The sequence below is a fragment of the Pseudanabaena mucicola FACHB-723 genome, assembly GCF_014696385.1.
Classification (GTDB): domain Bacteria; phylum Cyanobacteriota; class Cyanobacteriia; order Pseudanabaenales; family Pseudanabaenaceae; genus Pseudanabaena.
Genome location: NZ_JACJQB010000002.1, coordinates 1 through 113306, shown reverse-complemented (window position 1 = coordinate 113306; position 113306 = coordinate 1). Strand labels below are relative to the sequence as shown.

Sequence of the window (113306 nt, the reverse complement as noted above, 5' to 3'; positions counted from 1 at the left end):
CATCCCAAACTTGACCAGATCATCGGGCTGCAAGTTTTTCAAGATTTCCGCAGTCCGCTTTTCACGGGGAACTGATTCACCCTGTTGCACAAAGCCCATCGACTTTTTGCCAATCCGTTGTTCGATCAGCTTTTCCATGCCCCCAAAAGCACCACCACAAATAAACAAAATATTCTTAGTGTCAATCTGGATGCAGTCTTGGTAAGGATGCTTCCGACCACCTTGGGGCGGCACATTGGCGATCGTGCCTTCGAGCATCTTTAATAATGCTTGCTGCACCCCTTCTCCAGATACATCACGGGTAATCGATGTGTTTTCACTCTTACGTGCAATTTTGTCAATTTCATCAATGTAAATAATGCCACGCTGAGCCTCTTCGACATCAAGATCCGCGACCTGTAATAGCCGCAGTAAAATGTTCTCTACATCTTCACCGACATAGCCCGCTTCGGTCAGGGTAGTGGCATCGGCAACTGCAAAAGGCACATCCAGCATTTCAGCTAGGGTTTGCGCCAAGAGGGTCTTACCACAACCTGTGGGGCCAATCAGCAAAATGTTCGATTTCTGAAGTTCGATCCCATCCTCATTCTGCCCCTTCGCTGTCGAGTCCAGAAAACTAAGCCGCTTATAGTGGTTATAAACTGCTACGGACAGCACCTTCTTGGCTTCGTCTTGACCAACTACATTCTCGTCAAGATAGCGCTTGATATCGCGGGGTTTCGGAATTTGATTGAGGTTAAGATTTGCCGCAGTTTTGGTTTTCCGCTTTTCCGTGGCAGGTTCTTTCCGCTGGGTGGACTGAGGGGGAGCGCTGTTAAACAGCTCCTCATCGAGGATTTCATTACATAAATCCACACACTCATCACAAATGTATACCCCTGGTCCCGCAATTAGTTTGCGTACCTGCTCCTGCGACTTACCACAGAAAGAACATTTAAGATGAGAGTCATATTTACTGGGCATAAGCTATCTCGCTGTGGCTAGACTAGAGAGAGGTCAGGGGATTGAAGGCTGCGGGAATTGGTTAAAACGCGATCGATTAAACCATATTGTTGAGCTTCTGCGGGGGACATAAAGAAATCGCGCTCGGTATCTTGCTCGATTTGTTCGAGGGGTTTACCTGTGTTGGCGGCTAACATCTCATTAAGCGATCGCTTAATGTAGAGGATTTCCCTTGCTTGAATCTCGATATCCACCGCCTGTCCCTGAGCGCCACCGAGGGGTTGGTGAATCATGATTCTGGCATTGGGTAAAGACATGCGCTTACCCTTTGCACCTGCGGCTAATAGGAACGCGCCCATACTCGCGGCTAACCCCATGCAGATTGTACAAACATCGGGGCGAACATGGTTCATGGTGTCGAGGATTGCCATGCCAGAATATACCGATCCACCAGGGGAATTGATGTAGAGGTAAATATCTTTTTCAGGATCTTCAGCCTCTAAAAATAGGAGCTGCGACATGATCAGGTTGGCGCTGGTGTCATCTACTTGCGAACCCAAGAAGACAATTCGCTCGCGCAGCAAACGCGAAAAAATATCAAATGCTCTTTCGCCTTTACCTGATTGCTCGACTACCATCGGCACAACCTGATTTTGGGTCGATGCGATCGCAAATTGACTGGATGCTAATTGACTGGATAAAGGGAACATTCGTTTTGAATTCACCATAATGTTAACGCTGTCCCAAGCAAAGCTTGAGTTATACCATACCGACTTAAGAGCTATTATGCCTCAAAAATTGTGATTGGTAGTCAGCTTTGCACCGCTAAACAAATCCAGATGGGAAATTGCTCAGCAATTTCCCATCTGGATTTTTAGAACTTAGACTTCTTCTGATGCTGCATCAATGGTTGCATTAGCCGCGTCCACCTCTGGGGTGTCTGGCTTGAGCGAGCCTTGTTCAACTAGCTCAATTTCCGAATTTTCGATCAACCAAGCAACTGCTTGCTCCGTCAAAATTTCTTCGCGGATGACACTGGCTAGGCGAGCAGGATCAATATTTTGACCCTTGAGCGCTTCTAGTGTGTTAGCAACTCTTTCTTTGAGTACGGCTTCATCGACAGTTAGTTTTTCTTGCTTGGTGATTTCATCAAGGGCAACCTTGCGGCGGAGACGAGTTACTGCCTCTGGCTGATTGAGACGACGCATCTCTTCGACCAATTCCTTGGTGAACAGTTGTTTTGCCATCGCAGGGTCAATCCGATCTTGTAGGTAGCTAGCCTGTTGCCTGACCAAGAAATCTAGCTCTTGTTGCAAGAGGGTGGCGGGTAGCTCAACTTCTAGCTCAGCCGTGAGGGCATCAAGGACGGCACGCTCTTTGTTGGCTTGGGTTTTGGACTCAGCCTCTTCAATTACGCGCTTTTCCAACATTTCACGCAATTCGGCGATCGTTTGTTTGTCGCTGATCGATGCGGCAAATTCGTCATCGAGGGCAGGTAACTCACGGCCTTTGATCGATTTGATTGTGACTACATACTTGATTTCCTTGCCGACATATTCTTCAGGGTAATATTCTTCAGGGAAAATCGAGTCAACTTCAACAACATCATCGATCGCAGCGCCGATGATTGCTTGAATGACTTCAGGCACAAAGGCTTTTTCATCGACATCCAATTGTAAATCTTCTTCGCCTGCTTGGTCTAACTCTTCGCCAGTAGCACGATCAAGAACCTTGAGATCAACGGTGACGACATCATTTAACTCAACAGGGCGATCTTCGACAGGTACGACGGTTGATTTGCGGACTTGAAAGTCTCTTAAAGTGCGATCAACTTCGCTGAGGTCTGGCTTAATCTCTTCGGCTTTGACGCTAAACCCTTGATATTTGTTGAGGGTAACTTCTGGCTCAACGTCGATCGCCGCCTTAAAGGATAAATCTTGTCCAGGAGTGAAGGTTTGGACGAGAGTTTCAATATCAGTAATTAATTGAAAGCCACCCAGAGCTTTATCTTTAACTTCTTTATTTTCAGCAAGGGCTTCGTTTAGGGTTTTTTCTAGCAGCTCTTCGAGGACATTGGCTTTGATTCTCTGACTGCCAACTTGCTTTAATACAAGTTGAGTGGGAGCTTTGCCTTTGCGAAAACCAGGGACTTGCATCGTGCGCGTTAATTCTTTGACAACGCGATCGTATATTGCTTGAGACTTTGCTCCTTCTACTTGAATGTCAAAACCAATTTGACTGGCGGGAAGCTTCTCTAGAGTGACCTTCATTATTAAATATGCCTAGATTTTAAGTATGCCTAGATTGAATATATCTAGAATTCACAAAACATTTTTTGGCAACACTATCAGCGAGTGTTAATTTATGCCAAGTCTATAATATTACGATATTGACGCAGCAATTCTCATTATAAAAATAGGTTATTTGTAAGCCTGCCGTAGACAGGCTTACAAATAACCTATTTGGGCGATCGCCTAAGCTTGATCTAAAAGAATTTGTAGCTTAGCCCCATTGACTGCTAACTGAATCACTGCACCATTTACGAGAACCTCAGTGTTAATTGGTTGCTGATCGATGTATGTACCATTGTCACTAATATTGACAAGTTGCCATTGTTTGGGCTGATGATGGATCTCAACGTGGTAGCGGGAAACAGTAGGACTAGAGATAACCACGTCGTTATCAGCAGCTCGACCAATCCGAATAATTGACTTGGTGGTAAATTTCCAAGTCTGGATGGGATTGGCTTGGGCAGAATGCAATAGATTTAGTGTAATCACGAAATTAATTTATGAAAACCGTTACGATTATCGGCTGTGGCGTTATCGGCGCAATGATTGCCTATGAACTAAGTAAATCAGATTTAGATGTGACAGTCCTAGAGGCAAACGCTAAACCTGCCTTGGGTTCAACAGGCGCGGCGCTGGGGGTGTTGATGGCAGCTTCTAGCGCAAAGGCAAAGGGGGATTTGGTGAAGTTGCGCCTAGCCAGTTTGCAGGCTTATGACCCTTTAATTGATGAGTTAATTAAGCAAACTAACCTTGATATTCTTTACAACCGTCAAGGAATTTTCAATTTGTATCGGGCAGCCGATATCACTAAATTGCGATCGCTGATTGCCATTCGCCAAGAGCAAGGATTCACGTTGCAATGTCTGGGTCAGCAAGAAATATCTCACGCTTTACCACAATTTCAAACTAGTGGAGCTTTATTTAGTCCTTGCGATCGGGCTGTGCATCCAACCCAGCTAGTCAAGGCGCTGATCACTGCGGCAACCCAAAATGGGGTGAAATTTATTTGGCAGTCCCCAGTTCAGAATTTAAACAAGTTATCTTGCGATCGCATTGTGATTACATCGGGTATCGGTTCTAATGCTCTGCTTGCCCAGTTTTTACCAAATCAAGCTCAAGAACTATTGCAACCCGTGGGCGGTCAAGCGCTAAAAGTTAAAGTGCCTCAACTCAATTTGCAGAACGTGGTTCATGCGGAAAATGAAGATGGCTCAGATTTTAACATTGTGCCACTAGGCGATGATCAATATTGGCTCGGCGCAACCGTCGAGTTTGAGTATGAGCAGTTACCGCGTGAGGCAAATGTGAGGCTGTTGCTAGAAAATGCGATCGCATGGTGTCCCGCCTTTGCTGATGCCGAAGTTTTAGAAACATGGGCAGGCGATCGTCCTAGACCAAGGTCAAACCGAGCGCCAATTTTAGGGTTTGTGCCAGACCATGAGCATTTGCTGATCGCCACAGGGCATTACCGCAATGGCATCATGATGGCTCCTGCCACGGCAAAAATTACGCGAGACTTGCTCTTGACTGGTGCTAGCGATCTACCTTGGCAGCCTTTTGCGCTTAAGTAAGTGAGCCTCACTTACTCAGTTATTTGCCTAACTACAGTCATTGCCGAATAACTAACTCCCGCCGTCCCTTCTCCAGGGTGGGTTGAGTCACCGACTAGCCAAATATTTTTGAGGGGAGTGCGAGTCGCAAACCCAAAGGGGCCAAAGGTGGAAACCCGCATTCCTACGCCGCCAACGATGCCGCGATCGCGTCCTGTATATCTGGCAAAAGTCTGCGGTGTTGCTGCCTCGACATAGATCAATGTTTGATCATTGAGATTGAAATATTGACTTAACTGAGCAATCGCTCGTTTTGTAAATTTTTCCTTGAGTGCTTGATAATCATCATCGCCATACCAAACATCGGCATCGGTAAACTCCGAAGCAATAATCGTGGCTTTACCTGCGGGAGCGCGACCATCACCCTCTTTGCTGACGGACACAAAGAGCGAGTGCGGCTTATGAGCTGTAGAGTTTTCTTGATAAGCTTCGAGAAACTGCAAGTGGGGTGGACAACCTTGGGGAATTGCATCTCTAGTTACACCTAGATAAACCACAAATGCTACGGATGCAGGTTTCAGATTTTTGACCCTTTGGGCATAACCCTTGGGCGCAGCATCCCCCAAGAGCTGCACAAAATTATTGACGGTCACATTTGCCACCACATGACCTGCCTCATCCCACGATAATTCCCCTGTTTTAAGATTTTTTACTTCTACCTTTTTACGTTTACCTTGATCAATGATCGCTGTGACCTGATGTTGCATCAAAACCTTTCCCTCATCACGCTCAATACTCTCAATCAGACGATCGCTTAATACCTGCATACTACCTTGGAGATGAAATAACCCTAGAGGTGTCTGGGATACTGCCAATGCAGTGGCAGCATAGAGCAGAGCCGTCTCTTCGGCATTGACCTGTGAATATAGTTTGAGCTGTAAATCTAAGAAAGTGCGTAAGCGGCGATCGCCTGCTAGCCCAAATCCTCTGAGGGCATCACCAACCGTCGAAAAGGTGTAAGGAACTGTTGCGAGGGTATCGACGCGCAAAGCTTTTAGTAACTGCCCCATATCCCAAAGATTGCGTGGTGGCAGAATTGGATCACGTCCTTGAAAGCGCCAACTGCGCCAAAATAAATCCTCTAAAAATTGCCAGAACGCTTCACTATGGGGAAACTGTCGTTGCCTCTCAGCTTGCCATTTTTTGCGATCGCGCCAAACGTTAATTGGTTCAGTTTCGTTGGGCAGAAATACGGCACAGGCAGGATCGCAATGAGTGGCTTCAGGAAGCTCTATTTCTAGTTCCTTAAAAATGCGATCGTGAATACCGCCAGACTCTAACCCTGCAACTTGGGTTGCGCCGACATCGAAGGTAAATCCACGACGCTTAAATGTGGATGCACAGCCTCCAGCTACGATTGCTAAGTCATAAACGATTACTTCATAGCCACGTTTCGCCAACAAAGCCGCCGCCGTTAAGCCACCAATTCCCGCCCCGACGACAATTATCTTCTGTTGAGTTTTTTGCTTAGATTTACGCAACACTGGCTATAACTGATTAACAATTCTTAATCCAGTCTAAGCGATCGCTCTGACATGAACCAGATTGCGATCTATGCAGCTTGTAAAGCTGGAATTGCCTGAAATTTTTGTCGCTTGGGCAATGGTTCGCCCTTTTCTATGGCAGTTTCTACTAGCAACTCAATCACTTCTTGAGCATTTTGGACTGCCTCTAAGTAATTATCACCATGAGTGCAAGGCTGCATAACATTTGTAAATTCTGGTAAAAAGACAACAAAGCAGTTATCTTCATCAGACCATTGAATGAGAATTGTGTATTGCATAATTTTTATTCCTCTGCATTGAGTTTTCTGAGTTCTTCTAGGGCTTCATTAATCTGCTTTTCTAAGTATTTTTTGGCATCGCTTCCATCTTTGCCTGAAATAACTATTTTTCGTAATAATCTAGGATGCGACCATTTGGAATGACTTCCTTTTGCCGATTCACTGGTAAATCCTACTTTCAGCAACATACTTTTTAATTCTCGAATCTTTTTGGGCATAGATGCTTGTTTTCAGTCTAAGGATATTTTAGGCGATCGCCCTAATATGAGCTATTTTGCTCTATGCTGCTCGCAAAAGTTGCGAAGAATTTTTTGGCTGCGGCAGAGATTTTCCATCTTCCCGATAAATCTCAAGATAACTATCAATTACTTCCTGTCCATGTTTGGCAGCTTCTTCGTAAGTATTGCTATGGGTATGAAATTTCTGAAATGGGAAGTCGGGAAGATGGACAAGATAGCAGTCATCTTCTTCTGACCAGATAATTACCATGCTGTCGTGTGGCATTATTTTCTGACATGGCTTGTAACCACTTTTTCAATCAGTATATTTCTAGGTAAAATATAGATTTTTATTATGTTTCCTGTTTTTGCTGTGTTTTTATGATTTGCAACTCTAGTTTTTACTTTCTTGCAATTGCGTTAACAACCATGACGTAGCCTGACCATGATCACTTTCTCTTGACAAGCGTAATGCTTCTTCTAAAAGTGCAATTTCTAAACCTGTAATTATTTGCGATCGCGAAATTCTATAACTCCCTTTAGCACCATCAAAATCTGTAATTGTAAAAGCTAAAATTTCTACATTCCTAACATCAATTACCCAATATTCCTTAACGCCCAAATCTTCATACATTAAGCGCTTTTTGCCAATATCATCCGCCCAATAGCTATTGGCAATCTCAATCGCTAAATCAGGTGCAGGATAAATATCCAAATCGACAACACCCGCCCCCCAAGGAATTAACTGAGCGCGATCGCCAACATAATAGGAAATATCAGGCTGTACTTCTTTATTACTAACTTTTCGATAAGAGCAATTATCCTTACCTCTTATGACTAGTCCATTAACAGCAATAAATAAACCCATTGCCATTACGATTAGTGCATGATCGTCGGAATGGTCTGAGCCAGTGGACATAGGTTCGACTCTTGCTTCTCCATTGAAGTAGTAAAATTTATATTTTTGATATTTTGGAGCGTCCGCAACTTCAACGAATTCTTCCCAAGAGGATTTGACCCAAGTATTTAGGTTCTGCTCAATTATGTTTTCAGCAGCTTTGTCGATACTTAATACTGCAACCATGCTTACACCTCATTGGTTAAACACTAAGAAGATCGGCGCAAGCCGTTACTCCCCAGAATATTAATACAAATTAATACAAGCGATCTAACACGTAGTTAGTTAAACCAATCAGAGATTGCTTAGGTTCAGAGGAAGGTAGCCACTCAAGGGCAGTCATTGCCGACATCACATGACTCTTCGCTAATTCTCTCGCTCTGTTAATACCTTGGCTGTTGTAGACCATTTCCAAAGCCTTTTCGATATCACCGACCTCACTAAATTCTCGCTCAATCAAGCCTAATAACTGGGGATATTCCTCTAGAGCAAATAAAACTGGTGCAGTCAAATTGCCTTGCTTGAGGTCAGATCCAGCAGGTTTACCCAAGGTCTCTGTCGAGCTGGTGAAATCGAGAATGTCATCGACAACTTGGAAAGCAATGCCGAAATGTTTGCCAAAATTAAATAATTGTTCAGCCTGTACTTGACCAACACCGCTTAATACTCCCGCAGCTTTGGCACTGCCTGCCATTAGCGAAGCAGTCTTGTAAAAACTTTTTTCTAAATAGTCTTCCAAAGTCAAGCTGCTATCAAAGGCGGTCAAACTTTGACGAATTTCCCCCTCCGCAAAATCTGTGATTACCTTGGACAAAAGCTTAACGACTTCGAGGTGATCTAAATTGGCTAAGTACCAAGATGCTTGAGCAAACAAGAAATCCCCTGCTAGTACCGCAATGCGATTGCCAAAACTATTGTTGACGGTAGGTAATCCGCGTCGGAGGTCAGCGGAGTCAATCACATCGTCATGAACCAAACTGGCGGTATGGATCATTTCGGTGATTTCGGCGAGGCGGCGATGGCGTTGGGTAATATCGCGATCGGTCATGGTGGCGCGGGAGACTAGTAAAACTAGGGCAGGGCGCATACTCTTGCCCTTGGCTTCAAACAGGTGTTCCGCCGCCGCATACAAAATTGGATGTCTTGCCCCGACCAACTGCTTCAGGTTATCCGTGAGAGTACGCAAGTCATCTTTGACTGGTGCAAAAAGTTCGGTGACAGAAGTAGTTGGAAGGCTCATGCGAATAAACCAGTTTTATATCAATTTTTACATATCTTCATATATTGTATGAGAATGTTGTAAGAGTTGAAGATAGACTTCACCTGTTTTTGTGGTCAACATCGCTCAGACAGACGTAAATAGCTGACAGCAAGTACCTACTATTCCTTTAGCCAGAAATTTTTTGCGATCGCAACAAGCTAAACGAAACCAAACCCATATTTATCGGTATCGCAAATTACTGACCCTGATATCAATGTATCGGCATGATATATATTATTTAACAAATCGTAATCCAATCGTATAGATGGAAATTTGACTAATGATGCCTAGGCTGCTCCTGATCGATGATGATCCGATAATCTCTGAAATGGTCACGCTAAACCTCGAACATGCTGGATATCAAGTCAGTCAAGCGAGTGATGGTATTAAAGGACAAGCGCTTGCCATTCAGTTGATGCCCGACATGATCATTCTTGACTTGATGCTGCCAAGGGTTGACGGGTTCACAGTTTGCCAAAGGCTGCGCCGTGATGAACGCACTAGAGAAATTCCTGTAATGATGCTCACCGCAATGGGGCAAACTCAAGACAAGGTGGAGGGTTTTAATGCGGGGGCTGATGATTACTTGACGAAGCCCTTTGAGCTTGAGGAAATGTTGGCGCGAGTCCGTGCCTTACTGCGACGCACTAACCGCATCATTGACACCGCAAAACATGGAGAAATACTTATCTTTGGTTCGCTGACGCTTGTACCAGAACGCTTTGAAGCAATTTGGTTTAATAAGACCGTCAAACTCACGCACCTAGAATTTGAGTTGTTGCATTGTCTGCTTCAGCGCCACGGACAAACTGTTTCGCCTAGTGAAATCCTCAAGGAGGTATGGGGCTATGAACCCGATGACGATATCGAAACGATTCGGGTGCATATTCGCCATTTACGTACCAAACTAGAGCCAGATCCTCGCCATCCCAAATATATCAAGACGGTATATGGTGCTGGTTATTGCCTAGAGCTGCCCCACGATAACGATAATCAGCAAAACGAATCCGCGGTCGCTGAATAACAAAAAAAGAACTTGCATAGCAAGTTCTTTTTTTGTTAATTCTATACACCCAAGTGTTAGGCAACACATGGGTTTTAAGCCTCTGTCTCTCAAAATAGGAACGTGTGGATTTTCCTAGGAGAAATAGATCGTCAGGGCTATGCGTAAACTATCAGTATCCGAAATCTTTAAACCCTGTTGCTTATCCTTAGTATGTATAAATTTAGGAATTGCTCCAGCAGCTCTTAGTCAAACTAATCCATTTCCATTAGATGCCCAACTTCGCTATAACGGTGGTGGAGCAGGCATTGATGGTAATACTAGCGTTGGTTTACGAATTCCGCTCAATCAGACTCCTGACAATTTTTTGTATGTCACACCGCAAATCAGAGTTTTTAACAATGGCAAAATTGGCTCTAATTTGATCGTTGGATATCGATCCCTTGATGAAGCTGCTAAGCATATTCTGGGGGGATATGTGGCTTACGATAACCGTGATACGGGGGCACTTTTTTTTCAACAAATTTCCGCAGGGTTAGAATTTTTTGCAGAGACGTTTGACTTACGTCTCAATGCCTATATGCCCGTTGGTCAGAGTACCGTCCAATTAGGCGAGACCTTGCTCGGTACGGGCAAATTTATTGGTAATCAGTTTGGTATCGATCGCGATCGCCGTATCGATGCAGCATTGGGTGGGGTCGATGTTGAAGCTGGCACAACCTTGAATATCACAGGACTTGATGGCTACCTGCGTCCCTATGCAGGCACATATTTTTATACGGCGGCAAATAGCACGGGCGCATTAGGAATTCGAGGTGGTCTGGGATACTATGGCAGTCTGATTAATGCAGGTATTTCGGTTCAGAATGACCGTGTTTTCGGCACTAGTATTCTCTTTAATATCGGCGTGAATATTGGCAATCGTCCATCCTCAAAACCACCAACTTTGTTGGAACGGATGAATGAGTCGGTGGTGCGAAATGGCTCAGTGATGATTGAAAATCAAACAGTGCGTGATCAACTTATTGTAATTAATCCCTTAACTGGTCAGCCTTATAGTTTCTTTATCGTTGCCGACAACACGACAGGTTTACTGGGTAATCCTAATGTAGTGAGTTATGCAAATTTTACTGATGCTGTAGCCAATGCAGAGGCATTAGGCTCAGATGGAATTGTGTTTGCCTATGCGCCAGCAGGATTTCCTGCCCCAACTGCTGGCGGTTTTACCATTCCTGACCAAGTGCAGGTAATTTCTAGCGCTGCATCGATGATTAATCTACCTAGTCTTGTGGGTGGCAATTTTTTGACAAGTTTACCCTTGCCTTCGGATACTGGCGTTTTCCCAATTATTACCGATACAGTCACTTTAGCAACAGGCGGCACAAACCAAGCTTTGATTGGGTTTGCCATCAATAAAGATGTGGCAACTGGTGCGAATGCGGGCATCATTGGCAACAACAATGTCAATGCGACGATCGCCAATAACATTGTCACCATTACAGCTCCTTCTAGTACGGGTGTCGGCACTTCAGGACGAGGAATTGTGTTGGTTGGTGCAAGTGGCAATACGAATATCCTGAATAACCAAGTTAGCAATGCGATCGCAGAAGGGATTCGTCTTGATAATGTCAGTGGTACTGCTGTAATTTCTGGAAATACGGTTGTTAATACGATCCAGCCTGACACTCAAACTAATGTGGAAGCTGGTATTTTGGTACGCAACAACACAGGCAATGCTGATCTAACGATTGCCAACAATATTGTTAGAGATAACACTGCCACCGCAGGTGTTGTCGAAATTGACGGAATTGAGTTTAGTCTCTGTCGTGTCTATGCTGATTTGCCTGCTTGCACTGCGGCTGCTAATGCCATTGTAAATATTACGGGTAATACTATTCAAAATATTACAGGGGCTAATGATGGCGCAGATGGTATTGATATCAATCTGGGTAACTTTGCCAATGCCACAATCAATATCACTAATAATACACTCGACAATATCGTGAATAAGGGTATTAGCTTTGGTGCAGTTGATGGTTCTGTTGGGACAACGACGATCGCTAATAATCAGATCAGTAATGTCGGCGGGGCAGCAATTCAGGTACGCGTCGGAGAAACGGCAAATGGAGGGCAATCGTCTGTTCGAGCAGCAGTGCAGAATAATACTCTCACAAATACAGAAACAGGCAGTGCTGACGATGCAGCAATCATTTTGCGATCGCAAAATACTGCTACTCTCTGTGTCAGATTTGAGGGCAATACCTTAGACAATCCCACATCTAGTCTTGATTATCTATTCCGTAGACAGAGTTCAGCACCATCAGGATTGCAACTAGAAGGGCTAAGCATGGAGATTGCTGTGGGTACGTCTAATACAGTGCTGTTAGATGAGCTTGCAGCTAGAGGCAACATAGGCGGAGCAGTTGGTAAGTATAGAGTTCAAAATAATTCTGTACAAGTTCCCACCGCAGACTGTACTTTTCCTTAAAAGCTGATAAATCAAGCCCCAAAGAAACCCCACACCGTGGGGTTTCTTTGTAAATTCGCAAGTACCTCTTGTAAAAATTGCGGCAATTGCGATCGCACTATGCCTGAAAATAGTTAGAGCCTGAAATAAGAGTAATGGTCAACGAATGAAAATTTTATTTGCAGCGGCTGAAGTTGCTCCCCTCGCCAAAGTTGGCGGTATGGCAGATGTGGTGGGCGCACTCCCCCCGATTCTCAAGAAAATGGGACATGATGTGCGGATCATCATGCCTTACTACGGCGTAATCCCAGACAAGCTTAAAGAAAACCCTGAATGGAAATGGAAAGGCTATGCCATGTTTCAGGAGTTTGATATTTTTGAAACAGTCTTGCCAGGGACAGACGTACCTTTGTATTTGATGGGGCATGGTTCGTTTATCCCCGCTCGCGTCTATGGTGGCGAAGACGAAGATTGGCGCTTCACTATGTTTGCCAATGCTGTTGCCGAATTTGCTTGGAACTATTGGAAGCCCAATCTCATTCATTGCCATGACTGGCATACGGGTATGATTCCTGTCTGGATGCACCAAGTCTCCGACATTGGCACTGTATTCACAATTCACAACCTTGCCTATCAAGGCCCTTGGCGCTGGTTTTTGGATAAAACTACTTGGACTCCTTGGTACATGGATGCCCATAACACTATGGCGGCAGGCATTAAATATGCCGATCGCGTCAACACCGTATCGCCAACCTATGCTCAACAGATTTGTACCCCTGGTTATGGTGAAGGTTTAGAAGGTATTCTCTCCTTCCTCAAGCCTTGGGGAATTTTAAACGGTATCGATACCGAGCTTGAAAATCCTGCCACCGATCCTGCCCTAGCCCAAAATTACTCTGTCGATACCCTTGATGATCGCATGGTAAATAAAATTGCTTTGCAAAAAGAATTGGGCTTGGCAGTTAGCCCTGCGACTTTCTTGATTGGCATGGTCGGTCGCCTCGTAGAGCAGAAAGGGATTGATTTACTCCTGCAAACCCTCGAACGTTATTTAGCCTATACCGATGCTCAGTTTGTGGTGCTAGGGACAGGCGATCGCTATTATGAATCGCAACTTTGGCAGATTGCAGCCCGCTATCCTGGCCGCATGTCCGCGCAAATTTTATTTAACTCCGCCCTATCCCATCGGGTTTATGCTGGCTCTGATGCCTTTTTGATGCCAAGCCGCTTTGAACCCTGTGGTCTGAGTCAACTCATCGCCCTGCGCTATGGTTGTGTTCCAATCGTGCGGCGTACAGGTGGACTGGTTGATACTGTGTCATTCCATGACCCCATTGCCCAGACTGGCACGGGCTTTAGTTTTGATCGCTATGAGCCTTTGGATATGTACACCTGCATGGTACGCGCATGGGAAAGCTATCGCTACACCGATGCTTGGCGATTGTTGCAACAGCGTGGCATGAGTAATAACTTTAGTTGGCAAGCCTCTGCTGAGAAATATGTCCAGCTATATCGCTCAATTCCGGGGTTGGATAACGTCTAAATTTCCATAAAATTAAGGAGGTGTTTTGCACCTCCTTAGTTTTTGTAAAAATTACAACAATGCGTCAATTTCCCGCGATCCTCATTCCCCCAGAAGTGCAGCGCATTGCTCAGTCAAAACCTGTTGCGCTCAAATTTAATACTTCACTCCCCCGTGTTCCGCCGCCGCCCCCTGCACCGATTCAGATCAAAGAAGCGATATTTCTAAGTATTGGTTTAATTGTGGTGGTTGCCATTGTTACGGCTGCTGTTAAAGAATTAGGGATTATTCTGTTGATTTTGGGAACAGTCGGAATTGTGCTGCGGATTCGGTTTGAGTTTTTGACTTATAAAAAACGATATCAAAACCATCAGCATCTTCTTCAAAATTATTTTGCCAAGCTGGAAGATTATTCCCGCGAAGAAGTTAAATATCAGCAAGCATTTGCGATCGCAAATTCCCCAGACCGTATCCTTGCGTTTCGCCATCAGCAATTTCAGAAGTTGTTTGCCAAGATGTCACCACGCAATCAGTCCGATACATTGCCCTCAATCGGTGATCCTGTCGATCAAGCACAATTAGCAATCTCCAAGTTTGGGCTTACCCTTCAGCAATATTTAGCAGGAATGGTTTATCAAGGCTTAACGATTCATATTCCTAGCATTGATTATGATTGGAGTCCTGCCCTAACCTATGTTGACCCTGAGCTAAATGCTCATATTGCGATCGAGGTTGTCTCTGCTTCGGATCAGGCGGCAACGGTCAGGCAAAATGATCTGGCAGAGCATTTCTTATTAAATTCAGGCTGGATTATGATCAAGTTTGCTCAAGACCAAATTGATCAAAACCCTGAGGCTTGCTGTAAAGAATTAGCCAAGTTACTGGATCGCCTCAGTTTAGATCCTTCCGTATTGCCCCAATTTGCTAATATTTCTGATTTGCGAGTTGTGAAAATATAGCACTGGCTACAGTGATCGCAATTTGACTCGCTGTATTGTGAGCAGATGCTAAAATCAGCTACCAAAGACTGATAAAACTTGTTTTTTAGGTTTTATGTGAGGTTATCCCCTGTGAATGCTGCCGAACAAGCCAGAAATGTGGAAATAGCGACAAAAATTGCCACGATTGTTAATTTGTTTAAAGCAATTTACCCTGCGGCTCGCTCTGACCTGAAGCCTTGGCTTAATAATTCGGATACGCGCAAATTACTTGATCCAGACTCAATTGATGTGGGTTTTCATTTTCCGGGGGTAAGTTGGCGGCTCAAGGTTCGCAGCATTCTATTTCAGATTCGACTATACGAAGATCCTGTCGATGGTAATTTACGGGCAATTGGCATCGAGGCTAGTGGTCATGACTATAAAGGTGAATGTTGGCGATTTTCGACAGTGGATAATTGGCAATTTTTTGGGGATAAAGTGCCGATGGAAGATGGAATTGAGAACTTACGAGAGTTTAGTCGCCAAACCATCAAGATTTTCAATCAGTAAACTAGGGCAGCACAAGCACATTGGATAGTGACAAATTACAAACCTACTATCGCTGGATGGATTTTGCGATCGCATTAGTCAAAGATGCACATGCATTAGGAGAAATCCCCGTAGGTGCAGTTATCGTCGATCGCCATGGAACTGCGATCGCAACGGGAGTCAATCGTAAAGAGCAAGAGCAAGACCCCACTGCCCATGCCGAAATAGTCGCAATTAGAGCCGCATCAAAGATATTAAAAGATTGGCATCTGAATGGCTGTACTCTCTATGTCACCCTAGAACCCTGTCCTATGTGTGCGGGCGCAATTTTGCAATCAAGAATTAGCACTCTTGTCTATGGCGCTGATGACCCCAAGGCAGGAGCAATTCGCACAGTCGCCAATTTACCCGACAGTCCTGTCTCATTTCATAAACTGCAAGTGATCGCAGGTATTCGCGAACAGCAATGTCAAGTAATGCTCCAAGACTGGTTTAGAAATATCAGGAATAAGTCTTAGGTCTACTTACTGCATAGCGCATTAACTGTGTCCACCACGCTACTTTCCCTACTCACCGCCGCATCTAAATCTTCCTTCGCCTTCTTCTGCGCGTTAGCATCCTTTGCCTCTGTGGCTTTAACTTGAGCCTGCATAGCAACAGATACATCACCATACATGCCGATCATGTCAGCCTGTAATTCCTTAAGCTTAGGATCTTGGACTGCGATCGCTTGGACTTCAACCCGAATTTTCTCAATCTCTTCGGCGGATGTCACCAACCCCGCCATTTCCTTAGGCACAGCTAGCTCTTTAGCTTTGTTGGCTACAGACACAATCTTGTTACATTGAGAAATCTTACTCTCCCCACAGCCATACAGTAAAAAGCTAGCAGTGAAGCAAAGAACAACGTAGCGACTAAAACGATTGATTAATTGCATTTGGTAATTGTCGATAGTCCAAATTGATAGTTCGGGGGTCTAAAAATTCTAAAATGTTTTAGTAAAGCTAACTCAAGAGATTTGAACTATGTCTGATAATCGCCGCAGTCGTGCAATTACCGAAGGTGTGCAGCGATCGCCTAACCGAGCCATGCTCAGAGCAGTTGGCTTCCAAGATTCAGATTTTACAAAGCCAATTGTCGGTGTCGCCAGTGCCCACAGTACAATTACCCCTTGCAATATGGGCATTGCTCCCCTTGCCATCCGCGCCGAGGCCGGTATTCGTGCTGCCAATGGGATGCCGCAAGTTTTCGGGACAATCACCATTAGCGACGGCATCTCCATGGGAACTGAGGGCATGAAATATTCCCTAGTCTCCCGTGATGTCATTGCTGACTCAATCGAAACGGCTTGTACTGGTCAAAGTATGGATGGCGTTTTAGCGATCGGTGGTTGCGACAAAAATATGCCAGGGGCAATGATCGCCATGGCAAGAATGAATATTCCCGCCGTATTTATCTATGGCGGTACGATTGAACCAGGACATCTTGATGGCGAAGATCTAACTGTAGTTAGTGCCTTTGAAGCTGTCGGTCAATATAGCGCAGGTCGTATTGATGAAGTAAGACTCAACTCCGTTGAGCGCAATGCTTGCCCGGGGGCTGGCTCCTGCGGGGGAATGTATACGGCAAATACAATGTCGTCAGCCTTTGAAGCAATGGGCATGAGTCCCATATATTCCTCTACCATGTCCGCCGTTTCCCCTGAAAAAGCAGCTAACACAGAATTGGCAGGTACAATTCTGGTGAATGCAATTCGCAATAACCTCTGTCCTCGCGACATCATTACTCGTAAATCCATCGAAAATGCTGTTTCCGTAGTCATGGCAGTGGGAGGATCGACAAACGCGGTACTACACTTTTTAGCGATTGCACATTCCGCAGGTGTTGAGTGGAATCTTGATGACTTCGAGCGTATCCGTGAGCGTGTTCCTGTTATTTGTGACCTCAAACCATCGGGTAGATATGTAGCCACCGACCTCCACAAAGCAGGTGGTATTCCCCAAGTCATGAAAATGTTGTTGGCTCATGGCTTATTGCATGGCGACTGCATCACGATCACAGGTCAAACCGTAGAAGAAGTCCTCAAGGATATTCCTGCCGAACCTCGTGCCGATCAAGATGTGATTCGTCCTTGGGAGCGCCCGATGTACAAGCAAGGACACCTTGCCGTTCTCAAAGGCAACCTCGCTGAAGAAGGTGCAGTTGCCAAGATCTCTGGTGTCAAAAATCCGATTATCACTGGTCCAGCCCGCGTGTTTGAATCAGAAGAAGCTTGTCTAGATGCGATTTTGGCAAACAAGATCAATGCTGGAGATATCCTCGTGATTCGCTACGAAGGTCCCAAGGGTGGCCCTGGTATGCGGGAAATGCTTGCCCCCACCAGTGCAATTATTGGTGCTGGACTAGGCGATTCTGTTGGCTTGATTACCGATGGACGATTTTCTGGCGGAACCTATGGCATGGTCGTCGGTCACGTTGCCCCAGAAGCCTATGTTGGCGGGACAATTGCCTTGGTCAACGAAGGCGACTCAATCACCATTGATGCTCATCAGCGATTGATTCAGCTCAATGTTAGTGATGATGAACTCGCTAGCCGCCGCGCTAACTGGAAGCCCCCCGCTCCTCGTTATACCAAGGGTGTATTGGCAAAATATGCCACCCTTGTTTCCACCAGCAGTAAAGGTGCTGTAACTGACTTAGACTTGTTCTAATTAAAGAGATGGCGCACGCTGCGCGTGCGCCATCTCTTTAAGAGGTTTATATTTAATCGCAATTTTTAGAAAAAATATTAAATTTACTGCCATTTTTTTGCAAAATGGTAACAGTCCTGAACTGAGTCCCCCATGTCCCCCGAACAAAACGCCCTAGAACCAATTGCACTAACCACACCACTCTTTTACGTCAACGATCGTCCGCATATTGGTAGTGCTTACCCGACAATTGCTGCTGATGCTTTTGCGCGTTTCCATCGGCTTAAGGGGCATCCTGTCATGTTTGTAACTGGCACCGATGAACATGGACAAAAAATTCAGCGTACTGCCGAAAAAAATAATCTGTCTCCCCAAGAACATTGCGATCGCACTGTTGCTGAATTCTATACACTCTGGGAAAAGTTTAATATTCGCTTCGATCGCTTTACTCGTACCACCGCTCCCAAACATCAAGCAATCGTCAATGAATTTTTTCAACGGGTCTATGACGCAGGCGATATTTACCTAAATCAACAAAAGGGATGGTACTGCGTCGCCTGTGAAGAATTTAAAGAAGAACGTGAATTACCCGCCAGTCACCACTGCCCCACTCACACCAACGTCGTCTGTGAATGGCGCGACGAACCCAACTATTTCTTCCGTCTCTCCAAATACCAAGATGCCCTTGATCAATTCCACGAAGCCAATCCCCACTTTATCCAGCCCGAAAGCCGCCGCAATGAAGTTCTAGGTTTCATGAAACAAGGCTTGCAGGACTTTTCCATCTCCCGCGTTAACCTTGATTGGGGATTCCCCATTCCCACCGATCCTAGTCACACGATCTATGTTTGGTTCGATGCCCTCCTTGGCTACGTCACCGCTCTACTCGATCCCGACGATGAGCCAACCCTCACCAACGCCCTTAAAAAGTGGTATCCCTTCAACCTGCACATCATTGGCAAAGATATTCTCAGATTCCATGCAATTTACTGGCCAGCGATGCTCATGTCCGCAGGGCTAGAGCTACCAAAGCGTGTTTTTGGTCATGGTTTACTGACAAAAGATGGTTTAAAAATGGGCAAAACTTTGGGTAATACCATCGATCCCTACGACCTAGTTGATCGCTTTGGCTCCGATCCAATTCGCTACTACTTCCTCAAAGAAATTGAATTTGGCAAAGACGGAGACTTTGCCGAAGATCGATTTATTGCGATCGTCAATGCCGACCTTGCCAATAGCCTTGGTAACTTACTAAATCGTAGCCTTGGTATGGCAAACAAATATTGCCAACAAACCATTCCTGCACATGATCCCAGCCATATTCATGAATTTTCAGACCTAATTAACGCAGTAATCGCACAAGCGCAAAGTTTAGGCAGCCGCGTAAATCTTGACTACCAAAATCTTAACTTTCGGGCTGCCTGTGAAAAAATTCTAGAATTAATTTGGAATTGCAACAAACTAATTGATGAGACGACACCTTGGAAGCAGTTTAAAGCTGGCAAGCAACAAGAAGTGAATGAAGTTTTGTACACTTTATTAGAAGCAGTGAGAATAGCGGTGTACTTACTATCGCCAATTACACCGCAACTTAGCATTTCCGCATACCAGCAACTGGGGCTAAGCTTCGACGAAACAGATCCTCCTGATTGGAGTCATACAAATTGGGGAATACTAAGATCAGGTACATCCCTTACCCCTCCTATCCCAATCTTTCAGCGAATTGAGATCAACTAAATACTCAGCTAGTTTTTGTTTTTAGTCCTAATTTTAGTTTTAAGTTTTGTAATTTATTAACTATTAAAGTCCTGAAAATCTATACCTCTAAGTATATTTACTTATAGTGTATAGTTGAGGATAGGTTATAAAAATATAATTATTCCCTTTGTGTTCTTATTATAAAAAACTCGTTTTACAGTTCTCTGTTTACTTGAGATTTATCTGTGATTTACTCGGAACTGATTTACTATATCTCTTCTTAAATAACTCTCAAATAGTCTTGGGGTAAAGCAAATTTATTTATTAAAAAGGTTACTTTTAACGTCCGAATACTAAATCTAAAAAATTTAGTGACTGGGTTTATTAAAAAATTTTAAGAGGTTCTTCTGAATTAGGTAAACACAACTTAGGACGGTTTTAAGTATCAATGCTAATACCAAAGCTTCATCCCGCAGCACTAGATAACAAGCGTTCTATAGGCAAAAATATGTTACCTTTTGAGCAAGATTCTGGCTTTAAGCCAGACCAAATTTTAGAAAATCGAGGGCGGGTTGCCATCTTCATTGATGGCTCAAATCTTTTTTACGCGGCCCTGCAACTGGGAATCGAAATTGACTACACCAAGTTGCTTCTCTGTCTGACTGATGGCTCGCGTCTATTACGCGCATTTTTTTATACAGGTGTTGATCGCACCAATGAGAAACAACAGGGATTCTTGTTATGGATGCGTCGTAACGGCTATCGAGTCATATCTAAAGAACTAGTTCAGCTTCCTGATGGCTCCAAAAAAGCTAACCTTGATGTCGAGATTGCCGTAGACATGATGGCGCTCATTGGTTCCTATGACACAGCCGTACTTGTCAGTGGCGATGGGGATCTCGCCTACGCCGTAGATGCTGCTAGCTATCGAGGTGTTCGCGTCGAAGTAGTGAGTTTGAGATCAATGACCAGTGATCACTTGATTAACGTTGCTGATCGCTATATTGACCTCGAAGCAATCAAGGACGACATTATGAAAATATCTCGTCCCCAATCCCCCAATGCAGCACCATCAATTGCTAGCTATACCTATCGCCCCATCTCTGGACTCACATCCATAGATAGCGATCGCGATAGCTAGTTTTTACCCAAGACATTGCAACTTTACCCTAGTAAATTGCACCTAATCCTAAAAAATATTGACAGAAGTTGCCATTGTCAATATATTATAGAGTTCGCTGTAAAATATTACGTCTTCGTAATTTGCTTCTGCCGATTGTAGCTAACCCACTGCATAGAACGCACGCTCTCGCGAAGATAGTGTTGTACAGCCATCCGTTCTGCACCCCCCTTTAACTTGCGGTGTGTCGGGACAAACATAACACTGAAAACTGACAACAAATTGGGAGACTTATAGTGGCTCGCATTGCAGGAGTTGACCTTCCTCGTGACAAGCGCATCGAAATAGGACTAACGTATATATACGGAATCGGTCTAACTAGCGCCAAAAAAATCTTAGCAGCTACCAAAATAAACCCTGATACGCGGGTTAAAGAACTTACTGATCCTGAAGTAACAACTTTACGCCAAGAGGTAGAATCCAACTTTCAAGTAGAAGGCGATCTGCGTCGTCTCGAAGGTTTAAGCATCAAACGTCTAGTAGACATTGGTTGCTACCGAGGTCGTCGCCATCGTATGGGTCTTCCTGTGCGTGGTCAACGTACTCGCACCAACGCTCGTACCCGTCGTGGCGGTCGTCGCACAGTCGCAGGTAAGAAGAAGGCTCCAGGTAAGAAGTAAGTAAGGATTAATACGAAACAATGGCTCGTCAAACAACTCGTAGAACTGGCGCACGCAAAAACAAGCGCAACGTCCCTAATGGAGTCGCTTACATCCAGTCTACTTTTAACAACACTATCGTCACGATTGCAGACACCGTTGGCGATGTAATTTCTTGGTCTTCCGCTGGGGCTAGTGGCTTTAAGGGAGCAAAGAAAGGCACTCCCTTTGCTGCGCAAACTGCTGCTGAATCGGCAGCAAGAAGAGCGATGGAACAAGGGATGCGTCAAGTGGAAGTAATGGTTACAGGTCCCGGCTCAGGACGTGAAACCGCAGTTAGAGCTTTACAAGCTGCTGGTTTAGAGATCACCCTCATCCGTGATATTACTCCTATCCCTCATAATGGCTGCCGCCCTCCAAAGCGCAGACGTGTGTAAAAATTCAGACCTTGGCAAATATCACTAGCGATCGCGCTGTGATTTTTACTTGTTTACTGAATTATTTAGCTTACTTTCTAACTTCCTTTGATTTTCGTTTACTCTTGCAGACTAAGTCGGTACAAATATGGCACAGTTTCAGGTTGAGTGCGTTGCATCCCACACAGAAAAAGACAATAGCCAGTACAGTCAATTTGTACTGGAGCCATTAGATCGGGGGCAAGGCATTACCATTGGAAATGCGCTCAGAAGAGTATTGCTCTCCAATCTTGAGGGTGCGGCCGTCACTGCCGTTCGCATTGCTGGTGTTAACCATGAATTTGCGACAATTCCAGGTGTGCGGGAAGATGTTTTAGATTTGATGCTCAACCTGAAGGAACTAGTGTTGAAGTCTTACAGCTCAGCACCACAGATCATTCGTTTGGTAGAGCGCGGTCCAAAGCTTGTCACGGCTACCAGTTTTCATTCTTTGCCATCAGACATCGAGATTGTTAATCCTAACCAGTACATCGCCACTCTTAGTGAAGGCGCAACTTTGGAAATGGAGCTAACAATTGAGCGTGGTAAAGGTTATCGCTCGGTAGACCGATCTAAAGAAGATCACAGTTCTCCCATTGATACACTCAAGATTGATGCTGTGTTTATGCCTGTGCGTAAGGTCAAGTATGAGATTAAGGACGCTCGGATTGGTGATGCGATCAACAAAGAGAGCTTACTCATCGATATTTGGACAAACGGCAGCATTACGCCTCAAGAAGCGCTCAGCCAAGCTGCTAGCGTTTTAGTGAATTTGTTCTCGCCCCTTCAAGAAATCACCCTTGCGCCTTCGTTGCCTCAAGAACGTGATGAGCAAGACGAGACTAAGCAAATTCACATTGAAGAATTGCAACTATCCGTCAGGGCTTACAACTGCCTCAAACGAGCACAGATCAATACTGTTGCTGATTTGTTGGAATACACCCAAGACGATCTACTGGAAATTAAAAACTTTGGTCAAAAGTCAGCAGAGGAAGTTATGGATGCCCTCAAACAGCATCTTGGCTTGACCTTAACTGAGTCCAAAGCTTCTAAAGTTCTCTAAAAATCTCTTGATTACAGAGTTTCGTTTCACATCCATCTAGTACACACCTATGCGTCACCGTTGTAAAACCCCTCAGCTTAATCGAGCTGCTGACCAGCGCAAAGCACTGCTCCGTGCTTTGACCACTGAGTTAATCCTCAGAGGCGAAATTAAGACCACCAGAGCGAAAGCCGATGCTGTCCGCACCAACGTTGATCACATGATCACCCTTGCCAAGGATGGCTCATTACATGCTCGCCGCCAAGCAATCTCTTATCTATATGACATTGCTGTCAAGGATGGCGAACCCGTTAGCGATCGCCCAATGACTAAAACCAAGCAAGAGCAGCTTCCTGAAGAAGAGCGCGTTACTAGCTTAGTTGACTTGTTGTTTAGCCAAGCTAAAGAACGCTACGCCGATCGCAATGGTGGCTATACTCGCATTGTTCGCACCATCAGTCGTCGTGGTGACAATGCAGAAATGGCAATTTTGCAACTTGTATAAACCCGAAGATGTTCTCTGCTGATTCTGAGTCATCCCATCGTGTTGCTTTAGTTATTCAATATCTAGGTACACATTTTTATGGGTGGCAAAGGCAGCCAAATCATCCCAGTGTGCAGCAAACGATTGAAGAAGCGATCGCAAAGATTTGTGGAAAAGTAACCGTTTTGCATAGTGCTGGTAGGACAGATACAGGCGTTCATGCTGCGGCTCAAGTAGCGCATTTTGATACGTCAAGTTTGATTCCTCCCCATCGTTGGGCAAAGGTACTGAATAGTTATTTGCCTGAAGGGATCTTAATCTGTGGATCAACAGAAGTTCCTAATGACTGGCACGCAAGATTTTCGGCAACATGGCGACGTTATCGTTACACGATTTACACCGCAGCAATTCCGAATTTGTTTGTCAAGCAGTTTAGCTGGCACTACTACCACGATTATCTTGATGAGAAGCTGATGCACCAAGCCTTGCAACCCATGTTGGGGGAACAAGACATGGCAGCATTTCAGAGAGCAGGATCAACCCGTCCCCATAGTCGTCTTGAACTCCAAGAGGCTCTATGCTGGCGAGATGGAGATTTTGTACATGTGGAAGTCCAAGCAAGTGGATTTTTGTATGGCATGATCCGTTTGTTGGTAGGGCAATTAGTTGATGTGGGGCGTTCTAGTCTCAGTGTCGCCGCTTTTACTGACAGATGGCAGCAAAAACGTCGTATAGAAGTTAAGTATGCCGCTCCTCCTCAAGGACTATGCCTTTTGGCGATCGGTTATGCTGATGATCCATTTGAAGAGTTCGGATCGCGCAAGCAAACGTTGAGTTTAAAAAATAAGCAAATCATTACATTGGTTTGAGATTACAAAAGCTCTTCTAAATCAAAAAGTTTCATAGATAAATTCCCTTTGTAGAGAAACTAATGACTACAACTACACTCACTCCTAATAAAAGCTACTTACCAAAAGACCCAGAACGTAAGTGGTACATTATTGATGCCGAAGGTCAGCGCCTCGGACGGCTTGCTAGCGCGATCGCAGTTATCTTGCGCGGCAAAAATAAGCCAACCTATACCCCACATTTAGATACTGGCGATTTTGTCGTGGTTATCAATGCTGAAAAGATTGCTGTAACTGGCAAAAAATCCACCCAAAAGCTATACAGAAGACATTCTGGTCGCCCAGGTGGTATGAAAACTGAAACCTTTGATAAGGTAATCGCTCGTGTTCCTGAGCGCATTCTTGAACATGCAGTTAAGGGTATGTTGCCTAAGAATACTCTTGGTCGTCAGCTTTTTACAAAGCTCAAGGTTTATAAGGGTGGTAGTCATCCCCATGATGCACAACAGCCTGAAACCTTGGTAATCAACACCATTCCATCGCAGAAGTAGGAGAAATAAACGATGTCAGATACCGAACGTTCTAATCGTGCTGTTTACTGGGGTACTGGTCGCCGTAAGACTGCGATCGCCCGTGTGCGTCTAGTCCCAGGGGAAGGAAAAATTGTGATCAACGGTAAACCCGGCGATCTGTATTTGCAGTTCAACCCTACTTATATCTCAGGTGTTAAGGCTCCTTTGGAAACCTTGGGCTTGGAAAATGAGTATGATGTTATGGTTAATGCCCATGGTGGCGGTGTAACTGGTCAAGCTGATGCAATTCGCTTGGGTGTTGCTCGTGCATTGTGTGAACTTGCTCCTGAAAATCGTAAGCCTCTAAAGGTTGAAGGCTATATGACCCGCGATCCTCGTTGTAAGGAACGTAAGAAGTATGGTCTTAAGAAAGCGCGTAAGGCTCCTCAATACTCGAAACGTTAATTACTTACCCGAAAAAAGCCTCGCTTTGCGAGGCTTTTTTTAATGAAAAAGATGAGATGCGGCGCTTTGCGCCGCATCTCATCTTTTTATAGCTTTTCAATTCCACGATCTAGAACTTCATAGTAAAGCGGCAAATATCCTGACTTGATACCGCCATCTTCTTTTGCCTTATCGAGATTACCGCGCAAAGTATGGCTATTGTGAACGCTGTAGATTTCGTAGCGATCGCCAATAAATACATAATCTGCCACATCGGTAAACTCTTCACCTTTGACTAATTGCCAGTGATCATCAGCATAAATAAAATGATAATCTGCAAGATCTGGGCTTGAGGATGGGCGCTCAACTGCCGCAGAGATTTCGGCGGTGTAATGAGGATTCTTATCATTAGGCGGGATCACTTTGCTGGTAACGTTGCGATAGAAACAGCTTTCGTTATAGCAAAATCTTAGTTTTGCCATTTTATTTTTGATGTTTTCAAAACGATCAATGATCTGATTTGATGAAGGTTCGGTTGCTGCTAAGGCTTTGGTGACAAAGGAGTTTGTGAAGGTTATACCAAGACAAATTAGGCAAATTAAAAAAATATTGGCAAGCGATCGCCATTGTTTGCTGGTCATAAAATTCAGATTTATATAGATTATTCAATAGGTAAGGAGTAGTTGGCAAAAATCCCCAACTACTCCTTACCATATTATTTAGACCTACCAATTTTTGCTAATCTTGATATAAATACTTGTCAAAACTTGTCAGAATTAATTTATGACTCTCTATCGTTTAATCTATGTCAGTCAGGCGATCGCAGGGCTAGAGTATCCTGATTTGGTTGATATTGCGGAGAAGTCTGAGCATAACAACAAAAATGTAGGCATCACAGGAATGCTTACATTTGGAGACTCTATGTTTTTACAGGTGCTAGAGGGCAGTCGGCGATTAATTAGCCAAACCTATAATCGAATTTTGATGGATAAACGCCATAACAACGCAGAACTGATTGATTTTTCCGAAATTGAACATCGTGACTTTGGGCTATGGTCAATGAAGGTCGTTCAGCTTGGCACTCAAGCAGAAATTTGTGATATTATTCTAAAATATTCTAGTTCTGAGACATTTTCACCAATTTCGATGACTGGCAAGCAGAGCTTAAGCTTTCTGCGTGAGTTGACGGCACTTTATCAACGGGGTGGCAATTTTAATTAATTTACAGATTTCAAAGCTACTCAGCAATCTCTTAAGTCTGGTTTAGGTCTAAGATTTTGGTATGGTCTTACCGAACTGAGATTGCTGCGGTGCTGTATCCTAGTATTGGTAAGTATTGTAAATTAATCTCATATCTTACTGTCCAAGATTTTTAAAGTAATTCTTCGGCTAAGAGTAAATGACAAGGTAGTTTCTGCGGTAGCGCTAAATAGGTAAGGATAGGCGGAGCGAAGCGCCGCCCATCCTTACAAAAATCAATCCTTTCCTTTTTAGCACTACCGTTTCTGCTAGTTTTGTTGAACTGCTTTGCAGAATAATTTAATACTCTTACTAATCCTTTTTATTAATAATTTAATCGTTCACTCTATTTAATATTCTTGATTATGTTCAAACGTGTCATCTCTACATTGCTTGTGGTATTTTCCTTACTCCTAACTAGCTGTGCCAGCACGCCTACAAGCGGTTTAGTGCCATTTGCGGATAGTAAAGATGGATATCGTTTTTTGTATCCGAATGGTTGGACAGAAACAAAGGGTAATTCTGCGATCGATATTCTGTTTCATGACATTATTGAACCTTCGGAAAATGTGTCGGTGGCAATTACAAAACTGCTAACTGTCAAAACCCTAGAAGAAATTGGTGATGCCGATGCCATTGGTTTGCGTGTACAGCAGCGTGTAGTTGCTCCTGAAGGCTCTGGTCGCCAAGCCCAGTTACTGAGTGCTACTCAAAAAGAATCAGGCGATCGCAATTATTACATTTTTGAATATGCTGTGCAGAGAGCGCAGGGTGAACCTCGTCATGACCTTGTAACTGTGTCTACTAATCGTGGCAATCTTTACACCTTAAGTATTTCTAGCTCTGAAAAACGCTGGGAAAAAGTGAAAGATCTATTCTCTAGAGTTGCTAAGTCTTTCACCATTGACGAATAAAAAATATTAGTGCTGTAAGCTCATAACTTGACAATATGCCGCATATCCTGATCATTGATGATGATCCCACCATCAGAATGACCCTTCAGAGATTTCTCAAGAGTCAGGGATATGACGTGATTGTCGCTAAGGACGGGCAGGAAGGTTTAGCAAAGGTTAAAGAACTCCACCCCACGTTAATTATTTGCGACTGGATGATGCCTGTCGTTGATGGATTAGAAGTATGTCGGCAGATTAAAACAAATCCTGAACTAGCCAATATTTACTTTATTTTGTTGACTGCTAAGGACCAAGAAGGGGATCTGGTGAAGGGCTTTGATATGGGTGCAGATGACTTTTTAAACAAGCCACCACGCATTAATGAGTTAAAGTCAAGGGTTCGAGCTGGAATCCGCTTATGTCAAGCGACAGAACAAATCCAAAAGCAAAAGCATTTGATTGAGCAAGAGCTATCCCAAGCCTCGCAATATGTAAGATCGCTTTTGCCTGCACCAATGTCTGGAGATATCTCAATTCAGTCGAGTTTTTTGCCGTCAACTCAGCTTGGTGGCGACAGTTTTGACTATTTCTGGCTAGATAATGATCATCTGGCACTGTATTTGCTCGATGTGTCAGGACATGGTGTTGGCTCGGCATTACTATCAGTATCTGTTTTAAATTTGATGCGGACACGCAGTCTCAGGCGAAGTCGAGTCTCTCAAGATACGACCAATTTTTACAGCCCTAGCGAAGTTCTGCGTGATTTGAATAGTAACTTTCAGATGTCAGCCCACAATGAAATGTATTTCACAATCTGGTATGGGGTATATGATCGGCAGACGCATAAGTTGGTCTATTCAAGCGGTGGACATCCCCCAGCCGTTTTAATATCTAATCAGGAAATCCCGAAAATAAAGTTGCTCAAGACATCTGGGTTACCAATTGGGATGATGCCTGACATGAACTACCAAGAGCAGGTTTGTGAGATTGATACTAGCAGTAGGCTGTATCTATTTAGTGATGGAGTCTATGAGGTTACTCAGGAGGATCAAACTATTTGGGGCTTTAATTCTTTGATTGATACCTTTATCCATACGCCCTGTGATCAGCGATCGCGAATTGAGCATATACTAGACTGCGTTAAAGCTGCATCCAATAATCGTCCCTTTGAGGATGATTTGTCTTTACTAGAGGTTTCATTTGAAATTTAAACCTTAAAAGAAAAGCTGGTGCTGCTAGCTTAGAGAGCAGCACCAGCTTTTCTTTTAACTAGCTAAGGTTGCCTGAAATTCATCAACCGTTGTATAAATTTTAAAAATCTTGGTCATGCTTGTCAGTTCAAAGAGCATTTGCACTTGGTCATTTGCCCCACAAATCACCATATCCCCACTGCTGTTACGAATGGATTTTAGAGCGGACACTAGCGCACCTAAGCCAGAGCTATCCATGAAGTTAATATCTTGGAGATTAACTAGCAAATATTTAGGAGGGTTCGCTGATGAGGCAATGTCATTGACTTGGCGACGAAAATCAGCCGCCGTTGTGACATCCAACCTTCCCGAAGGTTGCATAATTTGTACTTGGTTACTCATAAAATTTTTTCTTGACTGGTTAGAGGTAGTTAGAAAATTGGAGGAGTTTTGCTGAGGGAGCAAATCTTGATGCTTGATTCTCAATAAGCATAAATCTTTATCGATGATTTTGGTTCTTATTTGGGCTTTAATGAGATCTTGGCACTATTACTTAATTAATGATCTTTTTAATCTTAAAAATCTATGGCTGATTTACCCGATGTGCAAGCGATCCAAAACTTATTAAAGCCCATTGTTGATCCTGATCGCCAAAAAAGTATTATTGAGCTGAATATGGTGAGAGATATCACCGTTAAGTCTAATGGGGTAGTCAGTTTCACTTTATTACTGAATGATCCGAATAGCCCAAAGCGTGATCTTTTAATTCAAGAATGTAAAGATGCGATTAATGCGATCGCAAATGTATCGGATGTCTGGGTGAAGGTAATTGCTAATAGCCCTGCGATCGCCACACCAACCACACCCACTAGTGCTTTACAGGGCATTGAAGGTGTGAAGTATATCCTCGCAATTTCTAGTGGTAAAGGTGGCGTAGGTAAGACATCGGTAGCGGTTAATGTTGCTGTTGCTCTTGCCGACATGGGTGCAAAGGTCGGTATTCTCGATGCTGATATTTATGGCCCTAATGTGCCTGTAATGCTAGGCATGGAAGCTGCTCAAGTAAAGGTTGTTAAGGCGGAAAATGGCGCAGATGTAGTTGAGCCAGCCTTTAACTATGGGGTAAAAATGATCTCCATGGCATTCTTAATTGCTAAGGATCAACCTGTAGTTTGGCGGGGCCCAATGCTCAATGGCGTAATCCGTCAGTTTTTGTACCAAGCTAATTGGGGCGAACTAGATTATTTAATTGTAGACATGCCTCCGGGTACTGGGGATGCACAGTTGACACTCACGCAGTCTGTGCCATTAGCAGGAGCCGTCATCGTCACCACACCGCAAACTGTGTCGCTGTTAGATTCCCGTAAAGGCTTGAAGATGTTCCAAAATATGGGTATTCCTGTGCTGGGTATTGTCGAAAATATGAGCTATTTCATCCCTCCCGATATGCCTGACAAGCAGTACGATATTTTTGGCTCTGGTGGTGGTAAAAAAGCATCTGAAGAACTGGGTGTAGAGTTGCTTGGTTGTGTACCTTTAGAAATTAGTCTGCGTGAAGGTGGTGATCGTGGTGTGCCAATTGTTTTAGGTCATCCTGAGTCTGCTTCAGCTCAAGCTTTACGAGAGATTGCTAAGGCGATCGCAGCTAAAGTTCAGGCTTAACAGTTTTAAGGGTATGCCCGCAGGGTATGCCCGCAGGGTATGCTCTTAAATAAATCATTTAATATTGCGATCGTAACCATCAAACATGACGCATTTTGGCATAATTTCCCCTGGCTCCACAGGACCTCTAAACACAATGCTTCCATTGGGGCAAGAGTTACAAAGGCGTGGGCATCGTGTCACTCTGTTTGGGATACTAGATACTCAAACCAAGGCAGTGACAGCAGGAATTGAATTTCAGGCGATCGGCGAAACAGAATTTCCTTTGGGAATTACTAAAAAAATCTTTGCTGAATTAGGAAAGCTAAAAGGACTAGCAGCCTTAAAATACACGATTAACTTCTTGACTTTAGAAGCAGTCACTTTACTGAAAGAAGCACCCTCCCAAATGAAATCATTAGGTGTAGATGCTTTATTGGTTAACCAAGGTGCATCACAGGGAGGAACGGTTGCTGACTTCTTAGGAATCCCCTTTGTCACAATATGCAGTGCTGTAGTGTTGAATCGGGAGGCATCTGTTCCTCCTTTTAATACAAGCTGGGCTTACGATCCTAGCTGGATTGGAATTTTACGTAACAGATTAGGCTACAAAATTCTCAGTCGAGCTGCACAACCAATTACTGATGCTCTGAATGAATTTCGTCAGAAGCATAATCTACCTCTGTACAACAATCCCAATCAACGCTACTCAAAACTTGCCCAAATTAGCCAAGCCCCTGCTGCCTTTGAGTTTCCTCGTCAAGAATTACCTCCACATTTTCATTTTACAGGTCCCTATCACTCCTCCAGTAGTCGTCAATCAGTGAATTTTCCTTACGAAAAGTTAACAGGAAAACCGTTAATTTATGCCTCAATGGGAACGTTGCAAAATCGCTTACTTGGTGTATTTGAGGATATTTCTGCGGCTTGCGAAGAATTTGACGTTCAGTTGGTAATTTCTTTGGGTGGAGCAACGAAACCAGAATCCCTGCCAAACTTAAAGGGACATCCTCTAGTTGTAGAGTATGCTCCGCAATTGGAGATTCTCAAAAGAGCCTCGTTAATGATTACTCATGCGGGTATGAATACATCCATGGAATGTTTGATGAACGGTGTGCCAATGGTTGCGATACCCGTTACTAATGATCAGCCTGGTGTGGCAGCAAGAATTGCTTGGTCGGGTTGTGGTGAGACAATCCCGCTTAAAAAATTAAATGTTTCTCGCTTAAGAACAGCAATTCAAAAGGTATTGACCGAAAGTTCCTACAAGGAAAACGCGGTGAGGATGCAAACTGCGATCGCAGCATCAGGAGGAGTAAGTCGAGCTGCTGACATTATAGAGAAAGTTGTCTCGACAGGTGAGCCACTGAACGCCTAATCATTGACAGAGCATTGAATTAGAAAAGAAAAGTGGCTAATTCCATGAACAATGCATAGTCAAATAAGTACATCATACGCTATCCTAGATAGGCTGTGAAAAATACACACATCAACACACGCTTGAGGTTTCGGGTGTTTAGAGTTACTCGTAACTACTAGATTCCATCTCAGGCGCAAGGACAAACCCGAACACAGGAGAAAACTTAAATGGGAGTCGTAACCCTAGCCCAATTGCTAGAGTCGGGAGTTCACTTCGGGCATCAAACCCGTCGTTGGAACCCCAAGATGGAGCCTTACATCTTCACCGAGCGTAATGGCGTCCATATTATTGACCTTGTGCAGACAGCACAATACCTCGAAGAAGCCTATGCTTATTTGCGTCAAGCTTCCGAGCAAGGCAAGAAAGTATTGTTTGTGGGTACAAAGCGTCAAGCTGCTGGTTTGATTGCTCAAGAAGCAGCCCGTTGCGGTAGCTACTATATCAACCAACGCTGGTTGGGTGGAATGCTCACCAACTGGACAACGATCAAAACCCGTGTCGATCGCCTCAAGGATCTCGAACGTCGCGATGAAAGTGGTGCATTAGATCGCTTACCTAAGAAGGAAGCATCGACCTTGCGCCGCGAAATGGAAAAGCTCCGCAAATATCTTGGTGGTATCAAGTTGATGCGTAAGCCACCCGATATCGTTGTAATCGTTGATCATAAGCGCGAATACAATGCGGTTCAAGAGTGCCAAAAGCTACGTATTCCCATTGTGTCGTTACTTGATACCAACTGCGACCCTGATAGCGTTGATATTGGTATTCCTGCTAACGATGACGCAATTCGCTCGATCAAGTTGATCGTTGGTAAGTTGGCTGACGCGATCTACGAAGGTCGTCATGGCGATATTGAAGATATCGAGTATGAAATCTCGGCTGAAGAAGTAGAAGCTTTGGCTGATGATGAAATCATCACTGGTGATGAAGAAGGTGCAGAAGCTTAAGGCTTCTCACCCATAAAAAAGCGGCGCTTAGCGCCGCTTTTTTATGGGAAAATTTTGCCTAATAATACAGGGTACTTTGCGCCTGTAACGCTCGGCAAATTGCCAAAACGTTCTTTAACTCTTAAATATCCCAGCACCGCAAAGGCGATCGCTTCTTTACTATCGCCACTCAAGCCCATCGCATCTGTATGCATGACGATTGCTGGTGCTAGTACATCCTGTAATCGCTCCATTAAATAGCCATTGCGCCCACCGCCTCCACCGATTAGGACTTCTTCAGGGAAAACGGGCAGGAAATCACGATAGCTTTTTGCGATCGCAAGGGCAGTAAATTCAGTGAGCGTGGCAAGAATATCGTAATTACTTAAATGTTGACATTCGCTCAAGCATTTTTCTAAGTATGCAGGGCTAAATAACTCACGCCCCGTCGATTTGGGAGGAGGTGTATCAAAAAAATCTTGTTTGAGCCATGTTTCGATGAGAGCAATATCTGGTTTGCCTTGCCGAGCAATTGCGCCATCATTGTCAAACGATACACCAAATAGTTTTTGAACTGCCATATCCATCAACACATTGCCCGTGCCATTATCAAAACCAAATACTTGATCTTGATTTTCGATGGCGTTGGGAGGGAGATAGGTCAAATTGCTAATGCCACCAATATTTTGACAAACACGGTGCTTAGTGGGGTGAGATAGCAACAAGAGATCTAACATTGGTACGAGGGGGGCAGCATGTCCCCCTGCTTCGATATCGGCAACCCGAAAATCACTGACAGTCTTAATTCCTGTTAGTTCAGCAATGACTGCACCTCTGCCCAACTGCACTGAATATCCAAGCCCTGTTTTGCCATCCTTAGGCATTACTGGCGGACGATGAAATACTGTTTGACCGTGGGAGCCAATTAAGTCTGGTATTTGATCACTTTTTTCTTTAATTGCGATCGCAGCTTTAGCAAAACTTTCGGCAATGCGATCATCTAATTCACATATTTGCTGGAGCGATCGCGGCGCACCTGCACAGACTGCCAAAATTTCAGTACGCAGGTCATCCTCATAGGCATAGGTATGTCCTGCAATTAGGTTAGTGCTAAGAATGCCATTGCGATCGTAAATTTCCACTAGAGCCGCATCGATGCCGTCCACTGATGTTCCACTAATTAAGCCGATTGCTAATATTTTGTCCGTTGGCACATTAATCATGAATTGTCGCTAAAGCCAAAAATCAATATTTAAAATCGAGTCGATGTCGTTTTCAAACTGCCATGTATCAGGAAAATTAAAGCCGTGCGATTGGTATTCCTTACGAGCATATTTTAAAGCGATGCGCCATGCAGAACTCAAATGTTCATCCCAATAGCTTTTCAGACTGGGATAGTTGTTGAGTAACACCTCAATTTGCGATCGCTGCTCACGAATTGTATTTTCCCAGCCATTGAAACAATCGGGCATATTGACGTAAATCCGCTTAAGGAGATGTTCTAGCAAAGTCTTGAGACGGCTTTCTAACTCCTTCCTTTGCGATCGCCCCAAGTCCTCAATCTCCTCAATTAAGTTATCAATATCTAAACACTCAAAATTTTTAGATTTTAAATTCGCTATGGTTTCTTGTATCCAAAGTAAGTAGTCAGATTCGTACAATGACTGTTTTGCAATTGTCTGAGTCATTAATTTGTAACTCTCTTGACATATCTAAGGTATTACCATTATTACCCATATCATCTCGATTACGGTTAGTCTGCCTCCAAGAAGAAAGGCAGTACAAATACCGCATTTCTTCTTGGGATACTCAAAACGTTAACACCATTTTGAATAATGAAATTACTTCATCCACTCAGTGTGGAAAAATTCACCTCTGGGCTTGTCGGTGCGCTCGTAGGTGTGAGCACCGAAGTAATCGCGCTGAGCCTGTGTCAAGTTTTGAGGTAGGCGATCGCGTCTGTAACTATCGAAATAATCGAGGGATGCACTAAAGGCAGGAATCGGGATACCCAACTGCGCCGCTGCTACAACCACCTTTCGCCATGCCGCTTCTTTGGTCAGAATCGTTTGTTTGAAATCAGGATCGACTAACAAGTTAGGCAATTGAGGATTGCGCTGAAAAGCCAGTTTGATCTTGTCAAGGAAAGCCGCACGAATAATGCAACCACCTTTCCAAATACGGGCAATTTCACCCAAATTTAAGTCATAGCCAAAATCACGGGAAGCTGCACTAAGTAGTGCCATGCCCTGAGCGTAGGAACAAATCTTGGAACAGTACAGTGCGTCACGCACTGCATCAATAAATTCTTGGCGATCGCCTTCGTATTTACCAGAGGTCGAACTTTTTAGCACCTTAGAAGCTGCTACGCGCTCTTCTTTGTAAGAAGACATCACCCTTGCGGTCACCGCCGCAATCATTGTGGGGATCGCTACACCGAGATCAAAAGCACTTTGGACAGTCCATTTACCCGTACCCTTTTGACCTGCGGCATCAAGAATCTTGTTAACCAGTGCATCCCCAGTCAGTTCATCGGCTTTAGTGAAAATATCTGCCGTAATATCGATTAGATAAGAATCAAGCTCAGAAGTACGCCATGCTGTAAAAGTTTCATGCAACTCACTTGCCGTCAAGCCCAACCCAGTGCTGAGTAAATCGTAAGCCTCAGCAATCAACTGCATATCGCCATACTCAATACCGTTATGCACCATCTTCACGTAATGCCCTGCACTGCCCTTGCCGATGTAAGTCACACAAGCACCGTCATCGACTTGAGCCGCGATCTTGGTCACAATTGGCTCGATTTCAGCATAGGCAGACTTCTGACCACCAGGCATCATACTTGGTCCATTGAGTGCGCCTTCTTCGCCGCCACTTACCCCCATACCAATAAACTTGAGATTGATTCTCTCTAGCTCCACGGTGCGGCGATCAGTATCGTTATAGAGCGAGTTACCACCATCAATGATGATGTCGCCTTCATCTAGGAATGGTTTCAGTTCCTCAATGACGGCATCCACAGGCGCTCCTGCCTTGACCATGATCATAATTTTGCGAGGACGCTCTAATGAGGCAACAAAATCTGCGATCGTAAATGTGCCTTTAAAATTCTTGCCAGCAGCACGGGTCGCCAAAAACTTATCGGTTTTGTCACGGCTACGGTTGTACACACTCATCGAAAAACCATTACGCTCAATGTTTAGAGCAAGGTTTTCACCCATTACCGCCAAACCGATTAATCCAAAATTTTGCTTGTCAGATGTCATAAAATCCTCTTTATCCGTTGAAACATCGGCAGATATCATGCAGATATCATTAGGTACAGGTTGTTTTTCCTGAACTTGCGGACAAAAGTATGTTAATCACTGATTTAGCGGGGATCGCAAATCCTTTGTAAATCCTTAATACCATCGAATTAAAAAGCTGGGAACAAAAAGCCTTATTTTACTTTCTTAGACAACCAAAAAAAACTCAAACCTAAGGGTAGTATCAATTACTACATTGCAGGGGTCGATTTTAATTTGTTGTTAATACGGTGTATGCTGAACTAGAGACCTAAAAACTCACAATCTAGATCGTCCTGAGCCTTAATAATTTTACTTACTTGGTTGAAGTTTTAAGTTCGGTGATGGGATAAACTAAACTGCCTAAATATTTTATCTGTTGCGGAATTTGATTTGGGTGGTTTTTAAGTATGTAAATATCTCATATTTTTAAGGAGATATCGATCGACTGCAATTCATGCTTTATTTATTCTAAATAGAGTTTGTTTAGCGTTGATTTACATATTTTTTAGCAATTGTTCAGTAAGTTCTAGCCCGCACTAGACACTTTAGTTTTCTGGAGGTTCAGATGAGTAAAACCAATCAGTCCAGTCAATCCAATGACTCCAACAGTAAAGTATCCAAATCTGTCACACCGAAACCTCCGAATAAAGACTTGCCAAAATTAGAAGTTCTCAAAGTTATTGCTCCTAAGTCTTCTGAACCCACTGAATCTGAAGACGCAAAATCAGCATTGCCTCATCTAGAAAATACAGATGCATCTGCTTCTGTTTCATCCGTCTCTGCAAAATCTGTTGCTGCTGCTGCCAAGGTAAAACAGTCTGCGCCCAAACGCTCGGTAGACATTGCCTCTATACAGAAGCAGGTTGAAGAGAGTAATGAGCCGAAGATTTGCCTACAGCCAATTCCCGAAGCGACAGAACCATTTCAATACAGAGCTATCGGCGTAGTGCACGGTCAATATATTCCCAATGAAGATAACTTTGCAAAGGGGCATATCTTAACCTCTGATGGTTCGCAAGTTGATGCAGTATTACTGGGCAAAATCATCTCGATTGTCAAGAAAAGATTGCAAAGCGATCAGGAATATCTATGGGTTGTCTATCCACGCACTAATGATAAGGCGGGAAGATTGCATGTGCAGATTGCTGGGGTTTGGGCTCCTGTAGAGCTTGGCAAATCAGATTTGCCTATCGATCCCAATGTCCAAGATGGATATTTTTCAGTTCGTGGTGAAATATCTAGTCAATCAGCCGAAGATAACTCGGTAATTGTGAAGGTAAGACGTACTGAACAAAAGTTTGACAAGCAAAAAGATAAAGTCACTAGGGAATATAGCAAATTTAAAGTCCGACTGACAGGACTATTGCCAACTGATGCGATTGGACAATTTTGGAGTGTCAATGTCCAACGTCAAGGGGATGTTCTAACGATCATCGATGGCGAATTTATCGGCATTGTTCCCTATAAAGGCAAGCGACACCAGCAACCTAAGGGGCGCTTTGGGACGAATAAATTTGCACCAAGGAAATTTAGCGATCGTCCATTTAAGCCGTCTTATACAGGTGAATTTGATGGTGGCAGTCCCGCTAATATTTATCCGCCTAGACCACGATCTACGGAAGAGCGTCCCCCTGTGCCCAAACCAATCATTAAGCGTAAAGATCCCAACGTATAGCTGATTAAGTTTTGCTTAGGACATAAAATCCAAGAAGCGAGTGGCGGCGCTTTGCGCCGCTACTCGCTTCTTGGATTTGGCTTTCTACTAGCTAACTCTTTTTTGCTATATGAGTAAAGCACCCAAAAAGAAGCCTTCCATATGGAAGGCTTCTTTTTGGTGAAATGTTAGGGTTGTAATACCATACTCCATTCTTTGTTTTGACTATCCCAGAATGGGGCATCGGTTTCACCAACAATATTAGGCCCCCAGTAGGTGCGGGAACCGTCAGTAGCAAAGGCAAAAATTACATCACCCTTACCGATCGCAATTTTGTAATTGGGCAGTGATAGTAATAGACCTTCTTTGCCACCCTCATTAGGTTCAAAGTCCCAGTTTAGAGGTTCAATCGTTTGCCATTCATTCTGAGAGGTGATTCTTGAAAGCAGAACAATTCGGACTGAGCGATCAGTGCGGTTACCAACGCGCAAGCTGCCAATATTTTCCCCATCATTGAGGGAAGGGCGCGTAAAAGTAGACGGTAAAGGTGGGACAATTAACTTAGATGCTTCAATATTTTCAGAAATGTCTCTATTTTGGGGAGGAGATAAGCGTTGCCACAGAGAAACTCCCGTCAGTGTGATGATCATTCCTAAACACATCGAGTAAGCATGTTTGACATCAATAGTTGGTATCACAGCTTAAATTTTGATGTTTATATTTTTTATTGTATGCTTACCAACTTATAAATTTAAAACTACACTCCAATTTTTTAGAATTGCTAATTCTTCACTGGGAAAGTAGCTACTTGGATTTGCTATGAGGTACGAGAAATAGCGACACCATGAGAAGTACCGATGCGTGTTGCACCTGCATTAATCAGGGCGATTGCTTGTTCTCTAGTACGAATTCCACCTGAAGCTTTGATGCCAACCTTGCCCCGTGAAAGTTCTTTGAGAAATTTCACCATTTCTACGGTGGCACCACCTGCCCAGCCTGTACCTGTTTTCAGAAATGCAACTCCTGCGTCTAGGCAAATCTCAGCAGCGAGTTCCTGCTCATCGGGAGTAAGTAAGCTCATCTCTAAAATCGCCTTGACAGGCTTACCTGACTCTTCACAAATTTGGGCAATATCTTGGTGCAACAAATTTGTTTGTCCAGTTTTTAGCCATCCCAAATTAATAACAACATCTAACTCCGTAGCACCATTTTCTATTGCTTCCATAGCTTCATAAAGCTTCACATTTGATGTAGTTGCACCACTGGGAAAGCCGATCACTGTACAAATTTCGACTCTGGTTTTTAGTAATCTTTCGGTAGCACGCTTAACGTTGCAAGGGTAAACACAGACGCTAGCGAAACCAAAGCGATCGGCTTCTTCGCAGACACGATCAACTTGCTCATCACTAGCAGCAGGATCTAATAGGGCGTAATCGATGTATGGGGCAGGATTGATATCAGTTTGAGGCATAAAACTATACACACTTAGGCAAGCAAGAGGTTACATTGGAGATTAGTGACGATAACTTCTTATAATTACTTATTCGAGGTCATTTCTCACGACTTCTACTCTTGTTATACAAATTAATCAAATATAAATAAATATTAAGTGAATATGCATATTTCTGAATTAGATGAACTAGAAGCGTCGGTTAGCGATTTGCTGACGATGGCAAAGGTGGAGTTAGAACAAAATCGACTACAACAACAACGAGATCGTCAAATCCAAGAGGCAGTAGCCCAAATTGAAGCAAGATTGAAACCATTGCTGGCAAAAGTTGAGCAGATGTTGCAGGAATATGATCGCGAGGGGGGTAATCCAAACAGTGAAACTAGACAAAGGCTAGACAAGAAGGCCTCGGACATTCGTCAAGAAATATCGGAAGCACCTATTCTCGCGGCACAGCTAGCTGATCGCCAGTTGATTTTGAGTGAAGAAAGACTACTAGATGAAAGAATAACCGAACAAACTGCTCAATGGCGACAGGAGTTAAAAGCTGATTTATTGGAGATGATCGAAGAACAGCAGGATTTCTTTAGTGCCACAGATGCTTCAATTGCCGTGCGTGGATATGCCAATGACTTAAAAGCAATTGGGGCGCTTGAGGAAGTGGTCGAGGCATTGATCAATCAAATAAATTCCCACAGTGAAGAGGGCCCTGTTGCCCGTTTACGTGGTAGCCATGAGCAAACGCTAACTTTTATTTATAACAAGGCTCTTGAAAACCGCTCTCGTGTTGATCGCGCTCCTGATGTGCAACCGTCGGCAAGACATCGCAAGTCTGAAAAAAGACCTGCTTTGTATACGGATCTCAGTGGCAAGGTATTGGTATTTGGTGGTCATGATCGTTTACAGACGGCTGTCAAAAATCGCTTGCGCGATTCGGCAATTAATTTAATGTGGTATACCGAGCAGGATGGTTTGCAATTGGCGGCGCAGGGTGAGAGCCAAATTTCGGGTGGTGATCTGATTATTATTGTGACGGGTTATGCAAGTCACTCGCTGACGGAAAGAGCGATTGAGGCTTGTCGGCGAGCCAATAAAACTTACGAAATCGTGAATACTACAGGTATGACCAGATTGTTGGAAGTAATTGAATCGGGATTAAAGGCAAAGCAACTAGCGCGTCATTGGAAGCAAGGATAAATAGAATACTTAAAAATACCTGAAAAGGCATTGCTCAACAAGACTGGATATAAACATGAATACCGATCCTTTAAAATCACTCACTGCGGCTGATATTGATCGCATTATTGAAATGGCTTGGGAAGATCGCACCACCTTTGATACGATTTACGACCAATTTGGGGTTTCTGAGGCGGAGGTGATTAAAATCATGCGTAAGTCGATGAAGCGATCATCTTTTCTGATGTGGCGGGAGCGTGTCAGTGGCAGAACAACTAAACATGCAAAAACCTCTGCGGCGCAAAGGTTTCGTTGTAAACAACAGGATAAGCCCAAGACTCGCTAGTGTGGCGAGTATGGCAGTGTGGCTAACTATCATCGGCGTGCCAATGCCGAGTCTAATCCAGTTAGAACTAAGTGCGATCGCACAATCAGTGGATGACCTGCGAATACAGCAAATTACTGAGGCAATTTATCTCAAACAGTCGGGATATGACCGTTTGCAGAAGGCAGATCCACAAGGTGCGATCGCAGATTTGCGAAAGGCTTTAGAGCTATTTCAGAAATGGAAAGCCAAGGGTGGCGAACGCGACACCCTGAATTTCTTGGGAGAGGTGTATCTCAATACGGGGCAGTATGAGCAAGCGATGCTGCACTTTCAGCAAGCTCTACCAATAGCTATGCAAATTGCCAAATCACCTGAAGGCGATCCTACGGATGTTGCTTATACCTTGCAATACATTGCTGATGTCCATGACAAACAGAGGCAATATGAGCAAGCATTGCCGATCTATCAACAGGCTCTCGATATTTTCCGCGATCGCCTCAAATCTAAAAAAGGCGATCGCAATGCTTTACTAACCAGTGAAGGCTTGACTCTTTCGCGGATGGCTTCGATTTACTTCAAGTCTTCTAAATATGACCTTGCTCTTGCTAGTTATCACCAGATGCTCCCAATTGCCACAGAACGAGATGATCGCATTGGCAAAGTCCAAATCTTGAATAATATGGGAGTAATTTATGCCAATCAAACAGCATATTCACAAGCTTTAGGTTCCTATGAGCAAGCTTTGAGCTTAGTGCGATCGCTATGTTGTTATCGTGGTGACGAGGCAGCAATCCTCAATAATTTGAGTGCCTTATATTTTAGTCTTGGGCAAAATCGCCGCGCCTTAGAGTTGGCAGATCAAGCTAATAAAGTCTATTTGCAGTTGACTAGTAAGGACTTTGCAGGTTTAGAAAAGACTGAAATTGAGTTGCTGCATGATGTTTTAGGTGAAGATAACAGCAACCCCACCCTGAATAGTCGCGGCTTGTCGGTACGCGCAACCGTAGGAGATACTGCGAATCAAAATGTTACTGTTAAGGCAGGACAAGCAAATAATCTCAATAATCTCGCACAGCTCTATAGCAACAGTGGTAAATATGCTGAGGCAATTACACTTTTTCAAAAAGCCAAAGTAATTTATCAAGAAATTGGCAACGAACTCGGCATCGGTATCACCCTTGATCATATCGGTAGCACCTATGCACGACTGGGGCAAAGGGAACAGGCGATTGCCTTGTATCAGCAATCTCTGTCTCAGTATGAGAAAGTTGGCGATCGCACAGGAACGGGTGTAGCACTAAGTAATTTAGGTCGAGCCTATGCCAATTTGGGTAAGTATTCCGAGGCGATCACCACTTATCAAAAAGCTTTGAATATTGTGCAGGAAGTGCGTGATGTCAGTACTGAAGCCGTATTACTAGCAAATATTGGCGACTTGTTTGAGCAACAAAAACAACTAGAAATTGCGATCGCATTTCTTAAGCAGTCAGTAAATGTGCGCGAATCAATTCGGCAATCGCTCCGCATGTTGCCCCGTGAAGATCGGGCTGCCTATAAACAAAGTGTTGCCTATACCTATCGCCATCTTGCCAAACTGCTATTACAACAAGGTCGAATCTATGAGGCGTTACAAATCCTTGATCTGTTAAAAGTGCAAGAGCTACAGGACTATTTACGCGATGTTAAAGGCACTCAAAGCACGGCTATGGGGATCACGCTATTTACGAATGAACAAACCCTAATTAAGGCTGACCTCAAATCTTTGGTAAATGGCTCATCATTAACTAAGCAAATTCAACAAACCTCAGCAATACAGGGCGTAAATTTATCTTCATCGCGATCGCTATTAGCAAATGTACAGAAATTTGGAGATCGGGCTGCCTTATTTTCACCATTACTATTTGAAGATCAACTATTTCTTGTGCTTTTGCCAGCCAAATCTGCACCAATCTTACGATCCCTGTCAGTTAGCAGCAGTGAATTTAGTCAATTGCTTCAAGATTTTCGTGTAGATTTACAAGATCCTAGCTCTCTCGATGTCCAAGATTCTGCAAAACGGCTATACCAGTATCTAATTAAACCAATTGAAGCAGATCTCACCGCCGCCAATATTGAACTGTTGCTCTATGCACCTGATGGCCAGATGCGCTATATCCCTCTGGCATCACTCTATGACGGTAAGCAATGGTTAGTCGAGCGTTATAGTGTTAATTATTTGACTGCTTCGGGCTTTTTAGAATTGGCAACAGCGCCAAAAGCTCCCCTAAAAGTAATTGCGGCTGCCTTTACCCAAGGTGTAGTTAAATTTGCGATCGGCAATGAAAATTTCACCTTTACAGGTTTACCCTTTGCAGGTAAAGAAATTGAGGATATTTCTACAACAGTTCCCAACACGACTAAATTGGTCGATACATCGTTTAGCCGCAATGTCATTGCTGATCAATTTAGCAATTTCAACCTGATCCATTTAGCCACCCATGCCGCATTTGTGCGTGGCACACCAGAAGACTCTTTCGTTTTAATGGGCAATGGCGAGCGCCTCAATCTACGAGAGTTGCGCGAATGGAAATTACCCAATACACAATTAATCGTTTTGAGTGCTTGTCAAACAGCGATCGGTGGCATCGTTGGCAGTGGAGAAGAAATTCTGGGTTTTGGCTACCAAGTTCAACGGACTGGTGCAAGGGCTGCGATCGCCTCTCTATGGACAGTTAGTGACCAAGGTACTCAAGCGCTCATGAGTAATTTTTATCGACAATTACAGGATGGTCGCAACATTATTAATTCCCTACGACAATCCCAGTTGACACTCCTGCAAGCTACTCAGTTCGATAAATTTCAGCATCCTTATTTTTGGTCAGCATTTATTCTCATTGGCGATGGGAACTAACGCTGCAAATGGTTAAGCAACGCGGCGCTAGCGCTTGCTATATTTCTCGACAGTGGTTAGTAATTCTTTCTCGCCAAATGGTTTTGTCAAATATTCGGTAGCCCCTACCATTCTGGCTTTAACACGATCGATAAATCCATCTTGCCCTGTTAACATAATGATCGGAATCTTGGCAAAAGCATTAGATTTCCGCAGCATTCCGCATAGTTCGTAGCCACTTAGCTCTGGCATCGTGATGTCACACAAAATCAGATCGGGTTTGTTTTGGAACACAAGACCTAGGGCTTTAGTGGGGCTAGAGATTGCGAGTACCTGAAAACCATGTTTGTGCAGAATATATTCAACGGTGCGGCAAATGGTAACGCTGTCATCAATGCAGAGGACTCTTTGAACTTGTGCTTTTGGCGTTACATGGGTATCGGTGATGATCGGGGTGAGGGAGATCTGTCCATTTGCGATCGCATTAAAAATTGCTTGCCCCACTTGACAAATATTGAGTTCCGAATATCTCGCTAACTGCCGAATTGTGGTTTTGCCATCGATCCATCTGCTTAAATTGGGGACAGCCTCTGGCGATATCAATACAGGACATTGATTAATCGATTGAATCGCTGGATAAAACTGCTTCCATTGTTTGATTTGCTGTGCGTATTCAGCGCTGACTTGTGAAAATTTAAATCTCACCAACTTAGGCATGAGCGACGCACTTATTTCAAAAATAAATGTCCCTTGATGCAGATTGAGGATGTCAAATAACACCTCTTTGATCGTATTTGCCAGAATTAACTTTGCTTGCTGAGTGGTTAGGATTTGAGTTTCTAGTAATGCCCAAATTTGCTCATACTCCAACACGCTAGCCCCTAGTTTGGAGTTGCCCAATTGGTTGAGTGCCGATTCTAGTCCTAATCCATATAGATAGTCCTGTAGCCTCGTCAAATTGCGATCGGCATTAGTGGCATAGATTAATTCCCCATGATCAAAAAATAAAAACCAAAATTCTCCCGCATTGGACTCTATTAATAACTCACCAGTACGTTGTCCTAGCTCAATGAGGTTAATAATGGTAGTTATGTCAATTTCTCTGAGCGTGCCTTGCATGAGATGTTAGGGATTGGAGTTTTGTAAAGATGGTAATATAGAACACCTATGATGGGATGTCATTAATTCCCCATCATCTTAAAGCTTTTTAGTCGAAAACATAAAAATAAAAGCCCTGTTAAACAGGGCTTTTATTTTGGCAAGAATGGGCGGCGCTTCACGCCGTCCATCCTTGCCTATTTTTTATGGGTTGATAAGCTTTTGGCTTGACCTTACAAGTCAGGGGGCATTAGCACTGTATCAATGACATGAATGACACCATTACGGGCTTTTACATCAGCGGCAACAACTTTAGAGCTGTCAATTACCACGCCCTTATCACTTTTGGTTACTTTGAGAGAGCCACCTTCAACGCTTGGTACTAATGCTGAACCAGCAGCGATATCTGTGGATAGCACCTTGCCTGAGACAACATGGTAGGTCAAGATTTTAACAAGAACATCTTTGTTCTCTGGCTTGAGGAGTTCTTCGACAGTGCCTGCGGGTAACTTGGCAAAAGCTGCATCAGATGGTGCAAATACAGTAAACGGGCCTTTACCTGAAAGAGTATCTACCAATCCAGCAGCTTTGACTGCAGCGACTAGGGTGTTAAAAGAGCCATTAGCAACGGCAACTTGAACAATGTTTTTGTTGGTAGTAGTTGCAGCAACAGGCTTAGTCTTGGCAGGTTTTGTGGTGGTAGGAGTCTTAGAATGATTGTTGGCTAAGGATGGTAGTCCAACGAGAAGGCTGGCTGTTGCGATCGCAACACTAACGGTTTTAATCAAGAAGCGATTCGTTTTGTGTGTTTTCATGGAGCAAACCTTGAAGATTAGATAAGTTTTGTAAACCTTTCTTAATAATACACAAATAATTTTAGGATTACTAGTTAGTTCACAACCAAAATAAATGAGGATGGTGCTTCGCACCATCCTCATTTATTTTGGTTGTGAATGTTTACAGTGGTGGAATACGGGCAATCACGCCACTTTTTAAAGGCTCAGGACGCTCTTTCCATGCCAACATGCCATCGTGGCGATCGCAATAGGTGGCAGCACATTCAAGAATTGCGGCGGCAGTGTTAGGGAGATGATCAGCGTCGCTAGGTAAATCACCAAATAGGTATGAGTATTTACCCTCTGAGGCAAAGGTGACTACGCAAGCATGGCTACAGGCACTCATGCAGGACACGGCGCGAATCTCAAACTGCGATCGCAAATCCCAGTCCTGATGTAATTGCGATAATTCTTGAAGTAATATTTCGCCTCTACTGACACCAACTTTTTTGCCATTTTGCCAAGTGCTGGCGCAGGTCGTACAAACTAAGAGCCGATGAGTCATTTATCGTGATTAGGAGAAGAATTATATAGTGCGTCAAGCCTTGAGCGGGCATCATCAACATTAATGGATTTGATTACCATTAATGGCTCGTCAATATATTTACCGTCTTTATCCCATAGTTCAGGGTGAGCATATTGTGTCGCTACTCGACGATTACGATTTTGATAGTTGCGCGATTCGTTTTGAGAGAGCGAAATCATGCTGCGAATAAGATTACTAATCGCGAAGATGGAGAGGATCGTAAAAGCGAGGATGTAAAGAATCTGTACCATGTCTACTTTCCTAAAAAGATATGTAAATTAAGTGAATTAGTAAGGGAAATTTAAAATCAAATTCAAACTGGGAGCAGAGTACGCTATGGGAGAATCTGTTTCAAGTTTTAGATATTTATTCGATGTTGACTCGATACTTAAGAGGATTGATTACGATAGTAACGCATCCCCACGGCTTGACACTCCATGAGAAGCTCATGCCAAGGTTTCATTGTTGCCATATCAACACCAACTTGATGACCTGTGGCACTAAATAGGGCAACCGCCACACTCACTTCCTTGATTGCCTGTTCGACTCTTGCTAGTAAATTACGCTGTTCAGTCTCAGTCAAAAAGCTCAGTTTTTCCCTAGAGAGTAATTTCTGAGCGCGATCGAACCAGTAGTTAAAATCTTCTAGCAATGGCTCTAGAATTTGTCTGAGCATCTCAGCATCGGGATTGGCGGTATCACTCATGGTGCAGGTCTCAAGCAGCAAGGTTATCGCTGGGTATGGTTTTATTAAAGTCAGAATTTCTTATACAAAGCATTATAGCATTTTGTTACTTTTCTTAACATTAAACAAATCTTATGAGTTTTCAGTCTTCGGCTAACCTGATCGCCTTACAACACCTCATCGATGTGGTGGCAAAATTGCGATCGCCTGATGGTGGATGTCCTTGGGATTTGGAGCAAACCCCCGAAAGTTTGATTCCCTATGTGATTGAAGAAGCCTATGAGGTGGTTGATGCCATTCAAAGCGGTGATAGTAAAGCGATCGCAGAGGAGTTGGGGGATTTGTTGTTGCAGGTAGTCTTGCAGTCCCAGATTGCCAGTGAAACCAATCAGTTTGCGATCGCAGAAGTAGCTGAAGGTATCGCTCAAAAGTTAATTCGTCGTCATCCCCATGTATTTGGCGATCTCGAAGCCGGCAGCATGGAGCAGATTCATCAAAACTGGGAAAAAATTAAAGCGGAGGAAAAGGGACAGGATTTAGCCGAAACCCAAAAGCTAAGTTATAAACTCAATCGCTATGCGCGATCGCTACCGCCATTGATGGCGGGCATGAAAATTTCGCAAAAAGCCGCCGCAAATGGCTTTGAGTGGGACAATGCGGATGGTGTATGGGCAAAGTTTCACGAAGAGTTAGATGAACTGCGCCATGCCCTCGAACATGAGTCCGTGGAAAATCAACAGGCAGAACTGGGGGATTTACTATTTACCTTAATCAACGTGGCGCGTTGGTATGGACTCGACCCATCCGCAGCTTTGCAATCGACTAACCGTAAATTTATTCAGCGATTGCAAGTGATTGAGACACTGAGCGATCGCCCCATCGATAGTTTTACTGCCGAGGAGCTAGACAAACTCTGGAAACAAGCCAAGGCAAAGCTCAAATAAAAAAAGCACCCCGAAGGGGTGCTTTTTTTATTCCTGCTCGGCAAGTCTCGCCTGTAGCAATGGCACATAATTGGTGTACACATGCCCCAACCTAAACTCATCATCGTCTAAAACTTTCTGATGGAAAGGAATTGTCGTTGGTACGCCTGTGATCGCACATTCACGTAAAGCCCGCTTCATCCGTAAAATGGCTGCATTGCGATCGGTTCCCCAAACAATCAGTTTGGCAATTAGTGAATCATAGTAGGGTGGAATCACGTAATCAGTATAAACATGGGAATCCATGCGTACCCCCGGCCCTCCAGGAGGTAAATAGCCACTGATGCGTCCAGGATTAGGACGGAAATTGTGATCGGGATCTTCGGCATTAATCCGACATTCGATCGCATGACCACGAATCTCAATATCTCTTTGTTGGAAGCGAATTTTTTCGCCTTGGGCAACCCTTAACTGTTCGGCAATGAGGTCAATCCCCGTAATCATCTCGGTGACAGGATGTTCTACTTGGATACGGGTATTCATTTCCATGAAATAAAACTTGCCGTATTTGTCCAACAAAAATTCTACTGTCCCAACTCCCAAATAGTTAATCGCCTTTGCCGCTTTGACGGCAGCTTCACCCATTTTTTCGCGCAACTTGGGATTGACCGCACTGCTAGGTGCTTCTTCTAATAGTTTTTGGTGACGACGCTGAATCGAGCAGTCTCTTTCGCCTAGATGCACCACATGGCCATGCATATCTGCCAAGATTTGCACCTCGATGTGGCGTGGCTCTTCGATGACTTTCTCCATATAGACACCACCATTGCCAAAGGCAGCCTCTGCTTCACCTTGGGCAGCACGCAATAAACGCAGGAGATCATCGGCATGACTGACAAGGCGCATTCCACGACCGCCGCCGCCTGCGGTTGCCTTGATCATCACAGGATAGCCAATTTCATTGGCGATTTTGATGGCTTGTTCCTCGGATTCGATTAAGCCTTCACTGCCGGGAATTGTGGGGACACCCGCCTTTTGCATCGTCTTTTTGGCGGTGGACTTATCACCCATAGAACGGATGGAATTGGGGCTAGGGCCGACAAACATGAGGTTGTGATCGGCACAAATTTCCGCAAATCGGGCATTTTCTGATAAGAACCCATAACCCGGATGAATGGCAGTGGCTTTGTGGGTGAGGGCTGCGGAAATAATATTTGGGATATTTAGATAGCTTTTGCTGCTGGGTGAGTCACCAATGCATACAGCCTCATGGGCTAGCTGTACATGCAGTGAGTTGCGATCCACGTCAGAATATACGGCAACAGTCGGAATGCCAAGCTCTTCGCAAGTCCGAATGATGCGTAGGGCAATTTCCCCACGATTGGCGATCAGTAATTTGGCGATGGGAGCCATGTTTCAATTATCTTAATGAACAGCTATTGGTTAAGGGGTAATCAGTTTTAAGTTTTGATTTTAAGTTTTGGTGTGCAAACTATGACTTAAAGCCTTTGAATTTTAACTTTTTTTGGTCTTATCTACTGATAAGTTTGTGATGCTGACTGCCCCGAAGTTAAAGTCAGCATCAAAGCATTAGGCAGTTTCTTCAGGGATTGGTTCGTATAAAAATTCAAACAAATTATTGTCCAGATCTTTGCTGTAGAAAGAGGCTGTACCATCCCGATGCTCATGGATTGCCCCCACAAATACGCCCGCCTCGGTCAGACGTTGGTGATGGGCTGATAGCTCATTGCGATCGCAAAACAAAAAACCAAAGTGTGGCCCCGCGCTTTTATATTCGGGACTTAGCAATGCTAAGCCATCTTGCCCCGCCTTGAGATAAGCCCAGTCAGTGTCTTGCCAAGCTAGTTCTAAACCAAGATTTTGATAAAATTCGATCGCTTTGGGAATATCTTGGACTGCGATCGCTACATGTCCTAATCGTTTAAGTTTCATACTTTAGATTTCATATTTGAGATAATAGATAGTTGATTACGCAAATTTTTGGCTCTCCCAGAGGTGATTAGTGAATCAATCAGATCTAGGAGAGCCGTTTGTTTATTGTAATTGTTTGCATCTAAATATGATTTTTCCTACTTCAGCACATTTTCAAAATTTAAGCCCGTTTTAAATTAGTTAAACCAGTAATATTTCTAATATGCGGATTTTGGGAATGAGGCTGTGTGATTGCACTCAATTGCACAGCGATCGGCTGGATAGAGCGTGGCTGGGAAGGCAATCCGGGGGCATAGAACTCTAAGACATGACCACTGCGGCTACTGGTTACTAATAGATAATCACACTCTTCGCATTGGGTTTTGACGTGACCGAGATAGGAAAGGTGGTGGCGTTCGGCAGGTGATCCACAGTTGGGGCAACGTATAGACTCAATCATGTTAGATATCTCCCTAAAATTATAGGTAAATTTAAATTGTTGTTGATAAAGAAAATAGGAACTGATCTATTTAAGTTGTTTCGTTGTTTAATCAATACATTTCATTTAATGAACTAGAAGTTAGTGCATACTATGGCTTGATTAATAACGCTTGTGATGGAACTATCACAATATCAGTTTTTATATTTGTTAATATTGATGTCTAACAAACATACTTAAAAATCTTTCTAAAAGAATATTTACAAAGAGTTAAGTAACTGAGCGATTAATGTATAAGTTAAAAATGTAGGATTTAAACTTTTAAAATTAGTTTTGAGTATGTAGCGATTATATCGTCAAAAAAATGGGGATCATTGCCAGAAAAGCGATCCCCGTCTCAAACCAACTTAAGTTAGTAGCTAGAACTTCCTTGATTGCAAGCGATTGATTAATGCTTAAAAAATACTTAAAGATCAATATTCGCAAATTAACCCATACAAATCTTTACAAGGCTTTCGTAATTGGATAGATATTAATATTTTTTACAAACTCTGATATCTGAAATTTTTTTCTATCAAAGTTGCTCATAAATCAGGTGTTAGGTATACCCATATAGCACTTTGCGCTTACTTAAAAAACAGAAGAAATTTTAAAAGCGCGGCTTCGCCGCGCTTTTAAAATTTCTTTTGTAGTACCTACAAAACAATTTAATTGGCTTTCACGCTGAGGGTTAGGGTGATTGCACTTTTAGCGGTAGTAGGCAAGACTACGCCTTGTAGCGAGCGCTTGATTGATTCCACAAGATTTTGATCCTTGAGGGTGGAATTTACATCGTCGAGAATGATTCTGGTCAGTCTGCCATTTTGAACTGTGATTTCTAAGATCACATTGCCGTTGAGTCCAGCAGGAACTTTGACTGATTGCAATTGTTTTGCGATCGCAGCTTGGGCAGTCGCCACATCCGTACCCGTCAAACCTGTGAGCTGGACAACTTGAATTGGACTTTGAGTAACTGTTTTATCCTCTGCTCGCACGGTGTTCGAGCTATTGGGTTTAAGTCTGGTTTGCAGTTGATCGGCTCCTGTGATTGAAGGTTTTTCATAAAGCACAGAGCCTTGCAACTTACTGGAGGTGCTGAAGGATTGCGATGGCATTGGCGCAGCAGGCATCATTGCCCTTGATCTTGGAGCATTAACCGCTTGATCGGCGGTAATGCCACCAAAGACACCTTCATAGCTAACCCCTTGGGGCAGTTCTACAGGTACTTGGACAGTAATTTTGCTGCCATCAGGATTGACGCGCACTTCATCACTAACCGCGACAAAAGCGGTGTATTGCGATAGTAGGCGATAATTTAGTGCAGTCTGGGTGACAGCATCGACGAGGGATTTAACTTCGCCACCAAACATTTGATTCATCAAGTCTTTGATGCGGGCGCGTCCCCACAATTGGGCAATACCGAGATTGCTATTGTTATTGTCAAAGTTGACATTGAGGATTTGCTCATAGCGTTCACCACCTGCGGCGATACCTGTAATTTTGAGTTTGCCATTGCTGCGATCGCCTTTTTTGCCAAATAGCACGAGGGGTTGCTCGGCAAATAGATCGGGAGCATTGCTGGGGTAAATTTCGGGAGCTGCGCCATCACCTTCCCACTTGACCTGAATATTGGTAAGGACAGGATTGTTGATTTGGCGGAAGAATTTCTCAGCCACTGCTTGAGTTGGCTCATCTTGACGGACTACTTGGGATGTACCGCGACCAATTTCGGCGATGCGCTCTAGCAAGTAACGATTGGTGGAACTGCCTACGCCAAAGCTGTAGAGACGATTTCCTGATTTGAGATTTTTTTGGACGGCGGCGATTACTTCATTGTCATTACCGATATAGCCATCGGTGATTAGCACCACGCTGCGAAGTCTGCCATCCTTTGCCGCAGGAAATTTCATCACGGCATTAATCCCATTCATCAGCTCAGTGCCACCATTCGCATCAACTTGATCGATATATGCCATTGCTCTACGACGGTTGACGGCATTGTTGGCGAGGGGATAACTAGAAAGCTGGCGGGTCGTATTCGAGAAATCAATGATTGTAAATGTATCGTTGGGATTTAAGCCATTGATGAAGCGACGCATTAATTCCCGTGATTTGATAATCGGATCGCCCGACTGCGAGCCTGATGTATCCATCAAGAACACGACATCCTTTGACACAATTTGCTCAGGTCGATAGTCGATCGCAGGGATAAGATAAGTCGCAAAGTGTGCGCCCTGCTCGGTAGTAGTGGTCAGCACAGTTGGCTCGGTGCGATCGCCACTCACTTTGTAACGCACAACCAAGTCTTTGTTGGGAATATTGTCGCCATTCGCTAGCTTGAGTTGGACGGTTTCGCCACGATTTTGTACATCAAGGCGATGGGATGTGGAATAAAGATTACGAATGGGTACGCCTGCATCGATTTGTAAGCTCACAGTAATGTCGTTGCCCGATCGTGTTTCAGGACGCAGGACAGGTGGTGTGATGCGGGATGCATCAGGAACTTGGAGCGTGTTGCCCTGTGGATCGATCGCAGTTCCGGGAATATAGCGGGGACCAACTACCATCGGGAACACAAATTCATAGTCGCCTTCTTCAAATTTCAGGCTTTCGGTGTAGCGAATCGTGACCTTGATTTGTTCCCCCGGCTTAATATTAGCGAGGGACTGCGTGAAGATATTGTCTCGTTCCTGCTCTAATAAACCTGCGGTACGTCCCTCTTGACGGGCGCGTTCATAAATTTCCTTAGCTTCTTCCCGCCTTTTAATGTCACCCTTAATGATGCGATCGCCAATCTGAATTTCCATATCATCGACGGCGGCTTGGTCGGGCAATGGGAAGACATAGATTGCCTCTAGGGGCTTGTCGTAGGGATTTTGGAAGGTTTGGGTAACTTCTATTCGGGAGATATTTCCCGATATTTGTCCTTTGACATCGGTGTTGGTGAGGGTAAAAGCCTGTTGCTTGCGATCGCTAGTTTGGACATACAGCCCACCCGTGGGGCGCTCTTTTGCGGGGGAAACACGGGAATCGCTAACGGGTTCGATAATTCCTGATTTAATCATGGCAACATTATTTCGTGAGGAATTGGAAAGGGGATTAGATTGCGCTGGGGTGCGACAGGCGATCGCCACGGTAAGAACAATCGCGGCGGGTACGGCAATCAAAACAGGCTTAAGTAGTTTCATGACAATTTACTCCTCATAACTTGCGATACCGCTCAAGAACTGGATGCTGCAAGTTATTAATTATTTATCTAATTTGAGTTTGTCACTAATTTTTAGTGTTAGCTTTGCAGTTGCAATTTTTGTAACAATAAAAAAGAGAGTTGCGAAGCAACTCTCTTTTTTATTGTCTTAATCCGTTTCCACTAATTATTCAAGGAAGGGATTAACAATCACGGTTAGAAATGATTCCGCTTGGTAAAGTCGTTTTACATAACTTTGCCGTTGCTAACTGAGCCTCCGACACATTGGCACTGGTGAGATCGGCTTCTGTGAGGTCAGTTTTGTCAAAGATGGCATTACTAAAGTTGGTCAACAGCATTTTGGTACGGCGTAGGTTGGCATAGCTAAGATTGGCATTGCTCAAATCGGCACGGCTGAGGTTAGAGAAGGTAAGACTCGCGCCGACTAAATTGGCATTGCTGAGATCTGCCGCCAGCAAGTAGGTATAGTCCAATTTACTAACTGGTAAATATGCGCCCGTCAGATCGCAGGATTGACAACTTCTAGTAGTTTGGAGTGCTAAAATTTGCCCCTGATTGGCTGCCCACGCAGGGAGGGGAAACAGTAGCAATATAAGGATTGCGATCGCAAAAAATAGGCGATATTTCATAGTCAAATCTCTCCTAATTTCGATTTTAAGAACTGCACAACTTATACCAAAACACAAAATGGCTACGCCATTTTGTGTTTTGAAAATCCTGAATGGGTTTGGTTTTAATTCATGGAAGTGTGACCACACTTCCGTGAATTGGTTTTACTCTATCTAATCAATGGTGACAATGACAGGGGTATGATCACTGGGTTGGGTGAGTTTACGGGGTTCGACATCGATCACGCAGGCGGTGGCGCGATCGCAAAGAGACTGCGTAAGGAAATGATAATCAATCCGCCAGCCACGATTACGGCTAAAGCCGCCAGATCGATAGTCCCACCAGCTATAGTAGCCACCTGCGGTTTCAAATTTGCGAAATACATCTTTAAAGCCAAGATTTAAGACTTGCGCTAGGGTTTCTCGTTCAATGTCGGTAGCCATGACCTTGTTTTCGCGACCCTTGGGGTCATAAATATCAAGATCTGCGATCGCAACATTAAAGTCTCCGCAAATCAGGACATCGTTATTTTGGGATAGCAGGGTTTTTAAGTAGTTTTTTAAAAGCTTCAGCCAACGCAATTTATATTCATATTTCTCACTGCCAACTTCTGAGCCATTGGGAACGTACATATTCACAATTTGAATGTCGCTAAATTTAGCGGTAATTAGCCGTTTTTGCTCATCGAGACTAGGGTCTTCAAGATCGCCTAACACCGATGCAAATCCAGTTTGGATATTTTGCAATTGCGATCGCGAAATTAGGGCAACACCGTTATAGGACTTTTGACCATAGATATAGGTTTGATAGCCCAAATCTGTAAATGGAGTATGGGGAAAGTCGGCATCAATCACCTTAGTTTCTTGTAAACAGAGGACATCCACATCAGGGTTTGCCTGTAACCAATCACAGATATGCGTAATTCTGGTGCGGACTGAGTTAACGTTCCAAGTGGCGATTTTCATAAATTATTTGTATTTGTATTTCTCAGCAAAACTCGATTGATATCCTAGCGTTTTAATTCTTTTTAAGGACGCTGTATCACCAAGCCTTCGCCTATCGCAATATGGCACAATGTGGACAGCTGTTTATTTTGAATTATTTGAGCTTGTCTACAATGGTTACCCACAATAATATTGCTGAGTTAATTCGTACTGCCCTCCCTGATGCCAAGGTTCAGGTTGATGATCCTAACAATGATGGACAACATTTCACTGCGATCGTGGTCGCGGAGCAGTTTGAAGGTTTATCCATGATTAAGCAACATAAATTAGTCTATGGTGCAATCCAACATCATCTCGATAGTGGTGCTGTCCATGCGTTGCAACTCAAGACCTATAGCAAGTCTCAATGGGAAAGTATGCAGGTACAAGTGATGTAAAACTGTCCCAAACTCAAAAGCGATTGGCGACACTAAGTGATGCCAATCGCTAACGCATAAAAAATTATGGATTTATTCTAAAAATAGGATTGAAAGGGACTAGATACAATACCAATTAATTTGCCAATTTCCTTGATGAAATAATCTTCTTGACTAGTCCAAAGTGTTTTCGCTTCAAGACGTAAAAATTTCCAAATTATTCCTGTTGTCACGACCCCATAAATAGGCAAGCTGTTATTGATTCTGGCATTAAAACATTGCACTGTCACCATTTTGGCAATACTTATTACGAAAGTATTTGGTCAATTTGAGAGAGGTAGTTGCTAATCAAGTTTAAGTTTTGGGGCGCTCGCAAATGATAATTTTAAACCTGTTGCATGGTGAGTGTGGTTTGTTATATTTCAGATGGTTGGGCTTTAATGATTGTTTCATTTGCTTGTAAAGAAACCGAAAAGATTTGGCAAGGCTTGCGATCGCGTAAGCTACCATCAGATATACAGGAAAGAGCTTTACGCAAACTACGTCAACTTGATGTATCTGCTAATCTGGAAGATCTGCGTGTACCACCTGCCAATCATTTAGAAGCACTGGTTGGTGATCGCTTCAGACAATACAGTATTCGCATCACTAAGCAATGGCGACTCTGTTTTGTTTGGCAAAATGGAAATGCTTATGATGTTGAGATTGTTGATTATCATTAGGAGGAAAGGCAATGGAAAATATTTTACTGCGTAATCCTCATGTTGGCGAAATCTTGCAATATGAGTTTTTAGAAGAATTAAATATTAGTACAAATAGTTTGGCTGAGAGTTTACGTTTACCTTATTTGAGTATTCAGCAAATTATTCAAGGTAAGGCTCCGATGACTGCGGATGTTGATTTACGTTTATGTCGCTATTTTGGGTTGTCGGATGGTTATTTTTTGAGGTTGCATTATGCCTATGAGTTGATGGAAGCAAAAAGGAATTTAGGCGATATATTGTGTCAAATAGTCCCGATTGCAGCGTTACATTAGATAATCATCCCAGTAAAAGATCGCAATCAAGTTTGCTTAAGTGTTAAGCCAAGTATGTTGCAAAAGTCTTTGGTTAAGTTGAGTGTCCCATTTGCTAGTCAACCAAAGAGAATTTAAAAGCAATCTCATCTGTTATGTCTTTGATGATGACATGATTTGTTTAGCTTGTGATTCCAAACCCTTCAGTTTTTGAGTTAAATTATCTTTAGCTTCTGGATCGTCAGTTTTTTTGATTAATTTACGAACTTTATACATTTTTAAATGTTGTCGATTAGGGAGCTTCATCTCACCTTGTGGCGTTAGTATAACTCCAGTTATTTGACGAGGTTGTTTGCCAGAGTAACGCTTCTCCTTAGATTTATTGACAGATAAATCGTTACTATAAATCTTCTTTTTGACTTCCCAAATTAGTTTTTCTGAAACATTCTGTCCTGAGATAGTTACATCATCTATGTAAAGACTTAACTTGCAATTTGCATTTTCAACGAGTTCATTAATTTCATTCCACATATCGATATATGCAAAATATGCAATTAAAGGACTTGAAGGACTACCTGTGGGTAAATGATCTTTAAAAGTCAATAATTTCGCTAAAATACTAGCTACATCTGGAGAGCATTGCATTTTCTTATGAAAAAACCAGTACACTCGTCTTGATGGAGTAGAAGAAAAATAATTTTGTATATCAAGAGTTACGACTACATTCGCATTCGTGTGAACCTTTGCATTGCTAATATAGGAACAATCTTTTTTAGGGCTATGTAAGTAATCAGGACATTTTATTCTTTTGAGAATATCCTCAATTTGTTTTTGAACTTTTTTTAAGTCATATCTTGGCTTTGCCAACAACCTACTTTTACCAGATTTTATGAATACGTCTTCTATGTATAAATTCTCTGAATCTATAAGAATCTCAAGCTTACGCTTACTAATCCATAAGACTTTAGCAAGTTTAGTTTGAGATGTTAAACGAAAAAATGGAGACTGATTGAGATCGTATCTAGAATACTTATTCTTTAACTGTGGCATCATAAGCTGATCTTTCAGCGATAAAGTTAAGAATAGCAATGACTTTAGATGATATAAAAGTCTTCAACTTATCAGTCTTAACATCAGATTCTATATTTTCCGAGAAAAATAGAATTGATGACAAAGGAATATCAAAAATATTTGAATATCGATTCAGCAAATCAAGCGTCGGCTGTTTTTTACCAGATTCAATCTCTGACAAATAGGATTTAGATATACCTAGCTTTTCTGCAAGATCTTTTTGTGATAAATCATGAAATACTCTCATCAACCTTAGAGCTTTATTTAACATATCTAGCTTCCTTGGATTAGAGGTTTATAGAAGTTGTATAGAAGGGTAATAAGCTTACAAAACTTAAGAGAAGAATTCAAGGAATTTTTCTACTAGACATTTCAATAGTTTGTAAGCACTATAGATTTGACTACCAAGTTTAATTAGTGAACGCAGTGTCTCTGGTTTGCGTAGCTTCTCCAGCCACTGACGCTTGCTAGATTGTCTTGATTTTGGTTTTTTGGACTTATTCAGATGTTTATCGGATTGAGAAATTGTCTTTTTAGACTTTTTCATAAGAGATGTCTCCTGTATTGTTTATTTACACTCAATCTCTTGCGAGAAATGAGCGTGCCTTAAATAAACCTAGAGAACACCCGTTTTAACCCTTCCTATACAGAGCGCATCCAGTGCCTAGGATGCGCTAGTGTGCGTTGTAGTAACACATTGTAGGTACATAAAGTAACACTATTTTTGCGTTAATCAAGGAACACAGCAGAAAATGAGCTTGCATTTTCCTCAGATTACCGAAGCAATCTAGTAAGTGGCATATCTCTTTTAATCCGACTTTTTTAATATAACATAATTTCGCTAATAAGGTTCGCTGCCAGCGAACCTTATTTATAGATGTTTGAGGCGATTGCAGCTTTGATGTTGTTGGTTTGTTGAGTGCGATCGTTTGTGTGGCGAGGTTGTGGATACTTTAGGCGATCGCTTTGTGATTTAGTTTAAGTGATGCTATGAAGATCAAAAACTAACTTTCTGGTTCGCTGCTAATTTCAATATCTAGAGTATCTTCATCAATTTGGATATACAACACATTTGGTTGGCAACATACCTGACAATCTTCCACATAGGACTGTTGCATTCCAGCACTGAAGTCAACGAATGTCATATTGGGTTCCCCACAAAAAGCACAGTTATATTCGACAGTATCTTGCATAATTTAAAAATTAGTCATAATTGTACGCAATTTGATGATTGATTTGAATATTTCTCAAAGTAGTTAGAATTTTGATGAGATCGTTTGTGTAATGAAAGTGTCGATGTTTGAGGCGATCGTTTTTTGATTCAGATTGAGATAGTAGGGGCGATCGCTGTTCGTGTAAGTTTTGTGAATGGTTTGCCAATTTTTGCTCCCATCTCATGATTCTGACATGGGACTTTTCTAGCACTCTTCCACTACCTCTGATTCCCATTCCTTCACTTCTCATCTTCAGTGCAAAAGAAACCTCCTCTGCGAGTGTTCTCAGCCTTGATATTGGCGTTCCTTCGCTAAATCTCTTGCTGTATCCTTTGCAGAAATAATTCTGGAGCGCTTTGCCATCTTAGTGATGATGTTTCCCATTTTTAATTATCTTTTGGCTTTGGCAGTGGGGGCATTCCATAGCCTTCTCCTTGGCTCTGCCTCTATTTTCTCATATCACTAATTTACTGAGCATTGTCTATGATCGAGTAAAGGATAGATTCCTAAATTGTAGAAAATCGCCACTCTTCCAATATTAATTAAAAAGAAATACTCTGTAACATTCGGTCTTGCTGTTGTAGCATTGCCTCTAGGCTTTCGTCGTCAGGATGATCCCAACCCAATAGATGTAATAAACCATGGGCAGCCAACCATGCTAATTCATAGGTGAGCGAGTGTTCTCGCTCCTCAGCCTGACGCATAGCCGTAGTTTGGGAGATGATAATATCTCCTAAATAGGTTGGCTCTACATAGTCATCCTCCTCATCACTAGGGATGTCTGGCATATCTGATTCGAGTGCTGCAAAGGATAAAACATCGGTTGGGCAATCCTTTTGCCGATATTGCCAATTCATTTTTTGAATAGTTGGGTCATCGGTGATCGCCAATGCCAACTCGTACTCATCCTCTGTGATCACATTTTGCGATCGCAGATACATCTCCCAACTAGCAAACCATGACTGCCACTGTTCCACTGCGATCGGATGGCAATCTGCAATTTCGGGATAAATTTCACAATACAATTCAATACTCAAGTTTTTATCACCTCGTTAATCATATAAATAAGTAGTCGGGCATAATTAAAAATTAGAGCAAAAAACTGTGGTGTACACTGCACATTCGCCATAGATTTTTGGCTTTTATGTTTAATTGTATTCAGTTAATTATTTAAGCTTAAAACTGTTTTTCTGAAGAATTATCACGATCAAAATGCTTAACATAATTCGCAGCAGTTTAGATCCAATTTAAATCAGGAAAAAACAAGAAAAGACATTAATCAAATTTCAGAAATATCATTATCCACAGTATTTTTGTCAGAAAATTATTCTGTAAAAAAATAGATTTAATGAAAAACAATTGCCAAACCTAATAAAGCTCCAAACACTCCGACAATTGTCAGAAAAAAATGAAAAAGAGATGTACCACCTTTTTTGACCATATTCCGCATCGCAAGTTTCACGAAACTAGCATCCTCTTTGCCTTGAAGCCCATCTTGCGATGACCTAGTAGCTTTGTCAAGATCCCCTTGAGTAGTTGAACTGGGTTGATTGTTTGAATTAGTATTCATGCTTTTTGTGTCGGTAATCAAAAAAATAGTTTGCAAATAAATTTGCAGTAAGCTGACTCGAACTATAGTTATTATTTAGAAATAGATTTAACAATCATGCCTTAAAAAACAATAGATTGCCAAAGCCTTTGATGGAAAATACATGATTAGCCTATTGACTTAAAAGCTAAGTTATGTAGGCGCAACAAAAAATTATTGTTTGTGGTTTCTCTTAAAGAAAATTTACTGTCAACACTTGACATAGCCTATAGAATGAATCATGTCATCTTTAATTAGGATGATATGTGCAAAGCGCTAAAACAAGTATAAGTAATTTTGCTGTTGTGTAGTAAGGTTTGCATAGGCAGAATTTAAATGCCAAACATAGTTAGCTCAAGGAGAACATTACTATGGCAGTCGAAAAAGTCAACTCTTCCTCTAGTCTAGCGGAAGTCATCGATCGGATCTTAGATAAGGGCATTGTTATTGATGCATGGGTAAGAGTCTCTCTAGTGGGAATCGAACTATTGTCAATTGAAGCTCGTGTCGTTATCGCATCTGTGGAAACATACCTCAAGTATGCTGAAGCAGTTGGTCTCACAGCATCGGCGGCAGTACCTGCGGCTTAGTCACATTTACTACTAGCATCGCTAGCAGTAAGTCGCTAAACAATAGATTATTAGCCTACCGATTTTCTTTTCTACCCCTTTCTCACCAAAAACTCTCTTGTTAGATTATTGCTGACAAAGCAGTGTATTTTTGGCAGGGTAGTTACACGGTGGGAAGGGGGATCATTTTATGAAACTTGCGGCGCTTGGGAAATTTGGTTTATTTTGATTTGTTGTGATTTGTTTTGATTTTTAGAGTAGTGAATTAGAGGTTAATGTTATGGCTTCTTTGATGCAAGGATTTGCAGAAGCAAGGCAGAGACGACTACAGGATAGAGCAGATTTTCTGTCTGAACAGCAGCTAGCACGGGAACAGAGGGAAAGAGATCTACAGGCTCAAGCAGAAGCAACTGCTAAATATTTAGCTCATGCAGAGCAAACTCGTCTTGCTTGGGAACAGGGCAGACAGGCGATTGCCGAAAACGCACTCGAATCACGTCGAGTCGAGATGCAACAACGCGCAGAACAAGTCGCAGAATATTTGGGGGATTTAAATACTAATCGTACTGAGCAAGCTGCTGCTGATAGTGAGCAACGCGCTCAAGAGGTAAGAAGTCGCACCTTTAAAATGCGATCGCAGCTAAAACACATTCACAAAGCCCGCATTCGTGCAGGTAAAGCCGACCTTGCCCAACGTCAACAACTGGTGCATGATCGCGCCGCCCTAACCCTAATGCAGATTGAAGAACTCAACAAAACTCGCCTTGCCAATGCTGCTGCTGCCGCCGCCCAAAGATCGCAGGAAGCACAATCCAGAGCTGCCGAGGTTGCTGAACAAATTCAAGCAATTAATGAACAACGCCTCACCCAAGCGGAGCAAGATGCTAGTTCTAGAGCGCAGGAATTTTGCGATCGCGCCGCTGATGTCAAATCATCGTTAGAGCAACTAGAAGCCAATCGCCTTGCTCTAGCAGCATCTCAAGCTCAAAAATTACAAAACTTCCGCACCCAATTACAGGAATCAGTATGGGGGGGCGACCGCACAACTGCCGTTAGTCCTATACCTCAGCCCAGAGAGCCGAAGGTAATCAGCAAACCCATGGCAGAAGTAACGACCAGTGCTGCTAGCTCCGCCAAGTCAAAAAAGAAAAACAATAAATCTGAGACTGTTGCTGTAGTCCCTGAGCCTGAAATCGTCAAGCCCATTGAAGTTGTCAAAGAAGCACCTAAAACCTCTGGCAAAATCGAGCAGTTTGTGGTTGACTATGTTGCTCAATTATCAACAAACTCTAGTCTGTTAGAAGTCGTCAATGATCGGGATACCGTCAGAGACCTGCTAGCACAGGGAGCCAATACGCTCAAAGTTGATCCCTCTGATATTCTTAACACTCTGCTACAAATGGCAGAAGGCTCATCAACATGACCACTGTTCTCCATGCCAATGCGCGTCAGTTTATTAGCACTGACTTCACCAAGCAAATAGTCCGTCGCGCCCTACGCTATCTTCAATCAGGCTTTGCCATTCATTTGCGTGGGCCTGCGGGTACTGGCAAAACTACGTTAGCAATGCATCTTGCAGGGCTAGTGGGTAGACCAATGGTCTTAATCTATGGAGATGAGGACTTACGCTCGTCGCAACTAGTCGGCTCTAATTCAGGCTATACCCGCAAGAAAGTAGTTGATAACTACATCCACTCAGTTCTCAAGGTCGAAGATGATCTGCGTCAAAGCTGGACTGATTCGCGCCTCACCTTAGCAGCTAAGGAAGGGTTCACACTGATTTACGATGAGTTCAATCGCTCACGACCAGAAGTAAATAACGTCCTCCTCAGTGCGCTAGAAGAAAAACTGATTGTATTGCCTCCCGATAGTTCGCAAACAGAATATGTGCGCGTCCATCCCATGTTTAGGGCGATCTTTACCTCTAATCCTGAGGAATATGCGGGTGTGCATCCTACTCAAGATGCATTACTTGACCGAATGATCACAATCAATATCGGTGAAGCTGATGTCGAAACTGAGAAGCAAATCTTGGTCAATCGGGTGGGACTCGATCGTAATCAAGCCCTGAAATTAATTAATTTAATTAGAGGATTTCGTCGTCAGGTGGAATGTAGCAAAGCTTCGAGCTTACGTGCCTGTCTGTTGATTGGTAAGATTTGCCATGAACATGAGATTACGGTCTCTGGTAAAGATGAGGATTTTCGGGATCTTTGCTTCGATGTGTTGATTTCTCGCTATGGTGATGGTAAGCCTGAGTCAGAACTCGGTCTCGCTAAACTATTGGATCAAATAACTTAAATGTCTCAAGCGCTTAGACCTCAAGCAATCAAAACCAGTACCACTGGCTCTTCCCTTGCCGATATTCTCGAAAGAGTATTGGACAAGGGAATTGTCATTGCTGGTGATATCACAGTGTCGGTGGGCAGTGTGGAATTACTGAGTATTCGGATTCGCTTGCTAGTTGCCTCTGTCGATAAAGCTAAAGAAATCGGGATTAACTGGTGGGAGTCTGACCCCTATTTGTCATCAAGAACTCAAGAGTTACTTGCTTCTAATCAACAGTTACTAGAGAGAGTCAATCTGTTGGAAAGAGAACTCGCCGCAACCAAGCAACTAGAATCATAAAAAAGGGAGAGCGCTTAGCGCTCTCCCTTTTTTATTTGGAGTTACGCGCCTGTTTAAGTTGATCATCAATGCGACGTAAAACACCATTGATAAAGCGATAGCCATCCTCACTGCTATAGCGTTTAGCCAGCTCGACAGCCTCATCGATCGCAACTTTGCTTGCCACACTCATAAACAACATTTCTGCCGTAGCAATCCGTAAAATATCCTTATCAACTTGAGCAAGGCGATCAATCTGCCAATTAACGAGGGCATCACTAATGGTTTGATCAATTTGCGATCGCTTACTATTTACAGTTTTGAGAATGTCGATCGCATAATTACGGACTTCAGTACGCTGCGCCAGCACTAGGGTCACGGGAAAGTCTAGGGCTGCACCGATATTATTAATTGCGTTTTTAGTTAGTTCGATGGCTTCACGCACCATCCCTTCGACAGCCTGAATGTCTTGACGAATATCACCAGTGCGGGTTTCGCTGGAGTTGACGCGCTCTTGACCACGTTGTAACTCAGCACTGGCGGTTTGCAATAGTTCTTTGGTTTCATCGTGCAGGGAGCGCACAACGGCGGTCACGATGTCATCTAGGGTTTTAGCCTCTAGCTTGTTTGGTTGGCTAGGTAGTTGATTAATACTAAAGAGGGCGAGTTCGCGGGCGATGTGGCGGGGTTGCATAGGAAGAGATAAAATTAAGCCAATTGCACATCGTATCATTTTCTAGACGTTTATTTTTTGGGTGATGGGCAAAGCACCTCATTCAGACTGACTCTTAACTTTATTCAATTTTCCAAACTAAGATGACTCAAACCTTTACAGCTACACTTCACCACCAAGGGCAGACTTTTACGGTCGCTGTACCCGAAAATCAATCGATTCTTGATGCTGCGATTGAACAAGGCTTAGATTTGCCCTGTTCCTGTTATGCAGGGGTATGTACAACCTGCGCGGCACAAATTGTCAAGGGTGAAGTTGATCAAAGCCAAGGCATGGGTATTGGCGGCATGGGTGAAGAGCTAGATGCCAAAGGTTACATTCTCCTCTGTGTTTCCCATCCCAAATCTGATGTGGAGATTTACACCGACAAAGAGCAGGACGTATACAATATCCGCTTTGGTTCTAGCGTTTAGTTATAGCGCTTTGCGCTCAAAACCAAATCAAGGAAAGCCTTAACAACGTTGTTAAGGCTTTCCTTGTGGTTCAAGCGCCATGGGATGACTCAGAGCTAGATCGGGAGGATTTTGGGCAAGCGTTGCGATCGCAAATCCAGTTACAGGATGAATCCACTCAGCAGCAATCTCGGCTAGGGGTAGTAACACAAAAGCGCGATCGCCCATATGCGGATGTGGCAAAACTAGCTCTGGCGTATCAATCCGATGCTCGCCATAGAGTAATAAATCTAGATCTAAGGTTCTCGCACCCCAGCGCTCACGACGCTCGCGCCCAAACATTTGCTCAATAGTTAATAGCACTTGCAAAAGCTGCATGGGTGGCAAACTAGTTTGTAAAGTCGCACAACCATTAATATAGTCAGGCTGCGGTGCAGAGTTAGGTAATGTAATCGCCTTAGTGCGATACCACCGAGAAACCTTAAGCACCTCAATCTCTGGAATATTCGCGAGTTTTGCGATCGCAGATTGGACAATTTTTTCAGAATCGCCCACTTCACTGCTCAAATTACTCCCCAAGGCGATCGCACAAAGCTCTGTCATTAAAATTCTGTATAGATAAAAATAAAGACGCTGCATAGCAGCGCCTTTACTAGATTATACCAAAACACAAAATGGCGTAGCCATTTTGTGTTTTAAAACCCTTACTGGGTTTGGTTTTATAGCTATACGGGAACGACTTCATTGGTGCGATAGAGCTTTGCACCAACATTGCGTAATTTTTCTTCAATGCGATCGTAACCGCGATCGAGGTGATGTAAGCCCATGACCGTGGTTTCACCATCGGCAGCTAGTCCTGCAATCACCAGTGCGGCGGAAGCGCGTAAATCGGTTGCCATCACAGGAGCACCCGACAATTGTGGTACGCCCGAAACCACAGCAACACTATTTTTGAGACGAATATTTGCGCCCATGCGATTTAGTTCGGCAACATGTTGGAGGCGATTTTCATATACGGTTTCATTGACCACCCCACTACCTTCACAGATAGTGAGCAATGCCATAAATTGCGCCTGCATATCGGTAGGGAATCCAGGATAGGGCAAGGTTTCAATATCAACGGCGCGATAGTTGTCGCCACCAATGACCGTAATCGTATCTTCAGAATCTTGACGCACAGTTACGCCGATGTCTTGCAATTTAGAAATTGCGGCGGTGAGGTGAGCAGGAACTACGGGCGACATCGATAGGGTCGAGCGAGTAATCGCGGCGGCGACCATAAATGTTGCGGCTTCAATGCGATCGGGAATTGCCGTAAAGTCTGCAAAGTGTAACTTCTCAACACCTTCAATGGTGATTGTGTTGGTGCCAGCCCCCTTGATTTTTGCCCCCATGGCGATGCAAAGATCCGCAAGATCAATGACTTCAGGCTCTTGTGCTGCGTTTTCGATGATCGTTTCGCCTTCCGCAAGGGTGGCTGCCATCATCAAAGTTTCGGTTGCGCCCACACTAGGGCAGTCGAGATAAATTTTTGCGCCTTGTAAGCGACCGTTACGGCTGGTGGCATGGGCATGTACAATGCCATGCTCAATCTGGACATAGGCTCCGAGAGCTTGTAAACCACGGACATGAAGATCGACAGGACGCGCACCAATCGCACAACCACCCGGAAGAGGCATTTTGGCAGAGCCTAGTCTTGCTAAGATCGAACCAAGGGCGAAAAAGCTCGCTCTCATTTTGCTAACTAGTTCATAGGGAGCGGAGTTAGTGGTCAGGTTGCTAGTATCCAGATCTAGCACTTCGCCGTTACGGGAAATTTTGACACCGAGGGTTTCGAGAATGTCACTCATGCGCTGCACATCAGCGAGGTTAGGAACATTGCGAATACGGCAACCTTCGGAGGATAAAAGTGTACCTGCCATGAGGGCAAGGATTGAATTTTTAGCACCACTGATGGGTACATGACCCGATAGAGGGGCTTTGCCGATGATGCGGAGGACTGGGGCGTTGGTTTCGAGTTGAGGCATTTCTGAAGATGCGAGCGTGGTTAATTCGATTGGCTCAGTAGTTTGAGAAGCAGTGCCGAGATCGATCGTCGATTGCATAGTTTGTATTGTTGGCTGTAGGGTGCTGCTTGTACCTGCACTGGTTGAACGGGTAGTAGAAATTATCGCCTTATCCTCCTCACATCAGAGATTAACTTGGCTAAGAGTTTAGCGGAGTATATCCGAAAAACTGTTAACTTTTGTACAGTAAGTGTATTTACTCATTATTAGCGATTCGGTCGTATATAGCAATTTAGTTAAATTCAGCATCAACACATCATGTCTAAGCCCTATCAAACTATTGCGATCGCAGAATGTGGTGAGCAACTGGTGGCAATTTCTGACCACATTCGCAGGATTGATCCACATCCATATATAGCTTTGGGTGCGCCCTATGGTGAGCGCTCACCTTTTTTTGTGCGTCAAGGCATTTTAGAAAAATTACAAAAATCGCAAGCCTATTTACAAACGCTTCGCCCCGATTGGCAAATTGCAATTTTTGATGCCTATCGCCCGATCGCAGTGCAGCAATTTATGGTGGATTATAGTTTCAAGCAGTTAGCCGAAAGTAAGGGCTTAGAAGTAAAGACTCTTTCTGAAGAACAAAAAGATTCACTGATGGTGGAAGTGATAAAGTTTTGGGCAATTCCGAGTCATGATCTGCAAACGCCTCCGCCTCACAGTACGGGTGCAGCGATCGATGTGACTTTATTTGATGCCCAAGGCAAAGAAATTAATATGGGTTCGCCCATTGATGAAATTAGCGATCGCTCTTTGCCAGATTATTTTGCAAGTTTCCGTAATGCTCAAGCGGTGGAGTTTCATCGCGATCGCGAATTATTAAATCAGGTAATGACCTATAGCGGATTTGTGCGACATCCTAATGAATGGTGGCATTTTTCCCATGGCGATCAACTTTGGGCATGGATTAGTAATCAGAAAATGGCAATTTATGGAGGAATTGGATAGCTACCATAGTTAAAACGGCAAAATACTGCGAAATATAAATTCATTACTAATGAACTATCTTTACTTACATGGCTTTGCTTCTAGTCCCAAGTCCTATAAAGCTCAATATATGCAGCAAAAGTTTGAGCAATTGGGGCTAACTTTGCCTGTTCCCGATCTTAATCTTACTGACTTTTCAAGGGTGACCCTTTCAGAGCAATTAGCTTATCTCGATCGCAATTTTTTGCAAACCCATGAACCAATCACCGTATTTGGCTCTAGCCTTGGGGGATTTTTGGCAGTATTACTGGCGGCGCAAAATCCATTGGTCGAAAAATTAGTATTATTTGCCCCTGCCTTTGGATTTAGTCAGCGCATTGCCAAAGCCTTGGGTGAGCAAAATGTTGATAAATGGAAACAAGAAGGTAGTCGTGAGTTTTATCATTACGGGCTGAAGCGTAACGTAAATTTACATTTTCAATTTTTTGATGATGCTCAACAATATTCTGAAGATCTGCTCAAACGATCATTGCCCATATTGATCTTCCATGGTGTCCATGATGACGTTGTACCAGCCTACCTGAGTGAAGATTTTGCTAAATTGCGATCGCAGATTACCCTGAAATTACTAGATGATGATCATGCGCTTGGCAAAGATTTAGATCATTCTTGGGAGGAAATCTGTAAATTTTTGTTTTGATTAGTGTTAGTTCAACGGGCGCAAATCTGTGCAAACTGGAGGCTTATATCTTAGAATTTATCCTGATTGCCAGATTTTTGACCACGTTTTTTATGGGTTAGGGCATCTGTATTAAATAAGACTCATTCCAAAAGGTAGTTTCTTTTGATACAAAATATCCGCTAGGATCTTAAATTAGCAGTTACATATAAAAAAGGGTTTTAAAACCATTGAAAAATATTATCAAAACACTGCGAGCCGACTTCGCAATCATCTTTGAGCGTGACCCTGCTGCGCGTAACTGGCTAGAGGTGCTGCTATGCTATCCCGGACTTCATGCTATCTGGCTATACCGCTTTGCCCATTGGCTAAATCAGATGAAGTTGCCTGTCGTACCGCGTATGGTCTCTCAATTTGCGCGATTGTTGACAGGCATTGAGATTCACCCAGGTGCAAAAATTGGCATGGGTGCATTCATTGACCATGGTATGGGCGTGGTCATCGGGGAAACCACGATCATTGGTGAGTATGTTTTGATTTATCAAGGTGTAACCCTTGGTGGCACAGGTAAACAATCAGGAAAACGTCACCCCACGCTGGGCGATAACGTGGTCATCGGTGCAGGAGCCAAGGTGTTAGGCAATATCGAAATCGGCAGCAATTCTCGAATTGGTGCTGGCTCAGTTGTCGTTAAGCCCGTACCACCAGACTGCACTGTAGTTGGTATCCCCGGTCGTATTGTGCATCGCCACGGAGTCAAGGTTTCCGCGCTTGATCACTTCCAAGTCCCCGATCCTGAAGGCGATGTCATCCGTTCATTAATCAATCGTGTCGAACAGTTGGAGAAGAATGCCGAAGCGCATACTCTGCATCCAGTTAATAGCTACCTAATTGATTCTGAACTCCTCAAACATGTGCGTCCCCGCCACCTAACGCCTACTGAGCATTTCGGTCATTTTGAACCACAGGAATATGAAGGATTTTCTGAGGGTGGTGGTATTTAAGACACCCTTACTAAAAAGAGAGTGGCGGCGCGAAGCGCCGCCACTCTCTTTTTAGTAAGGTTCAAGAAGGATTTTTAATCGAACCCATGAAGATGATTGCGCCAGTTTTGCGATCGCTAATTGCAAAGAAAAATGGACGATCGACAATCATTTGAAATGGCGGTTCTTCCGATGGCATTGCCGATGTCACCCGCATTTCAATCGAAGTGACTGCTGCTGCCTCTGTGCCTTCTTCAGTCACATCGACAAAGGTTTTATGGCGTACCTCATGGATGGTGGAGGATGCGTCAGAAAGGTTGCTAAAATCGGCTTGGTTACTGAAGGGTAATACCATGCCCATATCTTTTAAGATGCTCTTGAGGGTAATCTCGTACTCCATTTTGAAACGGGGCAGTTGAATCAAACCTTCCCTCTCCACAAATTTGGTTGACCATTCTTGCCAGTTACTAGTCGTTAACTGCTTCTGAAATTCCGCTAGGTTAGAATTTGGCTTTGGCAAAAACACCTGCATTCCAAAGCGTCCAGAGCCATAGGGAAGGTTAATTGCTTGGAAGGTGGGGGCATCATAATAGCGATATTCCCCAGAGCGTGACATGGCAGGATGTTGGATTTTTTTGCCATTGGCGAGGGTAAAGGGCTTGGGCTGGGTACGCGATTTATCAAAGGGGGCTTCCCATTTGCCATTGAAATACACCGCATTAATCAAAAACATCAGGCTATCTCGATCAATCCGATCAACAATTGTGTCGATCTTATCCTTGGTGCTTTGCTTTACCCAGTTATTGATGATGTTGACAGCATTGGGATCACGAAAGTCTAGATTTGTAACTTCTGATTGATAGAATTTTTGGACTTGATTTAAAAAATCCTGTTTGAGAGGAACATCGTTTCGCACCCACACAGAGTTGGCAATATTTAGTTCAACTCCTTTGTCCCCCTCAGTAAGCATTTGCTGAAAGGCTCGATTAAATTTATTTACGTCTTCAACGCTAATGCCTTGCAACTCTAAGGTTTTGGCAATCTCGGTTTGAGTATCGCCTTTTGCGCCGTTGTACACCATGGATAGAGCGATCGCCACACTCGATGGTGAGATAAAGATATTTTCATCTTGCTTTGCTACTCGCTCAAATAGGTTGAAACCAAATTTGTTACTGGTGGCTACTAACTTGGCATCAGGCTGAGGACTGTTACTGTTTGCCATGGTGGGAGTGAGGCTAGGTTTCGGATTGTTGGGTACTGTCGGTGTGGCTTGAGAGTTAGAGCTTTCAGGTGATGCACAGCCCATCAAAGCTAGGGCAAATAGTCCAATCAACGTGATGCGATAATACTTGAGCATGACGATATTGAATCTTGAGATTCACGATATATTGCTATATTTTTAGCCTAGGTTATAAATTGCGATCGCAAGTCGCGGTTACAGAAAATGTAACTTGATTACCCCAAAATATTCATGAATTATCGTCTAAGTTTACGGCAACCGAGTTTACGACCACAGATATTGCTACAGGGAATTGCGATCGCAATGTTGAGCGGCTTGGCTGTTATTGATTCCGCTCAAGCGAATAACCAAAGTTTTATCAATCAACGGAGTTGTCCTGCGGATTTTCTGAGCTTGAGTGCCACCCTTGCTAAAGATTTACCCGACTATCTCAATCGTACCTACGCACGTCTCCGCATCAAACGGGAGATCATTACCTTCAGTCAGCCAGAGCTAGAGCCATTGCCGATCGCTGCCGACCAAGATCGTGATCGTCTGCCGCAACAAGTATTTTTGTCGATGTTAGAACGGGAAACGGGCAAGATTGCAACTTCGCAACGGGCTTATTGGTTATTTCTTGTCCCTACGACTAAGGGCTGGAGGCTAGCCATGGCATTTATGCGGATCGGGCAAGCTCCTCCCGTCGATGTTAGTGATGCTGCCATTGCCACGGCAACTAACACATGGCTACGTGACCACTGTGATCCGCGATATCAGCGCTAGGATAGAGAAAGTCAGCTTGTCCTAAATTCTGCCTTAACCCCTATGTCTTTGTTTGAAAATGTGCGATCGCAAATGCCTGCGGATATTCCTTCGCAATTAGAGCGCATCGATAATTTTTGGACAAAGTATCGCCAAGGCGAGTCAGACATTGCCAAGATTGTTCAAACTAGCACCGCACAACTAGAGCAGATTGAGTTTGATGTCGTCGTTTGTGGTGGCACATTGGGGATTTTCATCGCCTGTGCATTGCAAAGATTAGGTTGGCGAGTTGCCATTATTGAGCAGGGCAGTTTACGGGGTAGGGCGCAGGAATGGAATATTTCACGGCAGGAATTAAATACTTTTTTAGAACTAGATTTATTATCGGTATCCGAACTGGAAACTGCGATCGCAACTACCTATAATCCCGCCAGAGTTGGCTTTAAGGGCGGTAAAGATCTATGGGTGCGCGATGTCTTAAATATTGGTGTTGATCCTATCTATCTATTGGAAGTTCTCAAACAAAAATTTCTGGCTGCGGGTGGCAAATTATTCGAGCAAACTGCCTTTAAACAAGCCATTACCCATAGTAATGGAGTGACTATCGAAGCAGTTGATAAATCTGATCAAGCCTGTAAAACCCTGACAGGAAGACTATTGCTCGATGTGATGGGGCATTTCTCGCCCATCGCTAAACAAGCGCGATCGCAAACACAGGGCAACATCAAACCCGATGGGGTCTGCATGGTGGTGGGTAGTTGTGCCACAGGTTTACCCAATCATGACTATGGCGATTTGATTTATAGCTTCACGCCCATTCAAAAGCAATGTCAATATTTTTGGGAAGCCTTTCCCGCCAAAGATGGCCGAACCACTTACATGTTTACCTATGTTGATGCCGATCCACAACGCCCTAGTTTTGCGGAACTCATGGAAGACTACTTAGTGTGGTTGCCCCAATATCAAGGCGTAGAACTTGAGAAAATAGAATTTAAACGAGTATTATTTGGCTTCTTTCCTTCCTACAAACAAAATCCTTTGCAAACACCTTGGGATCGGATTTTACAGGTGGGTGATAGTTCAGGAATGCAGTCTCCTCTCAGTTTCGGTGGTTTTGGGGCGATGGTGCGACACCTGCCTCGATTAAGTAAGGGGATTAATAATGCGCTGAGCAATGATTTGTTAACCAAAGCCAATTTGCGATCGCTACAGCCATATCAACCCAATCTTTCGGTAACATGGCTCTTCCAAAAATCGATGAGTGTATCGGTGAATCAGCAAATTGATAGCGATCGCATTAACTACTTGCTAGGAGTCACGTTTGTAGCCATGGAGAAATTAGGTGATCGGGTACTCTATCCATTTTTGCAAGATGTTGTGCAGTTCGGCCCCCTTGCCCAGACAATGCTCGCGATGTCCATCGCCGACCCCGTTTTAGTTCTCAAAATCATGCAACAGGTTGGCATCCCCACCCTCCTAGACTGGCTCAAACATTACCTTGGTTTAGGGGTTTACAGTTTTTGTAATCAAATTAGTAAAGGCATAGAACCTGCGATCGCAAATCTTCTCCCTGAACAACAATATCAATGGCAACGCCAGATCGACGCATGGTACTACGGTTCAGGCGGTGACTATCACCCAAAAGGAACTTTTGACGAGGGCAAAGGTCTATAAGGGAAAAGAGTGGTGGCGCGGAGCGCCACTACTCTTAGATGAAATTACGCAAATCGGTATAAATTGGGTCAAGGGGAAATTTATACTAGGGCAAGTATTAGGAGCAGAAATCATGTCGCCAATCCGTCGTAGCTTACTGACAGCCTTGGTAAGTTTTACATTTTTGGGATGTAGCAATCCATCTGTGACCACCTCAAGCGCGTCACCAAGTGCTTTGCCGACGGCAACGACAACGACTACTTCCACCACAACTACATCTACTTCATCGACGGTTACGGCATCGCCAACCCCAACTGCCCAATCAAGCCCCAGCAATACGGTATCTATCGGCGACATTAAAGAACTCAAGGATGACAAAATCTGCGATCGCAACAAAGTCATGTATGCCTATGGAGAAACCCCGAATTACCACATTTATATTTGTGCCGATGCCAAAGAGCCTGAACGTCCGCGATACTACATCAGCCGCAACAAGGATGGGAGTGGAGGATTAAATATCACCGCCACAAATTACAATCCCCAACGCACCGATGTCATTGAGTTTAAAAATGATGCTTATTTATATACCCTCGAAGCACCAACCACTCAAAACCCTGAGCCAGTCCTGCGGATTACCTTTCCCAATGGCAAACTCAGTGAAGAGAGATTATTGCGTTACTTTTCCCGCACCGATATTTCGAGTCAATCTCCTCAATCCTCGAATACACCTGCACTTTTGTATGTACTCCAAAATCGTGAAAGTTTAGGTGTTTGCAAAGATGAGTTTCGTGATCAAGATGGGCAGACAGGTTTAGGGTCTAGAGCCTTTAAAATCACTGATCAGAAATACTTAGTTCAGATTCAATGCTTCCTCGCCGCCTATCAAGGTGCATTTGAATATGTACTTTGGATTAATGATTCGCCTCAGCCACGAGTAGTTCCCCTTGAATTCGATAGTTTCCAAGAAGCAAAGGCAGGAGAGACTCCAACCCGCATCAGTAGCCGTGCAATTGCAGGAATTCCTCGATTCAATCCGCGATCGCAAATCCTCACCAATTTCACTAAATTTCGTGGTTTAGGTGATTGCGGCTCATCGGCTTTATACAAACTAGAAGGCGAACGCATGGTTCTGCAAGAATATCGCGCTAAATATGAATGTGATGGTGAATATATTCAAGACTTTCCAGTTATATATCCATAATCAGAAGCTGTCTCTCCCGCGTAGTGGGAGAGACAGCTTCTGATTATGGAAAATCGTACTTAGCTGTAACCAAGCGATATTTACCACTTTCATCACCTTTTAAGGGTTGAAATTTATATTCCTTAGCTGTTTCTCTGGCAATATCATCCAATTCCTTCACCCCACTCGATTTCACAAAGCGCGTTTCTACATTACCCTGCGGATCAACCAGCCACATTAAAGTTACTGAGCCTTTCTTACCTGCAATGCTAGAGACCTTGGGTGGAATCCACTGCACGCCTTTTTCTCTATTGATATCAGGATCGGGAATTAATGCATCTACAGGCGCAATTTGCGTATTTTTAATCAGATTTTGTGCCAGCAGATCAAGGATTTGTTTGTCCGTTGTGTAGAGAGAAGAAATATTACTGATTTCTTTTTCGTTGCTCTCCGCCCCAATCGCGCCAGCAGTTCTGGTACTAGTTTTTCCCTTATCCTCACCTGTCCTATCTTTAGCTTCAGCACTTTTCTGATCGTCAGTAGGAGTCACGACATCATCTTTAATACCACTGGTCTGAAATTCTGGTTTGAGATTACTAGGTTTCTTGTCAGGTGTAACTTTTGGCGGCTGACTATTATCAATTACCTTGCCAGAGTCTTGTGATCGAGGTGGCTCAGTCGGTTTCGATGAGCGTGGTTGAGATTGCACAAACTGAGGAGATTGGCTCTCTACATCAGAGATTTGCGTAGAATCATTATAAATTGGTGGCAGATTTGCTAAACCATCGACATCTACAGGCTCTAACTCTAAAAGATTCAAAGATGGTACCGATAGATTTGATGGGGTGTTATTTTCTAACTTTTCGGTAGGGTTGACGAATAAATTAGAAAATAGGGATTTATTAGATTTTGGCTTAGCTGCCAATGGCTTAGGCGGCAGCTTGACTACAGGCAAAGTTGAGACTACCACTTCACGAGGTTCTGCCTTCTTGACTGGATTTGGCGTAAAAATTGCAAATACAGCATGAATACCGACAGAACCAATTAGCAATACCCAAAATGGATTCTGGATAACAAGCTTACGGGCTTGGAGCATAAATTGCTCCATTGATTGCCGCCCCATAGATTTAGCATTGCGATCAAGATTTTGATCAACACTTTTATCGATATTCACAAGACTTTTGTTTTTAGTTGGCAACATTTTTGATTACTTTAAATTAAGTAAAATTCAATAGGTGAAGCATCCTGACAAAATCCTTGATTACAATCCCTGTGCTAAGAACGTGATGTGGCGATCGCAACACGATTACCTGCAATTGCTCTTAATTCTGCTAGACGGTTAATGACAATTTGATAGGAAACAGTAGAGTCATCAGCACTCAGCAAAACCATTCCTTCAGAGGAAGCCTCTAAAAATTTACCAATATCATTGGTTAATTGCTGAGTAGGAATCAATTTCCCATCTCTTAACATTTGCCCTGAAGGATCAAGGGTGATCAGAAATATATCCTTGTCTTGAAGCCCATCGGCACTGTCATTGCTCTGAGTTTTGCGATCGCTAAGTGGTAAGTCAACACCAATGCGGCTAGGCACAGTGAGTGCAGATGACAACAAAACAAAAAAAGCCAGAATCGAAAAAACAACATCCAACAAGGCAGTTAGATTGATTTCAGCATTAGCCGATGCTTGGTATTTCTTGCGAACTTTCATAGATCAACTGCATTCGTATCACTGTGACGAATCTAAATTTAGTTTGTTTCCTGTGGCTTTACATAATTGACTTCCACCACTGTATGCACATTACCGCGAGGGCTAAAATCTCCTTTCACATTAATGCGGAGTGGGTCACCTGCTTTTACAAAATCGTCCATAATTTGATTGACGGCTTCTTCATGGGAAATAGAGCGATCGCGATAACTATTGATATAGAGTTTAATCGCTTTGAGTTCTACCAAAACTTGATTAGGAGTATAGGTAATATAAATGGTGGCAAAGTCGGGATAGCCTGAAAATGGACATTTACAGGTATATTCTGGCAATGTGATTTGCACACTATAATCTCTGCCAATTCTAGGATTGGGGAAAGTGGTGAGGGTTGCTTCTGCGATCGCTTGTTCGCCGTACTTAACAGTCATGTCTGCTCTTAGATAAAATCTTCGATAAAGGGTGAAAGAGTATATAAAAAAATTTATTTCTACTCTTACCCTAGGGTAGCAAATTTACAACGCTTTACTTAGCACTATCGCGCTAAGTAACTAGGCATCACCACAGAACTGAGTAGCAGCACGGAGCTCTGCCACTCAATTAAAAAAGAAGGGGACGCATTGAGCCCCCTTCTTGACTAAACTTTGTTTAGCTATGAGAAAATCTCATCAATTCAAATTGCAAACTTAATGTTTTTTGACATCATGGGGTTGAATAACACCATAGCCACCATGATTACGTTCGTAGACAACGTTGATATCCCCTGTTTCAGCATTGCGGAAAACATAGAAGTCATGGTCAACCAATTCTAGATGCTCAAGGGCTTCATCCACCGACATTGCAGGCATTGCAAAATATTTATTCCGCACCACCTGAGTTGGCAACTCAACGACTCGATTGTCATTGGGCAAGGGAAGAGGAGGTTGTCCCACTACTGCAACACTAGTCTTCGCAGCAGCTCGATCGTTCTTGCGCTCTTTGAATTTCCGCAACTTACGAGCAATCTTGTCAGCAACTAGATCGATACTTGCATACAAATTTTCGCTCTTTTCCTCGGCACGGATCACAGATCCGTTTGCATACACCGTCACCTCTGCCGATTGGCTAGAAGCAATGCGAGGGTTACGCGCCACAGACAGATGTACATCTACCTCTGTGGTCAACGATTGGAAATGACTCACCGCTTTGTCGATCTTTTGTTCGACATACTCGCGGATGGCTTCCGTGACTTCAATATTCTTGCCTTGAATTACAAGTTTCATCTCTATAACCTCGCTTCTGAGTTCCAAATCAGCTAAAAAATGGAAAGGCGCAATCTTGTTTTTTATACCCCATTGCGCTGGATGCCTGATTTGGCTATGAGATCACCATAGCACTTAGCTGGTGACAGTAAGCTAACTTTGATGCACTTCTTAACGTAGCCTTAGCCGTAATTTTGCTATTTTTAGAGCCTGTAGGGCTAAAAATAGCAAATCCCCAAGCAGAGATGATCATAATTTGATGCAATTCTGTAGGAATAAGAGCAAAAAAGGTTACTGTTTATAACTTACGATTGGGATTGTGCATAGCTCAAAGCAATGTACATCTAAGCTATTCACATTTAAGCTATTCAGCAAAAGCAAAGTGAGGTTCGTATGAGTTCGGCTGTGGAACTGTGGCAACGTTATCAAGACTGGCTGTACTACCACTCAGAGTTGGGGCTGTACGTGGATATCAGTCGGATCAGGTTTACGCCAGACTTTGTGACACAGATGCAACCTAAGTTTGTCAAAGCTTTCGCCGATATGAAAGCTCTTGAGGCAGGTGCGATCGCAAATCCTGATGAACAACGCATGGTTGGGCATTATTGGTTGCGAACCCCTGAAATTGCCCCCACCGAGGAATTACGGAGGGATATTACTGAGACCATTGACCGCATTGAAGACTTCACAAAAAAAGTACATACGGGTGTCATTCATCCACCTAGTGCGCCAAAGTTTACCGATATCCTTTCGATTGGTATTGGTGGCTCGGCTCTAGGCCCACAATTTGTTGCCCAGTGTTTTAATAAAGCTGATGTACCCCTCAAAATCAGCTTTATTGATAACTGTGATCCTGATGGGATTGATTTAGTGCTTGATCTGTTAGGCGATCGTCTCAGCACCACTTTAGTATTAGTTATTTCCAAATCTGGGGGTACGCCTGAAGCAGCGAATGGCATGAAAGAAGTTGAGTTTGCCTTTGAGAAAGCAGGGCTAAACTTTACCAAACATGCGATCGCAATTACAGGCGTGGGCAGTGCCTTAGAAAAATATGCGATCGCACAGGGCTGGCTCGATCAATTCCCTATGTATGACTGGATTGGTGGGCGCACCTCAGAACTATCGGCAGTTGGGCTAGTCCCTGCGGCATTACAAGGCATCGACATTCGTGAAATGTTACGCGGCGCAAATCTTATGGATGCCGCCACCCGTATTGAAGATATCCGCCAAAATCCTGCCGCCATGCTTGCGATGTCATGGTACTTTGCCAGCAACGGTAAAGGCGAAAAAGACATGGTGGTCTTACCCTACAAAGATCGTCTGTTACTATTTAGCCGCTATCTACAACAGCTAGTCATGGAATCCCTCGGCAAAGAACAGGATCTCGATGGCAATACTGTCTATCAAGGACTAGCCGTCTATGGCAACAAAGGCTCCACCGATCAACATGCCTATGTCCAACAATTACGTGAGGGTGTTCCCAACTTCTTCGCCACCTTCATCGAAGTTTTACAGGATTCTATCACCCCACACCCAGAAGTCGAAGCTGGAGTTGTGACGGGCGACTACTTACTCGGATTCCTCCAAGGTACACGCAACGCTCTCTATGAAAATGGTAGAGACTCCATCACCGTCACGATTCCATTCGTATCAGAACTCACAGTTGGTGCATTAATAGCTCTATACGAAAGAGCCGTCAGTTTTTATGCATCCCTAGTCAATATCAACGCCTACCATCAACCGGGCGTTGAAGCTGGCAAAAAAGCTGGTGCAAAGGTGCTGAACTTACAACAAAAATTAGTTTCGCTCCTCAAATCCTCCAACGTATCTCTTTCCCTCGAAGAAATTGCGACTAAATTAGATGCTTTAGAAGACATTGAATCGCTATATCACATTGCCCGCCATCTTCATGCGAATTCTAAAATCCTGCTTGAAGGCGATTTATCTAAACCTGCGACCCTGAAAATGATGCTCATTGTATAGACATTAATATTTTTTGAATAAATATTGCCGTACACAAGATAACAAGGGACTTAATCCTCTTGCTGTTTTGTGTACATAAATAATTGCAGTAGCTTATTCGAGAAATATGGTGAATTTCATTCCTTAAATTTTTAATTGACATTAATATTTGTTCAGTAGAATCTGCAAGAATATGATTTCTTACGATTTATTCCATTTATGAGGTTAGGTGTGAAGAAAATCTTACTTTTCTTTAGTGAACTCAATAATAGCGATCTTGATTGGTTCGTGCAGAAGGGCAAACTCGAAACTATTGACCCTGGACGAGTCCTGATTCGTGAAGGTCAGAGAAGCGAAGCCATGTATATTGTTGTCAGTGGTTTATTTAGCGTCAATATCGAGTCACAGGATCGTAAAGAGCTTGCCAGAATCTCTGGAGGCGAAATTATTGGTGAAGTATCATTTATAGACACCCGTCCCCCTCTCGCTAGTGTACGTGCAATCGAAGAAAGCGTGGTTTTATCATTACCAAGAGTGCAGTTATTATCAAAACTAAAACAAGATACTGATTTTGCGTCACGATTCTATCGTGCAATTTGTCTATGTCTTTCCGATCGCCTGCGAGGCACTGTTAGTCGTCTTGGGTATGGATATGATGTTGACGATGTAGATGCTCATTTAGGAGAGTTTGGACAAACGATGATCAGTAATCTGGAGCTAGCTGAAGCAAAGCTAAACTGGCTTATCAAAAATGCTAAGGAAGCATAAATAATAAATCCAGTTTAATCTTAGATTGAATGTTAGAAAATCTGAAAGATAGTAACACCAAGAATTGCTTCAACAACTGTTGCAATTACCAACCCAGTCCAAAATCTCCCCGCCGATCTGCTAAATCCCAATGCATTATCTTCACGGCTAGCAGTAAAAAACATTGACCAAGCTTGAGTCTCACTGATCTTGGCAAAGTTGTTGAAATCTTCGCGGAATGCGATGGGTGTAAATAAATTCTTACCGCTAAATTCAAATTTAGTTTCCATATTTCTCCTTCAAGATGTACAACTTTTGGTAAGTTGTCTAACTTTTAATGTGTTCATCTTAACAATTGTTTATAATTGATCACAATATCCCAAGGAGAGACTATTCAATATCAAAAGAAATAGAAAAGTCAGCACATAGTGCTGACTTTTCTATTTCTTTTGATTATTTAATTTAATTTAATTTGCTTCAACGCGCATTAACACCTGACCGTATTCAACGGGCTGGCTATTATCTACCAAAATTTCCACGATTTTGCCACCTGCTTCTGCCTCAATCTCGTTCATTAGCTTCATCGCCTCAATGATACAGACTGTGCTACCTTTCTTGACCGAATCACCGATCTCTACAAACGGTGACTCATCAGGACCAGGGGAGCGGTAAAAAGTACCCACCATTGGCGATGTAATCTCAATAATCTTTTTAGCAGGAAGAGAGTCCGCAATCGTTGTTGTCGGAGTAGCCGAAGCTGAAGTATCAATAGGAGCAGTAGTTGTTGCTGATAAAGCTGATGCAGCGGCAGGCGCTGGTAAAGTTGCCGCTACAGCTCGACTGTTTTCGCTCTTGCGGATACTCAGGCGGACATCACCTGATTCTAGAGTCAGTTCGGTAATATCCGTCTTATTTAGAATCGTGACTAATTCACGTACTTGCTCTAAGCTAAATTCCACCTAATTTTCACGCCCCAAATACGTGTCTTCACGAGTATCAATCTTAATGCGATCGCCAATATTGACAAATAAAGGTACGTTAATCGATGCACCAGTTTCGACCTTAGCCGATTTAGTACCGCCAGTTGCCGTATCACCTTTCAATCCAGGATCAGTCTCGATTACTTCAAGAACAACGGTGTTGGGTAATTCTACATCGATAACCTTGTCACCCCAGCGTACAACATTGACTTCCATGCCTTCTTTGATGTATTTGACACGGCTACCAATTTGAGAGGAGGTTAAGTTTGCCTCTTCATAGCTTTGCATATCCATAAAGACATAATCTTCACCGTCTTTATAGGTATGTTGCATCGAACTCTTTTCTAGAACTGCTTGAGGAACCATTTCCCCTGCTCTAAAAGTTCTTTCTAGGTTTTTACCTGTCATGGCACTTTTGAGGGTGGTACGGACAAATGCCGAGCCTTTACCTGGCTTTACGTGTAAAAATTCCACTACACGCCAGACTTCGCCATCAAGTTCAATTGTTACGCCGGGTCGAAAATCGTTACTAGAGATCATTGGAGATTAAGTAATAGCCATCCACAATTCTAGCGTAGTGATGTAACGTTTGCGACAAAAAGTATGACGATCCCGATGATTTCCTCACTAACAATCAACCCCGCCATCGCGGGGTTGATTATTGAGTCTAGGCGTTGACTAAGTCTGGACGCTTACTGTTGCGAATGCCTTTAATGGCTTCAGCATAGTCAGGAGCATTAAATACTGCCGAGCCTGCGACGATGGAATTGGCTCCAGCTTCGAGAACTTGCCAAGTATTATTTGCTTTGAGACCGCCATCAACTTGAATCCAAGGATCGAGGCCACGGTCATCACACATTTGACGGAGCTTAGCGATTTTGGGGATCACATTAGGAATAAAGCTCTGACCACCAAAACCAGGGTTGACACTCATGATCAAAACTAGATCACAAAGATCAAGTACATATTCAATAAAGCTGAGGGGGGTAGAAGGGTTGAGGGAGACTCCAGCGAGTTTACCAAGTTCTTTGATTTGGCAAAGATTGCGATGTAAGTGAGGACAAGCGGTATGCTCAGCATGAACGGTGATGATATCTGCACCAGCTTTGGCAAAGTCAGGTACATATCTTTCTGGCTCAGCAATCATCAAATGCACGTCTAAAGTTTTGGTAGTAACGGGACGGATTGCGGAAACCACCAATGGACCGATAGTGATATTAGGTACAAAGCGACCATCCATCACATCAACGTGAATCCAATCTGCACCCGCCGCATCAACTGCACGAATGTCGTCACCGAGACGGCTAAAGTCAGCAGACAGGATTGAGGGGGAAATAACTGTGGACTTTTTAGGCATATGATTTACGGGGGGCTTAGCTTAACAAAGATTTGAAAAACCGCAGATAAAGGTAGTTTTAGCTACAGTCTTAATTATTAGTTAAATTTAGCAGTTTTTATGGTTGGAATTACACTTGAACAGAAAATGCTGAGGAGAGTAAGTAAATTGTCTCTTTGCTACATTTTAGGACAATCCGAAAAATTGATGTTCAATCATAAAAATTGCGATCGCATAGGTGATAAATCCTAGCAAAATGCAACTGGGAAGAGTGAAAATCCAAGCTAGCAACAAATTCTTGAGAGTAGCAATTTGCAATCCCGCCTGATTTGCTAGCATTGTACCCGCGATACCAGAAGAAAGAATATGTGTGGTACTAACGGGTAAACCCAAATAATTAGCTGCACCGATTGTTGTCATGGTTACTAGCTCGGCGGTTGCACCTTGGGCATAGTTCAGATGCTCTGTACCAATTTTTTCACCGACGGTAATGACAACCCGTTTCCAGCCAATCATAGTTCCTAGTCCGAGCGCAAGGGCAATTGTTAGCTTTACCCAAAACGGAATGAATTTAATGATTTGTTCTAACTGATTTCTATAGCTAATTAATAATTGTGGATCTTGGAAGTTGGTTAATTGTTTTTGTTTTTCTAGTTTAGTAATTGTGCTAGATACAAGATAAATATCATTTCTAAGATGACGGCGATCGCTAGCAGATATATCTGTGAAGTTCTGAATTTTCTCTAGGTGTTCATTAATTGCCTGACTTTCGGTTAATAGAGATTGCCAAGTATTTGCAGTAGGCTGTCCCTGTGGTTTCAAAAAGTTAGTTAGGTCTTGAGACGCATTCTCTAATTGATTTATAAAGGTGGGTGGTAAAGTTGATTGATAGGGGGAATTACGATTTATTTGGGTTTCCAAAACGGGTGTGACTAAATGAGAAGTTGCGAACATTTGGGCAATCGCTTGGGGGCTAGTATCGAGATTTATGGCAAAAAGACTTGGCAAGAAGCCTATCAAAATTAACATCATTAAGCCAATTCCCTTTTGCCCATCATTAGAACCATGGGCAAAGCTTACCCCTGTACAGGTCAAAATCAATAAAGATCTCACCCCCATAGATGGCACATTTTCGTCGGGTGGACTATATAGCTCTGGCTTTGTAAAGATCACTTTTGCCGTTAAAAACAAAAGCACTGCTCCACCAAATCCTAATAGTGGTGATATCACCAGAGAAATTAGCACTTCCTTCATGGCTAGCCAATTAATTTCATGCCACCAAGATTGATGAGTAGACCAGAGAGAATGTGCGATCGCAATTCCTGTGATTGCTCCAATCAAACTATGGGTACTCGATACAGGTAAGCCCATATACCAAGTTCCTAAGTTCCAAATAATTGCGGAAATGAGGATCGATAAAACCATGAGTAAGCTCTGGTTTGTCGAGCCGTTGATCAGTAAATCAATAGGCAACAGAGAAATAATTGCAAAGGCAACTGTGCCACTGGATGTCAAAACCCCTAATAAGTTACAAATGCCAGACCAAATTACGGCATAGGTTGGCTTGAGGGTATTGGTATAGATTACGGTGGCGACAGCATTGGCGGTGTCGTGAAATCCATTCACAAACTCAAAACCGATGATCAGTGCGATCGCAAAAATTAAAAAGAAATATTCCATATTTTTAATTTAAACCCTGAAGCTTGCTTCAGGGTTTATGGCTGTATTCAGTCTTGTCAATACACAAAAACCAAGAAGTGAGTGGCGGTTCTTCGCACCGCCACTCACTTCTTGGTTTTTTATTTTTTCTAATGCAGATGGCTACAGGTTCTAAATTAATCTTCTTTTCTATCGAAGTTCCGCCACCAACGACTGAGGGGAAAATAAATCGCAGGAGACCATAAACTACTCAAAATTGCCGAACTCAGTGCAATCCGTTGTTGCAACACCCAGACATTATCCATCGGTGTACCCATCCAAGTTAGTTGTAAGGCATGGGCAGTCTCCACAATTACTGCCATGCCAAAGACAATTAAGGCAATCGAAACAAAGTCCTCTTGAACATAGCGCTGTTTTTGGAGCAGGGAGGTAATTCCGCCTGCAATCGCCAGCCCGATCGCGTGGGTGGGGGCAACAGCAACATCTGTAAATGTCATGCCATCCTGTATCAGTCCCAGCGCAATGCCTGCCATTACTGATAAAAATACGGGACGGTTCACACTCCAAGCCACTAACCAAATCAGTAACCAGTTAGGGGCAATCCCCATCAAGGTCATCCCCGGAAATCGTGTATACATCGCCAAAATACAAGCCAACATTGAGCCAATTGTTACAGCCCAGTTTAGAAATTTCTTGGATAGCGGAATTTTGCGATCGAGCATCTACAGGGTATGGATCTGATGAGTTAATTAGGAGCTGTGGCTGGGAATATGGGTTTAAAAACGCTCAGTAAAGGGGTAAATCTTGACATAGTCGATTAAACCAAGGGGTGTAGAAAACTCAACGATTGCTTCGGGAGAGGGCTGTTTATCAAGATTAATTGACTTGATTCTTCCTATGGGAATACTCTCAGGAAATAGTGTACTAAACTGCGATGTATGCACAATGTCACCGACTTTAGCATCGGGATCTCGCTCAAAAAACTCTAAGGTAGCTGTATTTTGGCTTTGCCCCTTCAACATGCCACTAAAGCGACTGCGGCTGACAACTACACCAACTTGACTATTTGGATCACTAACCAGTAAAACTTGACTACTATTCGGTGAAACATGGGTAACTCTACCGACCAACCCTCCCGGAGCAACTACCACAGAGCCAGCCTTAATGCCATCATTACTACCTTTAGCAATTAAAACTTGATTCCACCAAGAATCAGCGCCTCGACCAATAACTGTTGCCCAAATTCCCGCATCATTTGGCGCGGGCTTGACCTTCAATAAATTTTTGAGGCGTTGATTTTGAGACTCTAGCTCTGTCAGACGATAGCGTAACTCACGTACTTGAGCATCTTGTAATAGCTCTTGCTTAGGAATAGCAGCTTGGAATGGGCGGCTCAGAAACTGATAAGTTTCCATAATTGCCACACCTTGGGTTTGGCGGATGATCCAAGCCAAACCTATACCAGCAGTAACAATGGCAGTCTGAAAGCTGTAGCGCTCCCACCAACTACGGATTGAATCCATGAAAAAGTTACCTATAAACTTTTCAAGCGACTTGTCAACACACGACCCAGATTTTTGTAATCTTCTAAAACACGACCAGCACCAATTACCACACAGTCAAGTGGGGCAGGAGCGATATGGGTGACAATCCCAGTTTCATGACTGATCAGAGTGTCAATGCCGTTGAGCATTGCTCCACCACCAGCTAGCATGATGCCGCGATCGATGATATCGGCGGACAATTCAGGCGGCGTACGCTCTAAGGTGCGTTTTACCGCTTCAATGATTACTGATAGTGGCTCACTCATACTTTCGCGGATCTCTGAAGACTTAACCGTGACGGTGCGAGGCAGACCTGATAGCAGGTGCAAGCCTCTCACTTCCATAGATGTTTCCTCTTTGATGGGGTAAGCAGAACCAATTTTAATTTTGATTTCTTCAGAAGTCCGTTCTCCAACAACGAGGTTGTGGACTGTCTTCATGTACTTCATGATTGACTCGTTGAGTTCGTCTCCTGCTACACGCACAGACTCGCTCAAAACAATTCCCTGCAAGCTCAAGACTGCGACTTCGGTAGTACCACCACCGATATCAATAATCATGTTGCCAGTTGCTTCAGTTACAGGGAGTCCAGCTCCGATTGCGGCGGCTACTGGCTCATCAATTGGGTAAACTTCACTTGCTCCAGCGCGACGGGCTGCATCCATGACAGCTCGCCATTCTACGCCTGTCACACCACTGGGAATGCCGATCGCAATGCGTGGATTAAAAACGCCTTTTTTGACTTTCTGAATGAAGGAGCGCAGCATCAATTCTGCGGAATCAAAATCTGCAATCACACCATCTTTTAAAGGACGGACAGCAATGATGTCGCTAGGAGTACGACCAATCATTTTATTGGCTTCATTTCCGACTGCGTAGGCAGTCTTATCGCGTTGATCGATCGCAACGACTGATGGCTCTTGGAGGACAATACCTTCACCAGACACATATATCAATGTGTTGGCAGTACCGAGGTCAATGCCGATGTCTTTTGTAAAATGGCGTAATAAACCCACAGTCAACTCTTCCAGTGGTCAAACTAGCTATATCTCTCCCTCACTTTATTACGATTGTTGTCATTTAGTCTAGTCTTCTTAATGATCATAAAAGTCTTAAGTGTAATCTCGCTAAGGGAGATCGCAAGCAAACCTTGATATTTGAGTTTGTTATATGATTGGTTAAGTAAAACTTTGTAACAATTGACAATTATCCAATGAGTGATTGGCTAGAACATACCGTCCAGACTGAAGTCGCGATTCCTGTGGAATATGCATGGTCGTTGTGGTCAGATTTACAGGCCATGCCCCGTTGGATGAAGTGGATTGACTCGGTAATCGTCACCGATGACCCTGAAATTTCTGCTTGGAAACTAGGTACAAACGGTCTGACCTTTACTTGGAAATCGCGAATTTTAAAGCAAATTCCTAATCAGATTATTCAGTGGGAGTCAATAGGAGGACTGCCAAATCGTGGCGCAGTTAGGTTTTATGGCCGCCCTAACAATGCAACTATAGTCAAACTCAGTATTGCCTATGCGATTCCTGCGATCGGTCAACTGATGGATAATTTATTTTTAGGGCAAGTTGTTGAATCGACTTTACAAGCAGATTTAGACAGATTTAAGGTCTATGCCCAAGCAGACTTTACTAAGTCCAATTAAAAAATTGATCGCTGTCCTTCAGGACTGACACCAATAATCGTGAGTTGGCAATCTAGCACCGAAAAACCGTACTTATCAGCAACTTTTTTACTAATCGTGAGAATTTGATCATTTTTAAACTCTATGACCCGATTAGTTTTCACACAAACTAAGTGATGGTGATGGTGCGGTTTTGGCTGATTAATTTCGTAATGTTTATGATCTTCTGTTAGCTCTAACTCACGCAAAATCCCCATTCGCGCCATCATTTTCACAGTACGGTAAATTGTCGAAAGACTGATATTTTCCCCTTGGGCTTTGAGTCGTTCATATAAATCTTCGGCACTAAGGTGCTGACCTTCAGGCAGGGTTTGAAAGGTATTTAAGATTACCTCGCGCTGCGGTGTCATGCGGCAACCCTTTGAGTTGAGTTCAGCCTTGAGGGATTCAGGTGAGTAGGTAGTCTCCGCAACAGTCATGGCATTATCAATAACGATGGCTTCTTGAGAATAACATAAAAGGCAGGCGCACTAATTTGCTCTTGTTTTTATGCCCTTAAATCATGATATGTTTGTCAGCCTATCTGCTTTGTCCACCTAGAGTTTATTAGCGAAGTTATCAGCTATGTCAACGTTGCCCCGCGCAATTATTCATCGTAAAAAAGTTGATGCGGTTCAGCGTTTTCATCCTTGGATTTTTTCAGGTGCGATCGCAAAAATGCAGGGCGAAGTCCAAGATGGTGATTTGGTTGAAGCCTATAGCGAGGACGGCAAGTTTTTAGCGATTGGACTCTGGGGTATGGGTAGCATCGCGATTAAGGTGCTATCGTTTCAACCTATAGAATCGATGCAAAGCTTAATTCGCGATCGCATTTTGCAAGCATTTATGCTCAGGCAACAATTGGGCTTGATGGATAACGCTGAAACCAATTGCTATCGATTAATTAATTCTGAAGGAGATGGATTAGCAGGATTAATTATTGATGTCTATGGTGACACTGCGGTTCTGCAATGTCACTCACTAGGGACATATCGCTATCGTCAAGACATCGCTGCGACTCTCAAAGATGTCTATGGCGATCGTCTACTTGCCGTTTATGACAAAAGCTCAGCCACACTTTCACGTAAGTCCCAAGCCCAATCTCAAGATGGCTTGTTGTTAGGTGAAAAGTCTGATGATTATGCTGAAGTTTTAGAATATGGACATCGTTTTATTGTCGATTGGGAAAAGGGACAAAAAACAGGTTTTTTCTTAGATCAACGCGAAAATCGGCAATTGTTTGGCAAGTATGCAGCAGGCAAAAAGGTACTAAATACTTTTTGTTATTCAGGTGGTTTCTCAGTTTATGCCGTTGCATCGGGAGCAAAGGAAGTTCATTCGATCGATAGTTCTGCTAAGGCAATGGAATGGACAGATCGCAATATTGCCGCTAATTTTGATCAGGCGCGTCAGGCGATACATACTTCTTTTACTGGGGACGTGTTTGACTTTCTAAAACAATGCGATCGCGATTATGATGCGATCGTCCTTGATCCCCCTGCTTTTGCCAAAAGTTTATCGGCAAGACATTCAGCAATGCAAGCTTATCGGCGCTTGAACTTGCAAGCAATGTCTAAATTAAAAAGTGGTGGATTGCTATTTACTTTCTCCTGTTCGCAGGTGGTAAACGTGGAGAACTTCACAGGTGCGGTAACAGCAGCAGCAATTGAATCTGGTCGCAATATCAAGGTTTTACATCATTTAACCCATCCCGCCGATCATCCTACGAGCATTTTTCATCCTGAAGGTGCATACCTCAAGGGCTTGGTTTTGAGTGTAGTGTGAACCTATAGCGATATAAGTTTTGCTTAGCCCAAATAAATTGGAGAGGCGCTTTGCGCCTCTCCAATTTATTTGGGCTTTTGTTATACAATGTATAATCAGTGTTTTTTAGCCCATCACCATGAATATCAAAATAAAAAAGTGGGGTAATAGTCTCGGATTTTTGATTCCCCATAAGATTGTTGAAAGTTTTGGTTTTAGGGAAAACTCAACAATTGAACTCACAGAATCCAAAGGCTATCTCATCATCACTAAAAAACTAGAAGCCCCCAGTCTTGACGAGTTGCTAGATTCTATACCCACAGATTTTCAATATCCCCATGATGTCATCGACTTCGTTGATAGCTCACTCATTGGACAAGAGCTGCTATGAATGTTCAGCGTGGAGAGATTATCAGAATCAACCTCAACCCTACTCAAGGTAGAGAACAATCAGGAGATGCGCGTCCCTGTTTGGTAATTAGTCACACTAAATATAATGAAAGCCGTCAGGGAATGGTAATTGTCACACCGATAACTAGCACGATTAAGCCTGAGATTAAGATGATGATTCCTATACCTACAGGATGTAAAACTAAGGGATCGGTAATTGTTGAACAAGTACGCACCATTGATTTGAGTAAGCGTTGGTGGAAGACCACGGAAGACATTTTAGATGAGGAATTTGTGAACCTAATTACGCAAACCTTGAGTGTAATTATTTGCTAGCTGAACATGAAACTAAATAAAGAAGACGGCACAAAGTGCCGCCTTCTTTTATGTTTTAAGTAACTGGGCGCAATTAAATATAAAACTCTAAAACCTGTGGCGCACGCTGCGCGTGCGCCACAGGTTTTAGCTCTGGGTTTTAATTATGCCTAGCTACTTACTCAGAACTTATATTGCCATGTCTAAGAAATAAAACAAGTTAATGTCGTTAAATGTCAGAAAAATTCTAGAAAAAATTGCTTTGATGTCGCTACAATGTGTTCACCTTTTTGGTGAGGATATAGGAATATGCGTACAAAGCGTCAGAGAATGTCGGTTGCAACCCTGAGTGCAACTATGTTGGCGGCGTTTGCGGGGGTAATCGTTGTGCCGATGTCAACGCAGGCTCAACAAACCATCGTCAAACTAGAAAATCGGGCAGTGCGAGATGAAGCCGATCGCTTACTCGATCTTGGCTACGACCAACTCAAGGATGGTAAACCCCGCGAAGCAATTAAGACTTGGCTTTATGCAATCGGTTATTACCGTCGGGTCAACGATCAGCCTGCAATTTCCTACACTCTAGCGCGGGTAAGTGATGCATATAAGATGATGGGGGCAACCAAAGCGGCAGAGGAAACTATGCAGAAGCGGATCGGCTATGGCAACACCTTGAAAGATCAAGATGCCGTAATTCAATCAACGAATAATCTTGCGAGTATTGCGATCGCAAAGGGAAATCTTGAAGACGCAAGTACCTTAAGCCGTAATGCGCTCAAACTCTCGGAACAATATGAGCAACCCCTTGGCAAAGCCAACGCTTTGAATAACCAAGGTCTAATTGCTGGACGCTATGGAGATTATTTGCAATCTCTGAAGCTTTATTATGCGGCGATAAAAGAGCGTCCGTTGCGAGATGCCCTTGGCAATGGCTACACCTATGTTAATAGTGGTGATAGTCTCATGGCTTTAGACAATTACAAATCTGCCATCAAAGACTACGGCATGGCGCTAACAATCGCCAGACAGTACCGTAACTACAAACTTATGGCAATTGCTAGCGATCGCCTGATAGCAGCCTATCTCGAAGTGCCTAACTTTTATCGCATCGAAGAACTATTGCAAAATCGCTCTAGCTTGGCGCTAGTGATGGACGATCGAGAAACGGCGGCGATCGTCCAGCGATATCTCGGTGATTTGTACTTATCTTTTGGAAATCTGCCTAAAGCACGCGCTGCTTACCAATTGTCCTATGATTTTGCTGCTATGCTAGAAGATACATCTAGCTTGCCATTGCGAGAAGCTTACTTCAAATTGCAAGCCTTAGAGAAAATGTAAATTAAATGTAGATTTAACATAAATTCAATACGGATTTAACGAAGTGGTGCAATGCGTCACTTCCCGTTGATTAAAAAGCGCTTTTGATTCAAAAATTTAGTAAAACCCTAATTTTGCCATGCCAGCGATCGTCGTTCCGCGTCGGTTAGATGTAGCTGCTTCCGATCATGCTCTCCATGATCTAGCTACCGATAACTCCACTGCACCCACGCAGCATATTCTCCCCAACGGAATCAAGATCATTGCCGAACAGGTTCCTGTCGATGCCGTCAATCTTAGTATTTGGGTTGATGTTGGTTCTGCCGTTGAGAGTGATGACATCAATGGTATGGCACATTTCTTGGAACACATGGTGTTTAAGGGCAGTGAGCGGCTTGGCTTGGGAGAGTTTGAACAGGCAATTGAGTCCCATGGCGGCAACACCAATGCGGCGACTAGCCAAGATTACACCCATTTTTATATCAATGTTGCGCCACAGGATTTTGCGAAGCTTGCACCTTTGCAGTTAGATATCGTTTTGAAAGCAAGCATTCCTGATGAAGAGTTTCAGAGGGAAAGGCATGTGGTACTCGAAGAAATTCGCCGCAGTGAAGACAATCCCGATCGCAGAATTTATCGGCATATTTCTGAATTGGTGTATGAGCAGTTGCCCTATCGCCGCGCTGTGCTGGGGCCAGTAGAAGTAATTGAGAAGGTTACTGCTGAGCAAATGCGATCTTTTCATCGGCAATGGTATGCACCACAAAACATGACGATTGCTGTTGTTGGTAATCTACCTGTTGCTGAGATGATTGGCGTAATTGCTGATTATTTTGCAGAGGATGCGATCGCAGTTAAGCCTCAAGCTAAAACTTTTATGCCTGAAAAGCCCTTTACAGAAATTGTGCGGCGTGAGGTGGTAGATAGTAGCCTCAAACAGGCGAGACTGAGCATGACATGGCGTGTTGCAGGAATTAACGAACTAGAAGCAACCTATCCTTTGAGTATTCTGGCAAATATTCTGGGCAGTGGTCGGACATCGCGCATGGTGCAGGATTTACGCGAAAATCGTCGCATTTGTGATCGCATTTCTGTGAGCAATTCTGCAATGCGTTGGCAAGGGACTTTCCAAGTATTCGCTAAGTTAAATGTGGAAGATGTGGAGGTTGTGGAGCAGGCGATCCGCGAACATATCCAACATTTACACGATCATTTAGTTACTGATGAAGAATTAGCCAAAATTCGTACCCAAGTGAGTAACCGCTTCATTTTTGGCAATGAGTCACCAAGGGAACGCGCAGGCATTTACGGTTACTACGATCGCATTGTTGGTTCGCTAGCTCATGCGCTTAACTATCCTGATCGCATTAAATCAATTACCAAGGAAGATATTCAAGCCGCCGTTCGCAAATATCTCAATCCCGATGCCTACGGAATCTTGATTGTCAAACCTTAAAACAAATAGGAATTAGAGCAAATCATAAGTAGTAGGGGCAATATGAATTGTCCCTAATGTGAAATGTGAATTTCCATTCATCCACTAGATATCGCCTATGTGCCAAAATTAGAACATTGAAGATATTGATTTAGCCATGCAGCAGTTACTTTACATCGAGATTCCGACACCACAAATTGAAGCCGTGAAAACATGGCTTCAGTCTGATTACCAGCCGCCCTTTGGCAAAAAATCCGTTGCAAAGCATGGCTTCATCCTTGATCATCAAAATCGCTCAGGTGCGATCGCAAATTTATCGGTATTTCTATGGACATTGCAGCGCACCACCTATCTCAAAGTTTTCCGTTGGTCAGAGGAGGTAATGGATGGTGAACGGGAATTTCTCGATCATTTAACTAAAGCCTCGCGTCAAGCTTTTCCCTACGAATTTAAACGGTTACCTGCGATTGCAACTAACCAAAATATTTTTGAAGCCTTGGCTGTCGAATATCCCCTCACCGCCAAATTTTTTCAGCGTATTCCCAATGGTGAATATGACCTCAATCGCGTTTACTGGTGGGAAAAGCGCTGGCGTGAAAGTGTGAAATCTCCTGAAACCCCTAAGGATGTGATCTTCAGGGAAACAAATTCGGCAAAGCAAGATTTGCAATACGATATTGTTTATTTGGGGGGCGCATTAGGTGCAATCCATGCGGCGATGATGGCAAAACTGGGCTATCGGGTTTGTTTGGTGGAGCGGATTCCCTTTGGACGCATGAATCGGGAATGGAACATATCGCGTGCCGAGTTTCAAAATCTCATTGACTTTGGACTGTTTAGCAAAGAAGAATTTGAAGCGATGATCACGGCAGAATATGTCGATGGATTTAACAAGTTTTTTGATAGTAACAATCCACCGCACCTTAAAGCCAAGGTCTTGCATACGCCGACAGTTCTAAATATTGCGATTGATACCCATCGCTTGCTAGAAATTTGCAGCAAGAAGTTACATCAGTATGGCGCGGTAATTTGCGATCGCACCGAGTTTGAGAAAGTCGTGATTAGTGAGCATGGCGCGACAATCTTTGCGAAGAATCTGGAAACAAATACACCTGTAATCATTACTTCCAAATTGGTAATTGATGCTATGGGGTCAGCTTCAGCGATCGCCCAGCAGCTCAATGCAGGGCAAGCCTTTGATAGTGTTTGTCCCACCGTGGGTGCAGTTTTAGAGGGAATTGAGCCACATGTATGGGATTCCCAATATGGTGATGTGCTGTTCAGTCATGGTGATATCTCGCGAGGACGACAATTAATTTGGGAACTGTTTCCTGCCGAAAAAAATGAACTGACAATTTATCTATTCCATTACCATCAAGTCCATCCAGAGAATGCAGGCTCATTACTGGAAATGTATGAGGACTTCTTCACAATTTTGCCAGAATATCGCCGTTGTGATATGGAAAAGCTGACTTGGAAAAAGGCGACCTTTGGCTATATCACTGGACATTACAGCCTCAATGAGAACTCTAAAAAATGTTCTTTTGATCGGATTTTGGCGATCGGTGATGCTGCCTCTTTGCAATCGCCGCTTGTGTTTACAGGCTTTGGATCGCTCGTCCGGAACTTGCCACGCCTTGCAACTTTACTCGATACAGCTCTAAAACACGATTTGCTGAGAGCGGATGATCTTAGTCAGATCAATGCTTATCAAAGTAATATTGCCGTGACTTGGTTATTCTCTAAAGGGATGATGGTTCCCACAGGGATGCACTTACCTCCAGAGCGGATTAACTCGATGCTGAATACGTTTTTTGGATTGCTTGCCGATGAGCCACAACCCGTTAGCGATCGCTTCATCAAGGATCGCCTCAATTGGCTAATGTTCAACCGTCTTGCCCTCATTGCCGCTTTCAAAAATCCTAAATTGGTACTTTGGATTCTGGAAATGGCAGGCATTGGTGACATGTTGAAATGGTTATCTAGTTACGGCGCTTTTACGCGCAATTCTTTAACCAATGCCGTTTTAGGGGCATGGCTACCGCAACTATTGCGGAGTTCCCAATCTTGGTTAGAGCCATCTAACCCTCGTTTGTGGTTGCGTTTGCTCAGTTGGAGCTATGCCCTTAACTATTCCGTTGGTAAATCCAAATAGGTGATTCAATAAATAAGCGCAGTGCCGTCCGCTACGCGGACGGCACTGCAATCTAGTTTTTATGGCACAGCCACCGCATCCAGTAAACGCTGGATAATTTTTTTGGGTGAGCGTCTACCTGCGGTCATAATCCGATGTCCCAGTACATAGGGGGCAAGAAATTTCACATCATCGGGCAGCACATAGTTAGACTGGCGATCGCGATCGAGCATTTGCCGAATAAAGGCATAGCTTTGCGCTGATCGCAATAATGCTGTAGTGCCTCTAGGACTCACGCCGAGGGTGATTTCTTCATCTTCACGGGTGGCGCGAACAACATTGACAATGTATTGACTAGTTGCATCACTAACAGGCACTTGAGAACAGAAATTCCGAAGTTCTAGAACCTCTTCAGGTGTTATACAGGCTTCCAATTGAGCAGAACCAATTTGTCCAGTTTGCATCCGCTTCAACATTTCTAGTTCTTCCACTTCATTGGGATAGCCAATGCTAAAGGAAAGCGCAAAGCGATCGAGTTGGGCTTCGGGCAATGGAAAAGTCCCTTGATATTCAATTGGGTTTTGAGTTGCGATCGCAAAAAATGGTGATGGTACTTTGCGGGATATGCCATCAACAGTTACCTGCCCTTCCTCCATCACTTCCAAAAGCGCCGATTGAGTGCGTGGTGTGGCTCGATTGATTTCATCGGCAAGTAACACATTCGCAAATACTGGCCCTGGTAAAAACTGAAATTCGGCTTTTTGCGGATTCCAGATATTTGTTCCCGTAATATCTGTGGGCAGTAGATCGGGAGTACATTGCACCCGTTGAAACTTTCCAGAAATCGAAGCGGCTAAGGATTTTGCGAGTAAAGTCTTGCCCACCCCCGGCACATCTTCCAGCAACGCATGACCACCTGAGAATAAGGCGACTAAAACCAGTTGAATGGCTTCATCTTTGCCAACAATTGCTTTGGATAGGTTGTCAACTAATTGCTGGACTTTAAATTGCTTTTCCATATTTGGCGTTACTTGGTTCTATCTTGCGTTAGTTAAGACTAAGCCAATTAGTTTAGCTTTATCTAAACTAGTTGGTTGGTTATCATGTTCATTATCTTCATTATTCAGTCTATATCCACGCCAACCGTAGACGGGTTGGGTGAAGGGAGATCTAGATTGTCTGCTAAAATCAACAGCGTGAGGATGTAGGAGTTACATGGCTGGATATACGCTGATTTTAGCGATTTTGATCTTAGGTGGCATGATCGCGACGTTGGGCGATCGCATCGGCACTAAGGTTGGAAAAGCGCGTCTTAGTATGTTTAACCTCAGACCGCGTGACACTGCTACAGTTGTGACGATCGCAACTGGGGGAATGATTTCGGCTTCGACATTAGGAATTTTGTTACTCCTGAGTGGACAACTCAGGGATGGCTTATTTCGTTTAGAAAGTATTCGTGCCGAATTATCCAGCAGTCAACAGGAAAAGCAAAAAATTGAAACTGCCCTACAGTCTGCAAAACAAGAACAGGAAAAAGCACAACAAAATCTGACTAGTATTAATCAGTCCTTAGAGCAATCTCTGAAAAAACAGTTAGAAACCCAAAAGTTATTACAATCGGTCGAAAGTAAATTTAAAGAAGCAGATGAGCAGTTGCAAAAAGCTTCGCAACAGGAAGCAGATTTACGCGATCGCATTCAAAGTTTGAGCGCCGAGCAAGAAAGTCTCCAAGCTGAAAGTAGTCAGCTTCGGGATGAAAAAGAAAGAATTTCTACTGAGTTAGCGAGTATTTCTCGTGATCGCGAAACGCTTAAGCAAAGGGTTGATGAGTCAGAACAACGTCTAGTCGAGATTGAAAAACAACGGGTAGCACTTGGTGCAGAAGTGACATCCTTGGAAGCTGCTCGCGAACAATTGCTAATTAGTCTTGAGGCTCTACGCAAAGGCAATGTGGCTATTTTTTCTGATCAAATTTTATCGATTGGTGTTGTTCGTCCTAACTTGACCCCCTCTGAGTTGCGTCAGGCAAGTACCCAACTACTACAGCAAGCAGAACTGAATGCCCGCGAACTTCTCGATTTCTTGCCCAATCAAGCGCCCGAAGAACCCGTAATTAGAATTACTGAAGCCCAAATTCAGGGCTTGCTAGATCGGATAAAAGATGGACAAAGCTATGTGATTAGGATTCTTTCTGCGGGTAACTTTCTCAAGCGGGAAACAAGAATTGCGATCGCAGCCGATGTTACGCTCAATCGCCAGATTTTTGCGGCGGGAGCTGAGATTGCAACCCTACAATTTACCCCTGACCTATCGCCACAAGCCCTCGCATCAAGGGTTGAACAATTATTTCTGTTAGTTAGTTTCCGCGCTCAGCGTGAAGGTGTACTTGCCAATCCGATTACAGGCAAGGTCGGTAATTTCCCACCAGAGGCTTTGTCCGATATGTTTAGAGTGATGATCGATCTCAAATCTCCTTACGAGATTAAAGCCGTTACTAAGGAAGCCATCTTCCCTGCTAGTTCTATGAGTCTAGAGCTAGTCATCCGTCAAAATGGTGTTGAGATTGGACGTTTTGGTTAGATATGTTTAGCTACTTATTTATAGCAATTCTCATGCTATTGAAGTACAGGTAAGGGACTTAAGCCATTTGTTCAAATAGCTTGGACAAAAACATATATACCTCACCAGATTGAGAAACTCTATATAAAATGGACATTAAGGAAGAGAACAAAATAAAACGATGAATTTCTAGGAGTATTACATGGATTGGAAGATTGAATTTAGTCGTAATTTGATTCAAGATTCTAAAAATCTGTTCTCATCTCATGATTGCATTTATAGCTTTGAGGAATTAGCACTTCCCGTTACAGGTGTAAATTTTGAACTGGACGGCTCAGATCATCGCACTGCGAAACGCCCCTACATTGCTTTTAATATGGTTTCTAGTGTTGATGGCAAAGCCACAACCCATGAGGGGAAACTAACAGGTTTAGGTTCACGTCCCGATCGCTGGTTAATGAAAAGATTACGATCGCAATTTGATGCCGTTTTAGTTGGCGGCGAAACCTTGCGCCGTGATGTGTTTGTTCCAACCGTGCCACCTGAGCTATTAGCTGAGCGTCAGAAAAATTTTGAGAAGCCCCAACCTTTGGGCATTGTGATCAGTAATTCAGGTGGTTTCCCACAAGAGCATCGCTTTTGGGAAGCCGAAAGAGATTATCGAGTCGTTTTAATCGGTGAAAAGACCGTGATTGAGCCTTGGGTAGAATCGCGATCGCAAATTTTCCGATTCCCCACCCAAAATCAGCAAATTGACCTCAAACAAGTTTTAACTTGGCTATTTGAGAAGCTTGGAGTCAAGCGGCTTTTAGTAGAAGGTGGTGCCGCTTTAAACTATGCGTTCATATCCCAAGGCTTTGCCGATGAGATGTTTCTTAGCCTTTCGCCCCATATAGTTGGCGGTGCAGAGAATATGACGGTCGTTGGTGGCACAGGCTACGGGTTAGGCGGTGGTGATTTGCCAAAACTAAAATTGCGATCAATCTATGAAGCTGATTCTGAGTTGTTTTTACGCTATCAATTTTGAAGTGTAATATCCAAGTAAATGGCGGCGCTCTGCGCCGCCATTTACTTGGATATTAGCCGTAGGGTCTTGGATAGGGTTTGAGCATCGGTGAAGCGCGATAGACAGGAAAAATTTGGACGGCTTGACCACCACGCTTAATCGGCACATCGGCAATTTTTTCTAAGGATTGAAAGTAATCCTTGTATTTATCTAAAGGTTGGGGAAAGCGCTCATCCTTGAGAAACTGCTCGGAGGTGATATAAAGCGAAGTCTTGCCGACAAAATCCTGAGCCTTACTCCAATAGGCAAAACCGCGTAAATCCTCATCGAAGCAAGTGATTTTTTTACCCAGTGGCTCGATTGCCATGCCCACTTGTCCTGCCATAAAGAAGTTATTACTAAACACAAAATCGGCTTTTTGGAGTTCTTCCTTCAGTATTGGTGAATCGATAAAGGCTTGGCGTAACTGTTCAATATCAATCATTTGGGTAGAAGCATCGTCTTTGGCTTCCAAGAAACCACCTGAGATCGCATTATCTCCACCCTTTTGCGCAATGCCCCAATGCACATGCAGCAAGCCAATCAGCAACAGTGGCAAAATAACTACTCCCGAACCCCAGAGCCAATTGCGAATAAATTTGGGTCGTTGTAATTGCACTTGCGCCGCTCTTTCGCCGAGTAACAGGGTTGCCCCAAAAAATCCGGGCATATGCCATGACGGCAAAATTTGGATAAAACCACCCAAAAAGGTAAACCCAAAGAAAATCGGCATCGACACACAGAGGATTAGCAGTCGTTTGCTTTGCAACAAATTATTTGCGATCGCAGTTTCATCATCACCTGCATCTACTTTTTTTGGAATTTGTTTTGCCCCTTGCAGCAACTCTCCCAACGTCCGAAAACCAGTCCACCACAAGGGAATACCAAAAGTCGGGAAAAGATAGCCCAGAGCCAATAAAATAGTCACCAACAAGCGCTCTAGGTTATAGCCCTCTGAAGGTACAGCACGACCACTCTGAAAGCGAAATGAGGCAAATTCATGTTGGGCATTCCAGATCAAAACTGGAGAAATTGCGATCGCAAATAGTAAAAAAGATGCCACAGTCCATGGTGAAAATAGGGCGCGGCGATGGGGTGGACTCAGCAAACAAAACAGTAATAGTCCACCACCAAGTAATGCGCCATGGTACTTACCTAAAAAGGCAAGCCCAACACATAAACCAATGATTGCGAGGCGATAGGTGGGCTGATATTTGAGTTGATTTTGGGGTTGATTTTGAATATTGTGACCATTCGGGAAAAATTCTGCCGCAGCCACCCATAAACAAGCTGCCCAAAAGAACATCAAAGCATTGTCGGGCAGGGTGAGAATCCCAAAGGCAATCTGAAAAACAGGAATCGTAGTCAGAATTGCCAGAGTTAAGGTAGCAGTGCGATCGCCAAATAGCCTTTTACTGGCTAAATAGGAAAAAATTAATGTGCCTGTATAGAGCAGAACTCCACCAATCCGCAGGGTAAAAGGTGTCACTGCTCCTGTTAACCAGATACCAAACCCTGCCGTAAATGCAACCAGTGGCGGATGATCAAAATAGCTGAGATGGAGATTTTGGGTATAGAGGTAATAGTAAGACTCATCAAAACCAATATTGAGATAGATGGCACATACAGCCCTAAACAGGAAACCCCACAATAATATGGCGATCGCCCACTTATGAATTTTCACACTAGATTCCTTTTAGATTTAATTTATTTAATTTATTTAATTTAATTGCGTCCAGCTAAATAGCCAGATATAGCTAAAACCCAGAACCAAAACCTGTGGCACACGCTGCGCGTGCGCCACAGGTTTTGGGTTTTTATATTTAATTGCAAGATCTATATAGCAATCCTAAATCATTTTATGGAGCGGAAATCTTCGCTAACAGTTGGCTCAAGCCGATTGTCTTTCCATGAATCACTCTGGCATTTGCTATATAGCCAAGCAATTTTTGTGTAGGACGTGACACCCGAAGAGAGAGTTGTGGCACAAAGCGCCGCCACTCTCTCTTCGGTTTTTTGGTTTGTACGAGCTAACTGTCAATTGCTATATAATTCGGCATGATTACATGAAATTTAGACAGAGTGGATCGCCATGCCAAGAGAACCAAGAAAGCCTAATGAATACATCGTGCATTTAAAGCTAGAAGGTGGACAAGAGGTAACCACAAAATTTACGACCATCGAAGAAGTAAAAACTTGGTACGCATCACAATTTAAGGCAAAGTCTAATGAAGATGACCTCATGCCTATTCCCATCAAGGCTGAGTTAAATGAGATTTTGTTAGTCCGCCCCAAGCGTGTCATTGCAATTCATGTTGAGCCAGTTTATTCCTCCAGCGTCGAGATGTTTGCCTAAAATCAAAAGGGGACACAATGTGTCCCTCTTTGATTACGTTATCAATCCAACATCTCAATGCCTTTACATCAAGCTTCGGGGCGAGCGCGTTTAGGTCTAGCGCTGTCCTTACTTACGGTTTTACTTTGGGGATTTTTAGCGATCGCACTCAAGATCGTCCTCCAAGAATTAGATCCCTTTACCGTGACGTGGTTTCGGTTTACGGTGGCAGGAGTTGTGTTGGGGGGCTATCTGGCGATGCGGCGACAGTTCCCCACATGGCAACAGTTACGCAAACTATCTTTGCCAATATTTTTAATTGCGGTGGCAGGACTATCGCTAAACTACATTTTGTTTTTAATTGGCTTGGGCAAGACCTCTGCAAATAATGCTCAAGTTTTAACCCAGCTAGCGCCTGTAATGATGGGACTAGCTTCATTAGTAATTTTCAAAGAGAAATATAACTATTGGCAGTGGGGCGGCATTACCTTACTGGTGTTTGGACTGGTGCTATTTTCCCATGATCAATTGCGATCGCTAGTCACCACCTTTGACAGCTACCTGTGGGGCAATGTTTTACTAATACTAGGAGCAATTGTCTGGGCATTCTATGGTCTAGCGCAAAAACAATTGCTACTGCATTTACCATCACCATCGGTGATGTTGGCTCTATATTTGAGTGCCGCTGCTTTATTTGCACCGATGGCACAACCCGCAAGCTTGCTCAACCTATCTGGTTCGCATCTAGCGATTTTAATATTTTGTGCGTTTAATACCTTGCTGGGCTATGGAGCATTTGCAGCAGCCCTTGAGCATTGGGAAGCGTCACGGGTGAGCGTAGTTTTGACGCTCACACCCCTAATTACCCTTTCGGCATCAGCAATCTTGCCAAACTTTGTACCGCAATTATTAGCGCATTCACCCCTTAGTTTATTGGGTTGGATTGGTGCGATCGCAGTTGTGGCTGGTTCCATGGCAACTTCTCTCAGCACCAAGTCAAAAAACTAATGCAATCTAAAATCCTGTAACCCTTGCTTGGCAAAGGTTACAGGATTGAAAGTTGTTTTTTTTGAAAAAAAATTTAAAAAAGGTTGCACGATTGCCACATTTATACGCTATAGTTATTAACGCTGAAGTCAATGACACAGCAAACGCGCTACATTCCTCAGTAGCTCAGTGGTAGAGCAATCGGCTGTTAACCGATCGGTCGCAGGTTCGAATCCCGCCTGGGGAGTTAATTAAAAAAAGAGACTTGGCAGTAATGCCAAGTCTCTTTTTTTTAGCGACTTAAAACATAATTAGGGACAACTGCGCTGCCCCTAATTGTGTTCTTAAGTTGTAGATTCAATCCATTGAGTAGCTTTGTGGCTATCGAGAGGATGAGAAATAAAGAATCCCTGTATATCAATGCAGCTACCCCCTAGTTCTTCAAAATAACCTAGTTCTTGCGCTGTCTCCACACCCTCAATGACAATGCCCATGCCTAGAGTGTTAGCGAGGCGCAAAATAGACTGAATAATTCTTTGGCTTTTGATATCGGTAGAAACCTTGCTGGTAAAACTGCGATCAATCTTTAGTACATCGATGGGGAGTCGTTGCAGATAGCTAAACGATGAGTAGCCAGTGCCGAAATCATCGATGTATACCTGTACTCCTAACTCGCGCAATTGTTCCAGCTTTTGCGAAGAGACGGTAATGTTATTCATTAAGATAGTTTCAGTCAACTCTAACTTGATAGAGCTAGGTAAAATCTGTTGTTCTTCAATAATTGATTGAATCCGTTCCACAAAATCTAGTTGCATTACTTGAACGGTGGAAACATTAATACTTAGGGTCAGCGGTGGAATTTTGGGAAAGTCTTGTTGCCATTTTCGGAGCTGTTTACAAGCAGATACTAAAACCCAATAGCCTACATCAATAATCTCTTCAGTCTCTTCTAGAATTGGTAGAAATTCTTGTGGAGAAATTAGCCCTTGTAAAGGATGCATCCAGCGCAGTAAAACTTCAAAACCTGTTAGTCTGTGTTGATGTAGCGAAACGATGGGCTGATAAACCAAGTGAAATTCTTGTTTGGCAATAGCTTGACGTAAATCATTTTCGAGTTGCCAACGTGCCCTCGCACCTTGATTCATATCAGTTTTAAATACAGCCTGTTTACCTCGACCAAAACTACGGGAATAGTGCATGGCAATATGAGCATCCCGTAGAATTTCATTGGCACATATATATTCAAGATCACTGATGGCAATGCCAATACTAACAGAGGTGAAGATTTGATATTCTTCAATCAAAAACTCTTGCTTAATATCTTCTATAATTTGATTTGCTAATTCTGTGATTAGGCTTTCTAGTTCTGGATAGTCTTGATCATTACTCTCAACTAGAATTGCAAATTCATCACTATCGATTCTTGCTATCGTTGTATTAATTTTTTGATGTACAGATAGACGCTTACTAATATCCTTTAAAAGTTGATCACCAATAGAAATGCCAAAGTTATCATTAATCAATTTGAAGCGATCGCAGTCTATAAATAACACCCCAAAATTATGACTAGACTCAGATTTTAATTTTGCAAATGCTAAATCTAGAGACTTCATAAATGAGTCTCGATTTGGTAAACCTGTTAAAGAGTCATGGAGTTGACTATGATGCAGTTTGGCAATAATTTTATCGCGCTCAATTCTAATGTCATCGGATTTCATTAGTAATTGCATTTGATGAATTGCGATCGCAAGCTGAGTTCCCAAATTTTCTAGTAGCTCTATTTCCCATGGTTGCCAAGCCTGCATATCATCATATTGATGAATAATCAGTAATCCCCACAATTTTTTATCGCTGGGAATCGCAACAGCGATGCTAGAGTGTACACCTAAGGGAATGAGCGAATCCGTGATTTTGGAATCAACATCGGGAGCATTAAGATCATGAATAACCTGACTAATGCAGGTTCGGTAATTATCTAACCATTGGCGATCAGTATAAATTGATGGTAGGAGTTGTCCTAATAAAGAGCGATGGGGAGCGCAAACTGCTTCATACTCAATAGGTTGGGAATCTTGCTCAGTAAATTGATAGACAATTACATGATCTTTTTGTAGTAATTGATATGTCTCTATGACGACAGTTTCTAGTAGATCATTAACATTGATCGCTTGTTTGAGACGTGCGAACATTAATGCTAATAAAACATAGATTTTGTCTTCATTTTGCTCTGCGACATTTAGCTGAGACTGATTTAGTTGTCTAATTCTTTGTTTGAGATTACCTATTTCTTTGTCAAGGTTATCAAAGCAGTTGCCGAGAGATTCACCAATTGATTTAATAGTTATTAAGTCATTCTGCTGTTGTTGGCTTAACTGTTCAGAATTGGTAATACGATCAACACAGTCAATTAATGTCAATAACATGTCAGAAATGTTGTCTTGCATAATTGTAAAAGCTTTGACTGATGATATTTAAATCAAAACATATATTTGCATAAAAATCAGTATAAATTTAACTAAAAATAGGGGAAATAACTATCTACTCCTTATTTTTTAGTAAGTATCCAAAAAAGAGTGGCGGCGTTTCGCGCCGCCACTCTTTTTTGGCTTTTAGGTTTGTCCTAACGTAACTAAGTAGCTGGGCATAATTAAAACCTAGAGCTAAAACCTGTGGCGCACGCTGCGCGCGCCACAGGTTTTAGGGTTTTGCACCTAGCTACTTAAGAATTTGAGGCTTGTGGTAGCTCAGCGAATTTGTCAGTAAAGACTTGAACTTCAATATTGGGGTCGTTTCGTAAGCTGAGGGATCGTTTTACAAAGCCCAGATATAGTGGTTTGGAGACACCTTCGCGGGGGTGAATGATTGTACGCGCATAGATTTTCATCTGATCACTGCCTTGGCTATTGCGACCCGATGAAAATAGGTTGCTGCTGGCTTGTTTTAAGGTTGACTCTAGCTCTTGTGGTGTAATTGTGGGTGCGACGGCGATCGTTGCCTGTGGTCCAAAGCGATCGTATACCAACTTGAAGGGAACAGAGCCTTCGATGGATGAGCGAGTAATTGGCTCAAAACTAAGGGAGAACAATCCAACTACTAAAACTACGGAAAACAGAGTTGCACCCACCATTCGATAGCGCCAACTCCACTTAAATGCTACTGCTAGTCCCGTAATTAAGGCACAGACTAAAACAAATACGCCCATGACTTGTGCGAGTTGACCAAATAAAGCAGGCGTTAGCGACATAAATTAATTTATTGTGAATTTTTTAATAACTACTGAGTTCATTTTATAGTGGCTTGCACAGCAAACCGCAAACCCAGATAAATTTTAAAAAAGCTTGTGTTGCAAGCTTTTTTAAAATTTATCTGGGTTTCATAGTTAAATGTAATATAAACCCTGTTCGCTTAAATTTAAGAAATTTAAATTGAGAGATCTCAACATGAACAATCAAAATCATGTCAAGCATTTAGTCAAATATTCACTATTTGCGATCGCAATTTTGGTCAGTCTATCTTTTGTACTCGTTGCTTCGCCAGTGTTAGCTGGAGTGGGCGCAGTGCATTGGAGCTATGGAGGCGCAGATAACCCTACGCAATGGGGACATCTCAGCAAGGATTTTGCTATGTGCGAACAGGGCAAGGATCAGTCACCGATCAACATCAAAAATGCGGTGACATCTAGTACGGCAAATATTAGCTTTGATTACAAGGATTCTCCGTTGGAGATTGTGAATAATGGGCATACGATTCAGATCAACTATGCTCAAGGTAGTAGCGTTACTATTGATGGTAAAAAATACGATTTACTGCAATTTCATTTCCATACCCCTAGTGAACATGAAATTAACGATCGCGCGGCTGCCATGGAATTACATTTAGTGCATCGCAATAATTTGGGACAACTTGCCGTAGTCGGTGTGTTAATTAATCAAGGTGCTGCTAATCCTATGATTGCCGAAATCTGGAATCAAATTCCCAAGGTTGGTGAGACGAATACCGTTAGCGATCGCAAAATTAATGTGGCAGATTTATTGCCTAAAAGTAAAGCCTATTTTAGTTACAATGGCTCATTGACTACGCCGCCCTGTAGTGAAGGTGTAAGTTGGAATATTCTGCAAGCACCAATTACAGTTTCCGCAGAGCAGATTGAAACCTTTGCCAATATTTATCAGGTTGATGCGCGTCCCCTCCAGTCACTCAATGGCAGAACTGTACAACTACATCGTTAATGATTGATGTTACGATCTAACTAAGTAGCTAGGCATAATTAAAAACCATATCTAAAACCTGTGGCGCACGCGCAGCGTGCGCCACAGGTTTTAGGGTTGTATATTTATTGCCCCTAGCTACTTAACCGCAATCAATTTACCGCAATCAAGTTTTTGAAAGTATTGTGACCCAAAAGTTAATGAGTGCAAATCAGTGGCAATGGCAGGATGGCAGACTCACTTGCCATTTATTGTCTGAATGGCAACATGGATTTTTTACACGATCGCACGCGCCAAAATTACCCAACGATCTGCATAATCACCTTGTAGCATCGGGTCGCGCCTATCGAGCAAAACAAGTACATGGCAATCGCTTGGTTCATGCCGATGAGATTGATTCTGAGTCACCACTACCAGAAGCTGATGGTGTGTGGACAACTAAAGATGCCAAGCAAGGCAATCATTCGGTATGGGTTTGTACGGCAGACTGTGTGCCTGTCCTAATTGGCGATTGCAAATCAGGCTCAGTTGCGGCTGTCCATGCGGGTTGGCGTGGTACGGCGGCGGGCATTGTGACTAAGGCAATTACCACCCTGTGCGATCGCGGTAGTGATCTCAAGGATTTACGGGTGGCTCTTGGCCCCGCAATTTCAGGTAGTTCCTATCAGGTGACTCAGGATGTGGCGCATCAGGTGACGGCAACAATTAAGCAGTCGGTGGGTTTACATCCCGATGATCACCCTGAACGGGTGAAGCTAGATTTGCGCCAAGTGCAAGCACAGCAGCTTCAGGAATTAGGAATGCCTCTCGAAAATATTGCGATCGCACCTTACTGCACTTTGCAAAATGAAGAGATTTTCTTTTCCTATCGTCGTTATTTCTTGAATAATCCTAATCCCCATCCCAAAGCGCCACAGGTGCAATGGTCAGGTATTGCGATCGCCTAATCACAAAAAAATAAAAAAGAGCCAGTGCTTAGCACTGGCTCTTTTTTATTCAGAATCTTCAAGAGATGATTTGCGATCGATTAATGCTTCAAGGTCAGCAAATTCATCATTATTTTGGGTTGGTGGCTCGGATGTATTTACTGGCTCAGAATTGCCTACTTGTGTATTTTTGTTGTCCTTGTCAGGGTTGTTGAGTTCTTCGAGCCGAGCCAGAAATTTATCCACTAAAAACTCCTCCACCAAATACTTAGGGGATTTTTTCTGAGCTTCAGCAATTTCTTCGACAGGTGTTTCAGTGGGTGTGGCTAAATTATCGGCATTATCGGAGTCGTTAGACTGCTCAACCTCATTGATGACTGGTTCTGCGATCGCAGCAGTTTCTTCAGCAATCGCGATCGCTTCTGGCGCATTCAAAATTTCATCATCACTTGATTTAATGGATTTACCAAATCCTTTCTTTTTCTGAGGGCTTCCTGCTTTACGAGTCTTTTTTGCAAAGCCAAGAGTTTTTTTATTCTCTTTAGCAACTGTATTGATATCAAACTCCATCAAAGCATTTTCTACCGCAGTATCAATTTGAGGTTGTTCATCAGCTATATTTTCCTCCATAGTTTCAGCAATTTCCAATGGTTCTGATGAATCAACTATAGGCTCATCGACAAGATTCTCAGGAGTAGTCTCTGTTTGCTCTTGTTCTTGCTCTGCTTCAGTTGCAGTTTCTAGGACATCCTCAATATTCTCAGCAATCGGTTTAGCATCTTCAATAGAAACTATTAATTCCTCTTCAGATTTAGTAGTAGTTTCAGCATCTGCAATGGCAGCTATAACTTTCTCTTCAATTATTTCCTCTTCCGAAGTTTCAATGGCAACAATCACTTCCTCTTCAGATTCATTAATAGATTCAGTATCTTCGGCAGTGAAAATTACTTCTAATTCTTGATCAACATTCTCAGCAATTGGCTCAGAATCTTCAATAGCAACTATAACTTCTTCTTCAAATTTAGCAATAGGTTCTTCAGTATCTTCGAGAGCGACAATTACTTCTTCATTAGATTCATTAATAGCTTGTGTAGTTTCAATAAATTCTTCTTCTATTGTGGCAACTACTTCAGGCTCTTCATCGGTTAAGCTTTCAGACTCTTGATTTATCTCTAGCTCTTGAGTCTCTGTGACAACTTCCTCAGTAATTTCTGCGGCTGTCTCAATTGGCTCAGCTTCGACTTCAGGGTGATCTACCACAGTCGCAAGATGTTCAGCTTCTGTAAATACTTGAGTAGTATCTAGATCTTGAATTTCCTCAATTTCTGGCTGATCACTTATGACATCGGTAATTATCTCATTCGACTCAGGAGATAATTCTACTTCAGTAATAGGCTCTAATTCTTCAGAATCGGATGCTGTGACTAATTGCTCAGGTTCAACTTCTGCAAGTTCTGACACTAAGATTTCCTCGCTTGCATCCGTCTGATCTGCCAAATCATAACTTACTTCTATAATTTGTTCAGTCTCTTCCGCAACCTGATCAACCTCAGCAAATTCTGCGATCGCAATTTCACTTACCTCTTCATTCGATTCTTCAGTATGAAGATTTGCGATCGCAATTTCACTTACCTCTTCATATACTTCTGCACTTACCTCTAAATCTGAACTCTCACTCTCAGCAATCACTTCAGCAGGCTCACTAGAATCTGGTAATGTTTCTTCTGACTCACCAGCATCTTGAGCATCCTGTTGCTCATCAATTACTTCAGGTTGCATTACTTCAGGTTGAGCCGAATCCTCAACTTTAGGTAAATCATTGCTAACTACTTGCTCTTCAACTTGATCATTCTCAAGAAACTTCAATAGCTGCGGTGATTGCCAGCCGATACTTGTAAAGCTGTTTTTTACCTTTTCCACGGCAAAAGGCGACAAATTCGCTAACTCTGACTCAGGGGTAAGCTTGACTCTCAATGCGGAAATACCTGCTTGCAGCAACACATTACTCAGAAAAAAGAAAATTTCTGCCCAAACAATACCAAACAGGCGCAAGCCCATCGGAAATGGGGCAATTGTCTGGGCAAGGGGTGCAGACAAATAAATACGGCAAAAAATTACGCCAGTCACAAAAGCCACCGATGCCGCAATCCAGCCTGTGGTGTACCAACCATTGCGACTTTGCTTGACTAAAGACAATACTTGCCGCTCACGCTCACTCAAACTGTCGGCGGGCTTTGCTAAAAACCACAAACTAAATGGGAAAAAGGGTTGCTGCCACTGGAGCCAAGTCACAACTGCGATCGCAGGAGCGCCTAGTAATAAAATCTCAAACCATGCAGGAAATACAGGATCACCCACCGCTAAACCAGCCATGCTTAACGCCAATAGCCAGGGCACAGCCGCAAGCAATGCAATATTGCTCCAGATAAATGGATTGTTTCGTGAATCTGGCGAATCTAGGGAGATTTTGCTGTTGGGTTCCGTGGAATTGGGTGATGTCATAACAGTTAGCCTAAAAAAAACTATCCTAAACCTGTGGTTAAACGAGTCCAGAAACCTTCATAGGTTTGGAGGACTTCTGGTTCTAGCTTGGCAATGCGATCGCTTTTAGCCGTAATCGCTGCCGATGGCTCGAGCGCTTCAATTGCCTTGAGATCATCAGGAATCATCGTTTTTGCCAATTGATTTGTTGTCCCGAAGCTATTGGCATCACTAATTTTAGCGGCAACTTCAGGGCGCATTACATAATTGATCCAAGCATGAGCGCCAGCAATATTCGACGCACCTCTAGGGATGGCAAGGGTATCCGTCCAGATCGACGTGCCATCATTGGGCAACACATATTTGATGTTCGGATCTTGTCTGGCTAGACTAATCCCATCACCTGAAAAGACCATGCACATCATTAAGTCTCCCGAAGCAAGAGGATCTCGCCATGCGTCTGTCGTAAAATTTGCGATCGCAGGCATAAGTTCTCGCAACTTTTGGAAAGCCGCCTCAATTTTGTCAGGCTCCGTGGTGTTATAGGAATGTCCCAGTACATGCAGCGCCATCCCCATCACCTCACGCGGGTCATTGACAAGGGTAATTCGTAGTTCATCCTTGTGTCGCCATAGATAATTCCAATCCGTCGGCTCTTCCCCAATAATCGCCTTGATCGCCTCAACATTATAGGCAAGCCCCGTCGTTCCCAAACTCACAGGCACGCTAAAAACTGCTCCACGATCATGGGGTAGATTTAAATATTGGGGCGCAATATTTTTAAGATTGGGTAATAACTTTTTATTAAGCGGATAAAGCAACTTCAGATCGCGCATCTGGGTCACCATGTAGTCGCTAGGATAAATGATGCTATAGCCCGATCGCCCACCTGAAGCCTCAAGTTTCGCTAACATCACTTCATTGGAGTCGTAGGAGTCGCCCACAACCTTGATTCCTGTTTCCTTGGTGAATTCATCAATCACATCTTGATTATCAATATAGGTCGCCCAACCATAGATATATAGGGTTTGCTTATCCTGAGTGACAGGGCGCTCTACATCTTCACCACCTTCGCCTTCTGCCTGTGGACTATTATCAAAAATGCCGCAGCTAGCCAATGCCGCCGCACTCGCAAAGGCAGATGTGGCATAGGCAGTTTGCTTGAGGAATTTTCGCCGAGAAATACTGATCATAGGATTAGGAATAGAATCACGTTGCGACTGTAGTTTTGGGAAGCGCTACACAATCTTCAGGCATCCATGAAACATAGACCTGACTATTGAATGGTGGAATTTTGTCACCCTGATGATTTGAGCGCACTAGATTGACTCTGACAGGTGGGACATTTTCACTGGCATGTAAATCCACTACAAATTTAGAGTGATCGCCCAAATACAAAACATTATTGAGAATGCCCCGATAGGTGTTGTAGGGCTGGTTTGGATATTCGGTCGAGAGTTTGATTTTTTCAGGCCGCACACTAACTACAGCTTCAGGAATTGGTCGCCAATGTCTTGGTTTCGCCGCCACGACCGCTAATCCTGTTGATGAGCGCAATTCCACAAATGCGCCATCCTGCTCAATCACCCGACATTCAAACAAATTGGTTTCGCCAACAAAATCGGCAACAAATGCTGAGGCAGGGCGATCGTATACATCTGAAGGTGTGCCAATCTGCTCAATTTTGCCTTGATTCATCACGGCAATACGTGAGGAGATTGCCAAGGCTTCCCCCTGATCATGGGTCACCATAATGAAGGAAATCCCCAGATCGTATTGCAAGTTAGATAACTCCACCTGCATCTCTTTACGGAGTTTGAAATCTAGCGCTGCCAATGGTTCATCTAGCAAAATCACCTTCGGTCGATTGACGAGTGCGCGGGCGAGGGCAACCCGTTGCTGCTGACCACCTGATATTTGACTGGGATAACGATCGCTTAAATGATCGAGACGAACTTGCTTGAGGGCATCCTTTACTCTTTGTTGAACTTCAGCTTTTGCGACTCCCTTGACCGAAGGACCAAAGGCAACATTATCGAAAATCGTCATATGTCCAAAGAGGGCATAGCTTTGGAAAACTGTATTGACAGGGCGCTGATAGGCGGGAATATAGGTCATCGGATTGCCTTGGATCAACACTTCCCCTGCTGATGGCTGCTCAAAACCTGCAATTAGGCGCAATAGGGTTGTCTTGCCACATCCTGATGGGCCCAAGATGCTGAATAACTCACCTCGCTGGACTTGCAGATCGACACCTTGGACAACAGTATTTGCCCCAAACATTTTAAAGACTTTCTGAAGCTCCACATCGGGGACAGTACCCGTTGCGGTGGCGAACTGTTTAGCAGTGGTTGACTGTGCCATGTTGTGATATTTCCACGTCTACTAATCCTTAATCATAAACTTTAGCTCTAGAGTGCCTAGGAAAATTCCAAGCTAAAATTCCAAGCTAAAATTCGGGTCACTGAGTTCTTCGCATTCTACCGCGTTGTAGCTGATAAATGAGTTGTAATGTCAAGGCAATTATGATGGAAATTTGTCCTGTAAATGCGAAAACAATCTCGTTGATGGTGATGTTGGAGATCACTAGCCAAGGAAATCCAAAAAATAGCCATAGTCCAGCATAGCGATCAGGGCTGAGGGATAGATTGAGCATGATTAAAACAGGGAGGAAAATGAGTGCGGCAATAATCCCTGTCACCCAAGCGGAGGGGTTGCGGGTTTTGAGCAATAAAACAAGTTGGGCAATGAGCGCCAGTAAAATAATTGTGAGACTTAGGGATGCGACGACAACCATCGCTTTACCGCGCAGTTCTGGCTGATTCCATGAGTTAATCCAAATCAAGATTGGGGCTTGAGTAAATACAAGATTGAGGGCGATCGCAAGGGGGGCTGGGCTTTTGTCTGACCAAATTAAATCTCGAATAATATAACTCAGTCCTGAGGGATGTTCTTCGGTGGTAGATAAGGCTCCAAACCTTACCCAGTCTAAAAGTGCTTGTCGCTGTGGAGTTAGAGCAGAGATCGTGGATAAAAGTAAGAATAAGTTAGCGATGTAGATGATTAGTAAGAGCAGCAATTGGATGTCGTTGGCTCTAGTCGCTGAGCTAATGAAGCCTGATTGCATACAAAATCCGAGCATGAGAATTTGTAAATAGCTGGTGATCCCATAGCTTTGTCCTTTACTGACGAGGGTGGTGTTGGGATTATGAAAGCGTCGTTCTAGTACCCGCCAGATCGCAACACTAAAAATTGCTAAATTTGCGATCGTAAAAATATGTGAAGTCACAATATTTGAAGTAATCGACAAATACCACCATTCCGCCTGAATTGGGTTAAGTTGACCACCTACTAGAATTTGGCTAAAGGAACTCCATGTTGTAAAAATATTCCACCAAACAAAAGCTGGGGCGATCCAAATAAATGTAATAAAGGAAAACACCAAGGCACTAGTGGCAATCTGCCCACCAAATTTTGCTTGCCAACCACTTAGTAATGCAATCAGCAGGGCAGCACTAAAAAGCAGAAAAGCTGTTCCTAGTAGCAATGTGTAAAAGCTGACTAAAAAGGCAATTGGGACATTCGCTCCAATTGCCGCTACCAGTTGATAGGGGATCGTTAGTCCGATGCTGATATAGGCAAGTAGTGGCACGCCCATAATCTTGCCCATCAGAATATTGATGCTTGAGCGAGGACTGATGCGAATAAAGTTAAGCGTACCTTTGTAGTCTTCTAGCGATAGATCGGCAATTAGGCTATAGACACCTGTCAAGAACAAAATAAATGGCTCAGTCCAAGTGATAAATCGAAACTGCTCTAGCCACCAGTCTTGCCAAGAACCAGCGCAGCCAATTCCGCGTATTTGGGTATAACATTCAGGATCAGGAACGCGCTGACTATAAAACAACAGCAGTAAGATTTGAAATAATATAGATATTGCGATCGCAACGATGAGGTTACGCAGTCTTAATCTGCCGCGAATTTCCCGCAATAGTTGAGGATTCCAGTTGCCAACATGATCCAGCCAAGATATTGTTTGTGGCGAATTTGGTGAAAATTTAGGCATAGGGTATTCTATTAAAAAATCATAAACTTAGCATGGAAAATGAATCGGAAATAAGTTCTGCTGATCCTACATCTACTCAGACTAAACCCACTGATCCTAAAAAGGATAAATTGCGATTCGGATTACTTGCGGTCTTAGTCAGTAGTAGTTTATTAATTTGGGTGAGATCGCTAGTCGATGGCAATATAGGTCAACCGACTCCCTTTATATTCCCTGAGCAAATTAATTTTGCTAAAGCTCAAACACAAAAATTAGTAGCAAAACCAAATGATATTGTTGATTCCCAAGATTTTTTTGGAAAGCCTAAATATTTATTTGGGAAAAAATATCAATACTTAATCGATGGTCTACCTATAGAACCCATTTGGTATCTTAGGAAGCTTTGGCAAGGCGCTTAAGCATAAGCCTAATAAAGCAAAGATGAATTCTCGCATTAGCGTTGTCTAAAGTTCTGTCAAAGTTTTTGACCAGACTTTTGCAACGATCCATCCAAGCATTGGAACGTTCGACAATCCAACGCATAGGAATGACGACAAAACCAGATATGCCCAAAGCCTTCTTTTCCTGACCAGACATTTTCGGTGCAACCTTAAACCTAATCTTGGTCATAATCTGTGGATAAATCTCTTCTAAAGCAGGGATCAGTTTATCAGGATGATAACCATGATCAACCATGACAGTTATTTTGGGA

General features: G+C 43.3%; 120 protein-coding genes and 1 tRNA gene (1 of these 121 running past the window's edge). 59 read left to right on the top strand and 62 right to left on the bottom strand.

Annotated features, from left to right (window positions below; translation table 11 throughout):
* The 4 genes from clpX to H6F41_RS02130 all read right to left on the bottom strand — a co-directional run.
* Positions 1–963: the 5' portion of an ATP-dependent protease ATP-binding subunit ClpX gene (gene clpX / locus H6F41_RS02145; protein WP_190401829.1), read on the bottom strand. It extends 375 nt beyond the left edge of the window; the window shows 963 of its 1338 coding nt (coding positions 1–963); the start codon lies at positions 961–963; the stop codon falls past the left edge of the window.
* Positions 964–980: 17 nt separating this feature from the next.
* Positions 981–1670 (bottom strand): ATP-dependent Clp endopeptidase proteolytic subunit ClpP, encoded by a 690-nt coding sequence (gene clpP / locus H6F41_RS02140; RefSeq protein WP_277873973.1) that lies wholly within the window; start codon positions 1668–1670, stop codon positions 981–983.
* 153 nt (positions 1671–1823) lie between these two features.
* A complete protein-coding gene (gene tig / locus H6F41_RS02135) occupies positions 1824–3212 on the bottom strand; it encodes a trigger factor (protein WP_190401828.1) in 1389 nt (462 codons plus the stop codon).
* 204 nt (positions 3213–3416) lie between these two features.
* Entirely contained in the window at positions 3417–3722 is a 306-nt protein-coding gene (locus H6F41_RS02130; RefSeq protein WP_190401827.1) for an FHA domain-containing protein, read from the bottom strand.
* A gap of 11 nt (positions 3723–3733) precedes the next feature.
* On the opposite strand from H6F41_RS02130, the gene H6F41_RS02125 reads away from it, so the two are divergent.
* On the top strand, positions 3734–4804 hold the full coding sequence (locus H6F41_RS02125; protein WP_190401826.1) for an NAD(P)/FAD-dependent oxidoreductase: 1071 nt from the start codon (positions 3734–3736) through the stop codon (positions 4802–4804).
* Between the two features lie 11 nt (positions 4805–4815).
* On the opposite strand, the gene crtD is transcribed toward H6F41_RS02125, so the two are convergent.
* The 6 genes from crtD to sds all read right to left on the bottom strand — a co-directional run bounded on the left by crtD (position 4816) and on the right by sds (position 8982).
* Positions 4816–6327, bottom strand: a complete 1512-nt coding sequence (gene crtD / locus H6F41_RS02120) for a C-3',4' desaturase CrtD (RefSeq protein WP_190401825.1) — start codon at positions 6325–6327, stop codon at positions 4816–4818.
* 68 nt (positions 6328–6395) lie between these two features.
* The gene (locus tag H6F41_RS02115) at positions 6396–6626 is read right to left on the bottom strand and encodes a type II toxin-antitoxin system HicB family antitoxin (RefSeq protein ID WP_190401824.1); all 231 of its coding nucleotides are present in this window, start codon (positions 6624–6626) and stop codon (positions 6396–6398) included.
* Positions 6627–6631: 5 nt separating this feature from the next.
* Positions 6632–6844 carry a type II toxin-antitoxin system HicA family toxin gene (locus tag H6F41_RS02110; protein ID WP_190401823.1) on the bottom strand — a complete coding sequence of 71 codons (213 nt, stop codon included), beginning with the start codon at positions 6842–6844 and terminating at the stop codon, positions 6632–6634.
* Between the two features lie 61 nt (positions 6845–6905).
* A complete protein-coding gene (locus H6F41_RS02105; protein ID WP_190401822.1) occupies positions 6906–7130 on the bottom strand; it encodes a type II toxin-antitoxin system HicB family antitoxin in 225 nt (74 codons plus the stop codon).
* Between the two features lie 108 nt (positions 7131–7238).
* A complete protein-coding gene (locus H6F41_RS02100; protein ID WP_190401821.1) occupies positions 7239–7928 on the bottom strand; it encodes a Uma2 family endonuclease in 690 nt (229 codons plus the stop codon).
* 70 nt (positions 7929–7998) lie between these two features.
* On the bottom strand, positions 7999–8982 hold the full coding sequence (gene sds, locus H6F41_RS02095; RefSeq protein WP_190401820.1) for a solanesyl diphosphate synthase: 984 nt from the start codon (positions 8980–8982) through the stop codon (positions 7999–8001).
* Positions 8983–9286: 304 nt separating this feature from the next.
* Between sds and H6F41_RS02090 the strand changes: the two genes are divergently transcribed.
* The 6 genes from H6F41_RS02090 to H6F41_RS02065 all read left to right on the top strand — a co-directional run bounded on the left by H6F41_RS02090 (position 9287) and on the right by H6F41_RS02065 (position 15982).
* Positions 9287–10027 carry a response regulator transcription factor gene (locus H6F41_RS02090; protein ID WP_190401950.1) on the top strand — a complete coding sequence of 247 codons (741 nt, stop codon included), beginning with the start codon at positions 9287–9289 and terminating at the stop codon, positions 10025–10027.
* A 139-nt stretch (positions 10028–10166) separates the two neighbouring features.
* Positions 10167–12494: a right-handed parallel beta-helix repeat-containing protein gene (locus H6F41_RS02085; RefSeq protein WP_190401819.1), complete on the top strand. Its 2328-nt coding sequence runs from the start codon at positions 10167–10169 to the stop codon at positions 12492–12494.
* 145 nt (positions 12495–12639) lie between these two features.
* Positions 12640–14016 carry a glycogen synthase GlgA gene (gene glgA, locus H6F41_RS02080; RefSeq protein ID WP_190401818.1) on the top strand — a complete coding sequence of 459 codons (1377 nt, stop codon included), beginning with the start codon at positions 12640–12642 and terminating at the stop codon, positions 14014–14016.
* Between the two features lie 59 nt (positions 14017–14075).
* Positions 14076–14954, top strand: coding sequence for a hypothetical protein (locus tag H6F41_RS02075; RefSeq protein WP_190401817.1), 879 nt, complete (start codon positions 14076–14078; stop codon positions 14952–14954).
* Positions 14955–15065: 111 nt separating this feature from the next.
* On the top strand, positions 15066–15485 hold the full coding sequence (locus tag H6F41_RS02070) for a hypothetical protein (RefSeq protein ID WP_190401816.1): 420 nt from the start codon (positions 15066–15068) through the stop codon (positions 15483–15485).
* A gap of 56 nt (positions 15486–15541) precedes the next feature.
* Positions 15542–15982 carry a nucleoside deaminase gene (locus tag H6F41_RS02065; protein WP_190401949.1) on the top strand — a complete coding sequence of 147 codons (441 nt, stop codon included), beginning with the start codon at positions 15542–15544 and terminating at the stop codon, positions 15980–15982.
* Positions 15983–15984: 2 nt separating this feature from the next.
* Here the strand turns inward: H6F41_RS02065 and H6F41_RS02060 are convergent, their stop codons facing one another.
* Positions 15985–16401 carry a hypothetical protein gene (locus H6F41_RS02060; protein WP_190401815.1) on the bottom strand — a complete coding sequence of 139 codons (417 nt, stop codon included), beginning with the start codon at positions 16399–16401 and terminating at the stop codon, positions 15985–15987.
* A gap of 88 nt (positions 16402–16489) precedes the next feature.
* On the opposite strand from H6F41_RS02060, the gene ilvD reads away from it, so the two are divergent.
* The 10 genes from ilvD to rpsI all read left to right on the top strand — a co-directional run bounded on the left by ilvD (position 16490) and on the right by rpsI (position 25437).
* Positions 16490–18175 (top strand): dihydroxy-acid dehydratase, encoded by a 1686-nt coding sequence (ilvD, locus tag H6F41_RS02055; RefSeq protein ID WP_190401814.1) that lies wholly within the window; start codon positions 16490–16492, stop codon positions 18173–18175.
* A gap of 132 nt (positions 18176–18307) precedes the next feature.
* Entirely contained in the window at positions 18308–19891 is a 1584-nt protein-coding gene (gene metG, locus H6F41_RS02050; protein ID WP_190401813.1) for a methionine--tRNA ligase, read from the top strand.
* 469 nt (positions 19892–20360) lie between these two features.
* Positions 20361–20993 carry a LabA-like NYN domain-containing protein gene (locus tag H6F41_RS02045; protein ID WP_190401812.1) on the top strand — a complete coding sequence of 211 codons (633 nt, stop codon included), beginning with the start codon at positions 20361–20363 and terminating at the stop codon, positions 20991–20993.
* Between the two features lie 275 nt (positions 20994–21268).
* The gene (gene rpsM, locus H6F41_RS02040; protein WP_009628987.1) at positions 21269–21652 is read left to right on the top strand and encodes a 30S ribosomal protein S13; all 384 of its coding nucleotides are present in this window, start codon (positions 21269–21271) and stop codon (positions 21650–21652) included.
* 20 nt (positions 21653–21672) lie between these two features.
* Positions 21673–22068 (top strand): 30S ribosomal protein S11, encoded by a 396-nt coding sequence (gene rpsK / locus H6F41_RS02035; RefSeq protein ID WP_009628986.1) that lies wholly within the window; start codon positions 21673–21675, stop codon positions 22066–22068.
* 127 nt (positions 22069–22195) lie between these two features.
* Positions 22196–23149 carry a DNA-directed RNA polymerase subunit alpha gene (locus H6F41_RS02030; protein ID WP_009628985.1) on the top strand — a complete coding sequence of 318 codons (954 nt, stop codon included), beginning with the start codon at positions 22196–22198 and terminating at the stop codon, positions 23147–23149.
* 49 nt (positions 23150–23198) lie between these two features.
* Positions 23199–23633 (top strand): 50S ribosomal protein L17, encoded by a 435-nt coding sequence (gene rplQ, locus H6F41_RS02025; protein WP_190401811.1) that lies wholly within the window; start codon positions 23199–23201, stop codon positions 23631–23633.
* An 8-nt stretch (positions 23634–23641) separates the two neighbouring features.
* Complete coding sequence (truA, locus tag H6F41_RS02020; protein ID WP_190401810.1) at positions 23642–24481, top strand: tRNA pseudouridine(38-40) synthase TruA; 840 nt, start codon at positions 23642–23644, stop codon at positions 24479–24481.
* Positions 24482–24543: 62 nt separating this feature from the next.
* Positions 24544–25011: a 50S ribosomal protein L13 gene (gene rplM, locus H6F41_RS02015; RefSeq protein ID WP_190401809.1), complete on the top strand. Its 468-nt coding sequence runs from the start codon at positions 24544–24546 to the stop codon at positions 25009–25011.
* A gap of 12 nt (positions 25012–25023) precedes the next feature.
* Positions 25024–25437 carry a 30S ribosomal protein S9 gene (gene rpsI / locus H6F41_RS02010; RefSeq protein WP_190401808.1) on the top strand — a complete coding sequence of 138 codons (414 nt, stop codon included), beginning with the start codon at positions 25024–25026 and terminating at the stop codon, positions 25435–25437.
* Between the two features lie 86 nt (positions 25438–25523).
* Here the strand turns inward: rpsI and H6F41_RS02005 are convergent, their stop codons facing one another.
* Entirely contained in the window at positions 25524–26057 is a 534-nt protein-coding gene (locus tag H6F41_RS02005) for a hypothetical protein (protein WP_190401807.1), read from the bottom strand.
* Positions 26058–26199: 142 nt separating this feature from the next.
* Between H6F41_RS02005 and H6F41_RS02000 the strand changes: the two genes are divergently transcribed.
* The 3 genes from H6F41_RS02000 to H6F41_RS01990 all read left to right on the top strand — a co-directional run bounded on the left by H6F41_RS02000 (position 26200) and on the right by H6F41_RS01990 (position 28759).
* Entirely contained in the window at positions 26200–26637 is a 438-nt protein-coding gene (locus H6F41_RS02000) for a BLUF domain-containing protein (RefSeq protein ID WP_190401806.1), read from the top strand.
* Between the two features lie 383 nt (positions 26638–27020).
* Entirely contained in the window at positions 27021–27569 is a 549-nt protein-coding gene (gene psbP, locus H6F41_RS01995; protein WP_190401805.1) for a photosystem II reaction center PsbP, read from the top strand.
* 35 nt (positions 27570–27604) lie between these two features.
* Complete coding sequence (locus H6F41_RS01990) at positions 27605–28759, top strand: PP2C family protein-serine/threonine phosphatase (RefSeq protein ID WP_190401804.1); 1155 nt, start codon at positions 27605–27607, stop codon at positions 28757–28759.
* A gap of 54 nt (positions 28760–28813) precedes the next feature.
* Here the strand turns inward: H6F41_RS01990 and H6F41_RS01985 are convergent, their stop codons facing one another.
* Positions 28814–29140, bottom strand: a complete 327-nt coding sequence (locus tag H6F41_RS01985) for an STAS domain-containing protein (RefSeq protein ID WP_190401803.1) — start codon at positions 29138–29140, stop codon at positions 28814–28816.
* A 183-nt stretch (positions 29141–29323) separates the two neighbouring features.
* Between H6F41_RS01985 and H6F41_RS01980 the strand changes: the two genes are divergently transcribed.
* From H6F41_RS01980 to rpsB, 3 genes are all read left to right on the top strand, one after another.
* Complete coding sequence (locus H6F41_RS01980; RefSeq protein WP_190401802.1) at positions 29324–30400, top strand: Mrp/NBP35 family ATP-binding protein; 1077 nt, start codon at positions 29324–29326, stop codon at positions 30398–30400.
* Positions 30401–30485: 85 nt separating this feature from the next.
* Positions 30486–31757, top strand: coding sequence for a glycosyltransferase (locus H6F41_RS01975; RefSeq protein WP_190401801.1), 1272 nt, complete (start codon positions 30486–30488; stop codon positions 31755–31757).
* Positions 31758–31966: 209 nt separating this feature from the next.
* Positions 31967–32746: a 30S ribosomal protein S2 gene (rpsB, locus tag H6F41_RS01970; protein ID WP_190401800.1), complete on the top strand. Its 780-nt coding sequence runs from the start codon at positions 31967–31969 to the stop codon at positions 32744–32746.
* Between the two features lie 41 nt (positions 32747–32787).
* On the opposite strand, the gene H6F41_RS01965 is transcribed toward rpsB, so the two are convergent.
* From H6F41_RS01965 to gnd, 3 genes are all read right to left on the bottom strand, one after another.
* Positions 32788–33924: an anhydro-N-acetylmuramic acid kinase gene (locus H6F41_RS01965; protein ID WP_190401948.1), complete on the bottom strand. Its 1137-nt coding sequence runs from the start codon at positions 33922–33924 to the stop codon at positions 32788–32790.
* Between the two features lie 33 nt (positions 33925–33957).
* A complete protein-coding gene (locus H6F41_RS01960; RefSeq protein ID WP_190401799.1) occupies positions 33958–34413 on the bottom strand; it encodes a DUF29 domain-containing protein in 456 nt (151 codons plus the stop codon).
* 153 nt (positions 34414–34566) lie between these two features.
* Positions 34567–35991 carry a decarboxylating NADP(+)-dependent phosphogluconate dehydrogenase gene (gene gnd / locus H6F41_RS01955; RefSeq protein WP_190401798.1) on the bottom strand — a complete coding sequence of 475 codons (1425 nt, stop codon included), beginning with the start codon at positions 35989–35991 and terminating at the stop codon, positions 34567–34569.
* Positions 35992–36577: 586 nt separating this feature from the next.
* Between gnd and H6F41_RS01950 the strand changes: the two genes are divergently transcribed.
* On the top strand, positions 36578–37687 hold the full coding sequence (locus tag H6F41_RS01950; RefSeq protein ID WP_190401797.1) for a hypothetical protein: 1110 nt from the start codon (positions 36578–36580) through the stop codon (positions 37685–37687).
* Positions 37688–37854: 167 nt separating this feature from the next.
* Here H6F41_RS01950 and H6F41_RS01945 read toward each other — a convergent pair whose 3' ends face one another.
* Positions 37855–38364: a hypothetical protein gene (locus tag H6F41_RS01945; RefSeq protein WP_190401796.1), complete on the bottom strand. Its 510-nt coding sequence runs from the start codon at positions 38362–38364 to the stop codon at positions 37855–37857.
* A gap of 119 nt (positions 38365–38483) precedes the next feature.
* On the bottom strand, positions 38484–39137 hold the full coding sequence (deoC, locus tag H6F41_RS01940; protein WP_190401795.1) for a deoxyribose-phosphate aldolase: 654 nt from the start codon (positions 39135–39137) through the stop codon (positions 38484–38486).
* 144 nt (positions 39138–39281) lie between these two features.
* Between deoC and H6F41_RS01935 the strand changes: the two genes are divergently transcribed.
* Genes H6F41_RS01935 through H6F41_RS01925 form a run of 3 tightly spaced genes read left to right on the top strand, consistent with a single transcriptional unit; the run spans position 39282 to position 43510 of the window.
* Entirely contained in the window at positions 39282–40313 is a 1032-nt protein-coding gene (locus H6F41_RS01935) for a DUF2325 domain-containing protein (RefSeq protein WP_190401794.1), read from the top strand.
* 55 nt (positions 40314–40368) lie between these two features.
* On the top strand, positions 40369–40638 hold the full coding sequence (locus H6F41_RS01930) for a TIGR03643 family protein (protein WP_190401793.1): 270 nt from the start codon (positions 40369–40371) through the stop codon (positions 40636–40638).
* Positions 40639–40648: 10 nt separating this feature from the next.
* A complete protein-coding gene (locus H6F41_RS01925) occupies positions 40649–43510 on the top strand; it encodes a CHAT domain-containing protein (protein WP_190401792.1) in 2862 nt (953 codons plus the stop codon).
* Positions 43511–43537: 27 nt separating this feature from the next.
* On the opposite strand, the gene H6F41_RS01920 is transcribed toward H6F41_RS01925, so the two are convergent.
* From H6F41_RS01920 to H6F41_RS01900, 5 genes are all read right to left on the bottom strand, one after another.
* Positions 43538–44608, bottom strand: a complete 1071-nt coding sequence (locus tag H6F41_RS01920) for a response regulator (RefSeq protein WP_190401791.1) — start codon at positions 44606–44608, stop codon at positions 43538–43540.
* A gap of 212 nt (positions 44609–44820) precedes the next feature.
* Positions 44821–45402, bottom strand: coding sequence for a fasciclin domain-containing protein (locus H6F41_RS01915; protein WP_190401790.1), 582 nt, complete (start codon positions 45400–45402; stop codon positions 44821–44823).
* Positions 45403–45544: 142 nt separating this feature from the next.
* On the bottom strand, positions 45545–45928 hold the full coding sequence (locus H6F41_RS01910) for a DUF1636 domain-containing protein (protein WP_190401789.1): 384 nt from the start codon (positions 45926–45928) through the stop codon (positions 45545–45547).
* Positions 45925–46200: a DUF2973 domain-containing protein gene (locus H6F41_RS01905; protein ID WP_190401788.1), complete on the bottom strand. Its 276-nt coding sequence runs from the start codon at positions 46198–46200 to the stop codon at positions 45925–45927. Before H6F41_RS01905 ends, H6F41_RS01910 begins: the two co-directional genes overlap by 4 nt.
* Before the next feature lie 137 nt (positions 46201–46337).
* Positions 46338–46655 carry a DUF2605 domain-containing protein gene (locus H6F41_RS01900; protein WP_190401787.1) on the bottom strand — a complete coding sequence of 106 codons (318 nt, stop codon included), beginning with the start codon at positions 46653–46655 and terminating at the stop codon, positions 46338–46340.
* A 113-nt stretch (positions 46656–46768) separates the two neighbouring features.
* On the opposite strand from H6F41_RS01900, the gene mazG reads away from it, so the two are divergent.
* Complete coding sequence (gene mazG, locus H6F41_RS01895) at positions 46769–47578, top strand: nucleoside triphosphate pyrophosphohydrolase (RefSeq protein WP_190401786.1); 810 nt, start codon at positions 46769–46771, stop codon at positions 47576–47578.
* Between the two features lie 27 nt (positions 47579–47605).
* Here mazG and accC read toward each other — a convergent pair whose 3' ends face one another.
* From accC to xth, 6 genes are all read right to left on the bottom strand, one after another.
* Entirely contained in the window at positions 47606–48970 is a 1365-nt protein-coding gene (accC, locus tag H6F41_RS01890) for an acetyl-CoA carboxylase biotin carboxylase subunit (RefSeq protein WP_190401785.1), read from the bottom strand.
* A gap of 177 nt (positions 48971–49147) precedes the next feature.
* The gene (locus tag H6F41_RS01885) at positions 49148–49510 is read right to left on the bottom strand and encodes a VOC family protein (RefSeq protein ID WP_190401784.1); all 363 of its coding nucleotides are present in this window, start codon (positions 49508–49510) and stop codon (positions 49148–49150) included.
* A gap of 160 nt (positions 49511–49670) precedes the next feature.
* Positions 49671–49949 (bottom strand): hypothetical protein, encoded by a 279-nt coding sequence (locus H6F41_RS18865; protein ID WP_190401964.1) that lies wholly within the window; start codon positions 49947–49949, stop codon positions 49671–49673.
* Between the two features lie 686 nt (positions 49950–50635).
* A complete protein-coding gene (locus tag H6F41_RS01875) occupies positions 50636–53155 on the bottom strand; it encodes a VIT domain-containing protein (protein WP_190401783.1) in 2520 nt (839 codons plus the stop codon).
* A gap of 202 nt (positions 53156–53357) precedes the next feature.
* Positions 53358–53804, bottom strand: coding sequence for a pentapeptide repeat-containing protein (locus H6F41_RS01870; protein WP_190401782.1), 447 nt, complete (start codon positions 53802–53804; stop codon positions 53358–53360).
* A 153-nt stretch (positions 53805–53957) separates the two neighbouring features.
* On the bottom strand, positions 53958–54749 hold the full coding sequence (gene xth, locus H6F41_RS01865; protein WP_190401781.1) for an exodeoxyribonuclease III: 792 nt from the start codon (positions 54747–54749) through the stop codon (positions 53958–53960).
* 152 nt (positions 54750–54901) lie between these two features.
* Here xth and H6F41_RS01860 point away from each other — a divergent pair, with 152 nt between their 5' ends.
* Complete coding sequence (locus H6F41_RS01860; RefSeq protein WP_190401780.1) at positions 54902–55165, top strand: BolA family protein; 264 nt, start codon at positions 54902–54904, stop codon at positions 55163–55165.
* Positions 55166–55242: 77 nt separating this feature from the next.
* Here H6F41_RS01860 and H6F41_RS01855 read toward each other — a convergent pair whose 3' ends face one another.
* On the bottom strand, positions 55243–55437 hold the full coding sequence (locus tag H6F41_RS01855) for a hypothetical protein (protein ID WP_190401779.1): 195 nt from the start codon (positions 55435–55437) through the stop codon (positions 55243–55245).
* 147 nt (positions 55438–55584) lie between these two features.
* On the opposite strand from H6F41_RS01855, the gene H6F41_RS01850 reads away from it, so the two are divergent.
* Positions 55585–55866, top strand: a complete 282-nt coding sequence (locus H6F41_RS01850) for a type II toxin-antitoxin system RelE/ParE family toxin (RefSeq protein ID WP_190401778.1) — start codon at positions 55585–55587, stop codon at positions 55864–55866.
* 11 nt (positions 55867–55877) lie between these two features.
* A complete protein-coding gene (locus H6F41_RS01845; protein ID WP_190401777.1) occupies positions 55878–56180 on the top strand; it encodes a HigA family addiction module antitoxin in 303 nt (100 codons plus the stop codon).
* 132 nt (positions 56181–56312) lie between these two features.
* On the opposite strand, the gene H6F41_RS01840 is transcribed toward H6F41_RS01845, so the two are convergent.
* From H6F41_RS01840 to H6F41_RS01820, 6 genes are all read right to left on the bottom strand, one after another.
* Positions 56313–57212: a reverse transcriptase family protein gene (locus tag H6F41_RS01840; RefSeq protein WP_199288623.1), complete on the bottom strand. Its 900-nt coding sequence runs from the start codon at positions 57210–57212 to the stop codon at positions 56313–56315.
* The gene (locus H6F41_RS01835; protein ID WP_190401776.1) at positions 57190–57501 is read right to left on the bottom strand and encodes a helix-turn-helix transcriptional regulator; all 312 of its coding nucleotides are present in this window, start codon (positions 57499–57501) and stop codon (positions 57190–57192) included. Before H6F41_RS01835 ends, H6F41_RS01840 begins: the two co-directional genes overlap by 23 nt.
* Positions 57502–58234: 733 nt before the next feature.
* Complete coding sequence (locus H6F41_RS01830) at positions 58235–58423, bottom strand: CPXCG motif-containing cysteine-rich protein (RefSeq protein ID WP_190401775.1); 189 nt, start codon at positions 58421–58423, stop codon at positions 58235–58237.
* A gap of 385 nt (positions 58424–58808) precedes the next feature.
* Complete coding sequence (locus tag H6F41_RS19465) at positions 58809–58868, bottom strand: transposase-like zinc-binding domain-containing protein (RefSeq protein WP_456356044.1); 60 nt, start codon at positions 58866–58868, stop codon at positions 58809–58811.
* A gap of 118 nt (positions 58869–58986) precedes the next feature.
* On the bottom strand, positions 58987–59481 hold the full coding sequence (gene ybeY, locus H6F41_RS01825; RefSeq protein WP_199288622.1) for an rRNA maturation RNase YbeY: 495 nt from the start codon (positions 59479–59481) through the stop codon (positions 58987–58989).
* Positions 59482–59789: 308 nt separating this feature from the next.
* On the bottom strand, positions 59790–60014 hold the full coding sequence (locus tag H6F41_RS01820) for a DUF3285 domain-containing protein (RefSeq protein WP_190401774.1): 225 nt from the start codon (positions 60012–60014) through the stop codon (positions 59790–59792).
* Positions 60015–60403: 389 nt separating this feature from the next.
* On the opposite strand from H6F41_RS01820, the gene gvpA reads away from it, so the two are divergent.
* The 4 genes from gvpA (at position 60404) to H6F41_RS01800 (ending at position 63229) form a co-directional block, all read left to right on the top strand.
* On the top strand, positions 60404–60622 hold the full coding sequence (gvpA, locus tag H6F41_RS01815; protein WP_009626980.1) for a gas vesicle structural protein GvpA: 219 nt from the start codon (positions 60404–60406) through the stop codon (positions 60620–60622).
* 259 nt (positions 60623–60881) lie between these two features.
* Positions 60882–62024 carry a coiled-coil domain-containing protein gene (locus H6F41_RS01810; protein ID WP_190401773.1) on the top strand — a complete coding sequence of 381 codons (1143 nt, stop codon included), beginning with the start codon at positions 60882–60884 and terminating at the stop codon, positions 62022–62024.
* Entirely contained in the window at positions 62021–62902 is an 882-nt protein-coding gene (gene gvpN, locus H6F41_RS01805) for a gas vesicle protein GvpN (RefSeq protein ID WP_190401772.1), read from the top strand. Before H6F41_RS01810 ends, gvpN begins: the two co-directional genes overlap by 4 nt.
* Positions 62903–63229, top strand: a complete 327-nt coding sequence (locus H6F41_RS01800) for a gas vesicle protein (protein WP_190401771.1) — start codon at positions 62903–62905, stop codon at positions 63227–63229. It abuts the gene before it with no gap.
* Between the two features lie 31 nt (positions 63230–63260).
* Here the strand turns inward: H6F41_RS01800 and nusB are convergent, their stop codons facing one another.
* Positions 63261–63902, bottom strand: a complete 642-nt coding sequence (gene nusB / locus H6F41_RS01795; protein WP_190401770.1) for a transcription antitermination factor NusB — start codon at positions 63900–63902, stop codon at positions 63261–63263.
* 122 nt (positions 63903–64024) lie between these two features.
* Between nusB and H6F41_RS01790 the strand changes: the two genes are divergently transcribed.
* Positions 64025–64354: a 2Fe-2S iron-sulfur cluster-binding protein gene (locus tag H6F41_RS01790; protein WP_190401769.1), complete on the top strand. Its 330-nt coding sequence runs from the start codon at positions 64025–64027 to the stop codon at positions 64352–64354.
* 51 nt (positions 64355–64405) lie between these two features.
* Here the strand turns inward: H6F41_RS01790 and folK are convergent, their stop codons facing one another.
* Both folK and murA read right to left on the bottom strand, forming a co-directional pair.
* Positions 64406–64936 (bottom strand): 2-amino-4-hydroxy-6-hydroxymethyldihydropteridine diphosphokinase, encoded by a 531-nt coding sequence (folK, locus tag H6F41_RS01785; RefSeq protein ID WP_190401768.1) that lies wholly within the window; start codon positions 64934–64936, stop codon positions 64406–64408.
* Positions 64937–65058: 122 nt separating this feature from the next.
* Positions 65059–66438 carry a UDP-N-acetylglucosamine 1-carboxyvinyltransferase gene (gene murA / locus H6F41_RS01780; protein ID WP_190401767.1) on the bottom strand — a complete coding sequence of 460 codons (1380 nt, stop codon included), beginning with the start codon at positions 66436–66438 and terminating at the stop codon, positions 65059–65061.
* A gap of 219 nt (positions 66439–66657) precedes the next feature.
* Between murA and H6F41_RS01775 the strand changes: the two genes are divergently transcribed.
* From H6F41_RS01775 to cysE, 3 genes are all read left to right on the top strand, one after another.
* Positions 66658–67347 (top strand): M15 family metallopeptidase, encoded by a 690-nt coding sequence (locus tag H6F41_RS01775; protein WP_190401766.1) that lies wholly within the window; start codon positions 66658–66660, stop codon positions 67345–67347.
* Between the two features lie 49 nt (positions 67348–67396).
* Positions 67397–68026: a YqiA/YcfP family alpha/beta fold hydrolase gene (locus tag H6F41_RS01770; RefSeq protein ID WP_190401765.1), complete on the top strand. Its 630-nt coding sequence runs from the start codon at positions 67397–67399 to the stop codon at positions 68024–68026.
* 218 nt (positions 68027–68244) lie between these two features.
* Entirely contained in the window at positions 68245–69009 is a 765-nt protein-coding gene (gene cysE / locus H6F41_RS01765) for a serine O-acetyltransferase (protein ID WP_190401945.1), read from the top strand.
* Between the two features lie 61 nt (positions 69010–69070).
* Here cysE and H6F41_RS01760 read toward each other — a convergent pair whose 3' ends face one another.
* Complete coding sequence (locus H6F41_RS01760; protein ID WP_190401764.1) at positions 69071–70345, bottom strand: serpin family protein; 1275 nt, start codon at positions 70343–70345, stop codon at positions 69071–69073.
* Between the two features lie 114 nt (positions 70346–70459).
* Here H6F41_RS01760 and H6F41_RS01755 point away from each other — a divergent pair, with 114 nt between their 5' ends.
* The 3 genes from H6F41_RS01755 to H6F41_RS01745 are packed head-to-tail and all read left to right on the top strand — an operon-like array spanning position 70460 to position 73823.
* Positions 70460–70990, top strand: coding sequence for a hypothetical protein (locus H6F41_RS01755; RefSeq protein WP_242022874.1), 531 nt, complete (start codon positions 70460–70462; stop codon positions 70988–70990).
* A 42-nt stretch (positions 70991–71032) separates the two neighbouring features.
* Positions 71033–72643: an FAD-dependent oxidoreductase gene (locus tag H6F41_RS01750; protein WP_190401763.1), complete on the top strand. Its 1611-nt coding sequence runs from the start codon at positions 71033–71035 to the stop codon at positions 72641–72643.
* Positions 72597–73823, top strand: a complete 1227-nt coding sequence (locus H6F41_RS01745) for a DUF1176 domain-containing protein (protein WP_190401762.1) — start codon at positions 72597–72599, stop codon at positions 73821–73823. The genes H6F41_RS01750 and H6F41_RS01745 overlap by 47 nt, the downstream gene beginning before the upstream one ends.
* A gap of 43 nt (positions 73824–73866) precedes the next feature.
* On the opposite strand, the gene H6F41_RS01740 is transcribed toward H6F41_RS01745, so the two are convergent.
* From H6F41_RS01740 to hpf, 4 genes are all read right to left on the bottom strand, one after another.
* Positions 73867–75003 (bottom strand): TonB family protein, encoded by a 1137-nt coding sequence (locus H6F41_RS01740; RefSeq protein ID WP_190401761.1) that lies wholly within the window; start codon positions 75001–75003, stop codon positions 73867–73869.
* Positions 75004–75077: 74 nt separating this feature from the next.
* Entirely contained in the window at positions 75078–75512 is a 435-nt protein-coding gene (locus H6F41_RS01735; RefSeq protein WP_190401760.1) for an ExbD/TolR family protein, read from the bottom strand.
* Between the two features lie 38 nt (positions 75513–75550).
* Positions 75551–75937, bottom strand: a complete 387-nt coding sequence (gene queF, locus H6F41_RS01730) for a preQ(1) synthase (protein WP_190401759.1) — start codon at positions 75935–75937, stop codon at positions 75551–75553.
* Positions 75938–76192: 255 nt separating this feature from the next.
* A complete protein-coding gene (gene hpf / locus H6F41_RS01725) occupies positions 76193–76768 on the bottom strand; it encodes a ribosome hibernation-promoting factor, HPF/YfiA family (RefSeq protein ID WP_190401758.1) in 576 nt (191 codons plus the stop codon).
* Between the two features lie 372 nt (positions 76769–77140).
* On the opposite strand from hpf, the gene H6F41_RS01720 reads away from it, so the two are divergent.
* The gene (locus H6F41_RS01720) at positions 77141–78730 is read left to right on the top strand and encodes a glucose-6-phosphate isomerase (RefSeq protein WP_190401757.1); all 1590 of its coding nucleotides are present in this window, start codon (positions 77141–77143) and stop codon (positions 78728–78730) included.
* Positions 78731–78940: 210 nt separating this feature from the next.
* Positions 78941–79477 carry a cyclic nucleotide-binding domain-containing protein gene (locus H6F41_RS01715; protein ID WP_322095860.1) on the top strand — a complete coding sequence of 179 codons (537 nt, stop codon included), beginning with the start codon at positions 78941–78943 and terminating at the stop codon, positions 79475–79477.
* A 32-nt stretch (positions 79478–79509) separates the two neighbouring features.
* Here H6F41_RS01715 and H6F41_RS01710 read toward each other — a convergent pair whose 3' ends face one another.
* The 8 genes from H6F41_RS01710 to H6F41_RS01675 form a co-directional block, all read right to left on the bottom strand.
* Positions 79510–79746: a hypothetical protein gene (locus H6F41_RS01710; RefSeq protein ID WP_190401755.1), complete on the bottom strand. Its 237-nt coding sequence runs from the start codon at positions 79744–79746 to the stop codon at positions 79510–79512.
* 177 nt (positions 79747–79923) lie between these two features.
* Entirely contained in the window at positions 79924–80415 is a 492-nt protein-coding gene (accB, locus tag H6F41_RS01705; protein WP_190401754.1) for an acetyl-CoA carboxylase biotin carboxyl carrier protein, read from the bottom strand.
* Positions 80416–80976: an elongation factor P gene (gene efp, locus H6F41_RS01700; protein ID WP_190401753.1), complete on the bottom strand. Its 561-nt coding sequence runs from the start codon at positions 80974–80976 to the stop codon at positions 80416–80418.
* Positions 80977–81103: 127 nt separating this feature from the next.
* Positions 81104–81793, bottom strand: coding sequence for a ribulose-phosphate 3-epimerase (gene rpe, locus H6F41_RS01695; protein WP_190401752.1), 690 nt, complete (start codon positions 81791–81793; stop codon positions 81104–81106).
* Between the two features lie 165 nt (positions 81794–81958).
* Complete coding sequence (locus H6F41_RS01690; protein ID WP_190401751.1) at positions 81959–83452, bottom strand: inorganic phosphate transporter; 1494 nt, start codon at positions 83450–83452, stop codon at positions 81959–81961.
* A gap of 155 nt (positions 83453–83607) precedes the next feature.
* Positions 83608–84153 (bottom strand): rod shape-determining protein MreD, encoded by a 546-nt coding sequence (gene mreD / locus H6F41_RS01685; RefSeq protein WP_190401750.1) that lies wholly within the window; start codon positions 84151–84153, stop codon positions 83608–83610.
* Between the two features lie 54 nt (positions 84154–84207).
* Positions 84208–84954, bottom strand: coding sequence for a rod shape-determining protein MreC (gene mreC / locus H6F41_RS01680; RefSeq protein WP_190401749.1), 747 nt, complete (start codon positions 84952–84954; stop codon positions 84208–84210).
* Positions 84955–84965: 11 nt separating this feature from the next.
* Positions 84966–85991, bottom strand: a complete 1026-nt coding sequence (locus H6F41_RS01675; RefSeq protein ID WP_190401748.1) for a rod shape-determining protein — start codon at positions 85989–85991, stop codon at positions 84966–84968.
* A gap of 197 nt (positions 85992–86188) precedes the next feature.
* Here H6F41_RS01675 and H6F41_RS01670 point away from each other — a divergent pair, with 197 nt between their 5' ends.
* Entirely contained in the window at positions 86189–86635 is a 447-nt protein-coding gene (locus H6F41_RS01670; protein ID WP_190401747.1) for an SRPBCC family protein, read from the top strand.
* On the opposite strand, the gene H6F41_RS01665 is transcribed toward H6F41_RS01670, so the two are convergent.
* Positions 86632–87093 carry a Fur family transcriptional regulator gene (locus H6F41_RS01665; protein WP_190401746.1) on the bottom strand — a complete coding sequence of 154 codons (462 nt, stop codon included), beginning with the start codon at positions 87091–87093 and terminating at the stop codon, positions 86632–86634. The two genes, H6F41_RS01670 and H6F41_RS01665, sit on opposite strands and share 4 nt — an antisense overlap.
* Positions 87094–87238: 145 nt before the next feature.
* Between H6F41_RS01665 and H6F41_RS01660 the strand changes: the two genes are divergently transcribed.
* From H6F41_RS01660 to H6F41_RS01635, 6 genes are all read left to right on the top strand, one after another.
* On the top strand, positions 87239–88438 hold the full coding sequence (locus H6F41_RS01660; protein ID WP_190401745.1) for a class I SAM-dependent rRNA methyltransferase: 1200 nt from the start codon (positions 87239–87241) through the stop codon (positions 88436–88438).
* A 118-nt stretch (positions 88439–88556) separates the two neighbouring features.
* A complete protein-coding gene (locus tag H6F41_RS01655; RefSeq protein WP_190401744.1) occupies positions 88557–88808 on the top strand; it encodes an AbrB/MazE/SpoVT family DNA-binding domain-containing protein in 252 nt (83 codons plus the stop codon).
* Positions 88805–89143, top strand: coding sequence for a type II toxin-antitoxin system PemK/MazF family toxin (locus tag H6F41_RS01650; protein ID WP_190401743.1), 339 nt, complete (start codon positions 88805–88807; stop codon positions 89141–89143). The genes H6F41_RS01655 and H6F41_RS01650 overlap by 4 nt, the downstream gene beginning before the upstream one ends.
* Positions 89144–89431: 288 nt before the next feature.
* Positions 89432–90460: a tetratricopeptide repeat protein gene (locus H6F41_RS01645; protein ID WP_190401742.1), complete on the top strand. Its 1029-nt coding sequence runs from the start codon at positions 89432–89434 to the stop codon at positions 90458–90460.
* A gap of 118 nt (positions 90461–90578) precedes the next feature.
* Entirely contained in the window at positions 90579–91895 is a 1317-nt protein-coding gene (locus H6F41_RS01640) for a M16 family metallopeptidase (protein ID WP_190401741.1), read from the top strand.
* 136 nt (positions 91896–92031) lie between these two features.
* On the top strand, positions 92032–94029 hold the full coding sequence (locus H6F41_RS01635; protein WP_190401740.1) for an NAD(P)/FAD-dependent oxidoreductase: 1998 nt from the start codon (positions 92032–92034) through the stop codon (positions 94027–94029).
* A gap of 59 nt (positions 94030–94088) precedes the next feature.
* Here H6F41_RS01635 and H6F41_RS01630 read toward each other — a convergent pair whose 3' ends face one another.
* A complete protein-coding gene (locus tag H6F41_RS01630) occupies positions 94089–95027 on the bottom strand; it encodes an AAA family ATPase (protein WP_190401739.1) in 939 nt (312 codons plus the stop codon).
* Positions 95028–95223: 196 nt separating this feature from the next.
* Here H6F41_RS01630 and H6F41_RS01625 point away from each other — a divergent pair, with 196 nt between their 5' ends.
* Both H6F41_RS01625 and H6F41_RS01620 read left to right on the top strand, forming a co-directional pair.
* Positions 95224–96588 carry a DUF3084 domain-containing protein gene (locus tag H6F41_RS01625; protein WP_190401738.1) on the top strand — a complete coding sequence of 455 codons (1365 nt, stop codon included), beginning with the start codon at positions 95224–95226 and terminating at the stop codon, positions 96586–96588.
* A 181-nt stretch (positions 96589–96769) separates the two neighbouring features.
* Positions 96770–97594: a RibD family protein gene (locus tag H6F41_RS01620; protein WP_190401737.1), complete on the top strand. Its 825-nt coding sequence runs from the start codon at positions 96770–96772 to the stop codon at positions 97592–97594.
* Positions 97595–97646: 52 nt separating this feature from the next.
* Here H6F41_RS01620 and H6F41_RS01615 read toward each other — a convergent pair whose 3' ends face one another.
* Positions 97647–99296: an ArnT family glycosyltransferase gene (locus H6F41_RS01615; protein ID WP_190401736.1), complete on the bottom strand. Its 1650-nt coding sequence runs from the start codon at positions 99294–99296 to the stop codon at positions 97647–97649.
* Positions 99297–99704: 408 nt separating this feature from the next.
* Here H6F41_RS01615 and H6F41_RS01610 point away from each other — a divergent pair, with 408 nt between their 5' ends.
* From H6F41_RS01610 to H6F41_RS01600, 3 genes are all read left to right on the top strand, one after another.
* Positions 99705–99968 carry a hypothetical protein gene (locus tag H6F41_RS01610; RefSeq protein WP_190401735.1) on the top strand — a complete coding sequence of 88 codons (264 nt, stop codon included), beginning with the start codon at positions 99705–99707 and terminating at the stop codon, positions 99966–99968.
* Between the two features lie 57 nt (positions 99969–100025).
* Positions 100026–100955, top strand: coding sequence for a DMT family transporter (locus tag H6F41_RS01605; protein WP_190401734.1), 930 nt, complete (start codon positions 100026–100028; stop codon positions 100953–100955).
* Positions 100956–101109: 154 nt separating this feature from the next.
* Positions 101110–101181: transfer RNA gene (locus tag H6F41_RS01600), tRNA-Asn, on the top strand.
* A gap of 97 nt (positions 101182–101278) precedes the next feature.
* On the opposite strand, the gene H6F41_RS01595 is transcribed toward H6F41_RS01600, so the two are convergent.
* Both H6F41_RS01595 and H6F41_RS01590 read right to left on the bottom strand, forming a co-directional pair.
* Positions 101279–103378: a putative bifunctional diguanylate cyclase/phosphodiesterase gene (locus tag H6F41_RS01595; RefSeq protein ID WP_190401733.1), complete on the bottom strand. Its 2100-nt coding sequence runs from the start codon at positions 103376–103378 to the stop codon at positions 101279–101281.
* A 275-nt stretch (positions 103379–103653) separates the two neighbouring features.
* The gene (locus tag H6F41_RS01590; protein WP_190401732.1) at positions 103654–104178 is read right to left on the bottom strand and encodes a Ycf51 family protein; all 525 of its coding nucleotides are present in this window, start codon (positions 104176–104178) and stop codon (positions 103654–103656) included.
* 196 nt (positions 104179–104374) lie between these two features.
* Between H6F41_RS01590 and H6F41_RS01585 the strand changes: the two genes are divergently transcribed.
* Together H6F41_RS01585 and pgeF are read left to right on the top strand one after the other, a co-directional pair.
* Positions 104375–105163, top strand: coding sequence for a carbonic anhydrase (locus H6F41_RS01585; RefSeq protein WP_190401731.1), 789 nt, complete (start codon positions 104375–104377; stop codon positions 105161–105163).
* A gap of 179 nt (positions 105164–105342) precedes the next feature.
* Positions 105343–106089: a peptidoglycan editing factor PgeF gene (gene pgeF, locus H6F41_RS01580; protein ID WP_190401730.1), complete on the top strand. Its 747-nt coding sequence runs from the start codon at positions 105343–105345 to the stop codon at positions 106087–106089.
* 45 nt (positions 106090–106134) lie between these two features.
* Here pgeF and H6F41_RS01575 read toward each other — a convergent pair whose 3' ends face one another.
* From H6F41_RS01575 to H6F41_RS01560, 4 genes are all read right to left on the bottom strand, one after another.
* On the bottom strand, positions 106135–108570 hold the full coding sequence (locus H6F41_RS01575) for a low-complexity tail membrane protein (RefSeq protein WP_190401729.1): 2436 nt from the start codon (positions 108568–108570) through the stop codon (positions 106135–106137).
* A gap of 20 nt (positions 108571–108590) precedes the next feature.
* Positions 108591–109742: an ABC transporter substrate-binding protein gene (locus H6F41_RS01570; RefSeq protein ID WP_199288619.1), complete on the bottom strand. Its 1152-nt coding sequence runs from the start codon at positions 109740–109742 to the stop codon at positions 108591–108593.
* A 16-nt stretch (positions 109743–109758) separates the two neighbouring features.
* Positions 109759–110913: an ABC transporter ATP-binding protein gene (locus H6F41_RS01565; protein ID WP_190401728.1), complete on the bottom strand. Its 1155-nt coding sequence runs from the start codon at positions 110911–110913 to the stop codon at positions 109759–109761.
* Positions 110914–111010: 97 nt separating this feature from the next.
* The gene (locus H6F41_RS01560) at positions 111011–112615 is read right to left on the bottom strand and encodes a hypothetical protein (RefSeq protein ID WP_190401727.1); all 1605 of its coding nucleotides are present in this window, start codon (positions 112613–112615) and stop codon (positions 111011–111013) included.
* 32 nt (positions 112616–112647) lie between these two features.
* Between H6F41_RS01560 and H6F41_RS01555 the strand changes: the two genes are divergently transcribed.
* On the top strand, positions 112648–113013 hold the full coding sequence (locus H6F41_RS01555; protein WP_190401726.1) for a hypothetical protein: 366 nt from the start codon (positions 112648–112650) through the stop codon (positions 113011–113013).
* On the opposite strand, the gene H6F41_RS01550 is transcribed toward H6F41_RS01555, so the two are convergent.
* Positions 112988–113306 (bottom strand): transposase (locus tag H6F41_RS01550; RefSeq protein ID WP_190401725.1); only part of this gene is annotated, 319 nt, incomplete at its 5' end. The two genes, H6F41_RS01555 and H6F41_RS01550, sit on opposite strands and share 26 nt — an antisense overlap.

What these genes read in the sequence shown, in the direction of transcription:
- clpP (WP_277873973.1), bottom strand. Translation starts at nt 1,670, where the DNA reads ATGGTGAATTCAAAACGAATGTTCCCTTTATCCAGTCAATTAGCATCC.
- tig (WP_190401828.1), bottom strand. Translation starts at nt 3,212, where the DNA reads ATGAAGGTCACTCTAGAGAAGCTTCCCGCCAGTCAAATTGGTTTTGAC.
- H6F41_RS02125 (WP_190401826.1), top strand. Translation starts at nt 3,734, where the DNA reads ATGAAAACCGTTACGATTATCGGCTGTGGCGTTATCGGCGCAATGATT.
- H6F41_RS02115 (WP_190401824.1), bottom strand. Translation starts at nt 6,626, where the DNA reads ATGCAATACACAATTCTCATTCAATGGTCTGATGAAGATAACTGCTTT.
- H6F41_RS02110 (WP_190401823.1), bottom strand. Translation starts at nt 6,844, where the DNA reads ATGCCCAAAAAGATTCGAGAATTAAAAAGTATGTTGCTGAAAGTAGGA.
- H6F41_RS02105 (WP_190401822.1), bottom strand. Translation starts at nt 7,130, where the DNA reads ATGCCACACGACAGCATGGTAATTATCTGGTCAGAAGAAGATGACTGC.
- H6F41_RS02100 (WP_190401821.1), bottom strand. Translation starts at nt 7,928, where the DNA reads ATGGTTGCAGTATTAAGTATCGACAAAGCTGCTGAAAACATAATTGAG.
- sds (WP_190401820.1), bottom strand. Translation starts at nt 8,982, where the DNA reads ATGAGCCTTCCAACTACTTCTGTCACCGAACTTTTTGCACCAGTCAAA.
- H6F41_RS02090 (WP_190401950.1), top strand. Translation starts at nt 9,287, where the DNA reads ATGCCTAGGCTGCTCCTGATCGATGATGATCCGATAATCTCTGAAATG.
- H6F41_RS02085 (WP_190401819.1), top strand. Translation starts at nt 10,167, where the DNA reads ATGCGTAAACTATCAGTATCCGAAATCTTTAAACCCTGTTGCTTATCC.
- glgA (WP_190401818.1), top strand. Translation starts at nt 12,640, where the DNA reads ATGAAAATTTTATTTGCAGCGGCTGAAGTTGCTCCCCTCGCCAAAGTT.
- H6F41_RS02075 (WP_190401817.1), top strand. Translation starts at nt 14,076, where the DNA reads ATGCGTCAATTTCCCGCGATCCTCATTCCCCCAGAAGTGCAGCGCATT.
- H6F41_RS02065 (WP_190401949.1), top strand. Translation starts at nt 15,542, where the DNA reads ATGGATTTTGCGATCGCATTAGTCAAAGATGCACATGCATTAGGAGAA.
- H6F41_RS02060 (WP_190401815.1), bottom strand. Translation starts at nt 16,401, where the DNA reads ATGCAATTAATCAATCGTTTTAGTCGCTACGTTGTTCTTTGCTTCACT.
- ilvD (WP_190401814.1), top strand. Translation starts at nt 16,490, where the DNA reads ATGTCTGATAATCGCCGCAGTCGTGCAATTACCGAAGGTGTGCAGCGA.
- metG (WP_190401813.1), top strand. Translation starts at nt 18,308, where the DNA reads ATGTCCCCCGAACAAAACGCCCTAGAACCAATTGCACTAACCACACCA.
- H6F41_RS02045 (WP_190401812.1), top strand. Translation starts at nt 20,361, where the DNA reads ATGTTACCTTTTGAGCAAGATTCTGGCTTTAAGCCAGACCAAATTTTA.
- rpsK (WP_009628986.1), top strand. Translation starts at nt 21,673, where the DNA reads ATGGCTCGTCAAACAACTCGTAGAACTGGCGCACGCAAAAACAAGCGC.
- H6F41_RS02030 (WP_009628985.1), top strand. Translation starts at nt 22,196, where the DNA reads ATGGCACAGTTTCAGGTTGAGTGCGTTGCATCCCACACAGAAAAAGAC.
- rplQ (WP_190401811.1), top strand. Translation starts at nt 23,199, where the DNA reads ATGCGTCACCGTTGTAAAACCCCTCAGCTTAATCGAGCTGCTGACCAG.
- truA (WP_190401810.1), top strand. Translation starts at nt 23,642, where the DNA reads ATGTTCTCTGCTGATTCTGAGTCATCCCATCGTGTTGCTTTAGTTATT.
- rplM (WP_190401809.1), top strand. Translation starts at nt 24,544, where the DNA reads ATGACTACAACTACACTCACTCCTAATAAAAGCTACTTACCAAAAGAC.
- rpsI (WP_190401808.1), top strand. Translation starts at nt 25,024, where the DNA reads ATGTCAGATACCGAACGTTCTAATCGTGCTGTTTACTGGGGTACTGGT.
- H6F41_RS02005 (WP_190401807.1), bottom strand. Translation starts at nt 26,057, where the DNA reads ATGACCAGCAAACAATGGCGATCGCTTGCCAATATTTTTTTAATTTGC.
- H6F41_RS02000 (WP_190401806.1), top strand. Translation starts at nt 26,200, where the DNA reads ATGACTCTCTATCGTTTAATCTATGTCAGTCAGGCGATCGCAGGGCTA.
- psbP (WP_190401805.1), top strand. Translation starts at nt 27,021, where the DNA reads ATGTTCAAACGTGTCATCTCTACATTGCTTGTGGTATTTTCCTTACTC.
- H6F41_RS01990 (WP_190401804.1), top strand. Translation starts at nt 27,605, where the DNA reads ATGCCGCATATCCTGATCATTGATGATGATCCCACCATCAGAATGACC.
- H6F41_RS01985 (WP_190401803.1), bottom strand. Translation starts at nt 29,140, where the DNA reads ATGAGTAACCAAGTACAAATTATGCAACCTTCGGGAAGGTTGGATGTC.
- H6F41_RS01980 (WP_190401802.1), top strand. Translation starts at nt 29,324, where the DNA reads ATGGCTGATTTACCCGATGTGCAAGCGATCCAAAACTTATTAAAGCCC.
- H6F41_RS01975 (WP_190401801.1), top strand. Translation starts at nt 30,486, where the DNA reads ATGACGCATTTTGGCATAATTTCCCCTGGCTCCACAGGACCTCTAAAC.
- rpsB (WP_190401800.1), top strand. Translation starts at nt 31,967, where the DNA reads ATGGGAGTCGTAACCCTAGCCCAATTGCTAGAGTCGGGAGTTCACTTC.
- H6F41_RS01960 (WP_190401799.1), bottom strand. Translation starts at nt 34,413, where the DNA reads ATGACTCAGACAATTGCAAAACAGTCATTGTACGAATCTGACTACTTA.
- gnd (WP_190401798.1), bottom strand. Translation starts at nt 35,991, where the DNA reads ATGACATCTGACAAGCAAAATTTTGGATTAATCGGTTTGGCGGTAATG.
- H6F41_RS01950 (WP_190401797.1), top strand. Translation starts at nt 36,578, where the DNA reads ATGAGTAAAACCAATCAGTCCAGTCAATCCAATGACTCCAACAGTAAA.
- deoC (WP_190401795.1), bottom strand. Translation starts at nt 39,137, where the DNA reads ATGCCTCAAACTGATATCAATCCTGCCCCATACATCGATTACGCCCTA.
- H6F41_RS01935 (WP_190401794.1), top strand. Translation starts at nt 39,282, where the DNA reads ATGCATATTTCTGAATTAGATGAACTAGAAGCGTCGGTTAGCGATTTG.
- H6F41_RS01930 (WP_190401793.1), top strand. Translation starts at nt 40,369, where the DNA reads ATGAATACCGATCCTTTAAAATCACTCACTGCGGCTGATATTGATCGC.
- H6F41_RS01925 (WP_190401792.1), top strand. Translation starts at nt 40,649, where the DNA reads ATGGCAGTGTGGCTAACTATCATCGGCGTGCCAATGCCGAGTCTAATC.
- H6F41_RS01920 (WP_190401791.1), bottom strand. Translation starts at nt 44,608, where the DNA reads ATGCAAGGCACGCTCAGAGAAATTGACATAACTACCATTATTAACCTC.
- H6F41_RS01915 (WP_190401790.1), bottom strand. Translation starts at nt 45,402, where the DNA reads ATGAAAACACACAAAACGAATCGCTTCTTGATTAAAACCGTTAGTGTT.
- H6F41_RS01910 (WP_190401789.1), bottom strand. Translation starts at nt 45,928, where the DNA reads ATGACTCATCGGCTCTTAGTTTGTACGACCTGCGCCAGCACTTGGCAA.
- H6F41_RS01905 (WP_190401788.1), bottom strand. Translation starts at nt 46,200, where the DNA reads ATGGTACAGATTCTTTACATCCTCGCTTTTACGATCCTCTCCATCTTC.
- H6F41_RS01900 (WP_190401787.1), bottom strand. Translation starts at nt 46,655, where the DNA reads ATGAGTGATACCGCCAATCCCGATGCTGAGATGCTCAGACAAATTCTA.
- mazG (WP_190401786.1), top strand. Translation starts at nt 46,769, where the DNA reads ATGAGTTTTCAGTCTTCGGCTAACCTGATCGCCTTACAACACCTCATC.
- accC (WP_190401785.1), bottom strand. Translation starts at nt 48,970, where the DNA reads ATGGCTCCCATCGCCAAATTACTGATCGCCAATCGTGGGGAAATTGCC.
- H6F41_RS01885 (WP_190401784.1), bottom strand. Translation starts at nt 49,510, where the DNA reads ATGAAACTTAAACGATTAGGACATGTAGCGATCGCAGTCCAAGATATT.
- H6F41_RS18865 (WP_190401964.1), bottom strand. Translation starts at nt 49,949, where the DNA reads ATGATTGAGTCTATACGTTGCCCCAACTGTGGATCACCTGCCGAACGC.
- H6F41_RS01875 (WP_190401783.1), bottom strand. Translation starts at nt 53,155, where the DNA reads ATGAAACTACTTAAGCCTGTTTTGATTGCCGTACCCGCCGCGATTGTT.
- H6F41_RS01870 (WP_190401782.1), bottom strand. Translation starts at nt 53,804, where the DNA reads ATGAAATATCGCCTATTTTTTGCGATCGCAATCCTTATATTGCTACTG.
- xth (WP_190401781.1), bottom strand. Translation starts at nt 54,749, where the DNA reads ATGAAAATCGCCACTTGGAACGTTAACTCAGTCCGCACCAGAATTACG.
- H6F41_RS01860 (WP_190401780.1), top strand. Translation starts at nt 54,902, where the DNA reads ATGGTTACCCACAATAATATTGCTGAGTTAATTCGTACTGCCCTCCCT.
- H6F41_RS01855 (WP_190401779.1), bottom strand. Translation starts at nt 55,437, where the DNA reads ATGGTGACAGTGCAATGTTTTAATGCCAGAATCAATAACAGCTTGCCT.
- H6F41_RS01850 (WP_190401778.1), top strand. Translation starts at nt 55,585, where the DNA reads ATGATTGTTTCATTTGCTTGTAAAGAAACCGAAAAGATTTGGCAAGGC.
- H6F41_RS01845 (WP_190401777.1), top strand. Translation starts at nt 55,878, where the DNA reads ATGGAAAATATTTTACTGCGTAATCCTCATGTTGGCGAAATCTTGCAA.
- H6F41_RS01840 (WP_199288623.1), bottom strand. Translation starts at nt 57,212, where the DNA reads ATGATGCCACAGTTAAAGAATAAGTATTCTAGATACGATCTCAATCAG.
- H6F41_RS01835 (WP_190401776.1), bottom strand. Translation starts at nt 57,501, where the DNA reads ATGTTAAATAAAGCTCTAAGGTTGATGAGAGTATTTCATGATTTATCA.
- H6F41_RS01830 (WP_190401775.1), bottom strand. Translation starts at nt 58,423, where the DNA reads ATGCAAGATACTGTCGAATATAACTGTGCTTTTTGTGGGGAACCCAAT.
- H6F41_RS01820 (WP_190401774.1), bottom strand. Translation starts at nt 60,014, where the DNA reads ATGAATACTAATTCAAACAATCAACCCAGTTCAACTACTCAAGGGGAT.
- gvpA (WP_009626980.1), top strand. Translation starts at nt 60,404, where the DNA reads ATGGCAGTCGAAAAAGTCAACTCTTCCTCTAGTCTAGCGGAAGTCATC.
- H6F41_RS01810 (WP_190401773.1), top strand. Translation starts at nt 60,882, where the DNA reads ATGGCTTCTTTGATGCAAGGATTTGCAGAAGCAAGGCAGAGACGACTA.
- gvpN (WP_190401772.1), top strand. Translation starts at nt 62,021, where the DNA reads ATGACCACTGTTCTCCATGCCAATGCGCGTCAGTTTATTAGCACTGAC.
- H6F41_RS01800 (WP_190401771.1), top strand. Translation starts at nt 62,903, where the DNA reads ATGTCTCAAGCGCTTAGACCTCAAGCAATCAAAACCAGTACCACTGGC.
- nusB (WP_190401770.1), bottom strand. Translation starts at nt 63,902, where the DNA reads ATGCAACCCCGCCACATCGCCCGCGAACTCGCCCTCTTTAGTATTAAT.
- H6F41_RS01790 (WP_190401769.1), top strand. Translation starts at nt 64,025, where the DNA reads ATGACTCAAACCTTTACAGCTACACTTCACCACCAAGGGCAGACTTTT.
- folK (WP_190401768.1), bottom strand. Translation starts at nt 64,936, where the DNA reads ATGACAGAGCTTTGTGCGATCGCCTTGGGGAGTAATTTGAGCAGTGAA.
- murA (WP_190401767.1), bottom strand. Translation starts at nt 66,438, where the DNA reads ATGCAATCGACGATCGATCTCGGCACTGCTTCTCAAACTACTGAGCCA.
- H6F41_RS01775 (WP_190401766.1), top strand. Translation starts at nt 66,658, where the DNA reads ATGTCTAAGCCCTATCAAACTATTGCGATCGCAGAATGTGGTGAGCAA.
- H6F41_RS01770 (WP_190401765.1), top strand. Translation starts at nt 67,397, where the DNA reads ATGAACTATCTTTACTTACATGGCTTTGCTTCTAGTCCCAAGTCCTAT.
- H6F41_RS01760 (WP_190401764.1), bottom strand. Translation starts at nt 70,345, where the DNA reads ATGCTCAAGTATTATCGCATCACGTTGATTGGACTATTTGCCCTAGCT.
- H6F41_RS01755 (WP_242022874.1), top strand. Translation starts at nt 70,460, where the DNA reads ATGAATTATCGTCTAAGTTTACGGCAACCGAGTTTACGACCACAGATA.
- H6F41_RS01750 (WP_190401763.1), top strand. Translation starts at nt 71,033, where the DNA reads ATGTCTTTGTTTGAAAATGTGCGATCGCAAATGCCTGCGGATATTCCT.
- H6F41_RS01740 (WP_190401761.1), bottom strand. Translation starts at nt 75,003, where the DNA reads ATGTTGCCAACTAAAAACAAAAGTCTTGTGAATATCGATAAAAGTGTT.
- H6F41_RS01735 (WP_190401760.1), bottom strand. Translation starts at nt 75,512, where the DNA reads ATGAAAGTTCGCAAGAAATACCAAGCATCGGCTAATGCTGAAATCAAT.
- queF (WP_190401759.1), bottom strand. Translation starts at nt 75,937, where the DNA reads ATGACTGTTAAGTACGGCGAACAAGCGATCGCAGAAGCAACCCTCACC.
- hpf (WP_190401758.1), bottom strand. Translation starts at nt 76,768, where the DNA reads ATGAAACTTGTAATTCAAGGCAAGAATATTGAAGTCACGGAAGCCATC.
- H6F41_RS01720 (WP_190401757.1), top strand. Translation starts at nt 77,141, where the DNA reads ATGAGTTCGGCTGTGGAACTGTGGCAACGTTATCAAGACTGGCTGTAC.
- H6F41_RS01710 (WP_190401755.1), bottom strand. Translation starts at nt 79,746, where the DNA reads ATGGAAACTAAATTTGAATTTAGCGGTAAGAATTTATTTACACCCATC.
- efp (WP_190401753.1), bottom strand. Translation starts at nt 80,976, where the DNA reads ATGATCTCTAGTAACGATTTTCGACCCGGCGTAACAATTGAACTTGAT.
- rpe (WP_190401752.1), bottom strand. Translation starts at nt 81,793, where the DNA reads ATGCCTAAAAAGTCCACAGTTATTTCCCCCTCAATCCTGTCTGCTGAC.
- H6F41_RS01690 (WP_190401751.1), bottom strand. Translation starts at nt 83,452, where the DNA reads ATGGAATATTTCTTTTTAATTTTTGCGATCGCACTGATCATCGGTTTT.
- mreD (WP_190401750.1), bottom strand. Translation starts at nt 84,153, where the DNA reads ATGCTCGATCGCAAAATTCCGCTATCCAAGAAATTTCTAAACTGGGCT.
- mreC (WP_190401749.1), bottom strand. Translation starts at nt 84,954, where the DNA reads ATGGATTCAATCCGTAGTTGGTGGGAGCGCTACAGCTTTCAGACTGCC.
- H6F41_RS01670 (WP_190401747.1), top strand. Translation starts at nt 86,189, where the DNA reads ATGAGTGATTGGCTAGAACATACCGTCCAGACTGAAGTCGCGATTCCT.
- H6F41_RS01665 (WP_190401746.1), bottom strand. Translation starts at nt 87,093, where the DNA reads ATGACTGTTGCGGAGACTACCTACTCACCTGAATCCCTCAAGGCTGAA.
- H6F41_RS01660 (WP_190401745.1), top strand. Translation starts at nt 87,239, where the DNA reads ATGTCAACGTTGCCCCGCGCAATTATTCATCGTAAAAAAGTTGATGCG.
- H6F41_RS01655 (WP_190401744.1), top strand. Translation starts at nt 88,557, where the DNA reads ATGAATATCAAAATAAAAAAGTGGGGTAATAGTCTCGGATTTTTGATT.
- H6F41_RS01650 (WP_190401743.1), top strand. Translation starts at nt 88,805, where the DNA reads ATGAATGTTCAGCGTGGAGAGATTATCAGAATCAACCTCAACCCTACT.
- H6F41_RS01645 (WP_190401742.1), top strand. Translation starts at nt 89,432, where the DNA reads ATGCGTACAAAGCGTCAGAGAATGTCGGTTGCAACCCTGAGTGCAACT.
- H6F41_RS01640 (WP_190401741.1), top strand. Translation starts at nt 90,579, where the DNA reads ATGCCAGCGATCGTCGTTCCGCGTCGGTTAGATGTAGCTGCTTCCGAT.
- H6F41_RS01635 (WP_190401740.1), top strand. Translation starts at nt 92,032, where the DNA reads ATGCAGCAGTTACTTTACATCGAGATTCCGACACCACAAATTGAAGCC.
- H6F41_RS01630 (WP_190401739.1), bottom strand. Translation starts at nt 95,027, where the DNA reads ATGGAAAAGCAATTTAAAGTCCAGCAATTAGTTGACAACCTATCCAAA.
- H6F41_RS01625 (WP_190401738.1), top strand. Translation starts at nt 95,224, where the DNA reads ATGGCTGGATATACGCTGATTTTAGCGATTTTGATCTTAGGTGGCATG.
- H6F41_RS01620 (WP_190401737.1), top strand. Translation starts at nt 96,770, where the DNA reads ATGGATTGGAAGATTGAATTTAGTCGTAATTTGATTCAAGATTCTAAA.
- H6F41_RS01610 (WP_190401735.1), top strand. Translation starts at nt 99,705, where the DNA reads ATGCCAAGAGAACCAAGAAAGCCTAATGAATACATCGTGCATTTAAAG.
- H6F41_RS01605 (WP_190401734.1), top strand. Translation starts at nt 100,026, where the DNA reads ATGCCTTTACATCAAGCTTCGGGGCGAGCGCGTTTAGGTCTAGCGCTG.
- H6F41_RS01595 (WP_190401733.1), bottom strand. Translation starts at nt 103,378, where the DNA reads ATGCAAGACAACATTTCTGACATGTTATTGACATTAATTGACTGTGTT.
- H6F41_RS01590 (WP_190401732.1), bottom strand. Translation starts at nt 104,178, where the DNA reads ATGTCGCTAACGCCTGCTTTATTTGGTCAACTCGCACAAGTCATGGGC.
- H6F41_RS01585 (WP_190401731.1), top strand. Translation starts at nt 104,375, where the DNA reads ATGAACAATCAAAATCATGTCAAGCATTTAGTCAAATATTCACTATTT.
- pgeF (WP_190401730.1), top strand. Translation starts at nt 105,343, where the DNA reads ATGAGTGCAAATCAGTGGCAATGGCAGGATGGCAGACTCACTTGCCAT.
- H6F41_RS01575 (WP_190401729.1), bottom strand. Translation starts at nt 108,570, where the DNA reads ATGACATCACCCAATTCCACGGAACCCAACAGCAAAATCTCCCTAGAT.
- H6F41_RS01570 (WP_199288619.1), bottom strand. Translation starts at nt 109,742, where the DNA reads ATGATCAGTATTTCTCGGCGAAAATTCCTCAAGCAAACTGCCTATGCC.
- H6F41_RS01565 (WP_190401728.1), bottom strand. Translation starts at nt 110,913, where the DNA reads ATGGCACAGTCAACCACTGCTAAACAGTTCGCCACCGCAACGGGTACT.
- H6F41_RS01560 (WP_190401727.1), bottom strand. Translation starts at nt 112,615, where the DNA reads ATGCCTAAATTTTCACCAAATTCGCCACAAACAATATCTTGGCTGGAT.
- H6F41_RS01555 (WP_190401726.1), top strand. Translation starts at nt 112,648, where the DNA reads ATGGAAAATGAATCGGAAATAAGTTCTGCTGATCCTACATCTACTCAG.